Raw genomic sequence first — 102,681 nt, 5'->3', positions numbered from 1 at the left:
TATGGCAGCGTGCAAATCGTAGGCCTGATAAGCGCAGCGCATCAGGCATTGTGATTGCGGCTATTGTGTAAAACCGTTCTGCAGACAAATCTGCGTGCTGGTTCTCAGCGTAAAGGCGACTTTGTCTGGGTACTGGCTGTAATAGTTATGTTCTTCTTCCAGCCCTTTTGCCTGCGCCAGACGTACCGTTTCCAGCGAGCAGGTACGGTAGATCAGGTCTTTATTCATATTGGTCTGCTTCTCGCGCTGTTTATCTGCGGACAGCGCCAGCCAGCTTTCGGACAGTGAGTAATCGTAGACCACCCGATTTCCTTTCGCCTGCACGTTCTCAATGGTAATAAATTCGTCGATTTTCAGTCTTGGCTGCCCGCGCATTTTTTTCTTATCTTCTGCGGCGGCATATTGGGCCAGCGCATGAATATCCATACTGGCTATTTTCTGTTTATAAGCATCTACATAAGCGGTAGGTTGCTGATAATGCTGAGCGTAAGCGTTTCTTAATTCCCCGTCATTCATCGTACAACCTGCCAGAAACAGAGGTAATAGCAGTGCCAGTTTTATTTTAGTCATGATGTTATCCCGTTCATTATTTTGATCCCAGTCGCCCATAACAAAATAGAAAAATTATTACAGATGATATTTAAGGTTGTATAAACGAGAGCGCGATGGCACAAGTTCAATTGTCTTAAAATGGCAGGACAGGCGGGAAACCCTGCCAGAATTGGCAGGGTTTTGAACATACTGATAAAAAAATTAATGGCCGATCATCTTTGCCTTCGGGATCAGCTGGAAATACATATGATCGGGCACTGGCGTATCCCAGACATTGGCATAAACGGCATAACCAATGGTGGCAAACAGAATGCCAAGCACCAGTAGCGTCATGGCAACACCTGATAGCGTCCTCTGTCGCCATAACGGTTTACCGTTGTCTTGCGCCCCCGGTGGTGTTTGCAGTGAGAAGCTCAGCGTTGAGGCCACCGGGCAGGATTCAACGCAGGTCATGCAGCCAGTGCATTCCACGGTACGCACCTGAATCAGTCTGTCGACCGGGATATGCGACGGGCAGTTTTTCGCGCATTTTCCGCAGTCGATGCAACTGTCTGCGTTACGGCGGATTTTAAACGGCGAGAGCAGCGAGAACAGGCCGAGCAGCGCACCATAAGGGCACAGATAGCGGCACCAGGCATTGCGAATAAACAGGCTCAGGACGCTGATAACGACAACAAAGATGAGCGTAGCGGGGCCAATATGGCGAAAGAAATCGAGCATCTTCACGTCGATAATCATGCCATAGGCCGACATTAGAAAATACTGAATCCCCTGCGCAGGCATCGACAGGGCGATATACAAAAAGAAACTCAGCAACAGATACTTCAGACTGAGCAGCGGGATATCCAGCCAGCGCGGCAGCGTGAAGTTGCGACCAAATACTTTTTTCCCCAGATTGCCGAGCAGTTCGGACAGCGTGCCCACCGGGCATAGCCACGAACAGAAGGCTTTTTTTAACAACAAACTAATCAGGATAAACGCAACTAACAGCAGCATGGAGGCGGCATGGATAGGCGGAAGAAAACCAGTCTCCAGCGTATAGCGGATATTCATCAAACCCGCGATTGGTAGCCATCCCTCAATACCACCAGGCCTTGGAATATAGACGCTGGTGCCGGCGGTTTCGAAATAGCGGACCCAGTAATAGAACGTTACGCCAATATAAATATTAATAGCCAGCAGGAGAAACTGGGTGGCTTTTCGCCAGCTGCTGGCATTGCGCCAGTCATTCCACGGCAGCTTGCCTCCGATCGTGCCAGGACGGCGCTGCCAGCGTGTTCTCTTCTTCCCGTTCATGGTTTTATACTATCCCTCATATTTCCCCTTCTGCATTCAGAAGGCGTCATCACCGGGATATGCTAGCGCTATTCAGATTTGGTGTATTTGATTTGCATCTTATTACGTGGCTGTTATTTTCATCATGCCAATATGCCTGAATAAAAATAACAGCTCGGTATTTATCGCCGATCAGATAAATACCCTGAATGGGGTATTTATTTCTCTGTGGCGGAGAAGGTTATTCCTGATATACCTCTATGCGATCGCGGCCATTACTTTTCGCCAGATAAAGCGCGCGATCGGCTTTATCAACCAACTGTTTATAGTCGGGATGATAGTCATATTCGGCGATGCCAATGCTGACGGTAATAGAAAATGATTCTGCCGCCGATGCCGCCATGCACATCTCGGCAATCTTCATACGCAGCGTTTCGAGGATAATACTGGCCTGCGACTTGTCTGACTCGACGAGCAGGATCATAAATTCTTCACCACCATAGCGAAACACGTAATCGCTGCTACGGATATGATCATAAATGACCGCTGCGACGTTTTTGAGCGTCATATCACCAGTATTATGCCCATAGTTGTCGTTAATTTGCTTAAAGTAGTCGATATCCAGCATCGCCAGGGTGAAGGGCTTCCGCGCATGTAACGCTAACGAAATCTCACGCCGCATGATGGTTGGAATAAAGCGGCGGTTAAGTAACTGGGTCAGCGAGTCTTTACCATTTTCCTGTTTCACCAGTGCGTCAAACATTGAGGCGAGCAGGAAATGGATTTTTGCCGATAGCTGGCGGACATCCTGCAACAGGCTCATCCTCTCAGGTTCTGTTGGCTGATGCTGATGCGAAAAGGTGGTCGTCATGCGGTTGTCGATCTCTGCTATCAGCGATTCCATTTCTTTCAACAGATTGCTGTTGCCGAGAATGTGTTTTCCTTTATGTGAGAACCACATACCAAAATCAGAATTCGCCAGAAATACCATCTCACCGAAAGGCATACCGATGGCGATGTTATAGATAAACTGATTTTCCCAGTCGGTAAATGAGCGAATTTGCCGTTCGCGCTCGACGTTAACGTCATCGTAAATGGTCTGCAGGCGATACTGCTCCTGCGTATGCAGAGAGTTTTGGTGGCTTGGGGAATAGGAGACGGTCATGGCCTCCAGCGCAGTATCCATTGCCAGGCTGCTGAAACAGATAGCATTGCTCAACAGGGAAGACGAGTCGTCAGCTTTGGTTTTCAATACCCGATACAGCTCATCCTTGAGCTTACGCGCGCCGCGGTTTACCAGATCGATGGGCAGGCCGATACGGGCATGCACCACGCCAATTTCTCGCTGTTTGGCCAGCAGCTGCGGTAGATCTTCGTGCGCGCTGCCAAGCACGCTGCGTAACCAGTCAAACATACTGCCGCTGAGGCGGGTACTGACCTGTTCTGTATTGAGGAACAATGCGCTCTGGGCATGGGAGAGCATATAGTCATAAAAAACGGTCACTAAATGGCGGATCTCTTCATCGCTTAACGATGTGAGGAGCGTGTGAACGTCAGGCGATGTTTGTCGTATCAGCGCCTGCCATTCTGTAAGGAGTAATGTGTCGTTTACCGGTTCAACCTGTTCCATCTCACTGCCACTCAACCTGCGATTAAAAATTCAGGCGGTATTACGGACAATTACCTCACAATGGTCAAGTTAAACTCTCTTATCGATGGCTAATACCTTCATAAATAAGTCTTAGCGCGAAAACACCTATTATTGCGCCAATCACCCGGCTGGCAACGCGTTGGATGCGACCATACGCCCGTCGCACGGCAGGCAAAGAAAATGCCTGGCTGAGAAAAATACGCCAGATAACGGAAGACAACACAATGCCTGCCCAGGCCATCAGTCTGGCCCACGTAGGCGTGTCTGCGCTTAAGGTGACCGAGAAGATACTAATAAAAAACAGTACGGTTTGCGGATTTGATAAATCCGTTAGTAATCCACGGCGGAAAAACACATACCAGGGAGCGGAAAGCGGTTGCTGTAGAGTGGGCATTTGCGGCGTGGCCTGATGGCGGATGCTGTTCCAGGCAAACCACAGCAGATAGGCGCCGCCGACAATCTTAATCAATGAAAATATCTCTTCACACTGGGTGATTAGCGTTGCCATACCAAAAAGCCCAAGGCCGGAGTAAAACGCATCACCCAAGGCAACACCCAGACCGGTCATCACACCTGCGCGTCGTCCGGATGCCAGGCTAGTTTGTACTACCACGAACAGGTTTGCGCCGGGGTTAAAAAAGGTTAAAACAAAGAGGCTGATGGTAAGAACGACGGCGTGCAGAGGTTCCATAGACAACATTTCCATTAGTAAGCGCTTAAGTGACAGCTAACACTATAATTTTAGTGTGTTCATCATTCTGCGTATTCACTCACACTGCGCAGTGAAACGCGCTGAGATTTGCAAATGACTTCATAGATTATTTTGTGCAAACCTGGCGCGTCAGATAACGCGACGGCACAGGTTTTCTGTTATCAACGATTCGCAAAATCTCTTTATATTTCCGCCTGCTCTGGATCTTTTTGCCAGGCTGAACTACTTATTAATCATCCTTGACTCGCATGTCGAATGTTCAGGGGTCGATGATGGCATATATAACAAAATCTGGAGCTTTTATATGAAAACTGGAATTAAAGTACTTATTGGTGCGTTAGCTTTTGTTGTGACCAACGCGTACGCCGCGGAATTTATGACGAAGGTTGAGTTTGAAAAGGTTGAGTCTCAGTATACAAAAATCGGTGATATTTCAACGAGTAATGAAGTCTCTACTTCGGATGCTAAAGAAGACCTTCTGAAGAAAGCTGAAGAGAAAGGTGCTGACGTGGTGGTATTAACCTCCGGCCAAACGGATAACAAAATCCATGGCACAGCGAATATTTACAAGAAAAAATAACGCGCTACTGTAAAAGACACGATACCCGCCGGTCATTGTACCGGCGGTTTTTCTTTTAGCCTGCGCCAGAACGTGGTTCTGCTAATTCCGAGATACCGCGCGGCGGCAGTTTTGTCACCATCAAATTGTGCCAACACCTGTTGCGGCGTCAGCAATGACGATGCTTGCGGTGAGTCTGCAACAATGGCCAGTTCCGGTAACAGCTGTTGTAAAAAATCCACATTCAGCTCTGGCTGCGGCTCGACGCTTAAAAATAGCGCCAGGCGCTCCATCATATTACGCAGTTCGCGGATATTCCCCGGCCAGCCATAATTCAGCAACGTCGGCTGACTTAACCCCAGCCCCTTGCGAACAGGCTCAGAAAACGGCACGTCCAGTTCCGCCAGCGACTGTTTTAAAAAGCCTTCCGCCAGTGGCAGGATATCGGGCAACCGTTCGCGCAGCGGCGGCAGCTTGAGGCGTAAAATGCTCAACCGATAAAACAGATCGGTACGAAATTCCCCCTGTTTCATCTCCTGCTCCAGATTACAGTGCGTGGCGCTAATCACCCGGACATCGACCGGAATCGGTTGATGTCCGCCCACCCGGGTGACCTCTTTTTCTTCGAGCACACGCAGCAGTCGGGTTTGTAACGGCAGCGGCATCTCGCCTATCTCGTCAAGAAACAGGGTTCCGCCGTGAGCGATTTCAAACAGGCCCGCGCGCCCCCCTCGGCGAGAGCCGGTAAAGGCGCCATCCTCATAGCCGAACAGCTCCGCTTCCAGCAATGACTCGGTGATTGCCCCGCAGTTGACGGCAACAAACGGCGGTGAGGGTTTACCGCGCCGATTCTCCTGACGGGTGAAAAACTCACGGTGAATGGCCTGTGCGGCCAGCTCTTTACCCGTTCCTGTTTCGCCCTGAATGAGGACCGGCGCACGCGAACGGGCGTACAGCATAATGGTGTGCCGTACCTGTTCCATCTGCGCAGAGTGACCGCGCATATCTCCGAGCGCGTAGCGAGTGCGCAACGTATCGCCAGAGGCGTACTGACCGTTTCTGCGTAATGTCAGGCGGGTCATATCCAACGCATCGACAAAGGCCTGGCGCACGGTGGCCGCCGAATAGATAAAGATGCCGGTTATACCTGCTTCTTCTGCCAGATCGGTAATCAACCCCGCACCAACTACCGCTTGTGTACCGCCGGCCTTCAGCTCGTTGATTTGCCCACGAGCATCTTCCTCGGTGATATAGCTACGCTGTTCAAGCTGCAAATTGAAAGTTTTTTGAAACGCGAGAAGCGCCGGGAGGGGTTCCTGATAGGTAATGATGCCAATTGACGAGGTGAGTTTTCCCGCTTTTGCCAGTGCCTGTAGCACGTCGAATCCGCTGGGTTTAATCAGGATCACCGGAATAGACAAACGGCTTTTCAGATATGCGCCGTTGGAGCCTGCCGCAATGATGGCATCGCAACGCTCGGTGGCCAGCTTCTTACGGATATAGGCCACCGCTTTTTCGAAACCAAGCTGAATGGGGGTGATGGTCGCCAGGTGGTCGAACTCCAGACTGATGTCGCGAAACAGTTCAAACAGGCGGGTGACCGAGACTGTCCAGATAACCGGTTTATCGTCGTTCACTCGCGGCGGTAGATGCGTATCTGCCATAACTAACCCCAAAAATTAAGGAACCGAGTAGTAGGGTTTAGTTGTGTTTCATAAATGTTGCAATGAAACATGAAGGAACGTTTCATGAAACGATAGCTGACACGCTTTTGTGCAACAAAAATAGAAATATTGGATTTAATCTGTTGTTTTAAAAGATAAAAAATTAAATTGAAGAGAAAATAAGCTCCCTGGCATACCCCTTGCTTTAGAAATATCAACAAACGATAACAAGTTGATAACAAGAGGACGGGATATGTCTCTACACTCCCCAGGGCTGGCGTTTCGCGCAGCGCTCACTAAAGAAAACCCATTACAAATCGTTGGCACCATCAACGCCAACCACGCTCTGCTGGCTCAACGTGCCGGGTATCAAGCGATTTATCTCTCCGGCGGCGGTGTCGCTGCGGGGTCGCTGGGGCTGCCGGATCTCGGCATTTCTACCCTTGATGATGTGCTGACTGATATTCGTCGCATTACGGATGTTTGCCCGCTGCCATTGCTGGTGGATGCGGATATTGGTTTTGGATCGTCTGCATTCAACGTGGCGCGTACCGTCAAGTCGATTTCCAAAGCGGGTGCTGCTGCGCTGCATATTGAAGATCAGATTGGCGCTAAGCGCTGCGGTCATCGTCCGAACAAGGCGATCGTCTCGAAAGAAGAGATGGTCGACAGGATCCGCGCAGCCGTTGATGCGCGCACCGATCCCAACTTTGTGATTATGGCGCGGACCGATGCGCTGGCGGTGGAAGGGCTAGAGGCTGCCATCGATCGTGCCCAGGCGTATGTCGAAGCGGGCGCTGACATGCTGTTTCCGGAAGCCATTACCGAACTTGCGATGTACCGCCAGTTTGCCGATGCGGTACAGGTACCAATTCTCGCCAACATTACTGAATTTGGCGCCACACCGCTGTTTACCACCGATGAACTGCGCAGCGCGAACGTTGCGATGGCGCTATACCCGCTGTCAGCTTTCCGCGCCATGAACCGCGCGGCGGAGAAGGTTTACAACGTGCTGCGTCAGGAAGGTACGCAAAAGAACGTTATCGACATTATGCAGACGCGCAACGAGCTGTATGAAAGCATCAATTACTACCAGTTCGAAGAGAAACTCGACGCGTTGTACACAAAAAAGTAACCGTCGTAGGCCGGATAAGGCGTAGCCGCCATCCGGCAATAAATTAGTACCCTACATATTACAATAATGACGAGGACAACATGAGCGACACAACGATCCTGCAAAATAGTACCCATGTCATTAAACCCAAAAAATCGGTTGCGCTGTCAGGCGTCGCTGCCGGAAATACTGCCTTATGTACCGTGGGTAAAAGCGGTAACGATCTGCACTATCGTGGCTACGATATTCTTGATCTGGCACAACAGTGCGAATTTGAAGAAGTTGCGCATCTGCTGATTCACGGGAAATTACCCACCCGCGATGAGCTCACCGCCTATAAAAGCAAACTGAAAGCGCTGCGCGGATTGCCCGCTAACGTGCGTACCGTACTGGAAGCGCTGCCTGCCGCCTCGCATCCGATGGACGTGATGCGCACTGGTGTTTCCGCGCTGGGTTGTACGCTGCCGGAAAAAGAAGGACATACCGTCTCCGGCGCACGCGATATTGCCGACAAACTGCTGGCTTCGCTCAGTTCTATCCTCCTGTACTGGTATCACTACAGCCATAACGGCGAGCGCATTCAGCCGGAAACCGACGATGATTCTATTGGCGGTCACTTCTTGCATTTGCTGCATGGTGAGAAGCCATCACAAAGCTGGGAAAAGGCGATGCACATTTCGCTGGTGCTGTACGCCGAGCACGAATTTAACGCTTCCACCTTCACGGGGCGTGTGATTGCGGGAACTGGCTCTGATATGTACTCCGCGATTATCGGTGCGATTGGCGCACTGCGTGGGCCGAAACACGGCGGCGCGAATGAAGTGTCGCTGGAAATTCAGCAGCGCTACGAAACGCCGGATGAAGCCGAAGCGGATATCCGTAAACGCGTTGAAAACAAAGAAGTGGTGATTGGCTTTGGTCACCCGGTTTACACCATCGCCGACCCGCGCCATCAGGTGATCAAGCGTGTGGCGAAACAGCTTTCTCAGGAGGGCGGTTCGCTGAAAATGTACAACATTGCCGACCGTCTGGAAGAGGTGATGTGGGAAACGAAAAAGATGTTCCCTAACCTCGACTGGTTCTCGGCAGTCTCTTACAACATGATGGGCGTCCCCACTGAAATGTTCACACCGCTGTTCGTTATCGCCCGCGTCACCGGCTGGGCGGCGCACATCATCGAACAGCGCCAGGACAACAAAATTATCCGTCCTTCCGCCAACTATACCGGCCCGGAAGATCGCGAATTTGTCCCGATTGAAAAACGTTGCTAATGCAAAACCTCTAAAGATAAAAAAACAGGAAATGTACCCTATGTCTGCACATATTTCGAACGTCCGCCCTGAATTTGACCGTGAAATCGTTGATATCGTTGATTATGTCATGAACTACGAGATCACCTCGAAGGTGGCGTATGACACCGCGCATTATTGCCTGCTTGATACCCTTGGCTGTGGCCTGGAAGCGCTGGAATATCCGGCCTGTAAAAAACTGCTGGGGCCGGTTGTACCGGGTACCGTCGTCCCGAACGGTGTGCGCGTACCTGGTACCCAGTTCCAGCTCGATCCGGTGCAGGCGGCGTTTAACATCGGTGCGATGATCCGCTGGCTGGACTTTAACGACACGTGGCTGGCCGCAGAATGGGGTCATCCTTCCGATAACCTCGGCGGTATTCTGGCGACGGCTGACTGGCTGTCGCGCAATGCGGTGGCGGTGGGTAAAGCGCCGTTAACCATGAAAAAAGTGTTAACCGGAATGATTAAAGCCCATGAAATTCAGGGCTGTATCGCGCTGGAAAACTCCTTCAACCGCGTCGGTCTGGATCACGTCCTGCTGGTAAAAGTCGCTTCCACGGCGGTGGTTGCCGAGATGCTCGGCCTTAACCGGGATGAAATTCTCAACGCCGTCTCGCTGGCGTGGGTCGACGGTCAGTCGCTGCGTACCTATCGTCATGCGCCGAATACCGGCACGCGTAAATCCTGGGCGGCTGGCGATGCCACCTCACGTGCTGTACGTCTGGCGCTGATGGCGAAAACCGGTGAAATGGGATATCCATCTGCACTGACGGCGAAAACCTGGGGCTTCTATGATGTCTCTTTCAAAGGCGAATCTTTCCGCTTCCAGCGCCCGTACGGTTCGTACGTGATGGAAAACGTGTTGTTTAAAATTTCCTTCCCGGCAGAGTTCCACTCGCAGACCGCGGTAGAAGCGGCGATGACGCTGTACGAGCAGTTACAGGCCGCAGGTAAGACCGCTGCCGATATCGAAAAAGTGACCATTCGTACGCACGAAGCCTGTATCCGCATCATCGATAAAAAAGGCCCGTTGAATAACCCGGCGGATCGTGACCACTGCATCCAGTACATGGTGGCTATCCCGCTGCTGTTCGGACGCTTAACGGCGGCAGATTACGAAGACGGCGTGGCGCAGGACAAACGCATTGATGCGCTGCGTGAAAAGATTAACTGCTTCGAAGATCCGGCCTTTACTGCCGATTACCACGACCCTGAAAAACGCGCCATCGCGAATGCCATCACGCTTGAGTTCACCGACGGCTCACGCTTTGAAGAAGTGGTAGTGGAATACCCAATCGGCCACGCGCGCCGTCGTAACGACGGTATGCCGAAGCTGGTCGAGAAGTTCAAAATTAACCTGGCGCGTCAGTTCCCGACCCGTCAGCAGCAGCGCATCCTGGATGTCTCCCTGGACAGAACTCGCCTGGAGCAGATGCCGGTCAATGAGTATATGGACCTTTATGTAATCTAAACCTGCGTGCGGCAAGGCGTAAGTTCAACAGGAGAGCATTATGTCTTATAGCGAGTTTTATCAACGTTCTATTACGCAGCCGGAGTCGTTCTGGGCCGAGCAGGCCCAGCGTATTGACTGGCAGCAGCCGTATACGCAGGTACTGGACCACAGTAATCCGCCGTTTGCCCGCTGGTTTTGCGGTGGTACGACCAATCTGTGCCACAACGCCATTGACCGCTGGCTGGAGAAACAGCCTGACGCGCTGGCGCTGATTGCTGTGTCATCAGAAACCGAAGAAGAACGCACGTTTACCTTTCGTCAGCTGTATGACGAAGTGAACGTCGCGGCGGCGATGTTGTTGTCGCTGGGCGTACAGCGTGGCGATCGGGTACTGGTTTATATGCCGATGATCGCCGAGGCGCACATTACGCTGTTGGCCTGCGCACGTATAGGGGCGATCCATTCGGTGGTGTTCGGTGGTTTCGCCTCGCACAGCGTAGCGGCGCGTATCGACGACGCCCGACCGGTGGTTATCGTGTCGGCGGATGCCGGGGCGCGCGGCGGTAAAGTCCTGCCGTATAAAAAGCTGCTCGATGATGCGATCGATCAGGCGCAGCATCAGCCGCGTCATGTGGTATTAGTCGATCGCGGTCTGGCGAAAATGGCGCAGGTAGAGAGGCGAGACCTCGACTTTGCCACGCTGCGCCAGCAGCATCTCGGCGCGCGGGTACCGGTTGCCTGGCTGGAGTCGAACGAAACGTCCTGCATTCTCTACACCTCCGGGACAACTGGTAAACCGAAAGGCGTCCAGCGCGACGTTGGCGGCTACGCGGTCGCGCTGGCGACCTCGATGGACACCATTTTCGGCGGTAAAGCGGGCGGTGTGTTCTTCTGCGCGTCGGATATCGGCTGGGTAGTTGGGCATTCGTATATCGTGTATGCCCCGCTGCTGGCGGGGATGGCGACAGTGGTTTACGAAGGGTTGCCAACGTATCCAGACTGTGGCGTATGGTGGAAAATTGTTGAGAAGTATCAGGTCAGCCGGATGTTCTCCGCTCCAACCGCCATCCGCGTGCTGAAGAAATTCCCGACCGCGCAAATCCGCAATCACGATCTCTCCTCGCTGGAGGTGCTGTATCTGGCGGGTGAGCCGCTGGATGAACCGACCGCCAGTTGGGTAACGGAAACGCTGGGCGTCCCGGTTATCGACAACTACTGGCAGACTGAATCCGGTTGGCCGATTATGGCGATCGCTCGCGGGCTGGACGACCGCCCGTCGCGGCTGGGTAGCCCAGGCGTGCCGATGTACGGATATAACGTGCAGTTGCTCAATGAGGTGACCGGTGAGCCCTGCGAAGCGAATGAAAAGGGCATGCTGGTGATTGAAGGGCCGCTGCCGCCGGGCTGTATCCAGACTATCTGGGGTGATGACGCGCGGTTTGTGAACACCTACTGGTCGCTGTTTTCTCGTCAGGTGTACGCCACCTTTGACTGGGGTATTCGCGATGCGGACGGCTATTACTTCATCCTTGGTCGTACGGATGATGTCATCAACGTGGCCGGGCATCGGTTGGGAACGCGTGAGATAGAGGAGAGTATTTCCAGCTATCCGAACGTTGCCGAAGTGGCTGTGGTCGGCGTGAAGGACGCACTGAAGGGGCAGGTAGCGGTCGCGTTTGTCATTCCGAAACAGAGCGACAGCCTTGAAGATCGCGACATCGCACATTCGGAAGAGAAGGCGATTATGGCGCTGGTGGACAGTCAGATTGGTAATTTTGGCCGCCCGGCGCACGTCTGGTTTGTGTCGCAGTTGCCGAAAACGCGCTCTGGCAAAATGCTCAGACGGACGATCCAGGCGATCTGTGAAGGCCGCGATCCTGGCGATCTAACGACCATTGACGATCCCGCGTCGTTGCAGCAAATACGTCAGGCGATTGAAGAGTAACATCGTGTGATGCCCGGTGGCGCAATGCTTACCGGGCCTTTTAGTATCGTAGGCCGGATAAACCACGCGAGTGGTGCATCCGGCAAAGAGGCTTTTACAGCGCGACGCTTTCGCGACGACGCCGCAGGGAAAAGGGCCCCGGACCGCTAAGGGTAAATACGGAAATCAGCGTGAAGCTCAGCGCAATAATCCCCAGCACCAGATAAGCTCCCTGGAAACCAATACTCTCATACATTTTCCCGGCCAGAACTGACATGAAAATCATGGCTAACTGTTTGAAGAAACAGAAACACACCAGATAAATCGTGGCCGAGAAACGTACTTCGAACTGGCTGGTGATGTATTTGAAGCAGCAGACGATCAGGAACGGTATCTCAAACATATGCAGCGTTTTGAGAATAACGACCTCCAGTGCAGTGGTGGCGAATGACGAGCCAATAATCCTTACCGACATAATCGTACCGGCCAGCAGCAGGGCGTTCTTTCCGCCAATTCGGTTCACAATCAGCGGTGCAAAGAACATGATCGAGGCGTTGAGTAATTCTCCCATCGTCGTGACGTAGCCAAACACGCGGGTACCCTGTTCGCCGGTGGCAAAGAATGAGGTAAAGAAGTTGGCGAACTGCTGGTCAAACACATCGTAAGTACAGGAAACGCCGACCACATACAGGGAGAGGAACCAAAGTTTCGGCTGTTTAAATAACTCCAGCGCCAGCTTCAGGCTGAATGCCGAGTTATTGGCGCCTACCGCATCCGCGACTTTTGCAGAAGAGGGGGCATCTGTTTTTGAAAATAACAGCAGCAATGCCAGAATGACCGCACAGCCAGAGCCTAACCAGAAGACGAATTGGTTATTGATGGTGAACATAATTCCGGCAATCGAGGCGCACAGCGCCCAGCCCACGCAGCCAAACATGCGCGCGCGACCAAATTCAAAGTTGCTTCTGCGGCTGGCTTTTTCAATATAGGCTTCAATCGCTGGGGCACCGGCATTGTAAATAAAGCCAAGGTAAATCCCGCCGACAATTGAACCCAGTAAAATATTAACCTGCAATAATGGGCCAAATACGTAAATAAAAAACGGGGCAAACATTACCAGCATGCCGGTAATTACCCACAGCAGATGTTTACGCAGGCCGAGCTTATCGGACAGTAGCCCGAAAATTGGCTGGAATAACAAAGAAAACAGTGAGATGCAGGCGAAGATGATGCCGGTATCGCCTTTGCTGATATGGTTTACATCGTGTAACCAGATAGGGAAGAAGGGGAAATACGCACCCATAATAAAAAAGTAAAAGAAGAAGAAAAAGCCGAACATCCAAAAGTTAGTGTTTTTTAAATAATACATAACAGACTTCCTATAAATGCGGGCAGGTATCAACCTGCCCTGCTTATATTATTTTTTTTGGCCCCAGACGAACTGGAAGTGGTAGCGTCCGGCGCTCAGCTGGAATTCCGGCGATACGGAAGGACTCCACGAATCATCGCCGCCGACGCCCATATGGAAGCCATCAATATTGAGCCAGGTGCCCGCCTCAGGTTGCAGCAGATGGCGGTGGCTGGTTTCCATCAGTTGCTGCTGGCTAAAGCGGCTGATGTTGAACAGGAAGTCTCCGCGCCACTGGTGCGCACCGTAGTACAGTTCGCGCGTACCGCAGCGCAGACCGTTTTCGCTCGGGAAAACATACGGGGTGTACATCTCATCAAGCGACAGATCCCAGCGATCGAAACAGGCGGCGCCCAGACGGTCCGGGTAGTTCTCATGCGGGCCGAGACCTAACCAGTTCACTCGCTCCGCAACCTGCGCCAGCTGGCATCTCAGGCCGATGCGGGCCGGATGTGGCGTACTGCTGGCAACGTCGACATCCACCGTTACCTGCAATTCACCATTGCCGTCAATACGGTAGCTTTTTCGGCTGACGAACAGCGTTTCGCCCTGATACTGCCACGCATGTTCGGTGGTGATCAGTACCGCATTGCTCAGCGTATCGGCAGCACAGTGCAGTAACGTTGCTTCAGCCTGATAGTGACCGGCGGCCTTCCAGCGTTCAACCCAGGCATTAGGGTCGATGCGGGTTGACTCGCTCACACCGATGTCGTTGTCCAGCGGCGCGCGGGTGAACTGGTCAGTAAGCGGGCTTACCAACTGGGCTTCATCGCTAATCCAGTATTGTGTTAGCAGGCCGGAATGACGATCGAATTGCCAGCGTGTGTTGTTGGCCACCACGGTAAAATTGCTCTCACTAACATCCAGCTGTGGTGCGCTGCTGACGCGTGATGGACGTACCAGGCTGAGCTTCTCTTCCAGCTTCCACTGTTGCCAGGCGCTGATATGCCCGGCTTCTGACCATGCGGTCGCCTGAGGCTGCTCTACGCGCACCGTCAACCACAGTTCGCCTGCGGTGTCCGGCATCGGAACGTTCGGCAGGGTAATCACCTGGCGACCCTGTGGGGCGATATCCAGAATGATTTCTCCGGCGGCCAGCGGGTTGCCGTCAAGGGCAATCGACCAGTGCAGAACTTCGTTATCGCTGCGGCGGAACAGATATTCGCTGGTCACTTCAATCTGGCGTTCAGCGCCCGGCAGTAACGTGAACTGGAAAAACTGCTGTTCATGCTTGGCCTCATATAACGCCGGATGCGGAGTGCGATCGGCGAACACCAGCCCGTTCATGCAAAACTGACGATCGTTAGGCGTGTCGCCAAAATCGCCACCGTAGGCTGACCATGCTTTGCCGTTCTCATCATATTTGGTCAGCGACTGATCCACCCAGTCCCAGACAAATCCGCCCTGCAGGCGCGGATACTGACGGAACGCTTGCCAGTATTTGGCGAAGCCGCCAAAGCTGTTGCCCATAGCGTGGGCGTATTCACAAAGGATCAGCGGACGCTGTTCGCCGGGCATCGACAGCCACTTTTTAATCGACCATTTGGGTACTGCGGGGAAGGGCTGATCCTGATCGACGCGGGCGTACATCGGGCAAATAATGTCGGTGGCGGCAGTATCAGCTCCACCGCCCTCGTACTGCACCGGACGTGACGGGTCTTCTGATTTTATCCAGCGGTAGAGCGCGTCGTGATTGACGCCATGGCCGGATTCATTGCCCAGTGACCAGATAATAATGCTCGGGTGGTTGCGATCGCGCTGCACCATGCGCGTGACGCGCTGGCTCATGGCAGGCAACCATGCGGGATCGTCGGTGAGGCGATTCATCGGCACCATGCCGTGGGTTTCAATGTTGGCTTCGTCGACCACATACAGGCCGTAACGATCGCACAGGGTGTACCACAGCGGATGGTTCGGGTAATGGGAACAGCGCACGGCGTTGAAGTTATTCTGCTTCATCAGGATGATGTCCTGCACCATCGTCGCCTCATCCATCACCTGGCCGTTGACCGGATGGTGCTCATGGCGGTTGGTACCGCGAATCAACAGCGGCTTGCCGTTTAACAGCAACAGGCCGTTTTCGATACAAATCTGACGAAAACCAACGTCACAGGCTTCCGCTTCAATCAGTACTCCGCCTGCGGTGTGTAACTGCACAACGGCGCGATACAGATTGGGCGTTTCGGCACTCCATAGCGCCGGTTTTTCGACGTTCAGACGCAGAGTCACCCGGTCATGATAAGCGCCGCGTTCATCAATGATCTCGCTGCCGAGCGGTGAGGTCGTTTCGTGGGTGAGCGTTTCACTTTCCCACAATTGCAGGGTGACGCGTAAATCTTCGTTCTCGTTGCCACCCACTCTGACTTCCGCTTCCAGCGTGGCGCGGCTGAAGTCGTCATTAAAACGGGTATTAATGCGCAGGTCGCGGATTTGCGTAGTGGGCTTATGCAGCAGGGAGACATCGCGAAAAATGCCGCTCATGCGCCACATGTCCTGGTCTTCCAGATAGCTGCCGTCGCTCCAGCGCAGCACCATCACAGCCAGACGGTTTTCGCCGCGCAGCAGATAATCGCTAAGATCAAACTCAGACGGCAGACGGCTATCCTGACCGTAGCCGACCCAGCGACCGTTGCACCACAGATGAAACGCGGAGTTCACGCCGTCAAAAATAATGCGCGTCTGACCTTCCTCTAACCACGCGTCTTCAACATTAAATGTGAGCGAGTAACATCCTGTCGGGTTCTGTGCCGGAACGTACGGAGGATTCACCGGGATTGGGTAGGTGACGTTGGTATAAATTGGCGCATCATAACCGGCCATCTGCCAGTTAGAGGGCACGTTGATGATGTCTGCCTGTGGCAGATCGCTTGTCAGCCAGCTTTCTGGGACAGCCTCCGGCGCGGCAAACCAGGCAAATTGCCACTGGCCATTCAGCGAGCGTAACTGACTCGAACGCTGATTGGTACGTGCATCATCCGCTGAGCGCCAGCTACAGAACGGCGGATGTGCTTCCAGCCGGTTGAGCTGCGTGACGCCGGGATTCTCCCAGTCGCGGCGGGCCAGAACAGCGGAGAGTGAATCTGTGTTCAGGTTCATAACGGTATCCTGTTTGAATTTGTTACTCGCTCACAATTTCAATCAAAATACGAACAAGCGCTCCTTGCTGTAAAGGATGGGGCGTTCAATAAGTGAACTGACTCACACAATTGTTATGCGTTCACAATTTGGGTGTGAGCTGAGAAACTTGCCGCGCCAGCTGGATCAGTGAATCAGCCAGCGCCTGGGGAGTGGTGGTTTGTGTATCGGGAGGCAGAACCGTTTTGCGCTTGACCAGGGTGACGGGAAGCAGTTGGTTACCCACGCTGGAGCCGCCACGGGGGAGTTGCAATAGCCTGTCGACGCTGGTTTCACCCAGCAACGGAAAATCCTGCCTGATGGTGGTCAGCGGTGGGATGTAACAGGCGCTGTCTTCGGTGTCATCGTAGCCAATTACCGATATATCCACTGCAACCCGCAGACCGAACTCGCTGATTGCCCGCATCGCGCCCAGCGCCATTTGATCGTTAGCGACCAGCATGGCGGTAGGGAGGTTACCGTTATTCAGCATGTGCATCGTTTGCTGAAAACCAGACATCGCGCTCCAGTCGCCTTCCAGCTCCACAACGGGTTGTAGCTGGTAATGTGCCAGATACTTGTGCCAGCCCGCATGCCGAAGCCTTGCCGAAACGGAAGTGTGCGGCCCGCTCAGCAGGGCGATCCGTTGATGTCCGTGCTGCACCAGATGTTCAACGCCAAGGCGCGCGCCGTCGTCATGAGAGAAAATCACGCTGTTAATTGGCGTCAGGTCAGAGACATCGAGAAACAACACCGGCACCGTACCGCAGGCAGCGGCCACGGCAATGGCATCTTCTTCATCCAGCGGATAGTTGATGATAAGCCCGGTTACGCGTTGAGAAAGCAGATGGTGGACCGCGGCTTTACAGGACTCAACGCCGCTGCGCTCGACCATGGCGATCACCACGCTGGCACCGGACTGGTCGGCGCGGGATTTTATGGCAGCAACGATTTGTGAGGGGGCATGCAGGGCAAGGTTTGCCGTCACAACGCCAATCAGTGGCGTCTGTTTGCCAGCCAACTGCTGTGCAACGCGGTTAGGAATGTAATTGAGTTCCGCCATCGCGGCCTCAACTTTCTGTCGGGTTTTTGCGGAAACGTGGCTGGCCTGGTTCACGACGCGAGAGACGGTCTGGTAAGAGACACCTGCATGGTCTGCCACATCGTATAGCGTTACCGGTTTCACGTTTATCACCCCTGTCATGACGTTATCTGTGCGCTATGATGCCACAGCGGGACGGTTTTGGGGTATTTGCGCATGGGTTCTGCGAGGCGCATTCCAGGGTTTGAGGATAGTGTGCTGAAGGATTTATCGTCGTTATACCTAACAGAAGAAAAAAGCGAGGACATTGTGAGCGAATCTGCGGCAAAAAATATTCTGTCCATCTACCGACGCCATGCGGATGCTTTTGCCAGCCAGCGCTCGCGCACCTTGTTCGAGAAAAGCTGGCTCGATAAATTTATTTCCGTGATGGGCGGGCAGGGCAGCATTGTGGATATTGGCTGCGGCAACGGTCAGCCGATCGCCGGTTATTTTATCCAGCAAGGTTTTCAGCTTACCGGCGTTGATGGTTCCCCGGCGATGCTGGCGCGGGCCCGAAACACTTTTCCCGCACAGCGCTGGCTGGAACAGGATATGCGCGAGTTGGCACTCAATGAGACTTTCGATGGTCTGATCGCCTGGGACAGCTTTTTCCATTTAACTCAGCAGGACCAGCAAAAGATGTTCCCGATTTTTGACCGCCTCAGCCATCCCGACAGCGCGCTGATGTTTACCAGCGGTACGGACAACGGCATCGCGATGGGGCAATTTGAAGGTGAGCCGCTGTTTCACGCCAGCCTCGCGCCGGATGAATACCGCGCACTGCTGTCAGCACACGGTTTTGCGGTGGTCGAGATGGTGATGGAAGATCCGCACTGCACCGGGCACACCATCTGGCTGGCGCAAAAAAGAGGCTAATCGCCGCGAAAGGTTTTACGCCATTCAGCCGGGCTAACGCCAAAGTGGGATTTAAAATGCTGGCGCCAGGTGACGGGCGACTGAAAACCAACCTGTTCGGCGATGCGTTCAACGGGTAACTGGCTGGACTCCAGCAACGTCTGGCTACGGCGCAGGCGCTCGGCAATCAACCATTCGGCCACGCTTGACCCTGTGGCCTTCATAAAATGACGGGTGAGGGTGCGACGGCTCATCATCACCCGTTGCGCCAGCTCGTCAAGATTATGTGATTCATGGAGATGCTGGCGCAAATAGTCGAGCAGGACGTTGATGCGCTGATCTTTGGTATTTTTCGCCACCGGTTGCTCGATAAACTGTGCCTGGCCGCCCTCGCGATGTGGCGGCACAATCATCCGTCGGGCAATCTGATTCGCCACCGTGCTGCCAAAACGTTGGCGGATGACGTACAGGCAGCAATCCAGCGCGGCGGCGGTGCCTGCCGAGGTAATAATACCGTCGTCATCCACGTACAGCGCGTTGATATCCAGATGAGCTGCCGGAAAGCGGGCCTGAAAATCCTGCTCGAACTCCCAGTGCGTAGCCGCCCGTTTGCTATCCAGCAGACCGGCGTAGCCGAGGACAAACGCACCCAGGCATAACCCAACAATCTGCGCGCCGTTTTGTCGCGCACGATTGAGCGCATCAAGCAGGCTTTGTGGTGGCCGATGTGCCGTGGTACCCCACCAGGGGATCACCACAATGTCGGCGGCCTCCACCGCTTCATAGCCGTAGGCTGCGTTAATGGAGAAGCCATCCTGCGAGGAAACGATGCCCGGCTGTTCTGCACACAGTTGCACCTCAAAACGCTTTTTCGTCGCCACTTTGTCACTGAAAATAATGCACGGCACCGAGAAGTGAAACGGGCTGAAATCTTCCACGGCAACAATGGCGACGTTAAGCGGTTGCATACGAGTCCTCTGTGGAGTTTAAAACGTCAGGGTTTCGCCATCTTCCGGCACGTTAACGAATTGCGCAATCTGGTTGTCGCAGGCGTACTCTTTCAAGGCCGCGCGGGTCAGCAGACAGTGGTTAATCGCCCCCATGTGGGTCGCCACAATTTGTGCTTCGGGCAGCGTGAAGTGGGTTTTTAGCACATCTTCCGCGCCCATGATAATTGGGCCAAACCCGATAACGTGAGCAAAGCCTGCGTTCAGAATGACCACGCCTGGCTGGAAAGTCCGCATGTTGGTTTCCACCTCGTCGCGCCAGATGGTGTCCCCGACCAGATACAGCGTTTTTTCCGCCGGATGCTGGAAGATAACTCCGCAGGCATCACCCAGACGCTCAGCCATTTGCGGGATGGCGTAAGCGCGATCCGAACCGTGCTGGCCGCCGGTTTTACGCAGGGTGATATCACCAAGCGCAGTGTTTTGCGTCAGTACGGTCAGTTGCGTGAAACCTTGTTCCCGCAGTACCTGCGCATCGCGATCGTTTTGCACATAAATCGGTTTGTCTTTCGGTACGACACGAGCCGCGGCTTCATCCCAGTGGTCTTCATGCAGATGGGTCACGATCAGCGCATCAACGTTGAGCAGGGTGTCGATATCGACAGGCAGATCAACGGTCGGGTTGCGGATCTCGGCGCGTGCCGTACCGGCAAAGCCCGGATAAGTACCTTTTGCCGCCAGCATAGGGTCGATCAGAAAGGTTTTGCCACCAAAAGTGATGTGCTGCGTAGCGTTACGGATTTGCGTGATGTTCATGGTGTTTGCTCCACGTGTTAGGTCAGTGGTGTCATCGTAGAGTGTTGTCCAGAAGATGAATGTGGGCAAATGGGCGACTAGCGATGGGATTGGGCCAACTGCGGATTACAGATGTCGATAATGTAATTAGAATTAAAGTAATTTAATATTTCCTTGGTGGCTCGTTATTTAATAAGTAGCCATTATATCGAACTGAATAAGAATGCTGTTATTTAAATACGGAAGGTTTATTAAATGCGAAGTGGTGCCGGAAAACATTATTGATATATGTAATGCATAGTGACCAATAAAACAGATCGCGAACCATGAAATAAGAATGCTATCATTCACACCAGACGCGGCAGGCAACTGCTGGCACACGCATTTACCCCGGAGCAACTGATGAACAACGACATTCCGCTAAAATATTATGATATCGCCGACGAGTACGCGACCGAGGCCGCAAAGCCGGTGAGCGACACAGAACGTGACGCGCTGGCGCACTACTTCCAGCAGCTGATCACTCGTTTGATGAACAACGAAGAGATCAGCGAAGAAGCGCAGCAGGAGATGGCTACCGTGGCAGGTGTCGACGCTCAGCGTATCGATGATATTGCGGAGTTCCTCAATCGTTGGGGTAACGAGTAGCCAAAGACATGGCCTGTGTTTTACACTGCGCGCAAATTGAGTAGGTATACTCTACAAGTAATAGGTTTAATCAGGCGGAAACAGCAATGAACGGAACAATCACAACGTGGTTTAAAGATAAAGGCTTTGGATTTATCAAAGATGAAAACGGCGACAACCGCTATTTTCATGTGATTAAGGTTGCTAATCCTGAGCTGATCAAGAAAGACGCGGCGGTGACTTTTGAGCCCACCACCAACAACAAAGGCTTGTCTGCCTACGCGGTAAAAGTCATACCAGACAGCAAGTACATCTATATTGCAGGCGAGCGTCTGAAGCTCACCTCGATCAAGTCATTCCTGGTCTACAGCGAAGAAGTCCCTGTAGAGACCCGTATCGACAAAGAAAATGCTGTGCTGTCTGTCGGCGTGCTGATGAACAGCATCCGACCGAAATCAGACGTCAAGCCTGGTGAAATGCGCACGCTGAAAAAGCTGGCCATCACTACCTTCCAGGGCACGACGCTGATCTTCTCGGAAGATGAAATTGACATCGACGCGACGGTGAAACTGCTTAAAGTCTGAAACCCTTCAGACTGAATAAAAACCGGAACGCTGCTCTTTTCAGGAGCGGGTTTCGGTTTTTTTTTGATATGTGTAATTTACGTGATTCAGGTATGTAGTGATAAAATTAGTAGGTAGCAATCCGTTTCTGAATAGGTATATATTATCCGTATTAAATAAATATGATCGCCAACTATTTGCAGATTAGTAGCGCGGTTAACTAATAGTGATTCACCGGTATAACTAATGGGGTAATATAAGTGATTTTTAAAAAAATATGGAAAGCTATATCTTCTGAATATATACCATCGGCCATTTGCTTTTTTCTCCTTGCAAAAATGGATTATGAAATAATATCTATCTGGCCACAGAATGAATCGGTTGATGACAGAATTAAACTTTCTTTACTATTCATTCATTTGGTGATGATTTTAGTGATGTTTACTCCGCTAATTAATCGGTTTTTGTCACGAGTAGACAATGAGAAACTTGAAAAGTTTATAGCTCTTCCGCAGAAAGATAAAAACATCACATACATCGATTATTATGATTTTCTGAGCGGGCTTGCTTTATCAGCATTTTACTTATCTATCCTTATTTTTACAATGAAGAGTATTTACGAAGAAGCAGGATGGATAATTTCTGGTATTTATATATTTACAATGTTTGTGTCTTCTATTTCTATTGCTGCATTGTCATTGCTTAGATTTATCTGGTTATTTACAAAGTTTAATAATTATATATATTGGTTTATTGTTTTACTTGCGAGCAGTATGTGTATGGCAGTTATTGGTGCCGCGATGAAAATGGCCTCGTAAAAATGCGCTTAATATCTGGAACAGTGATGATTCCGTTTTGTAATCCGTGGGATGCATTGTTGCAAAGCTTAAAGCCTCTTTTGAAGAGGCTTTAAGCCCTCAGCGACCAGGGAAGTAAAAGACTGTCTTTCCTGGTGTTGAGCATTCTGCCAAAAACATAATTAACAGTATTCCAACTACTTTCTTCATTATCACGAGACTGCCGGATTTACCACGTCATCCATCAGTATGTAACGTGCTTCCTGGCGCGTGTATTGATCGATTAATGGTACAAGTCGCTGGAAATGCTCGCTGGCACAATGTTCATCGAGAGCCGCGTGGTTTGGCCATTCTTCGATAAAAATAAAATGCCCCGGATCTTTTTCATCAATATAGAGGTCGTAAGCAATGCAGTGCGGTTCTTTCTTCGTTGCCGCTATTAGCTCACGATACAACGGGAGAACAGTTTCAATATACTCAGGTTTGATGAAATCCTCAGCAATGACCTTTAACATGCAGCCTCCTGGCAGAAAACGAATGCACACTATGTAATGAAGATATTTTTTGGGCAAGAGGTCACAGAGTTTTATCGGCCGGATAGTGAGTTATGCCAGCTATCAATCAGATGATCCGCATAACTGTGATCCATCTCACCTCCCGGCAACCAAAATCTCCTGCGATTCGACGCCGTCCTCTATCTGTTTCGCCACCTTTTGTAAGGCCGGAAGATGCTTTTCCGCGGCCTGTTCGATGGTCATGGCGCTGGCCATATACACCAAATTCAGGCAGCCGATCACCCGCTGTTCGCTGCGGATGGGGACGGCGATAGAAGCGATTTTCTCCTCCTGATCCCAACCGCGAAAGTTCTGCCCAAAACCGTCTTTTCGCGCGCGGGTCAAAATGGCATTGAGCTTCAGCGGCTCGCGCGCAAGCTGGAACTCTTCTCCCGATCGGGAGGCAAGCATTTCAATCAGTTCCTGCCGTTCATTCTCCGGGCAAAATGCCAGCCAGGTCAGGCCGGATGCGGTTTTCAGCAGTGGCAAACGACGCCCTACCATCGCCCGGTGAAACGACAGACGGCTGAAACGGTGGGTGGTTTCACGTACCACCATCGCGTCCACATCCAGCGTGGAAACGTCGGTCGGCCAGATGACCTCGCGCAGCAAATCCCCCAGCAGCGGGGCGGCGAGTGCAGAAATCCACTGCTCGTCACGAAACCCCTCGCTGAGCTGGCGGACTTTAATGGTTAAGCGAAAGCTGTCATCGGACAGGCTGCGCCGGACGTAACCCTCATCCTGCAGGGTTTCCAGCAGCCGTCTGACCGTGGTGCGATGCAGGCCGCTTAACTCAGCAAGCAAGCCAACACTGGCCCCACCATCGAGCCGGTTTAACATATTTAATAACATTAATCCGCGCGTTAATCCGCGTACGGTTTTGTACTCAGTGCTCTCGTCATTTTTCATATTCATTGACAAATCTACAGGTAAAACAACGTTGTGCACTTAGTGCACATCCTGGCATGTTTTGATTGTAGCGCAAAAACTCGCTTCTATACTGACCGCACAACAAAAAATTATTCACATATTTTTAACAAAACAAATTGCGCCTCACCAGGGTCCGCAATTGCGTTTTGTCCGAGTCGTGAGGTTCTGAAATGACAACAAAAAACCCGGATATCCAACCCGCTGTGCAGCATACCGCGCAGGTGGCGATTGCCGGTGCTGGTCCGGTAGGGCTGATGATGGCCAACTATCTTGGGCAGATGGGCATTGAGGTGTTGGTAGTGGAGAAGCTCGACACGCTGATCGACTATCCTCGCGCCATCGGCATTGACGATGAAGCGCTGCGCACTATGCAGTCTGTGGGGCTGGTCGAGAACGTTTTGCCGCACACCACACCGTGGCACGCAATGCGCTTTCTCACCCCGAAAGGCCGCTGTTTTGCTGATATCCAGCCGATGACCGACGAATTTGGCTGGTCGCGCCGCAATGCTTTTATTCAGCCGCAGGTGGACGCGGTGATGTTGGAAGGGTTGTCGCGTTTTCCCAACGTGCGCTGCCTGTTCTCCCGCGAGCTGGAGGCCTTCAGCCAACAAAACGGCGAAGTGACGCTAAATCTGAAAGCGCCAGACGGTCAACGTGAAACGGTGAAGGCTCAGTGGCTGGTGGCCTGCGACGGCGGCGGCAGCAACGTCAGACGTTCTCTGAACGTGCCGTTTGAAGGTAAAACCGCGCCGAATCAGTGGATTGTGGTGGATATCGCCAACGATCCGCTCAGCACGCCGCATGTGTATTTGTGCTGCGATCCGGTGCGCCCGTATGTCTCTGCCGCGCTGCCGCACGCGGTGCGCCGTTTTGAGTTTATGGTTATGCCGGGGGAAACCGAAGCGCAGCTTAGCGAGCCGCAGAATATGCGCCAGTTACTGAGCAAAGTGCTGCCGAACCCGGACAACGTCGAGCTGATCCGCCAGCGCGTGTATACCCATAATGCTCGTCTGGCCGAACGTTTTCGTATTGACCGCGTGCTGCTGGCGGGCGATGCGGCGCACATTATGCCGGTCTGGCAGGGTCAGGGATACAACAGCGGCATGCGCGATGCTTTCAACCTGGCATGGAAACTGGCGCTGGTGATTAACGGTAAAGCCGACGATGCGCTGTTGGATACCTACCAGCAGGAACGCCGCGACCACGCCAAAGCGATGATCGACCTCTCCGTGACCGCTGGCAACGTACTTGCGCCGCCCAAACGCTGGCACGGCGCGGTACGCGATGGGGTTTCCTGGCTGTTGAACTATATTCCGCCGGTCAAACGTTACTTCCTTGAAATGCGGTTTAAGCCGATGCCGCAGTACCACGCCGGGGCGCTGGTGCGTGAAGGCGACGCGAAAACTTCACCGGTCGGCAAGATGTTTATCCAGCCGAAGGTGACGCTGGAATCGGGCGAAGTGACGTTGCTCGACAACGTCATCGGACCGAATTTCGCGGTGATTGGCTGGGGCTGTAACCCACTATGGGGCATGAGCGAGGCGCAGATCCAACAGTGGCAGGCGCTGGGGACGCGTTTTATCCAGGTCGTGCCGGATACGCAGATACATACCGATCAGGATAACCACGACGGCGTTACCCGCATAGGCGATACGCAAAACCGCCTGCGCGCGTGGTTTGCCCAGCACAACGCCGCGCTGGTAGTCATGCGCCCGGACCGCTTCGTGGCCGCCATCGCCATTCCGCAAACCCTGGGCAGCACCCTGAATAAACTGGCGTCGGTGATGACGCTCACTCACGCTACTGCCGACATTCCTGTTGAAAAGGTTGCCTGATATGCACGCTTATCTTCACTGTCTTTCCCACTCGCCGCTGGTGGGCTATGTCGACCCGGCACAGGCTGTGCTCGACGAGGTTAACGGCGTGATCGCCAGCGCTCGGGCACGTATTGCGGCGTTCGAACCTGAACTGGTCGTGCTGTTTGCCCCCGATCACTACAACGGATTTTTCTACGACGTGATGCCGCCGTTCTGTTTAGGCGTTGGAGCTACGGCGATCGGCGATTTTGGTAGCGCGGCGGGGGAATTACCGGTGCCGACAGATCTGGCTGAAGCCTGCGCCCACGCGGTAATGAAAAGCGGTATCGATCTCGCCGTGTCCTACAACATGCAGGTCGATCATGGCTTCGCGCAGCCGCTGGAGTTTTTGCTCGGCGGCCTGGATAAGGTGCCGGTGCTGCCAGTGTTTATTAACGGCGTCGCCACGCCGCTGCCGGGCTTTCAGCGTACCCGCATGCTCGGTGAAGCGATTGGCCGTTTCGCCAGCTCGCTGAATAAGCGCGTGCTGTTTTTAGGCTCCGGCGGGCTATCGCACCAGCCGCCGGTACCGGAGCTGGCGAAGGCCGATGCCCATATGCGTGACCGCCTGCTCGGCAGCGGCAAACAGTTACCTGAAAACGAGCGCGAGCTACGCCAGCAGCGGGTGATCAGCGCCGCCGAGAAGTTTGTGGTCGATCAAAACACGCTACACCCGCTTAACCCTGTCTGGGATAACCGTTTTATGACCCTGCTTGAGCAGGGGCGTTTGCAGGAGTTGGATGCGGTCAGTAACGAAGAGCTGTCCGCGATGGCGGGCAAATCAACGCACGAAGTTAAAACCTGGGTTGCCGCCTTTGCCGCCATTTCTGCCTTTGGCAACTGGCGCAGCGAAGGCCGTTATTACCGCCCGATCCCGGAGTGGATCGCCGGATTCGGCTCCCTGAGCGCCACTACGCAGAACTAAAACAGAACTGAATATGCAGGAGAACATCATGACTTACCAACCGCAAACCGAAGCCGCTACCAGTCGTTTTCTGGAGGTGCAGGAAGCAGGCGAAACCCTACGCGTGCATTTCAATGACTGTGGGCAGGGCGAAGAGACCGTCGTGCTGCTGCACGGATCCGGTCCTGGCGCGACGGGCTGGGCAAACTTCAGCCGCAATATCGATCCGCTGGTACAGGCCGGATACCGGGTGATCCTGTTGGATTGTCCTGGCTGGGGCAAAAGCGATGGGATCGTTAACCGCGGTTCGCGATCCGATCTCAACGCCCGCATCCTGAAAAGCGTGGTCGATCAGTTGGATATTCAAACAGTCCACCTGCTGGGTAACTCGATGGGCGGTCACAGTGCTGTGGCGTTTACCCTGAGCTGGCCGGAGCGCGTGGGCAAACTGGTGCTAATGGGTGGCGGAACGGGCGGCATGAGCCTGTTTACCCCGATGCCGACCGAAGGTATCAAGCGCCTGAATCAGCTGTATCGCGAGCCGACCATCGAGAATCTGAAGCTGATGATGGAGATCTTTGTCTTCGACACCAGCGACCTGACCGAGGCGTTGTTTGAGGCGCGCCTGAATAACATGCTGTCGCGTCGCGATCACCTGGAAAACTTTGTCCAGAGCCTGGAGGCCAACCCGAAACAGTTCCCGGATTTCAGCCCGCGTCTGGGTGAAATCAAAGCTCAGACTCTGATTGTCTGGGGACGCAATGACCGCTTTGTACCGATGGATGCCGGTCTGCGCCTGCTCTCCGGAATTGCCGGTTCTGAGCTGCATATCTACCGCGACTGCGGGCACTGGGCGCAGTGGGAACATGCGGATGCCTTTAACCAACTGGTGCTGAACTTCCTCGCACGCCCTTAAGGAACGGACATGACGAATCGTAATCTTGAGCAGCTAGCCGCCGATTTACGTCAGGCTGAAGAAAAAGGGGAAGCCATCGCCCCACTGCGTGAATTGATTGGTGTGGATAACGCCGAAGCGGCCTACGCCATTCAGCGCATCAACGTGCAGTACGACGTGGCGCGCGGGCGTCGCGTGGTCGGGCGCAAAGTGGGGCTGACGCACCCGAAAGTGCAGCAACAGCTGGGTGTCGATCAACCGGACTTCGGTACGCTGTTTGCTGATATGTGTTATGGCGATAACGAAACCATCCCGTTTTCCCGTGTGCTGCAACCGCGTATTGAAGCCGAAATTGCGCTGGTGCTGAACCGCGATCTGCCCAATACCGACACCACTTTTGACGAGCTTTACAACGCCATAGAGTGGGTACTTCCCGCGCTGGAAGTGGTCGGCAGCCGTATCCGCGACTGGTCGATCAAATTTGTTGATACCGTGGCGGATAACGCCTCCTGTGGCGTGTATGTGGTCGGCGGTCCGGCACAGCGTCCGGCAGGATTAGATCTGAAAAACTGCGCGATGAAAATGACGCGCAACAACGAAGAGGTCTCCAGCGGGCGCGGCAGCGAATGCCTGGGACATCCGATCAACGCCGCCGTCTGGCTGGCGCGCAAAATGGCCAGCCTCGGCGAGCCGCTGCGTGCCGGAGACATTATTCTCACCGGAGCGTTAGGCCCGATGGCGGCGGTGAATGCGGGCGATTGTTTTGAAGCCCATATCGACGGTATTGGTTCAGTCGCCGCCACCTTTTCAGCGGCGGTTACAAAAGGAAGTCAGTCATGAGTAAGCGTAAAGTCGCCATTATCGGCTCCGGCAACATCGGTACCGATTTGATGATAAAAATTCTGCGTCACGGCGTGCATCTGGAAATGGCGGTGATGGTCGGTATCGATCCAGAATCTGATGGCCTGGCGCGTGCCCGACGCATGGGCGTTTCCACCACCCATGAAGGGGTGACAGGGCTTATCGCCATGCCGGAATTCGCTGATATCGACATTGTGTTTGACGCCACCAGCGCAGGCGCGCATGTGAAGAACGACGCTGCGCTACGTGCCGTTAAACCAGGCATCCGCCTGATCGACCTGACGCCCGCGGCAATCGGTCCTTACTGCGTGCCGGTGGTGAATCTGGCAGCCAACGTTGATCAGCAGAACGTCAATATGGTGACATGCGGCGGACAGGCAACCATCCCAATGGTGGCGGCAGTTTCTCGCGTGGCAAAAGTCCATTACGCGGAGATTATCGCCTCGATCGCCAGTAAATCGGCGGGGCCGGGTACTCGTGCCAATATCGACGAGTTTACCGAAACTACCTCGAAGGCGATTGAAGTGGTCGGCGGCGCGGCAAAAGGCAAAGCCATTATTGTCCTTAACCCGGCCGAACCGCCGCTGATGATGCGTGACACGGTGTATGTGCTGAGCGAAGCGGCCTCTGAGGTTGAAGTTGAAGCGTCGATTAATGAGATGGCGGCGGCGGTGCAGGCCTACGTGCCGGGCTATCGCCTGAAACAGCGTGTCCAGTTTGAAGTCATCCCGGAAGATAAACCGGTGAATCTGCCGGGTATCGGCCAGTTCTCTGGGCTGAAAACTGCGGTGTATCTGGAAGTGGAAGGCGCGGCGCACTATTTACCAGCCTACGCGGGCAACCTCGACATTATGACCTCCAGCGCGCTGGCGACCGCTGAGAAGATGGCGCAGTCCCTCGCTCGTCAGGCAGGAGAAGCAGCATGAACGGTAAAAAACTTTATATCTCTGACGTGACCCTGCGCGACGGTATGCACGCTATTCGTCATCAGTATTCACTGGAAAATGTGCGCCAGATAGCCAAAGCGCTGGACGACGCACGGGTTGATTCTATTGAAGTGGCCCACGGCGACGGTTTACAAGGTTCCAGCTTTAACTACGGCTTTGGTGCGCACAGCGACCTGGAGTGGATTGAAGCGGCGGCGGACGTGGTGAAGCATGCCAAAATTGCCACGCTGTTGCTGCCGGGTATCGGCACTATTCATGACCTGAAAAATGCATATCAGGCCGGCGCACGGGTAGTGCGCGTGGCGACCCACTGCACTGAAGCAGACGTGTCGGCCCAGCATATTCAGTATGCGCGTGAGCTTGGCATGGATACCGTCGGCTTTCTGATGATGAGCCATATGACCACACCGGAGAACCTGGCGCAGCAGGCGAAGCTGATGGAAAACTACGGCGCGACCTGTATTTATGTGGTCGATTCCGGCGGCGCAATGAACATGAGCGATATTCGCGCCCGCTTCCGCGCACTGAAAGCGGTGCTGAAGCCGGAAACAGAAACCGGAATGCATGCGCATCACAACCTGAGTCTTGGGGTGGCGAACTCCATTGCCGCGGTAGAAGAGGGGTGTGACCGTATCGACGCCAGCCTGGCCGGGATGGGCGCAGGCGCGGGCAACGCGCCATTGGAGGTATTTATCGCCGCTGCGGATAAGCTTGGTTGGCAGCACGGCACCGATCTCTACGCACTGATGGACGCCGCCGACGATTTAGTGCGTCCATTACAAGACCGTCCGGTGCGGGTGGATCGTGAAACGCTGGCGCTGGGCTATGCCGGGGTGTACTCCAGCTTCCTGCGTCATTGCGAAGTGGCGGCAGCACGCTATGACCTGAGCGCAGTAGATATTCTGGTGGAACTGGGCAAACGTCGGATGGTGGGCGGCCAGGAAGATATGATCGTCGACGTAGCGCTGGACCTGCGCAACCGCAAATAAAAAATGATTACGCGGCTGGCAACGTATCAGCCGCGATTCACCTGCATCGTGACCTCAGAGGGACATCTTATGACGACCCGTACCCCCGCATCTTACCGCCTGACGTTGACCGTTGGGCTTTGCTTTTTAGTTGCCCTGATGGAAGGGCTGGATTTACAGGCCGCCGGTATCGCTGCTGTCGGTATCGCCCACGCGTTTGCGCTGGATAAAATGCAGATGGGCTGGATCTTCAGTGCGGGCATTCTCGGACTGCTGCCCGGCGCGCTGGTGGGCGGCATGCTGGCTGACCGCTATGGGCGCAAGCGCATTCTCATTGCCTCTGTGGCGCTGTTCGGCCTGTTCTCGCTGGCGACGGCGATTTCCTGGGATTTCTCATCACTGGTTTTTGCCCGTCTGATGACCGGTGTCGGGCTGGGCGCGGCGTTGCCGAATCTGATCGCGCTGACCTCCGAGGCGGCGGGCCCGCGTTTTCGCGGTACGGCGGTGAGCCTGATGTACTGCGGTGTGCCGATTGGCGCGGCGCTGGCGGCAGCGCTCGGGTTTAGCGGCCTGGCCTCCGCCTGGCAAACGGTGTTCTGGGTAGGCGGGGTGATCCCGCTGCTGCTGGTGCCGCTGTTGATGCGCTGGCTGCCGGAATCTCAGGTTTATACCCAACAAACGCAGGTGGCCGCCGCACCGTTGCGCGCCCTGTTTGCGCCAGCGACGGCGAGTGCCACGCTGCTGCTGTGGTTGTGCTATTTCTTCACCCTGCTGGTGGTGTATATGCTGATCAACTGGCTGCCGATGCTGCTGGTGGAGCAGGGCTTTCGGCCATCGCAGGCGGCAGGCGTAATGTTTGCTCTGCAAATTGGCGCGGCCAGCGGCACGTTAATTCTCGGGGCGTTAATGGATAAACTGCGCCCGGTGGTGATGTCGCTGCTGATCTACACCGGGATGTTGGCTTCACTGCTGGCGCTGGGTACGGTGTCGTCATTGAGCGGCATGCTAATGGCGGGATTTGTGGCGGGGATGTTCGCCACCGGCGGGCAAAGCGTGTTGTATGCGCTGGCGCCGCTGTTTTACAGCACGCAGATCCGCGCCACAGGTGTGGGCACCGCCGTCGCAGTCGGGCGTCTGGGAGCGATGAGCGGCCCGCTGCTGGCAGGGAAAATGTTAGCGCTCGGTACCGGAACGGTAGGGGTGATGGCGGCTTCTGCGCCGGGCATTTTGCTGGCAGGCCTGGCGGTATTTATTCTGATGAGCCGCAAATCGCAGATGCCGATCCCGGCCAGCGGTGCTTAAGCATTCATCCGGTTGTGTGAGTGGGGAGATTTGGTTCCTACTTCCGGGTGAACGCCGTCAGTCAACTGTGTTGCCAAAGTTTAGATAAAACATGGCAACGGAGGCGTTATGAGCTGGCGGCCCTTTTTGTATCTGATTATTAATCCCCACCCGCTATTAAGCGCCCGACGCGGTCATCTGCGTCTGGTGCAGGGTTGACTTTGCATTCTGTTAACAAACGCGGTATAACAAACCTTCTTTGGATGTTTAGATGTCCATACGTTTAGAAGGTTATATGCAAACAACACAACAAAATGCGCCACTGAAGCGCACAATGAAAACGCGTCACCTGATTATGCTTTCCTTGGGCGGCGTGATTGGCACAGGATTATTCTTCAATACCGGGTACATCATCTCCACCACTGGAGCGGCGGGAACGCTGCTGGCCTATCTGATTGGCGCGCTGGTGGTCTGGCTGGTTATGCAGTGTCTGGGCGAGCTGTCGGTCGCGATGCCGGAGACCGGGGCGTTTCACGTTTATGCCGCGCGCTATCTTGGTCCGGCTACCGGGTATACCGTGGCCTGGCTCTACTGGCTGACCTGGACTGTGGCGCTGGGTTCGAGCTTTACCGCCGCTGGATTCTGTATGCAGTACTGGTTTCCACAGGTGCCGGTATGGGTCTGGTGCGTGGTGTTCTGCGCGATTATTTTTGGTCTGAATGTTATCTCCACGCGCTTTTTTGCCGAAGGGGAGTTCTGGTTCTCGCTGGTCAAAGTGGTCACTATCATCGCCTTTATCATCCTCGGTGGGGCGGCGATTTTCGGCTTTATTCCGATGCAGGATGGCTCGCCCGCGCCGGGGCTGAGTAATATCACGGCAGAAGGCTGGTTCCCGCACGGTGGCTTACCGATTTTGATGACTATGGTGGCAGTGAACTTTGCTTTTTCGGGTACCGAGCTTATCGGCATTGCCGCCGGTGAAACGGAAAACCCGCGCAAAGTTATCCCGGTAGCGATTCGTACTACCATCGCGCGACTGATTATTTTCTTTATCGGCACCGTGTTTGTGCTGGCAGCGCTGATCCCGATGCAGCAGGCGGGCGTGGAGAAAAGCCCGTTTGTGCTGGTGTTTGAGAAAGTAGGGATCCCGTACGCCGCTGATATTTTTAACTTCGTGATCCTGACGGCTATTCTTTCTGCAGCGAACTCCGGGTTATATGCCTCCGGGCGCATGCTGTGGTCGCTGTCGAATGAACGTACGCTACCGGCCTGTTTTGCGCGAGTAACGAAAAACGGCGTTCCGCTGACGGCGCTGTCGGTCAGTATGCTCGGTGGTGTGCTGGCGCTGTTTTCCAGCGTGGTGGCCCCGGACACGGTATTTGTTGCGCTGTCGGCAATCTCCGGGTTTGCGGTGGTGGCGGTGTGGCTGAGTATCTGCGCCTCGCATTTTGTTTTTCGTCGCCGTCATCTGCAACAAGGTAAGGCATTGAGTGAATTACATTATCGCGCGCCGTGGTATCCGCTGGTGCCAGTATTAGGTTTTGTGCTGTGCCTGGTGGCCTGTGTAGGGCTGGCATTCGATCCAGCGCAGAGAATTGCGTTGTGGTGCGGGTTACCGTTTGTTGCGTTGTGCTATGGTGCTTATTTCCTTACTCAACCCCGAAACGCAAAACAGGAGCCAGAACATGTCGCAGAATAATCCGTTACGCGCTCTCCTTGATAAACAGGATATCCTGCTGCTGGATGGCGCGATGGCGACGGAGCTGGAAGCGCGAGGGTGTAACTTAGCCGACAGCCTGTGGTCAGCCAAAGTGCTGGTAGAAAACCCGGAGCTTATCCGCGAAGTGCATCTTGATTACTACCGGGCGGGGGCGCAATGCGCGATCACTGCCAGCTATCAGGCGACGCCGGCGGGCTTCGCCGCGCGAGGTCTGGATGAAGCGCAGTCGAAAGCGCTGATTGGCAAAAGCGTGGAGCTGGCTCGTAAAGCCCGTGAAGCGTATCTGGCAGAGAACCCGCAGGCGGGAACGCTTCTGGTGGCGGGATCCGTCGGGCCTTACGGCGCGTATCTGGCGGATGGCTCTGAATACCGTGGCGATTATCATTGTAGCGTTGAGGCATTTCAGGCGTTTCATCGCCCGCGCGTGGAAGCCTTGCTGGATGCCGGGGCCGATCTGCTGGCCTGCGAAACCCTGCCGAATTTTGCCGAGATTGAGGCGTTGGCTGAGCTGTTGACCGCATATCCGCGTGCGCGGGCGTGGTTCTCATTTACCCTGCGCGACAGCGAGCACCTGAGCGACGGTACGCTGCTGCGTGACGTGGTTGCGTTGCTGGCGGGTTATCCGCAGGTGGTGGCGCTAGGCATTAACTGCATTGCGCTGGAAAACACCACCGCTGCGTTGCAGCATTTACACGGTTTAACGGCGCTGCCGCTGGTGGTGTATCCGAACTCGGGCGAGCATTACGATGCCGTGAGCAAAACCTGGCATCATCACGGTGAACATTGCGCGCAGCTGGCGGATTATCTGCCGCAGTGGCAGGCCGCTGGCGCACGGTTAATTGGCGGGTGCTGTCGCACCACGCCTGCGGATATTGCCGCGCTAAAAGCGCGCAGCTGAGGGTTTTATCGGGTCTACATCGTTCATTGTAGGCCTGATAAGCGCAGCGCATCAGGCATTGCCGGATGGCGGCGCAAGCGCCTTATCCGGCCTACATCGTTCATTGTAGGCTTGATAAGCGCAGCGCATCAGGCATTGCCGGATGGCGGCACAAGCGCCTTATCCGGCCTACAAAGCCACAAAACGTTATGCCGCATCCGCCAGAACAAACATGCCGTACGGATGGATTTCGAGATAATACTGTTCGCCGACGTCCGGTTGCAGGCGCGTAGCGTTGACCTGCAATAAAATCTCCTGCCCGTGCCATTCCACCGTCACTTCATACTGCGGCCCCATATAGGCGACATGGCGGATCACGCAGCGCTGGCTCTCCTCGCCGCGATCGCTGAGCGTGATCGCTTCCGGGCGCACACCGACCATCCCTTCGCCCTGTGTACCAAAGTGCAGCGGGCGCGGCAGATGATAGCCGTAGATATCAACGTATCCGTCGCTGAAGGTTGCCGGGAACAGGTTGGCATCGCCCATAAAGCTCGCCATAAAGCGGGAGGCGGGCTGGCGGTAAAGATCCTGCGGTGAGCCGATCTGCATGATGTGTCCCTTGTTCATCACCAGCACGGTATCGGAAACCGCAAAGGCTTCGCTCTGATCGTGGGTGACGTACAGCGAGGTGATATCAAACTGCTTTTGCAGCTCGCGGATCTTGTCGCGCATGCTGCGACGCAGGTTGGCGTCGAGGTTACTCAACGGCTCATCAAACAGCAGCACTTTCGGCTTGAGGATTAGCGCGCGGGCCAGCGCCACGCGCTGCTGCTGACCGCCGGAGATCTGATCGACAAAGCGGTCTTCGAATCCTTCCAGATCCACCATCGCCAACGCCTCTTTGACGCGGGCTTTCAGCTCTGCGCGCGGTACGCCGAGCATTTTCAGGCCATAACCGACATTCTCTCCCAGCGACATATGCGGGAACAGGGCATAGGACTGAAACACCATACAGATATCGCGCTGCTGAATAGAGCGATGGGTGACGTCTTCGCCATCAATGAAAATTTGCCCTTCGCTCGGTTTTTCCAGCCCGGCAACCAGGCGCAAAATAGTGGTTTTGCCGCAGCCGGACGGGCCGAGCAGCGTCACCATTTGCCCCTGCGGGATGGTGAGGTTGATATTGTCGATTACCGTATTACTGCCAAATCGTTTAGTGACGTTGCGCAGTTCAACGAAATTTTTCTGAGTCATAGTGCGCTCCATTACGCCTGGTTTTTGGCTTTTGAACGGGAGGTGCGTGATTCACCGATCAGCCAGTCAAAGATGAAAATAATCGCCAGCATCACCACGATCAGAATGGAACCGTAGGCAATCGCTACACCGTATTCGCCATCTTCCACGCGGTTGAGGATGTAGGCCGTCGCTACGCGGGTATCCGGCGTGACGAGGAACACGATGGCGCTAACGGTGGTAATGGCGCGCACAAAGCTGTAAATCAGCGCCGAGAGGATCGCCGGGCGCAGCAGCGGCAGTAGGATGTGCGTAATGGTACGCAGGGAACCGGCGCGCAGGCTGAGTGAGGCTTCATCCAGTGATTTATCGATTTGGCCTAAGCCCGCGATACCCGCCCGGATACCGACCGGGACGTTACGCATCACCATTGAGATAATGACAATCGCCGCCGTACCAGTGAGGTACACCGGGGCGCTGTTAAAGGCCAGAATGTACGATACGCCCGCGACGGTGCCCGGAACGGCAAAGCACAGCATGGTGGTGAACTCGATGGTCTTCTTGCCTTTAAACTGCTGGCGCACCACGATCCATGCGATCAGCAGGCCGAAGATCGCGGTAATTGGCGCGGCAATCCCGGCGTAGAGCAGGGTGTCGAGCAGTGAAGGCCACGCGCCGTCGCTCATCCCCTGACCGAACAGTTTGGTAAAGTTCGCCAGCGTCAGGGTGTAGTCCACGCCCCAGTTGACGGTGAAACTGCCGTAGAAAATGCTGCCGTAGAGCAGGGCGTTAAAGGCAATCCACACTGCCAGCAGCGCGACCACACTCCATACCAGCGTTACCGGCAACGGCTGTACGTCGCCCCGGTAGGATTTGCCGGAAACGGTGACGTATGAGCGTTTACCAATCCACATATACTGCACGCAGAACACCAGCAGCGAAAACAGCAGCAGGAAGGCACCCAGCGTACTGGCGGCCTGGTAGTCAAGCTGCGAACCGGTGATGTAGAAGTAGATTTGCGTTGCCAGCACGTCGAAGTTTCCGCCGAGCACCAGCGGGTTACTAAAGTCGGCCAGTGACTGCACGACCACAATCAAAAAAGCGTTAGCCAGTGCGGGTTTCAGCAGCGGGACAAACACGCCGTTAAAGGTCTGCCAGCGGCTGGCACGCAGGGTGTATGACGCTTCTTCCAGCGACGGATGAATGGTTTTGATTGCTCCGTCGAGGATCATAAACGCCATCGGCGTAAAGGCCAGAACCTGCGCCAGCCAGATGCCGGTAAAGCCATACAGCCAGTTGGTGTTGGTTAAACCAAACCATTCGACCATAAACTCGGTGATGTAACCGGAGCGTCCCATCATCAGCGTGACGCCTAAACCGACGACAAACGGCGGAGTGACGATCGGCAAAATCGAGAAGATACGTCCGATTATGGCGCTGCGTCTGGCGATACGGGTGGTGTAGATAGCCAGTACCAGACCAAAGAAGGTACAGCCGACGCCGACGGCAATCGACAGCATAATCGAGTTGAGGATCACCTGAATGATATGTGCCTGCGACAGCACATTCATAAACGCCAGCGGGGCAAATTCCCCGGCGTCGTTGGTGAACATCGGAATGAAAATGGCGATGCTTGGCCAGACGATAAAAATACCGATCAGCGCGACAATCGCGGTAAGCGAGCCGATGACGAAACGGTCACCGCCCAGCCATTCGAGGCGGGTGAGCGCCAGGGTCATGATTGCGCCAAGCGCCACAAACAGCACGATGGTGGCATAGCCTAAGCCGCGACCTTCAAGGGTGGCGCTGGCGACAATAAAGGCCATACAGAAAAATGCCCAACCCGCGTCAAGATAATGGCGGCTGCGCTGTTCGCGCCTGGCTTCATGGAATGGGCGCACCAGCAGCAGGCTTGGCAGCAGATACCACAGCCAACTGATATTGAACTGCGACCAGCCGTAGGCGGCGAGTATTTCTTCCCGCGTTGACTCCAGCAGACCGTAGTCCAGGCCCCAGCTAGGCAGCAGGGCAAACGCCAGCCAGCCGAGCAAAACCCAAAGAAATATCGCATCCCGTTTTTTCACGGGATGGAGTGCAAGTGTGTGTGACATAGCGTTTCCGGTAATGTAGGCCGGGTAAGGCGTTTACGCCGCACCCGGCAAATGAACGCAACGTGGGCTTATTTACCCATCTTAACTTCGCTAACCCACTTATTGATCAACGCCTTACGTACGTCAGTCGAGCCGTACTTATCCATGTCGTAATTGATAAGCTTCAGGTCGTCGAGCTTCAGCGAGTTAGGGGAGGTCTCGGCGGTGGTGTTGGTCAGGATCTGATAGGATTTGCCTTTCTTCCACGCCAGCTCTTGCGCGTCTTTCGACAGCACCCAGTCAACGAACAGTTTGGCGTTGTCGACGTTGCGCGCGCCTTTCAGGATGCTGACGCCGCCGATTTCATACCCGGTGCCTTCGCAGGGGGAAATCAGCTCCAGCGGTGCGCCCTGTTCTTTTTCCAGCGAGTAGTCGTGCAGGAAGCCAATGCCGATAGCCGTTTCGCCGCGAGCGGCGTTACGCGCCGGGGCAATGCCGGATTTGGTGTATTGAGAGACGTTGGCATTGAGCTGTTTCAGGTAATCAAAGGCCTGATCTTCACCCCACAGTTGAGCAAAGGTCGCCAGCGCGGTGTAGGCGGTACCGGAGCTTTGCGGGTCAGCAATCTGGATTTCGCCTTTGTATTCCGGTTTGGTCAGATCCTTCCAGCATTTTGGCACCGGCAGGTTTTTCTCTTTCAGGCGCTGGGTATTAACGCCAAAGCCCAGAATACCGACGTAAACCGCCGAAGAGAGATTACCTTTGACCTTCGCGGGATCGCGGAATTTCTCCATGATCTGTTCGAGGTTTGGTGATTTATACGGCTGCAGCAGACCCATTTCACCGGCCTGGGATTGCGGATCCAGCGTACCGCCGTACCACACATCCGCCTGCGGGTTTTTCTTCTCTGCATCCACTTTCGCCAGCGTACTGCCCGAGCCGTTGCGAATGAATGAGGTTTTCACATCATATTTTTCACCGAAGGCTTTGGTTTCGGTTTCGCACATCTCGTTGGTGGCGCTGCAATACACCACCAGACGGCCCTGCGCCTGGGCTGCGTTGCTGAAGGCCGCCAGCGTCAGAGCGGAAGCAATCAGGGTAGAGGTAAGCGTCAGTTTCATTGTTTTATCCTTTGACTGAGAGAAGGGGTAATGCCCGCAATGAGCAACGGCATCAGCAATAAACCCATAAAGACAGCGGCAACCGAGAGCAAACTGAACATTCCCGACCAGCCGTAATGTTCTATGACCAACGACAGCGGCCAACCCGCCAGCGCGGCCCCCAGATAGGCGAAAAGCCCGAGAAAACCGGTAATTGAACCTGCCGCCGCTTTGTGTCCGCATTCAACGGCTGCGAGGCCAATTAGCATCTGTGGGCCAAACACAAAAAAGCCCACGGTAAAGAAACACACTGCCAGTAACGCGTAGTGGTGCACTGGTGCCAGCCACAGCGCGGCGACGGAAACCATCAGCCCCAGCGTGAACAGCAAAATCATCGGCGCACGCTGACCGCTGAACAGCAGATCCGATCCCCATCCGGCAAACAGCGCCCCCAGCAAACCGCCAACTTCGAATAGCATCACCGTGGCATTAGCGCTGAGCAGATTTACGCCGTGGCTTTCCGTCAGCCAGATGTTGCCCCAGTCGTTGAGCGCAATGCGGATCAAATAGACCAACACATACGATACGCCGAGCAGCCAGATCATCGGGTTTTTCAGCATGGTGGTACGTAACATTTGCCACAGCCCCATCGGCGGGCTTTGCTGTTCCTGACGTAGCTCCAGCGGGTCATGCCGCCATTCCCCAACCGTGGGTAATCCTTCTTCCTGGGGCGTGCCTTTCAATTGCAGGGTGAGCCAGATTCCCAGTGCCATACTGATTATCCCCGGTGCCAGCATGGCCGCCTGCCAGCCCCACCAGTGGGCGGCAAAAGCGCTAATCAGCGGGATAATGGCGCCACCGATGTTGATCGACATATTCCAGCAGCCCCACCAGAAGCCACGTTCGTTGCGCGAGTACCAGTGGGTCAGTAGTCGGGCACAGGGCGGCCAGCCCCAGCCCTGAAAAAATCCGTTCAGCGTCCAGACCACCAGCAGCAGCGTCAGCGATTCACCAAAGGCGAACAGCACGTTTAAAACGCCAGTGGCAAACAGACCAATACCCATAAATGCGCGCTGTCCGTGGCTGTCGTGCCACAGCCCGGCGGTGAATTTCGACAGACCATAGGTCAGATAAAACAGTGACCCGAGCAAGCCGATATCGCCCTTATCCAGACCCAGATCCGTTTGCAGCGCCGGGAGGACATAGTTAACGCTTTTGCGCGTCAGATAAAACGCGGCGTAACCAATTACCATACACATCAGCAGCCGGGGGCGTAGCGCCCGGTATTGTTGGTCTGTTTCGCTGGCTGAGCGTGTATGCATGGCAGTCTCCGTTTGTGCTGACTATAGGAAAGTGAAAGCAAAAGGGGATGAGAGAAAGTCCGCAGTGACTAAGACTTTTTCCTGGTTAGCGACTGGTTTGTTGCAAATTTGTGGGCAGGTTAACAATTACTCGCGTGCCGTTGTTTGATTCGAGCGTCAGTTCACCGCCAAGGGCGCTCACCCGCTCACGCATCCCCTGGATACCGAAACCGGGAATTTTTTCTGGCAGAATACCAACGCCGTTGTCAGCGACGTCCAGAAACAAGCAATGTTCCCGCTGGCGCAGCGTAATCGACACATCGCTGGCATCGGCATGTTTACAGACGTTATTGAGTAACTCCTGCAACAGGCGATACAGCGTGAAGCGCACCGTTTCGTTTTCTGGCGTATTTTCTAGCTGATAATCAAAGCGGCAGCGAATACCCCGTTCAGCAAAAGCAAATTCATTCACCAGATGATGTAGTGCATCTTTAAAAGACAGTTCATCGAGCGCGGGGGGGCGCAGCTGGCGCAGCAGCTGACGGGTGGAGTGGTGAATACGCCGGGCCAGGTCGTTGATTTGATTCGCAGCCTCAAGCGTTTGCTCACGACCCGGTGCGCGTTTGACCAGTTGCGACTGAATTTGAATGGCGGTGATGTTCTGACCAATTTCGTCGTGCAGTTCCCGCGCCAGGCTTTTGCGCGTGTTTTCTTCGGTGCGGATCAGCTGTTCGGTCAGCGCGCGACGCGCCGCCAGTTCGGTTTCCAGACGCTGGCGATAATGGTGCAGGTTTTGCGCCAGATGCTGCTGGCGGCTGATGGCGATCCCCAGCCCTATACCCAGCAGAGCCTGGGTGGCGAGGAAAATCTCCAGCTCCAGTAAGTTACTGAACCCGACGCCGATTTGCCGGGCGATAGTGATCATCATACTGCCGAGCAATCCTGACAACACGCCGCCCTGCCAGCCAAATTTCCACGCCATCACCACGTTTGGTAAAAACACCACGATTAGCAACAGGCGCTCGATCTCCGGCGACAGCACCATCTGAGTACCGATGCCAATAATAAAAAACAGGCTACACCAGATGATAAGCGAGGTGCGCAGCGGGGGATTGGTGGTATCCAGCCCGAGCAGATGATAGCGGTGCTGCTGGCGCAGAAATTCATAGATCAGATAAACAAACGGCGTCAGCAACACGCCGCCGGTAAACGACGCCAGGCCAATCAGCGTTGCCGGGCTCTGGATAAACGGTGAAAGCAGGGCGGTATTGAGCAATGAGGTGAGCGTTACGGCGGCCAGCAGCAGCGTTAAGCGTTGCCAGTAAAGGGGAAAGCGGTGCCAGTATGACTGGCCGATGCTCGCCGGAATCAGGCTAATTAACGGCGCAGCCAGCAGGATATAGCCATTCAGTAATTGCTCGCTGTGCAGCCAGAACAACATCAACACCGGCGGCAGTATCAGCGCGGGCCAGTAACGGCGAGAAAGCAGAATTAACAGCGCGAGATAGACGCCGTGCGGCAGAAATAGCGCCGCCTGCTGGCCGTTGTGGGTCAGATAAAACCCCAGCGTCCACAGCATCAGCCAGCCCGATCCCCAGGCCAGCAGAATAAACAGAGAAATAACCCAATGCCGAAGGCTACGCGACATTAATGCCCCGTCAATAGTTGGTGGTCGAGGGCAAAATGCACCAGATCGATGGTGCTGTGGCATTGCAGTTTGCCCAGCACGTTCGCCCGATGAACGTGCACCGTCTTGTGGCTGAGGTCGAGCTTGAAGGCGATCTCTTTTACGCTGTCACCTTTAACCAACAGATCAAACACTTCACGCTCGCGCGGGGTCAGAACTTCCAGAACCTGCGCGGGCTGCTCGCCGCCGCGTAGTGCACGCAGCGCATCGGCGCACAGGTAATGGCCGCCCATGCCTACTGAGCGTACAGCCTGCACCAGTTCTTCCGGGCCGCAGCGTTTGGTCAGGTAGCCGCTGGCGCCAGCGTCCAGCGCGCTTTGCACAAACGTGGGCGAGTCATAAATGCTGAGAATAATGGCGCGAAAACCGGGCTTCTGCGCCCGCAGTCGTTTTAACAGGCTCAGGCCATTTTCATCCGGCATGGCGATATCCATTACCGCGACGCTGACATCATCATGCAGAAGTGCAGGCCAGGCTTCCGCCGCGCTGCTGTACTGACCGGTAACGTTCAGATCGTCTTCGAGACTGAGTAATTGCGCAAAGCCGGAACGCACCACCACATGGTCATCCACCAGCACAACATGAATCATGATATTGCTCTCTTGCTGACAATGGCCTCTATGATGCCTGCCAGCGCCGCGCTGGCAATCATCGTGGCGCGGATATGTAACGAATGTAACAAAATCGCAATAATTTGCCGGGTGTTGTAGCGAGTGTAGGCCTGATAAGCGCAGCGCATCAGGCATTGATTGCCGGATGGCGGCGCAAGCGCCTTATCCGGCCTACGTTCCGTAATGAGCGAAATAGCTAACTATTGCCGCTTTTTTTCTAAAAACGCTTTGTTCTTAGCCAGAATTTTTAATTCCTTTATCAAAATGTGCCGCAACGAAATACTGCCTCCATAACAAGACAGGGGAGCAGACAATCATGGCTATTTCATCGCGTAACGCACTTCTTGCCGCACTGGCATTCATCGCATTTCAGGCGCAGGCGGTGAACGTCACCGTTGCTTATCAGACCTCCGCCGAACCTGCCAAAGTGGCGCAGGCGGACAACACGTTTGCCAAAGAGAGCGGGGCGACCGTTGACTGGCGCAAATTTGACAGCGGGGCGAGCATCGTTCGTGCGCTGGCATCCGGTGATGTGCAGATCGGTAATCTTGGCTCCAGCCCGCTGGCGGTCGCTGCCAGTCAGCAGGTGCCTATTGAGGTTTTCCTGCTGGCATCAAAGCTCGGCAATTCTGAGGCGCTGGTGGTGAAGAAAAACATCAGTAAACCGGAAGATTTGATTGGCAAACGCATTGCCGTGCCGTTTATTTCCACCACCCATTACAGCCTGCTGGCGGCGTTGAAACATTGGGGGATTAAACCCGGCCAGGTGGAGATTGTGAACCTGCAACCACCAGCGATCATTGCCGCATGGCAGCGCGGAGATATTGATGGTGCGTATGTCTGGGCACCTGCGGTCAACGCGTTGGAAATAGACGGTAAGGTGTTAACCGACTCCTCGCTGGTTGGCGAGTGGGGGGCACCGACGCTGGACGTGTGGGTGGTGCGCAAAGATTTTGCCGAGAAGCATCCTGAGGTGGTGAAAGCCTTTGCCAAAAGCGCTATCGATGCCCAGCAGCCTTATATCGCTAATCCTGATGAATGGCTGAAGCAGCCGGAGAATATCAGCAAACTGTCGCGTTTGAGCGGTGTACCGGAGGCGGATGTTCCGGGGCTGGTGAAAGGTAACACTTACCTGACACCGCAACAGCAAACCGCTGAGCTAACCGGCCCGGTGAACAAAGCGATTATCGACACCGCGCAGTTCCTTAAAGAGCAGGGCAAAGTCCCCGCTGTCGCGACAGATTACAGCCAGTACGTGACCGATCGCTTCGTGCAATAAATAAGGAGGCGATGATGCTGCAAATCTCTCATCTTGCCGCCAGCTACGGTGGAAAACCGGCGCTGGAGGATATCAACCTGACGCTCGATAGCGGTGAACTGCTTGTGGTACTCGGGCCTTCCGGTTGTGGGAAAACCACGTTGTTAAATCTGATTGCCGGGTTTGTGCCGTATCAGCATGGCAGCATCACGCTGGCGGGTAACAGGGTTGACGGTCCGGGGGCAGATCGCGGGGTCGTGTTCCAGAACGAAGGACTGCTGCCCTGGCGCAACGTGCAGGACAACGTGGCTTTTGGGCTGCAGCTGGCGGGCGTGGACAAGCCACAGCGTCAGCGTATTGCTCTGGAGATGTTGCAGAAAGTCGGGCTGGAGGGCGCGGGAAAACGCTTTATCTGGCAACTTTCCGGTGGACAACGTCAGCGCGTCGGCATTGCCCGGGCGCTGGCGGCCAACCCGCAGCTGTTGCTGCTGGATGAACCCTTTGGTGCGCTCGACGCCTTTACCCGCGAGCAGATGCAAACCCTGCTGCTGAAGCTGTGGCATGAGACTGGCAAACAGGTGCTGCTGATTACCCACGATATTGAAGAAGCGGTGTTTATGGCGACAGAACTGGTATTGCTGTCCCCAGGACCAGGCCGGGTACTGGAACGTCTGCCGCTCAATTTCGCCCGTCGCTTTGTGGCCGGAGAGTCGAGCCGCAGCATTAAGTCCGATCCGCAGTTTATCGCCATGCGCGAGTACGTGTTAGGTCGTGTCTTTGAACAACGGGAGGCATTCTCATGAGCGTGGTGATTAATGATAAACCCCGTCGCCAGCGGGTGCTGAACTGGCGCTGGCCGTTCTCGCGGCAGATTACCTTAAGCCTTGGTACGTTGGCCGTCATTCTGGCGGTGTGGTGGACGGTGGCGGCGCTGCAGTTAATCAGTCCGCTGTTTTTACCGCCGCCGGGACAGGTTTTACAAAAGCTGATCGTCATTGCCGGGCCGCAAGGGTTTATGGATGCCACGCTGTGGCAGCATCTGGCGGCCAGTCTGACGCGTATTGTTATCGCGCTGCTGGCGGCAGTGCTGCTGGGCGTTCCGGTTGGGATCGCGATGGGGCTGAGTCCGACGATGCGCGGCATTCTCGATCCGATCATTGAACTGTATCGTCCGGTTCCTCCCCTGGCCTATTTACCGCTGATGGTCATTTGGTTTGGCATCGGTGAAACCTCCAAGATCCTGTTGATCTATCTGGCGATTTTCGCCCCTGTGGCGATGTCGGCGTTGGCGGGGGTGAAAAGTGCGCAGCAGGTGAGAGTGCGCGCCGCGCAGTCGCTGGGGGCAAGCCGTGCGCAGGTGCTGTGGTTTGTTATTTTGCCGGGGGCATTACCGGAGATCCTCACCGGGTTACGCATCGGGCTTGGCGTGGGTTGGTCGACGCTGGTGGCAGCTGAACTGATCGCTGCCACGCGAGGGTTAGGATTTATGGTGCAGTCAGCCGGTGAGTTTCTGGCAACGGATGTGGTGCTGGCAGGGATCGCGGTCATTGCCGTTATAGCATTTATTTTAGAACTGGGTCTGCGCGCGCTTCAGCGTCGCCTGACGCCCTGGCATGGAGAAGTACAATGAGTGAACGTCTGAGCATTACCCCGCTGGGGCCGTACATTGGCGCACAAATCACTGGTGCGGATTTGACGCGTCCGCTGAGCGATAATCAGTTTGAACAGCTTTATCATGCGGTACTGCGCCACCAGGTGGTGTTTCTGCGGCAGCAGGTGATTACGCCACAGCAGCAGCGCGCACTGGCGCTGCGTTTCGGCGATCTGCATATTCACCCTGTCTATCCGCATGCCGAAGGGGTAGAGGAAATTATCGTACTGGATACCCATAACGATAATCCGCCGGATAACGACAACTGGCACACCGATGTCACCTTTATCGACATGCCGCCTGCCGGGGCGATTCTGGCAGCAAAAGAGCTGCCATCGGCCGGGGGAGACACTCTATGGACCAGCGGAATTGCCGCTTATGAGGCATTGTCTGAGCCGTTTCGTCAGCTGTTGAGTGGCCTGCGGGCAGAGCATGATTTCCGTAAATCATTCCAGGAATATAAATACCGCAAGACACCAGAAGAGCATCAGCGCTGGCTGGAGGCCGTCGCTAAACATCCACCGTTGCTACATCCTGTGGTGCGGACCCATCCGGTAAGCGGTAAACAGGCACTGTTTGTGAATGAGGGATTTACTACGCGAATTGTCGATGTGACGGAAAAAGAGAGCGAGGCGTTACTGAGCTTTTTATTCGCACATATCACCAAACCGGAGTTTCAGGTGCGCTGGCGCTGGCAGCCCAACGATGTGGCGATTTGGGATAATCGCGTAACACAACATTATGCCAATGCGGATTATCTGCCGCAGCGGCGTATTATGCACCGGGCGACGATCCTCGGGGATCAGCCTTTTTATCGGGCAGGGTGATTGTTGGTGGGGTTTTACTTATCGGGCCTGGAACTGTTGGCCCGATAAGGCGAAGTCGCCATTCGGCAACAAAGCGGTTAGCGCAGGATTTTTTTCTCAGCCAGATCCAGTGCGAAGTAACTGAAGATCAGATCCGCGCCAGCGCGTTTGATCGAGCCTAAGCTTTCCAGAACCACTTTCTCTTCATCTATTGCACCTGCCATCGCCGCGAATTTGATCATCGCGTATTCACCGCTGACCTGATAAGCGCCAATCGGCAGCTCGGTGCGCCCGCGGATATCACGCAGAATATCGAGATACGCGCCAGCAGGTTTCACCATCAGGCAGTCTGCGCCCTGGACTTCATCCAGCAGCGATTCGCGAATCGCTTCACGGCGATTCATCGGGTTCATTTGATATGTTTTACGATCGCCTTTCAGCGCCGTGCCTGCAGCTTCACGGAACGGGCCGTAGAAAGAAGAGGCAAACTTGGTGGAGTAGGACATGATCGCAGTATCTGTGAAGCCCGCGGCGTCCAGAGCCTGGCGAATCGCCTGTACCTGGCCGTCCATTGCGGCGGAAGGGGCGATGAAATCTGCGCCCGCTGCTGCGGCAACGACTGCCTGCTTGCCGAGGTTAGCAAGGGTTAAGTCGTTATCAACGCCGTGTTCGCATAATACGCCGCAGTGACCGTGCGAGGTGTATTCACAGAAACAGGTATCGGACATGACGATCATTTCCGGTACGGTCTGCTTACAGATACGCGACATGCGCGCCACCAGACCGTCTTCTTTCCAGGCATCGCTGCCGGTCTCATCGGTGTGATGAGAAATCCCGAAGGTCATGACCGAGCGGATGCCTGCATTAGCAATACGTTCGATTTCGCGCGCCAGGTGTTTCTCTGGAATGCGCATCACGCCGGGCATGGCGTCGATAGCTTTGTAATCGTCGAGTTCTTCTTCAACAAAGATCGGCAACACCAGGTCATTTAAGCTGAGTGTTGTCTCTTCAAACATAGCGCGCAGCGCAGGGGATTTGCGCAGGCGACGAGGGCGTTGGATTAGGTCTGTCATGGTATGCCTGATGTTTGTGGAATCGAAGGCCGTAGTATACCCGAACCTGAGGGCGAGGGGTTTACGAAAGTTGGCGTTATGCCGAGGTTATGTTGATGTTACCAATGCTTGGTATTATGTGTTATCTCTATTTTTGCAATTATGACTATTTTAAATAGTGATTAGTTTTATGGTGAATTTAGTTTAATTTAATTTTTAATTAAGTGGCGAGATTTAACGGTATTTATTTGCTGACGTTTGATTTTTAAGCTAATCATAATTTCAATATATTGTTTCGCCAATGGTTTTACATGTAACTGTCTAAAATAAAAATGATTTTTACGTTTATTTGCTGTTTCGAATAATTTGCATATCTATTGTCCGTAATCGGACTTAAACCAAAGAATAATTGAACCTTTCCTTTGTGAAACCGCATAATCTTCCCCGCGAAACATAAAATGTTTTCTTTGCATTGATAATTGATGGATCAACTATATTACGTCCCTGAGGAGGGATGACAAATGCACACTTGGAAAAAGAAACTTGTAGTCTCACAATTAGCATTAGCCTGCACTTTGGCAATCACTTCTCAGGCGAATGCTTCAACTTACGATACCTGGACCTATATTGATAATCCGACTACTGCTCTTAACTGGGATAGTATGGATGCAGCTGGTACTGTAGATGGTAACTATGTAAATTATAGTGGCTTTGTCTATTACAACAACACCGATGGCGATTTCGATCAATCTTTTAACGGTGACACTGTTAACGGTACGATTTCTACTTACTATCTGAATCATGATTATGCTGATGGTACAAATGGTAATCTGAACCAACTGGATATTGCTAATTCAGTTATTCATGGTTCGATTACTTCTATGCTTCCAGGTGGCGATCTTGGTCATAACGGTAGTTATGATGCTGGCTATGGTTACATTCAAGCTGGTGATGCTATTATCGACACGACATGGCATGACGGTGATATTTTCACTCTGAATATTGCTAATTCCACCATTGATGATGATTACGAAGCACTTTACTTCACCGATTACTATAAAGATGGTGATGTCACTAAATCCACTAATGGAACGTTTGACGTAAGCGAAGGTGTTGCTGTTAATCTTGATGTGGAAAGTAACATCAATATTTCCAACAACTCTCGCGTTGCGGGTATTGCCTTGTCTCAAGGAAGTACTTACAACGAAGCTTACACGACAGAATCCCATACTTGGGATAATAACATTAACGTCTCTAATTCTACCGTAACTTCCGGTTCAGATACCATTCTGGAAAGTTCCGGTTACGGTCACTTCGGCACTTCCAGTGAGCCGAGCGACTATACTGGTCCAGGTGATGCTGCATTGTCTTTCACTGATAGTAATGCATCTAACTACGCGATGAAGAATAATGTGTACTTCAGTGATTCTACGCTGATGGGCGATGTTGAGTTTGCCAGTACCTGGAATGCTAACTTTGATCCGACTGGTCATGATTCCAACGCTGACGGCGTGCTTGATACCAACGGTGGTTGGGCAGATGATAGCCTGAACGTCGATGAACTGAATCTGACTCTGGATAATGGTAGTAAGTGGGTTGGTCAGGCTACTATCGATGCTCAAACCATTTATCCAGCAAACATGTTTGATGTTGCTACCAATAGCCTGACTCCTGGTGGGGTAGCTGAAGCCAATGGTTGGGGACGTGTCGTTGACAATAAAGTATTCCAGAGTGGTGTGTTCAATGTAGCGTTAAACAACGGTTCAGAATGGGATACGACAGGGGATTCTCTGATTGATACCCTGACTGTTAATAATGGCTCTCAGGTTAATGTTTCTGATTCTGGTTTGAAATCAGATACCATTAATTTAACCAATGGTTCTTCACTGAATCTTGGTGAAGATGGTTATGTTGATACCGATCATCTGACAATTGACTCCTATAGTACTGTTGATCTGACCGAATCTACTGGCTGGAGTACTTATGCCAACCTGTATGCTAATACCATCACTGTGACTAACGGTGGTGTATTGGATGTGAACGTTGGTCAGTTTGATACTGAAGTTTTCAACACTGATAAACTGGAACTGACCAGTGGCAATTATGCTGATAATAGCAACCACGTGGTTTCCGGTGTATTCAACATTCACAGCAGCGATTATGTTCTGAATGCCGATCTGGTGAACGACCGTACCTGGGATACCACTCAGGCTAACTACGGTTACGGTACTATCGCAATGAACTCCGATGGTCACCTGACTATCAATGGTAACGGCGATATCAACAACGGCGACGAACTGGATAACAGCTCTGTTGACAACGTTGTGGCAGCAACCGGTAACTACAAGGTTCGTGTTGATAACGCGACTGGCACTGGTTCTGTTGCGGATTACAAAGGCAAAGAGCTGATCTACGTTAATGACGTGAATACCACTGCGACCTTCTCTGCAGCTAACAAAGCTGACCTGGGTGCTTACACCTATCAGGCACAGCAGCAGGGTAACACCGTTGTTCTGCAGCAGATGGAACTGACAGACTACGCGAACATGGCGCTGAGCATTCCGTCTGCTAACACCAATATCTGGAACCTGGAACAAGATACCGTTGGTACTCGTCTGACTAACGCGCGTCATGGTCTGGTTGATAACGGTGGTGCATGGGTTAGCTACTTCGGTGGTAGCTTCGATGCAGATAACGGCACCATTAACTACGATCAGGATGTTAACGGCATCATGGTCGGTGTTGATTCCAAAATTGATGGTAACAACGCTAAGTGGATTGTCGGTGCTGCAGCAGGCTTCGCGAAAGGTGATATGAGCGACCGTACCGGTCAGGTGGATCAGGATAGCCAGACTGCCTACATCTACTCTTCTGCTCACTTTACCAACAACATCTTTGTTGACGGTAACTTAAGCTACTCTCACTTCAACAACGATTTGACTGCTAACATGAGCAACGGTCAGTATGTTGATGGCAGCACCTCTTCTGATGCCTGGGGCTTTGGCTTGAAACTGGGTTATGACCTGAAACTGGGTGACGCAGGTTACGTAACGCCATACGGCAGCGTATCCGGTCTGTTCCAGTCTGGTGATGACTATAAGCTGAGCAACGACATGAAAGTTGACGGTCAGTCTTATGACAGCATGCGTTATGAACTCGGTGTCGATGCAGGTTATACCTTCGCTTATAGCGACGACCAGGCGCTGACCCCGTACTTCAAACTGGCCTACGTTTACGACGACTCTAACAACGATTCTGACGTAAACGGCGACTCTATCGACAACGGTGTAGAAGGTTCTGCGGTACGTGTTGGACTGGGTACTCAGTTCAGCTTTACCAAAAACTTCAGCGCATACACCGATGCTAACTACCTCGGTGGTGGCGATGTTGATCAAGACTGGTCTGCAAATGTTGGTGTTAAATATACCTGGTAAGACATCTCTTGTTGTTAAAGAAAAGATAATCTAACTCAGAAAAATGCCCGTCACGGATTTGACGGGCATTTATTGCAAGGGATGCCCAAATGTTGTCTGCAAATAAACCGCTTGTGGAATTTGGTAAGCTTGATAAATGTTTGTCAAAATATGGCAAACACTTTGAGTGTGATAACGATAAAGAAATAATTTATTCCAGTGATATAAACAGTGACGATACCTTTATCATTTTAAATGGTGTAATTTCCCTGAGGCGAGGGGAGAATGTGCTGGTCGGTATTGCGCAGGCACCGTTTATTATGGGGCTTTCAGATGGTGTGATAAAAACAGATATACAATACAGATTAATCACGGAAAGCGATTGTACGGGATACCATCTACCCGCCTCGCAAACAATTAATATAATTGAAGAGTGCCAGCTTTGGCGTGAAGCTTTTTGTTGGTTGGCATGGCAAAACTCCATGCTTGAATTACGCGATCTGCAGTTGATCGGCAACAACTCCTACGATCAGATCCGCGCGACATTGATCTCTATGACGAAATGGGATGAAGCCCTTCGTTCACGCATCGGCGTTATGAACTATATTCATCAACGCACACGAATTTCACGCTCGGTTGTCGCTGAGGTTCTCGCAGCATTGCGTAAAGGCGGTTACATTGAAATGAATAAAGGCAAACTGGTGTGCATTAACCGTTTGCCTTTTGAGTATTGAATCAGGATGCAGGAATGACCTGTGGCTTGTACCCGCTCAATTCTGCAACCAGTTCGTTGATACCGTCGCTCATATTGGTAAAACGGGTTAGCGGAGAGCGCGTCACTACGACAAATGCCCCAACGTTTTGCTGTGGGATCATCGCCATATAGGTAATGAAGCCACCGCCGCCACCGGTTTTTTGAATAATTCCCGGTCTGCCATTCTTCGGCGCCATGTAGACCCAGCCCAAACCAAGCGCATCGGCTCTGCCTGGAACGTCCATTCCCACCACTTTAGTTAACTGCGTACGCTGGTAAATCAGCGTCTGCATCCGGTCGGCCTGCTGGCTACGATGATAAAAGTCAGAAGAAAGATACTGCTGCATCCAGCGCATCATATCGCCAGGCGTTGAATAGACGCCGCCGCTGCCCATCGCTGCCAGCGTATTGTTACAAGGACTGGCACCTTTTTCCGCGACCATCAGGCGTCGGCACTGATCGGGAGATGGCGTAAAGGTGGTGTCTTTCATCCCCAGCGGACGGGTGATTTTTTCTTCAAACAGCTGCGGATAAGGCTTACCTGACGCGGTACCCAGCGCATCGGCCAGCAGATCAAACGCCAGGTTGGAATAAGAAGCCTGCGATCCTGGTGCGGCTTTAAGCGTAGCCGTTGAGAGATAGCTCCAGCGCTGCTCGCGGGTTGGCCAGACAAACACCGGGCGCTTGGCCGCGCCGCCTGGCTGTTCGCGCGGCAGTGCGCTGGTATGTGTCGCCAGATTCACCAGCGTAATTGGTGTTCCTTGATAAGTGGGTACGCGTGCGCCAGGAGGTGCATATTTACTCAATGGATCGTTGAGTTTGACCGTGCCCTGATCGAGTAATTTCACCAGCATTTCGCTGGTCATTAATTTGGTAATTGAGGCAATGCGGATTACGGAATCCAGTTGCGGGTGAACATTATTGCCGGGGCGTGTTTCACCAAAACTGCGAAATACACGCTGATTACCATCAATCACCACGAGCGCCATCCCCGTAGCACCACTGCCGTAAAATATATGGTCGGCATAACGATCAACGATATCAGAGGCGAAGACCGGATCGGTTATAGGCTGTGCCGCCTGGACAGATGTCAATGACGCCGCACACAGCGCGGCAGAAAAAAGCAGACTACGTTTCAACGGTGGTGTCCATGAGTTAGAGAAAGTGAAAAAGGATGTCGTGCGTATGCGTATTTATACTACTCATCGGCGTATTGCAAAGCGCTTATCAACCAATGATAGTGGGAAAAACGTAACGATGAGTAAACACAGGAGTTTCCTGGATTGCGGATGTTCGCTTTTGTGATCTCACGCTGTGATAATCTGCACATACTGGAACGTTGTCGAGTGTGAAAACCACAGAAACAATTCTTCATAACCGAGGTGCGAACTAAGTGCCTCGTTTTTGGTCACAATTGTCGGTTTCAGCTTGTGTTTTTGGGCGTAAGCCGTCTGGCCTCCGCACTCTACGGTGGCAAATGCACAGCAGTCGTCATAACGATAAGAAGTTAGCAGGAGAGCACTATGTTTAAGTCTTTTTTCCCAAAGCCGGGGCCGTTCTTTATTTCGGCATTTATTTGGGCACTGGTCGCCGTTGTATTCTGGCAAGCAGGTGGGGGAGCCTGGGTTGCACATATTACCGGCGCGTCGGGAGACGTACCTATTAGCGCAGCGCGTTTTTGGTCGTTGGATTACCTGATTTTTTATGCGTACTACATTCTTTGTGTCGGGGTGTTCGCGCTGTTCTGGTTTCTCTACAGTCCACACCGCTGGCAGTACTGGTCTATTCTGGGCACATCGCTGATTATTTTTGTGACCTGGTTTCTGGTTGAAGTCGGCGTCGCCGTCAACGCCTGGTATGCGCCATTTTATGACCTGATTCAAACTGCGCTCAGCGCACCACACAAGGTGAAGATTGAGCAGTTCTATCATGAAGTGGGCATTTTTCTCGGTATTGCGCTGATAGCCGTAGTCATTGGCGTGATGAACAACTTCTTCGTCAGCCACTATGTGTTCCGCTGGCGTACCGCGATGAACGAACACTATATGGCGCACTGGCAGCATTTGCGTCACATCGAAGGCGCAGCGCAGCGTGTGCAGGAAGACACCATGCGTTTTGCTTCTACGCTGGAAGATATGGGCGTCAGCTTTATCAACGCAATTATGACGCTGATTGCCTTCCTGCCTGTACTGGTTACGCTCTCTGCCCATGTTCCTGACCTGCCGATTGTTGGACATGTGCCTTATGGCCTGGTGATTGCCGCGATTGTCTGGTCGCTGATGGGAACCGGTTTGCTGGCCGTGGTCGGGATAAAACTTCCTGGGCTGGAGTTTAAAAACCAGCGCGTGGAAGCGGCCTATCGTAAAGAATTGGTCTATGGCGAAGATGATGGCAACCGTGCGACGCCACCGACGGTGCGTGAACTTTTCCATGCGGTACGGCAAAACTACTTCCGTCTCTATTTTCACTATATGTACTTCAATATTGCCCGTATTCTTTACCTGCAGGTTGATAACGTTTTCGGCTTGTTCCTGCTGTTTCCGTCGATTGTTGCCGGTACGATTACGCTCGGCCTGATGACGCAAATCACTAACGTGTTTGGCCAGGTGCGCGGCTCGTTCCAGTATCTGATTAACTCCTGGACAACGTTAGTAGAACTGATGTCTATTTATAAGCGTCTGCGCAGCTTTGAACGAGAGCTTGATGGTCAGGATATTCAGGAAGTTACCCATACGCTGAGTTAATAATAAGGAGATGTTATGTCGACGGTTTCCCGTCTTTACCCCTTGTCTGGTCTGGCAGCACTGGTGCTGGTGGGATGCAGTAGTCAACCCGCGCAGCCGCTAAAAAAAGGGGAGAAAGCCGTCGATGTGGCGAGCGTGGTGCGCCAGAAAATGCCCGCCAGCGTGAAAGACCGGGACGCATGGGCGCAGGATTTGGCAAAGACCTTTGAAAGCCAGAAGCTGGCACCAACGGTTGAAAATATCTGTTCGGTGCTGGCGGTTGCGCAGCAGGAGTCAAACTTCCAGGCCGATCCGGCTGTTCCTGGTTTAAGCAAAATAGCCTGGAAAGAGATTGACCGTCGCGCAGAACGCATGCATATCCCGCTGTTTGTCGTGCATACCGCGCTAAAGATTAACTCGCCAACGGGGAAAAGCTACAGCGAGCGTCTGGATACGGTGAAGACGGAAAAACAGCTTAGCGCCATCTTTGATGATTTCATCAACATGGTGCCGATGGGGCAGACATTGTTCGGATCGCTTAATCCGGTACATACCGGTGGTCCAATGCAGGTCAGTATCGCGTTTGCTGAGCAGCACACCAGCGGGTATCCGTGGAAAATGGCGGGGACGGTACGTCAGGAAGTGTTTAGCCGCCGTGGTGGGTTATGGTTCGGTACGTATCATCTGCTCAACTACCCGGCGAATTACAGTGCGCCAATCTTCCGTTTCGCCGATTTTAATGCCGGGTGGTATGCGAGCCGCAATGCAGCTTTCCAGAATGCGGTCAGTAAAGCCAGCGGAGTGAAGCTGGCGATGGACGGGGATTTGATTCTCTATGGCAGCAGTGAGCCGGGCAAAACGGAGCTGGCGGTACGTAAACTGGCCGGGAAGCTAGGGATGAGCGAGAGTGAGATCCGCCAGCAGCTGCAAAAAGGTGACAGCCTGGCCTTTGAAAAAACCGCATTGTACGAAAAGGTTTATAAGCTGGCGGAGGCGAAGACCGGGAAAACGTTACCCCGTGAAATGCTGCCGGGCATTCAACTGGAAAGCCCGAAGATCACGCGTAATCTGACTACTGCGTGGTTTGCTAAACGGGTGGACGATCGTCGGGCGAAGTGTATGAATCAGTCATCTTTATGATGACGGTGACGCCAGCGCATGACCGCCGCTATGACGCCAAGAATCAGGCTTCCGGCCAGGAAGGGGATCAGTCCAAAGAGGGTACCGACGCCTAAACCGATTTCAACCCGCGGGCGTCCTGTCTCCTGCATTTGCAGCTGCATCAGTTCTTCATAGATGCCGGGCGCGTGAGCCAACAGATTTAAAATCTGTGCACCCGCCCAGAAGCAAAACAGCACAAATACGGCATACGCAATGTTGCCGGGCAGGGAGGAGGGATCCCGATACTTGCCCTTAAACAGGGATTTTGAGAGCGTAAAATCAGCCATAAAGACCTCCGGAAATAACCTGCTTTTTTTGACGTAATGCCTGGAACTGAGAGTGAGTCTGACAGGTGATCGGCAATGTCAATATCAGAATGATGGTAATTTCAGGTAGAGATTATTCCTGGATTTCGGTTTTTTGTTGGCGGTCACAATTATGTAACCTTAAGTTAAATTGAGTTACATTTAAGAAATTCCGCACAGGCCACAGACGCCCTCGGGGAAATGTGCGAGGATGCCTCCCTGTGTTGTATTTTCACCGGAGCTGTTATGAACCTGCCTGTAAAAATCCGCCGAGACTGGCACTACTATGCCTTCGCTATTGGGCTTATCTTTATTCTGAATGGCGTGGTGGGGTTATTAGGTTTTGAAGCGCAGGGATGGCAAACTTATGCGGTGGGGCTGGTGACCTGGGTGATTAGCTTTTGGCTGGCCGGATTAATCATCCGTCGCCGCGTTGAAGATGATGAAGCAAAGGATGCCCAATAGCTCTATCAGGCATCCTGACGGGTTTACATACTGGTTTTCAGCGCGCTATCCGCAGCATGGCGTTCCAGCGCCAGTTCGATCAGGCGAGTGATCAAATCGGTATAGCCTAAACCGCTCGCCTGCCACAGCTTCGGATACATACTGATGTTGGTAAAGCCAGGCAGCGTGTTGATCTCATTGATCACAACGTCGTTTTCAGCAGTTAAGAAGACGTCCACGCGCGCCATGCCGGCACAGCCCAGAGTCTGGTAGGCCTGAATGGCGATTTCGCGGATCTTATCGTTAATCTCTGGCGCAATTGCTGCCGGAACGACAACTTTGGCACCGTTATCGTCAATGTATTTAGTGTCGTAAGCGTAAAAATCGCTGTTCAGCACGATCTCACCACAGGTACTGGCCTGCGGATGATCGTTGCCCAGTACCGCACATTCGATCTCGCGGCCTTTGATCCCTTGCTCCACAACGACTTTATGATCGAATTCAAATGCCAGCGCGACGGCCTGATCGTATTGGGCTTCGCTGGTTACTTTACTGACGCCAACGGACGATCCCTGGTTGGCCGGTTTTACAAACAGCGGCAGACCCAGGCGGGATTCCACTTCACTAAAGCTGATGCTGTTGCGATTCGCGCGAGTGAGCGTAATAAATGGCGCGATATTTAACCCGGCATCACGCAGCAGACGTTTGGTCACGTCTTTATCCATACAGGCAGCAGAACCCAGCACATCAGAACCGACAAACGGCAGGTTCGCCACGCGCAGCATGCCCTGCAGAGAGCCATCTTCACCCAAAGTACCGTGTACGATCGGGAAAATAACATCGACCGTCGGCAGCGGTTGACCGTTTTGTGCATCGATCAACTGGTGCTCTTGTTTACCCGGTACCTGCGCCAGGCTGGTCTCAGAAGGTCGCAACGCAATATGCGCCGGATCGTTTGAATTGAGCAGATAGTTACTGGCATCGCTGACGTGCCATTGCCCTTGTTTATCAATACCTAACAGCACAACGTCAAAGCGAGTCTTGTCGATGGCATCGACAATATTTTTTGCCGATTGCAATGACACTTCATGTTCCGCTGATTTACCACCAAATACGATTCCTACCCGCAACTTTGCCATCTTAAAAACCCATTCCATGAATGCAAAGCACATACATTACCACGACAAAACGCAGGTTTCCTCGGCTTCTGGCAGATTGTTTTGGCGAATGACAGGGGATTAGAAGGGGACATACACGCAGATCGCGCGGGAAGCACAATCCCCTGTTTATATTATGGGTTTGATGTGAGCTATATCACAAATATGATGAGCGGGAAGATAAAATCCTAAACTGTGATTTATCGCACCTGTAGACCCTTATTCGGCTAAGTAATTTGTTAAGCTGCTCGCAGTTTTCAGCTAATTATCGTTATGAGTCCTTATGGAATCCTGGAGAGTTAACCTTATTTCCGTTTGGTTCGGGTGTTTTTTTACCGGACTGGCGATTAGCCAAATCTTGCCTTTTTTACCACTCTATATCTCCCAACTGGGCGTGACCTCGCATGAAGCGCTATCAATGTGGTCCGGATTAACGTTCAGCGTCACCTTTCTGATTTCAGCCATTGTTTCTCCGATGTGGGGCAGTCTGGCCGACCGCAAAGGACGCAAGCTGATGCTGCTGCGGGCCTCACTGGGGATGGCCATTGCGATTTTGCTACAGGCATTTGCCACTAACGTCTGGCAGCTTTTTCTGCTGCGCGGGGTGATGGGGTTAACCTCCGGCTATATTCCTAATGCGATGGCGCTGGTTGCGTCCCAGGTTCCACGCGAGCGCAGCGGCTGGGCGCTGAGTACGCTCTCTACGGCGCAAATCAGCGGCGTCATTGGCGGACCGCTGATGGGAGGCTTTATCGCCGATCATGTTGGCTTACGGGCGGTATTCTGTATTACCGCCGCCTTGCTGGTGGTGAGTTTTCTGGTCACACTGTTCTTGATAAAAGAGGGCGTTCGCCCGACGATTAAAAAAAGCGAACGTCTGAGTGGGAAGGCTGTGTTTGCCTCGCTTTCGCATCCAGCGTTGGTGATCAGCCTGTTTTTTACCACCATGGTGATTCAACTGTGTAACGGCTCAATTGGGCCTATTCTGGCGCTGTTTATTAAATCAATGGTCCCGGACAGTTCGAATATTGCTTTTCTCAGTGGGCTGATAGCCTCAGTACCGGGCATTTCTGCTCTGATTTCCGCGCCCCGACTTGGTAAATTAGGCGACCGTATTGGTACTGAGCGGATTTTAATGGCGACGTTAATCTTCGCGGTGGTGCTGTTTTTTGCCATGTCGTGGGTTACCACGCCGTTGCAGTTGGGAATTCTACGTTTTCTGCTCGGCTTTGCTGATGGTGCGATGTTGCCGGCGGTGCAGACGCTGTTGGTGAAATACTCCAGCGACCAGATAACCGGACGCATCTTTGGCTATAACCAGTCATTTATGTACCTTGGCAACGTCGCAGGGCCATTGATGGGGGCAACGGTTTCGGCAATGGCGGGGTTCCGTTGGGTGTTCATTGCTACAGCAAGCATTGTGCTTATCAATATCTGGCAACTGGCTATCGCGTTGCGACGTCGGCGCGAGGCTCGTTGAGGTCCTGATTAACAACGCTGCTTGTCAGCGTTGTTAATCCATAATTGTGTATTATATATTTGTGTGATTATTAATTTTCTTACCTTTTTATATTGAATCATCCTGCTTCAGGACTCATTTTCCCTTATTTTGTGTTGTGATTGTTTTCGCAAATCGTTTTATTTCTTATAAAAATACAACTTTCATCCTCTAGGCAGTCGTGAGCCTTAATGATAACGTGACCCATATTTTGTTAAGGGAATAGGCAAATGAAAAACCTCGTCACTGAGTTGTTACTTAAGCTCGCGCAAAAAGAAGAAGAATCGCAAGATCTGGCGGCACAGGTCGAAACGTTAGAGCGGGTAATCATCGAAATGCTGCGCAATATGGCGTGGAACGATCGGCAAATATTTATTCGTCAAATTGAGGGGGCGCTGGCTGGCGGAAACCACATGCCCGCGTTTCTGACGAACATACATAATGCTGGCGAGTGCGTACCAAAAGCGTTGTGATCCATCTGTGGTGGGGTAACCACAAATTATCATAAAAGTGTCACATCAAATACTTATAGTCGCTTTGTTTTAATTTTACCGTATTTATACATGGAGAATATAAAGTGAAACAAAGCGCTCTGGCTATTGCCCTGTTACCTTTGCTGTTTACCCCGGTTATTAATGCAGAAACATCTACTGTAGCGGTTATGGATAATCGTGCTGCTCAGGGAGATATCACCACGCCGGGTGGCGCTCGCCGATTGTCTGCCGATCAAACGGCAGCTCTGCGCGAATCCCTGAACGATAAACCGGCCAAAAATATAATTTTACTGATTGGCGATGGGATGGGCGACTCCGAAATAACGGCAGCGCGAAATTATGCTGAAGGCGCGGGCGGCTTTTTTAAAGGTATTGATGCTTTACCGTTGACCGGACAATACACACATTATGCGTTGGATAAGAAAACGGGCAAGCCCGATTATGTGACAGATTCAGCAGCATCTGCGACAGCATGGACAACCGGCGTGAAGACCTATAACGGGGCGCTGGGTGTGGATATTCATGAAAAAGATCACACCACGATTCTGGAAATGGCCAAAGCGGCAGGTCTGGCGACAGGCAACGTTTCCACGGCTGAATTGCAGGATGCCACGCCGGCCGCACTGGTTGCCCATGTCACTTCGCGTAAATGCTATGGTCCGAGCGTGACGGCTGAAAAATGCCCGACGAACGCGCTGGAAAAAGGCGGTAAAGGGTCAATTACCGAACAATTATTGAATGCTCGTGCGGATGTTACGTTAGGCGGCGGGGCAAAGACTTTTACTGAAACCGCTACGGCAGGTGAGTGGCAGGGTAAAACGCTGCGAGAACAAGCCCAGGCCCGTGGTTACCAGATGGTGAGTGATGCCGCGACGCTGGCGGCTGTTAGCGAAGCGAATCAGGATAAACCGCTGTTGGGTCTGTTCTCAGACGGTAATATGCCAGTGCGTTGGGAAGGGCCGAAAGCGTCTTATCACGGCAACCTGGATAAGCCGGTAGTGACCTGTACGCCAAATCCAAAACGTAACGACAGCGTGCCAACGCTGGCGCAGATGACGGATAAAGCGATTGAGCTGTTAAGCAAAAATGAGAAAGGTTTCTTCCTGCAAGTAGAAGGCGCGTCGATCGATAAACAAGATCACGCCGCTAACCCGTGTGGACAAATTGGTGAAACGGTCGATCTGGATGAAGCGGTGCAGCGTGCACTTGCCTTTGCGAAGAAAGATGGCAACACCCTGGTTGTGGTAACCGCTGACCACGCGCATGCCAGCCAGATTGTCGCACCGGATACTAAAGCACCCGGTTTAACGCAGGCGCTGAACACTAAAGATGGCGCGGTGATGGTCATCAGCTATGGCAACTCTGAAGAAGAGTCCCAGGAGCACACCGGCAGCCAACTGCGTATTGCAGCCTATGGCCCTCATGCGGCGAATGTGGTTGGCCTGACCGATCAAACCGATCTGTTTTACACTATGAAAGCGGCGTTAGGACTGAATTAAGCTGACACCCGACGGCAATACTTTTGCCGTCGGGTGGTATTTTTATCGTTAGCAGCCAAACTTACCTGTGTGTCGTCGTTCAGAAAAGGATGGTGCTATGAAAATTACATTATTAATGACGTTACTCTTTGGCCTTATTTTTTTAACTACCGTCGGTGCTGCCGAGAAGACGTTAACCCCGCAACAACAGCGTATGACCACCTGCAATCAGCAGGCCACGGCGCAGACCTTAAAAGGGGATGCGCGTAAGACCTATATGAGTGATTGCCTGAAAAACAGTAAATCTGCGCCTGAGGAAAAGAGCCTGACGCCGCAGCAGCAGAAAATGCGTGAATGCAACGTCAAGGCGACGGAGCAGTCTCTGAAAGGCGATGATCGTAATAAGTTTATGAGCGCTTGCCTGAAAAAATCTGCTTAGCACTTCCGGGTGAGCAGGTAAAATCGCTCACCCGAAATATCATACTTCCGCCACCAGACCCCTTCCTATAATTTGGGAAATTTGTTTCAGAATATTCCCAAATACGATGAATGATGAAAACTTTTATCAAAAGAAGGTCGTCCCGAATGAAGCATTTATATTGCTTCATCAAAATGACCACCAACGTTCCGGTCTGCGATTTGCCCGACGAATCAGGCTGCCGCGAGCGGTGGGACTGGGGGGAATGTTTTTCCCTATCGCGTCGGTATTAGTTTCTCAGCCAATAACCGGAGGCTGGTGGCTTTTGCTGGTGGGATGGGCGTTTGTCTGGCCGCATCTGGCATGGCAATTGGCAAGTAAAGCTATCGATCCACTGCATAGCGAATATACCAACTTAAAAGCCGATGCCATCCTCGCCGGGATGTGGATGGGGATTATGGGGATAAACTTGCTGCCATCCACGGCGCTGTTGATGATTATCTGTATCAACCTGATGGGCGCAGGGGGTATGCGTGTCTTCATCGCAGGCGCCGTGTTGATGGTGGTTTCCTGCCTGGTGACGTTACAGTTAACGGATATTCCCGTGGCTTTTAGCAGTACGCAACTGAGTGTGCTGCTGTCGCTGCCGGTGTTAGTGGTTTACCCGTTGCTATTTGCCTGGGTGAGTTACCAGACGCTCATCAGGCTGGCAGAACATAAACGTCGCTTACAGGTTATGAGTACGCGAGATGGGATGACCGGGGTTTATAACCGACGTCATTGGGAACTGTTGCTGCGGAATGAATTTGATAATTGCCGCCGCCATCAGCGTGATGCCACGCTCCTTATCATCGATATCGACCATTTTAAGAGTATCAATGATACCTGGGGCCATGACGTCGGGGATCAGGCCATTGTTGCACTGACCCGCCAGTTACAGATGACCTTACGCGGTAGCGATGTGATTGGTCGCTTTGGCGGTGATGAGTTTGCGGTAATCATGTGTGGCACGTCAGCGAGCAGCGCGATTGCAGCGATGTCTCGTGTTCACGAACGGCTTACCCAACTGCGTTTATCTTGCGCGCCGCAGGTTGACCTGCGCATTAGCGTGGGCGTTGCGCCGCTGACGTCTGAAACTGAACACTATCGAGAATGGTTAAAATCAGCAGATATGGCTCTCTACAAAGCAAAGAATTCCGGACGTAACCGCACTGAAGCGGCGGCCTGACGTCCGGCGGTGTTAACTCAGGAGCGGCTGAGTTTTTCCGACTGCTCCATGCACTTAATCATCGCTTCAATCACCGATGAACGGAAACCGCGTTCTTCCAGGACGCGTACCGCCTCAATGGTGGTTCCACCTGGCGAGCACACCATATCCTTCAATTCGCCAGGATGTTTACCCGTTTCCAGAACCATCTTCGCCGAACCCATTACCGCTTGTGCTGCAAATTTATAAGCCTGTGCGCGGGGCATCCCCCCCTGAACGGCGGCATCTGCCATCGCTTCGATAAACATAAATACATAGGCCGGTGCTGAACCGCTGACGCCAACGACCGGATGAATCATTGCCTCCGCAATGACTTCAGCTTCGCCAAAGCAGCGGAAGATATTGAGCACGTCGGCCGTATCTTCCGGCGTGACTAAGGCGTTTGGCGTGACGGAGGTCATTCCGGCGTTCACCAGCGATGGCGTGTTTGGCATCGCGCGAATGATTTTACGGTCATGACCCAGCGCGCGGGCAAGCTGATCGAGGGTAACACCGGCGGCAATCGAGACGACAAGGGAATCTTTGTTCAGGCTGGAGGTAATTTCGCTCAGCACCTTAATCATGATGCCTGGTTTTACGGCCCCAAAAACAATATCAGCGATCTGCGCGACTTCTTGTGCAGACTGCGCCGCATTAATGCCGTACTGGTCGTGTAGCGCGGCGACCTTATCGGGGGAAGGGGTGTAGACCCAGATTTGTCCGGGGAGAACCTGACCGCTGGCGATCATGCCGCCAAGAATGGCTTTGCCCATATTACCGCAGCCGATAAAACCAATTTTCTTGTCCATCTTGTCACTCCCTATGGATGATATTCATTGTTTTATACCCGTCATACTTCAAGTTGCATGTGCGTTGGCTGCGTTCGCTCACCCGAATTACTTACCAGAGTAAGCTCATCGGGACTCACTCTCTTGCCGCCTGCCTGCAACCCGAATTATTTAGGGTAAATCTGGGAAAGCTAAGCTTAGCGCGGAATGAATATGTTCAGAAGGAGAAACAGCACTTTGCCTGAAAGTAAAAGCACGCGACAATGTGCGACAGCACACCAGTGGGGAGAAGTTATGACAATATGGGTGGATGCCGATGCGTGTCCGAATGTGATTAAAGACATTTTGTACCGCGCCTCTGAGCGCATGCAAATGCCGCTTGTTTTGGTGGCCAACCAAAGCCTGCGCGTCCCGCCTTCGCGTTTCATCAGCACATTACGTGTGCCTGCGGGCTTTGACGTGGCTGATAACGAGATTGTGCGTCAGTGCAGCGCCGGTGATTTAGTGATAACGGCAGATATTCCGCTGGCGGCTGAAGTGATTGAAAAAGGTGCGGCGGCGCTTAACCCGCGCGGCGAACGCTATACCGAAGCGACGATCCGTGAGCGTCTGATGATGCGTGATTTTATGGATACACTGCGAGCCAGCGGTATCCAGACCGGGGGGCCGGACAGCCTTTCGCCCCGCGACAGACAGCATTTTGCGGCTGAACTGGATAAGTGGTGGCTGGAAGTTCAGCGTAGAAAATAGGGTGTGTAATTTATTATTTACACTTTATTCATTGTGAATTCTTGTTATAGTAGGGGTTAACTCATCTCGCCATTCTTTCTGTAATTTTTTCTTTACAGTTTTGGCGATGTACTAGTTTGATGATATGATTATATTTTTAACCGCATCAGATCCCGCTTGTTGGCGGCTCTCTGGGGAAATTCTGTGATGACGCAACCTCTTTTTCTTGTTGGCCCCCGGGGGTGTGGTAAGACGACAACCGGTATGGCGCTGGCAAAGGCTATTGATTTCCAGTTCGTTGATACCGATCGCTGGTTGCAATCGCACGTGCAAATGACCGTGGCGGAAATCGTCGAAAGAGAAGGATGGGAAGGGTTTCGTGCCCAGGAAACGACCGCTCTGCAGGCTGTCACCGCTCCTGCCACGGTTGTTGCGACCGGCGGCGGTATCATTCTTACCGAATTTAATCGTCATTACATGCGCAGCCACGGCGTGGTTATCTATCTAAGCGCACCGGTATCGGTACTGGTTGATCGTCTGGAGGCCACGCCTGAAGAAGGATTACGACCGACTCTAACCGGCAAACCGTTGACCGAAGAGGTTCAGGAAGTGCTCGCCCAGCGTGATGTTCTGTATCGTGAGGCTGCGCACTATATCGTTGATGCCACCAATCCGCCTTCGCAGGTAGTGGAAGACATTCTTGGGATACTGGCGCAGGCAGCGCCACGGTTGCAGGGCGGTGTCTATACTTAATGTTCATCCAGTGAAAAGGAAGAACTATGCCGACACAACCACCTTACCCACGTCAAGCGACCATTGTTACGGTTGAAAAAGGGACGCCAGGCCAGACGGTAACCTGGTATCAACTTCGTGCCGACCACCCTAAACCGAATTCGTTGATCAGTGAGCATCCTTCAGCTCAGGAAGCGATGGATGCTAAAAAACGCTACGAAGACCCCGATAAAACCTGATATGAAGACCGCTCTGGCACGAGTCTTAAAAGTGCCAGTCCGGGCGTACATCACATTATTTTAAATTTCGCCGTATACAGTAAAAATTGAAAATTAAACAATAACAATCCAGTACTGGAATGATCTGGAATCTTTACACAATACACCGCCGATCTACTGCTACGCTTTTGAGCATTTGTAGCACAGGTCAGCGCCCGGCACTTATCCGGGATTTCACAGCAAAGTAAGAAGACGGTGGAGCAACAAATGAGTACGTCGTTGGCTATCCTCACGATTGGCGTTGTGCCGATGTGTGAGATGTTACCGCTCCTGACGGAATATATTGATGAACAGCACATTACTCACCACAGTCTGCTGGGGCAGATGCAGCGAGAAGATGTGATGGCTGAGTACGGAGCTTCACCCGGTGACGAGCTGTTATTAACGCTGCTTAGCGACCACCAACTTGCTCATGTCTCACGTCAGAAAGTGGAACGCTCGCTGCAAAGCATTGTGGAAGTTCTCGATAATCAGGGATTTGATGTGATCCTGCTGATGAGTACCGCCTCAATTACCCGTCTGACCGCCCGCAATAGTATCTTGTTGGAACCTATACGCATTATTCCCCCGTTAGTGGCTTCGATTGTCGAAGGGCATCAGGTTGGGGTCATTGTACCTGTTGCTGAATTGCTCAAAGCCCAGACACAAAAGTGGCAGGTGTTACAAACTCCGCCAGTGTACGCCGTGGCGAATCCAGTAGAAGGTTCTGAACAACAGCTGATTGATGCCGGGAAATATCTCCTTGAGCAAGGTGCTGATGTTCTTATGCTGGACTGCCTGGGGTTTCATCAACGTCATCGTGATTTACTGCAAAAGTCGCTGGATGTCCCGGTTCTGCTGTCCAATGTGTTGATTGCCCGACTGGCTTCGGAATTGCTGGCGTAATTTTGCGTGACAGGTGGAACGTCAGCCCCCTATATTGGTTCCTAACTTAATCACGAGATAGGGCCAGTTGTATGCTTCAAAGTAATGAATACTTTTCCGGCAAAGTAAAATCGATCGGTTTTACCAGCAGCAGTACTGGCCGCGCCAGTGTAGGCGTGATGGCTGAAGGTGAATATACCTTTGGTACTGCGGCACCTGAAGAGATGACGGTAGTTAGTGGCGCACTGAACGTGCTGCTGCCAGGGGAAACCGAGTGGAAAGTGTATGCCGCAGGAGACGTGTTTAACGTACCGGGCAACAGCGAGTTTCATCTGCAGGTAGCAGAGCCAACATCCTATCTTTGCCGTTACCTGTAAGCGTAAAAATGACGAATGGCGATATTGAGTCGCCATTCGCTAAACACGGCTTAACGTTGTGCTTCGCCGCCTAATCCTTCCACCAGACTTTTAATCAGCGCCGCCAGTTCACCTGTCATCAGGATGAAATCGGCATCAAAACGCTGAGCATAATCTTCGCGGTCGATATCTTCATTCTGATCGCGCAGTTCGTCGCTGAACTTCAGGCGCTTAATGGAGCCGTCGTCACACATAACGAACTGAATGCGCTGCTGCCAGTCGAGGGCCAGCTTAGTGACCAGTTTGCCCGCTTCGATATGCACGGCGATTTCGTCGCAGACCAGATCCTGTTTTTTCGCGCGGATCACACCGCCGTCTTCAAGGATCGCTTTCAGTTCAGCTTCATCCAGCAGTTGGAAGCCCTGCGCCGTGGTGCCGGAGCGAACCCATTCGGTCAGCGTCAGCTCAATAGGGTTTTCCATCGTCAGCGGAACGACCGGCAGCGAACCGAGACTCTTACGCAGCAGCGCCAGCGTATCTTCGGCTTTTTTCGCGCTCGCACAATCAACCATGATCAGATCGTTGACGGTATCGATCCACATCATTGTCTGGCTGAAGCGGCTAAAGGCGCGCGGCAGCAATGAGTGTAGAACTTCATCTTTCAGCGAGTCTTTTTCGGTCTTCTTAAGTTTGCGACCTTGCTCAGCTTCCAGTTTGAATATTTTGGCTTCCAGCGCCTGTTTGATAACCGGCGACGGCAGAATTTTTTCTTCTTTGCGGGCGCAGATAATAATTTGGCCATTGGCGGTATGCGTTAATGCATCGCTGTGCGATCCCATCGGCGGAACCCAGCCCATTTTTGCCATATCCTGGCTACCGCAAGGGGTGAACGTCATTGATGCCAGCTGTTTTTCCATCTCTTCGGCACGCAAAGAAACATCGCGGCTAAGACGGTAAACCATTAAATTTTTGAACCACAGCATGATAATTTCCACGGCCTTGTCGTTAAATCCAGCGGGCATGATAGCGAATTGTCGCTATGCTTGCATTGTTAATCGGGAAGAGGAGCAAACAGTGCGTATAGGTATCGATTTGGGCGGTACGAAAACGGAAGTTATTGCGCTTGGCGAGGTGGGCGAACAGCTTTTTCGCCATCGCCTGCCCACGCCGCGTGATGATTATCGGCAAACGATAGAAACCATCGCCACGCTGGTGGAGATGGCGGAAAACGCCACCGGGCAGACGGGAACCGTGGGAATGGGCATTCCAGGTTCAATCTCGCCTTACACCGGGGTGGTAAAGAATGCCAACTCGACCTGGCTTAACGGACAACCTTTTGACAAAGACCTGAGTTCGCGTCTGAATCGTGAAGTGCGGTTGGCAAATGATGCCAACTGTCTGGCGGTTTCAGAAGCGGTGGATGGTGCGGCGGCCGGGGCGCAAACCGTGTTTGCGGTGATTATCGGCACCGGATGTGGCGCAGGCGTGGCACTGAATGGTCGGGCGCACACGGGTGGTAACGGTACCGCGGGCGAGTGGGGGCATAATCCGCTGCCATGGATGGACGAAGATGAGCTGCTGTTCCGACAGGAAGTCCCCTGTTATTGCGGTAAACAAGGCTGCATTGAAACCTTCATTTCCGGGACCGGCTTTGCCACCGACTACCAGCGTCTGAGCGGTAAGCAGCTCAAAGGCAATGAAATTATCAGTCTTGTTACTGCGCAGGATGCTCTTGCGGAGCAGGCGTTGAGCCGCTATGAGCGTCGTCTGGCGAAATCACTGGCACATGTGGTGAATATTCTCGATCCGGACGTCATTGTGCTGGGGGGCGGAATGAGTAATGTCGACCGACTGTATCAAAACGTTCCGACGTTGATTAAGCAGTTTGTCTTTGGCGGCGAATGCGAAACGCCTCTACGCAAGGCGCTACACGGGGATTCCAGCGGTGTACGCGGTGCGGCCTGGCTGTGGCCGCAGGAGTAAGGTTCGCGTAGCCGGGTAGCGCAGATGCTATCCGGCAGCGTGTGTCATCTGGGGTACTGCGCGCTTCAGGCGACCGTACAGCAACAGTGACGACATCGCAGAAAACGACAGCAGTGCCGCCGGCAGCGTCACGTAGTTGTAGGCAAAGCCCAGCGTCAGCATCATGCCACCGCTGTAGGCGCCAATCGCGCTGCCGAGGTTAAAGGCAATTTGCCCGCCAGCCGCACCCAGCAGCTCCCCTCCTTTAGCATTTTGCAGCAATAAAATTTGCAGCGGTGCCGACAGGGCAAACAGGCCCGCGCAGCAAATAAAGGCGAAGGTCAGCGACGCGGCTTTGATCCCGCCAAAGGCAAAGAGTAACAGCAGAGCCAGCACAATCACGAAGTCGGTTATCACCGCAATGCGCAGCGGCGTATAGCGACCAGACAGCCGACCGCTCAGCAGATTTCCCAACACCATTCCTAATCCTACCAGCATCATGATGAAGGTCATCAGCGCTTCGGAAAAGCCGGAGATGAACATCATGTATGGTTTGACATAGCTGAACCAGGCGAAAACCCCGGCGTTACCAAACATGGTGGCGGAGAAAATGAGCCACGGGGCGGGGCTTTTCAAAAAGTGAAATTGTTCGCGCAGGTTTCCTTTTGCTTCATCGCTGATGTTGGGCACCCAAAAAGCGACCGAGACCATCACGGCGATATTAAAGACGGCAATCAGCAGGAACGTATAGCGCCAGCTAAATTCCTGACTCAGCCAGGTGCCGATGGGAATGCCAACCAGATTGGCAACGGTCATACCCGAAATCATGCCCGCGACAGCGGCAGTGACTTTTCCCGGGCGGGCGAGCTTCGACAGGATAATTGCGCCAACGCCAAAAAATGCGCCGTGCGGGAAGCCTGAAACCAGCCTACCCACCGCCAGCATAAAATACGAGGAGGAGAGGGTGAAAATGGCGTTGCCAATCACACACAGCGTGACCAGAAACAGCAGAATATGCTTGAGCGAAAAGCGGCTGGAAAAGAGTGCAATAATGGGCGCGCCAAGCACCACGCCAAAAGCGTAAAACGAAATCATATGGCCAGCGGCAGGAATGGAAATTCCCACGTCCCGCGCCAATTCGGTGAGTACACCCATGATGCCAAATTCGGCCATGCCCAGCCCAAACGTCCCCAAGGCTAAAGAGAAAATGACTTTTTTCATACCACCTGTCATACACAGCAACAACAGCTAAGTAGGGCTAATGCTATCATATTTGTGAAGTCTGAACGAACGATTGCAATTATTCTTGAAAGCAATTATTTGCATGTTAGATGCCGATAACATACGGACTCGGAATTGTAGTCTTTTCAATATATAAAATACACTAAAATAATGTTTTATTGATGGGCGGTTTCTGGTTGGGAATGGGTTGTTGTATTCATAACGAATATGAATCGATAGTGATTTATTTTTTATATATAAAATGCATAGCTATAAATTATTTAAATATTGTTTTTCTTTGTGTGATTAATTTATTTTAACTTGCTGTTTTATAATGGTATTGTTTTTTGTCTTTGTGCTATTGATGAAATAAAAATCATATTATATTATATATGCCGACCACAATATCCATTGGGTTAGAACGCATAAGATTCTATCTTTCGGACCTCTTCTGAGGACTGTTTTGGATTTTTATATGCAAAAGTCTTTGGCGGGAATTTCAGAGGCAGCATTCGAAAGATAATAAAATTTATTATAGGGAAATTTCACATGAAAAAGAAAGTACTCCTTTCTGCCTCTTTGTTGCTTGTTGCAGCTATCAATGTTGCGCATGCGGCAGATTTAACTGATGACCAGGGCACCGTCACTTTTACCGGTACTATTATTAACCCGCCTTGCCAGGTTGAGACAAACAGCGAAGATGTTCAGGTACCCTTTACCCCGCTGGGGACGAACGCCTTTGCTGGTATTGGCGAAGAAGCGTCTCAGGTTCAGCCGTTTGCAATTAAACTGACTAAGTGCCCGGAAAATACTGTGGTAAACCTGACCTTTGCAGGTGATACCGCAACGGAAAATACGCAGCTGAAAGCGCTTACTGGCGGCGTTGATACCGGTGTTGGCATTGTGGTTTATGGCGCTGATGCCAGCAATGATAAAGTCGTTTTTAACGACGAAGCGAACTCTGCTTTTGCTCAAACGACCGGGGCAAGCGAAGAAAATGACCTGACGTTTAACTTCACATCAAAAGTTGTGGCAACCGTTGATCCGGCGAGTATCAAAGGCGGCGAGTTTGCCGCAACCACAACCTATACCATTTACTATCCATAAGGGATGTAGAGTGGGTGTGACGTAAGTTCAGACAGGATATGCCATAGGATAATCAGGGTATGTCCTGTAATTCTTTTCGAGATTTAGCCATAAGGGATGAATGATGAATCTCAACATTTCTGGTTTGCTGTTTTCAGCAATATTCATTCTTTTTCAAAACACTGCTTTGGCAGGGGTGCAAATTAGCAATACACGTATTATTTATCCTGGAGATGTGGATGAAGTTCAGGCAACGGTAAAAAACACGGGTAATGGTAATCAGCTTGTTCAGGCATGGGTTGATAACTTCGATAAGAATGATAAAAGTAAGCCTCCTCTTATTATTACTCCTCCGTTATTTAAACTTATTGGCGGACAGACGAATATCCTGCATTTTATCTCAGTCGATAAAAATGGCATCCTGGCAAAAGATCGTGAACAAATTTTTTGGGCTAATATCAAGTCTATCGAAGCGACGCCTAAAGTGTTAGTTCAACAAAGTAAGCTACAATTGGCTACCCGCAGTCGTATTAAGCTGATATGGCGACCAAAAGGATTAAATAAAAGCGACGCGCAAGAAGCATACAAAAGTCTGATATTTTCTGTTTCAGGTGGACGTTTGGCTGTGGATAACCCGACGGCATATTATATTTCTTTGCATAACATGACCGTTGACGGCAAAGAGGTAAAGCCGCCGAAAGATACGCTTTCCGCTGTGTCTATGATGATTTCACCCTATTCAAAAATGATCTATTCCCTACCGGGTGGGAACGCTAAGTCTGTTCGGTGGAGCGCAATCGACGACTACGGTAATGCCACTTCCGAACAGGAAAAGTCACTTTAAATTTGGCGGATAAGGATATCCACAATATGCGGCCTATCAATAATTATCATGAAATACTCTCATTGAAATTATCAGCTATTGCCACCGCGTTGATGTTGTGTAGTCCGTTTTGTATCGCTGAATCACAAGTTGCTGATGATGAGTTTAATATTGATGCGCTACGTTTTGATTCCCCAATAGACAGCGCAGAGACGATCCGTACTTTTTTAGACGATAATGCACTTGCACCAGGCGTCTACCTCAGTTCTGTTTATTTTAATAATCATTTTGTTGAAAAAAAGAATGTGACGTATGTGCTTAATGAAGCCCATACCGCACTCATTCCCGTGTTAAAAAAATCAGAACTGGCCGCCTATGGCGTCAATGTCAGCAAAATGCCATTGATGAAAACGATGTCTGATGACGCCACGGTTGATGATATCGGACGTTACATTGAAGAGGCTTCCTGGACTTTCTCCACTCAGCAACAACGGCTGGATATTCGTGTTCCGCAAGTTGCTGTTAATCAGGAAGTGCAGGGGTATATCGACCCTGATAATTGGGATGATGGGATACCTGCTGCCCTGTTGGGTTATTACTATAGCGGCTCTAAAACACACTACAGCTCTCAGGGCTCGTCGACACAAAATTACCTGAGCTTAAACAGTGGACTGAATGTAGGGCCGTGGCGCATACGAAACAATGGAAATTACCAAAGCGGAGATGGTTGGGAAAACATTTCGACGTATATTCAGCGGGATATAAAGCGCCTGCGTAGCCAACTGACGCTCGGCGATAGCTCTACTGCGGGAGATATTTTTGACAGCCTTCCGATTCGTGGTATTCGTCTGCAAACAGATACCGCTATGCTGCCCTATAGCCAACAAGGGTTTGCGCCGGTGATCCGGGGGATTGCGAAAAGCGATGCTAAGGTGACCATTAAGCAAAATGGCTACACCCTCTATCAAACCTATGTTAGCGCAGGGGCGTTTGAAATTACGGATGTACCGCAGGTATCTTCCGGCAGTGATTTCGATATAACAATCACGGAGGCTGATGGGAGTGAGCGTAGATTCGTTCAGACGTCGTCTTCTTTACCTATCATGCAGCGACAGGGGGCATTGCAATATAGCGTTGCCGCCGGGCATTACCAAAATAATGATACATCAGAGGATCCTAATCTGGTCGAAGCGCAACTTATCTATGGGTTGCCTTATGGTTTTACCGTGTATAGCGGCGTGTTGGGCAGTGATTTTTATCGTTCCGCGGCATTAGGTTTTGGTATCGATCTTCATGATTTTGGCGCGTTTTCGTTTGATGCCACAACGGCCAGAAGCGAAGTGGCTGATAACGTCTGGCAGGGGATGTCTTATCGTGCCCAGTATGCGAAGAATATCGATACGACCAACACCAATCTTACGCTTGCGAGTTATCGTTACTCTACCCGTAATTTTTATACGTTTACGGAAACGTTAAATAACCGAACTAACGATATTGATGACGACAGTTTTTATGCTTATCGCAATACCAATAACCGTCGTAGCCGCTTTCAGGTAAATATCAGCCAGAGCCTGAATGAGCTAGGTTCTTTCTATATCTCCGGTTATCAGCAAGATTACTGGGGACTGGCGGGATATGAGCGCACGGTTTCTGTCGGTTATAACCAGAACTGGGAACGGATCCGATTTATGCTCAACTATTCGTTGACGCAAACGCCAACCTCACATCGTGATGAGCAGGTTTCATTTACTGTCAGTATTCCCTTAGATAAATGGTTACCCAGTGCCTGGGCGAATTATACTTATACAGATAACCGTCATCGTAGTCAGCAACATCTGATTGGGATCAGTGGTACTGCATTGCAGGATGATAACCTCAATTATAATCTCCAGCAGTCCTGGGGGAATAATGGAATGGGGGAGAACGGAAGTATGAATGCCACCTGGCAAGGCTCTTTTGGCTCTGTTTCTGGTGGGTACAATTATGACAACAACAGCCGGCAAGTGAATTATAAGTTACAAGGTGGGATTATCGGCCATGCTGGCGGGATTACCTTAGCACAGTCGCTACCTGAAACGGTGACCTTAGTCGATGCCGACGATGAACCTGATATTAAAGTAGAAAACAGTACCGGTGTATATACTGATTCCTATGGCTACGCCGTCATTCCATATGCCTCACCCTATCGAACGAATAACATTATATTGAATACGGCAAGTAACCCTCAGGTTGATATTGCGGAACCCGTCAAACAGGTGATTCCTTCGCGTGGTGCGGTCACACTGGCAACATTTTCTGCACGCACCGGTATACGTGTTTTGTTATCGCTACAACATAATGGAAATAACGTTCCTTTCGGCGCGCTTGCGGCATTGACAGGAGAAAACGAAAAAAATTATGCCAGTATCGTGGGTGATAACGGACAGGTTTATTTAACCGGTGTATCGGCAGGCGATCGCGTTATGGTGAAGTGGGGTGAGAAAGCAACACAGCAGTGTACCGCGCAGATTGCTATTCCTGCCGATGAACTTACCAACAAAGCCGTTGCTATATTAGCGGCAGAGTGTAAATAAAGGTGAAAGTGATAATGATATCCTTCATTAGGTATGTGATTGTATTTTTTGTACTAAACTGGTCAGTGGTAAGTTATGCTTCATGTTATTATAAAAATGATACGACAGCTGCAACCTATACGGTCACCGTTCCGACTATTAACGCTCAGCGCGATGTCCCTGCAGGAACTGTCCTATGGGATAGCGGTTATCTTAGTGCTCCAAATCAATCGGATATATTTTGTAATGGGGTGCACCCAATCTATCGTGGATATGATGACTCATCATTGACGCTGGTAAATGGTGTTGAAGAATATGTTTATCAGACGAATAACCCAGGTATTGGGATTAAAATTTGGTGGTTGTCTGTTGATAGTGGCAAAAGCTACTCACCAAGTGATGCCCGTATTTTTTATTCTCCGGCAAAGGCCGAAGGTAATAAAACATGTAAGGGGTGTGAATACACAAATGTATCGGCAATGTTTGAGGTGCGATTAATCTCAACCGGGCAACCTATTACAGATACTCCCTTGCAATTATCACGATTTAGTGCTTCCAGAATATATGAATCCGCCGCTCAACTTCATATTAACTTTACCGATGCAGATGTGGTGGTTAACAGTGCCAGTTGTGTGCTTAATAGTAAGAATATTTCTGTTAATTTGGGGCGTTACTTTAAAACTGTCAGTCTGAATAACCCGGGTGATACTGGTGATGCGGTTGATTTTAAAATTGATTTGACGTGCGATCAGGATACCAATGTCAATGTATTATTTTCTGGTACAACGGCAGCAGGCGATAGCACTATTCTGACATTAAATGATCTTGATTCTCCGACGTCTGCGCAAGGTATCGGTGTGCAAATTTTATATAACGATCGGTTAGTGAATTTTGGCGAGCTCCTGTCCACGATAAAAAATGGTGTAGAAGGGAGCGTCGCTCTGCCGTTTAAAGCACACGTCATACGTTTAAATGAAAACTTGCGGGCCGGCGAAATCAACGCCACGGCGACCTTTGATATGATTTACCGCTAGCGGTTGTTTTTTAAGCGTAAGAATAATATGCAGGAAATGATATTGCCGATCTTGTCGGCAATATCAATACGTCGAAAAATCAGCGTCATTCCACTCTGAAAGTGTTGTCGAGTTTGCTGTAGCCCAGCCCGTTGATTTTTTTCACTTTGATTTGCACCGGAATGCGTTCTTTCATTGCTTCGACGTGGCTGATCACGCCAATGGTTTTACCGCTAGCGTTGAGTGCATCCAGTGCGTCCAGCGCGGTATCCAGCGTTTCGCTGTCCAGCGTACCGAAGCCTTCGTCGAGGAACAGGGAGTCAATTCGCGTTTTGTGGCTGACCAGATCGGACAATGCCAGCGCCAGCGCCAGACTCACCAGGAAGCTCTCGCCGCCGGAGAGCGTACGCGTGTCACGCACCGCATCGGCTTGCCAGGTATCGACCACTTCCAGCTCCAGCGCTTCGCTGGCCTTGCGCTGCAACAAATAGCGACCGTGCAGACGGGTTAACTGGTTGTTGGCAAGCCAGACCAGGTTATCCAGCGTCAGCCCCTGGGCAAATTTGCGGAACTTATCTCCCTCTTTCGAGCCGATCAGCGCATTCAGATAGCCCCAGTCTTCGACCTGCTGCGCGACTTTTTCAATCTCCTGCATCAGCGCCTGCTGCTGCTGGCGGTTTTCAGTATCCTGCCTGAGCTGCTGGCGAATTTCTCCCTGACGAGTGGTGTTATCCCGCAGCAGTTGGGTGAGCTGCGCCAGCGTGTCGCGAAGATGTTGTGCCGTGAGCGTGAGATCCACCCCGGTTGGTTGCTGCTGTTGATGAGTCACCAGCGCCTGCTGGGCCTGATTAAGCAGCGTTTGTGCCTGTTGTTGCTGGTTTTCCAGCGATTGTTTCAACAGCTCAAGACGGTTGAAGGTCTCTTCATCCAGCAAGGCGGCGATAAAGGCGTCACGATTGTCAAAGATGCTGGCCTGCAATGCGGCATCAAACTGCGCCTGAATGTCTGCGGCGCGCTGAACGTCCTGTGCTTCCTGCTGCTGCAAGGTTTGCCACTGTCCCTGTAAAGAGAGGCAATCGTCGTGCACCTGCCGCCAGTTTTCCAGCGACAGATCCTCAATGATTTCAGAAAGAGCCTCTGATTCTGGCAGCGTTTCCAGCAGCGGCGCAAGCTGGGCAATCCGGGCCTGTATCTCGGTCAGTTCATTCTGGCGCTGTTGCCACATTTGCGCTTCGTTCGCCCGTTCGCTTAACCATGGGGAGACTTCGTCCTCGGGCGGAAGGGCCAGACCATGACGGTCCAGCTCTGAGGTTAACGTCGCCTGGCGCTGGTCAATATGCTGTTGGAGTTGAGTAATCTGTTCGGTATGCGCGGCGATTTGCGCCTGCAGGGTATGACGCAAGCTTAACTGGTGAAGCTGTTGTTCGTACTCTTCCTGAGCGGCCAGCCACGGGGCAATGTCATCCTGCGGTTGTAGCGATACGTTGAGGCTGGCGGTAACGGTCAGCCACTCTTGAGTAAGTGCTTGCTCCTCCTGAGAAAGCCTCTGTGCTTCATGTTCATCGCGCTGAAGTTGCTGCGTTATCGCCTCAAGCTGCCCGCGCAGGGTTGAACCCTCATCGGCCAGCGTTTTGACCTCTTTTTCCAGCGCTTCACGTCGTGCCTGATTTACGCTCAGCTCAAGCGTCTGGTAACGCGCGATAGCCGGATGTGTAGTAGAGCCACAAAGCGGACAAGGTTTGCCGGATTCCAGTAATACCCGATGGCTTTCCAGATCTTTGATGCGGGCTTCCTGCTCGCAAATGAGTCTCACATCGGCAAGTTGCTGATTTTTATCTTTATAGCGCTGACGTTTCTCGGCTAGTACCGTGTTGCGCTGGGTCAGCTCTTGCTGGCGCTGCAGCAGTGAAGCGCGTAGCTGTGCCAGCTGCTTTTGCTTCGGGGCGATTTGCCCGTGCAGATTACTGAGGCGCTGGCGTAATGGACGAAGCTGCACATGTTGAACCAGCGCTTCTGTCACTTCCTGCGGGGAAAGGGTCAGCGCAGGAAGCGCCAGTGCATCGAGCTTACGTGTGTCGTTCTCCCGCAGCTGTTGCCACTGGCGTAGCTGGGCGCTGGCGTCGGACTGTTGCGCCAGCAGCGCTTTCCATCCTGCCAGTTCGCTACTCCATAAGCGGAAGCGGTCATGTTCGTTCAGCCAGTCGGTTAACGTCTGTTGTTCGGCGAGTATCACGGTCGATTGCGTGTGCGCTTGCTGACGGATACACCCGCGCAGCGCTAAGCTGCTTTGTAAGCGAGTATTCACTTCCTGAATCTTCTGGCGCGTACGCTCGATAGTAGCCGTTTGTTCCTGGATTCGCTCCCAGTGAGGGCGCAATGCTCTGGCCGGCTGCGCCAGGCTCAGCGCTGCCAGCTGCGGCTGCGCGTCTTCTTGCGCCTGAAGTGCTGCCTGTAATGCCTGCTGATGGCGGTTTATGTCCGTCTGAAGCTCATTTTGCCGAATAAGCCAGTTGAGGTGCTGTTGCTGGGTTTGTTGGCTGGTAAGGTATTGTTTTTCTTCGTCAGTAAGTACCTGCAAACTTTCCGTCAGGGACTGCACCTGCTCTGGTGCTAACAGCGCCACGCCGCTGGCCTGGGCCTGCAGTTTTTCCAGCTCCGTACGCGCTGACTTGTGCTTTTCAAACACCATGGCGGAGATTTGGCCGTAGATCTCAGTACCAGTTAACTCTTCCAGCAGCTCGGCGCGCTCTTTCGGTTTGGCATTAAGAAAGGCGGCAAACTGCCCCTGAGACAGCAGCATCGAACGGGTAAAACGCCCGTAATCCAGCCCGGTAAGCTCGGCTGTCATCTCCAGCTTGTCTTTGACTTTATCGGCGAGGATTTTACCGTCAGCGCAGCGGGCCAGCTCTACGCGCGGGACCTGCAGGTTGCCCTCGGGCTGATTGCGCGCCCGGTTCTGGCTCCAGAATGCGCGGTAGGCTTCGCCGCGCACCTCAAACTCAACTTCGGCCAGACACTCCGCGGTATCGCGGGTCATCAGGTCATTTTGCGACTGTGATACGGTATTCAGGCGCGGTGTTTCGTGGTACAGGGCGAGGCAAATCGCGTCCAGCAGGGTGGTTTTCCCCGCGCCCGTTGGCCCGGTAATGGCGAACAACCCGTTGCTGGCAAAAGGTTCTGCTGTGAAATCGACTTTCCATTCTCCCTTCAGGGAGTTGAGGTTCTTCAGGCGCAGGCTGAGAATTTTCATGCTTCACTCTCCCCGGCAAGCGTGTGTAAGGTTGCGCTAAACAGCTGATTCAACCGCTCACGCTGAGGCTCCTCGAGCTCTTCCAGCGCCAGGCGGCGGTCAAAAACTTCCGTTACGCTTAGCTCGCTTAACGTTTCGCGTCGTTCATTGGCCATAATACGTTCACGTTGTTCCCGACTGCGGCGCACCAATAACACCTCGACCGGTAAATCTTCGGTTAAGGCCTGGATCTTACGTTGCATGTCATGCAGATAGTCGTCGGTGGTGATTTCAATATCCAGCCATATCGGCGGCTCTTGTGGCACGTTACGCCACTGTTCAAGCTGGGTGGTAATGGCGGCTAAATCGCCTTTCAGTACCGCAAGCGGCTGGGTGACCGGTACGGTGAGATTTTCAACGGCGCTGAGTTTCCCCGCTTCAAAGCTCACCAGATGTACACATTTGTTTTTGCCGCACTCGTCAAAACTGAGGGCAATCGGTGAACCGCAGTAGCGAATATGGTCCATCCCGCCGATAACCTGCGCCCGGTGAATATGTCCCAGTGCGATGTAGTCCGCGGGTGGAAAGTTTTGCGCCGGAAAGGCGTCCAGCGTACCGATATAAATGTCACGTACGGCGTCACTTTTACTGGCGCCAACGGTGGTCAAATGCCCGGTCGCAATGATGGGCAGGTTTCGATCGCCACGCAGCGTGCAGGCGTCCTGATACTGCTGCTGGTAATAGTCGGTGATCGCCCCCAGCAGATGCTGCTGTTTTTCTTGTCCGGTTAGCCCGGCCTGGCTGGTAATGATGTCACGTGGTCGTAAGAAAGGAACCGGACACAGGATCGCTCCCGGCGTGCCATCACGTTGCGGCAGCACCTGCGGCGCATGGCCGGCGCTGGCAACGACCGTGGTGTTGAGAAACGCCAGAATATCGCGGGATTCATTGAGCGTGGCGACGGAATCGTGGTTGCCTGCCAGCACGACCAGATGACAGCCAGTTTGCTGCAGATTGACGACAAAACGGTTATACAGCTCACGGGCGTAGCTTGGCGGTGAGCCGGTATCGAAAATATCACCCGCCACAATAATGGCATCCACCTGCTGGGATTGCGCCGTCTCCAGCAGCCAGTCGAGAAAGGCCTGATGTTCAGCGGCGCGGCTCTTGCTGTAGAAATTTTGGCCCAGATGCCAGTCAGACGTGTGAAGGATGCGCATAAGAGTTCCATGACGATAAAACAGTGGCGGGGATTATAACCTTTCAGGGACGGTAATATCTTGTCTCCGGGCTGTCATAATTCGTCTGGCTGCGTTAAACCTGGACTATCTTTTCATAAATCTGTCATAAAACTGACGCATAATGGCACCGTATTGATGGCAAACGATTTAATTATAAACAGGGCAAATCATGGCGAGACGTATTCTGGTCGTAGAAGATGAAGCTCCAATTCGTGAAATGGTCTGCTTCGTGCTCGAGCAAAACGGTTTTCAACCCGTAGAAGCCGAAGACTATGACAGTGCTGTGAACCAACTCAATGAACCCTGGCCGGATCTTGTCCTGCTTGACTGGATGCTTCCCGGCGGCTCGGGTCTACAGTTTATTAAGCATCTCAAGCGCGAAGCCATGACGCGGGACATCCCCGTGATGATGCTGACGGCGAGGGGAGAAGAGGAAGATCGCGTCCGGGGTCTGGAAACCGGTGCGGATGACTATATTACCAAGCCGTTTTCTCCCAAGGAGCTGGTGGCGCGTATTAAAGCTGTGCTGCGTCGAATTTCCCCCATGGCGGTGGAAGAGGTTATTGAGATGCAGGGGCTGAGTCTTGATCCCACTTCGCATCGCGTAATGACCGGCGAAGAACCGCTGGATATGGGGCCGACCGAATTCAAACTGTTGCACTTCTTTATGACTCACCCCGAACGCGTATACAGTCGTGAACAACTCCTCAATCATGTCTGGGGAACCAATGTCTACGTAGAAGACCGGACAGTGGATGTGCATATCCGCCGCTTACGTAAAGCGCTGGAGCACAGCGGACACGATCGTATGGTGCAGACAGTTCGTGGGACGGGATATCGTTTTTCGACCCGCTTCTGACTGACAAGAATCAGGGCCTGATGGATTAGGCCGTTTATGGAGTAAGACGTTTGCTAGAACGATTGTCATGGAAAAGGTTGGTACTGGAGCTGATCCTGTGCTGCATACCGGCATTTATCCTTAGCGCTTTTTTCGGTTACCTGCCCTGGTTTTTACTGGCGTCGGTAACGGGCCTGCTTATCTGGCATTTCTGGAATTTATTACGTTTATCCTGGTGGTTATGGGTCGACAGAAGTATGACGCCGCCGCCGGGGCGAGGCAGTTGGGAGCCGTTGTTATATGGGCTGCATCAAATGCAGCTTCGCAACAAAAAGCGCCGTCGAGAACTGGGTAACCTGATTAAACGTTTTCGCAGCGGGGCGGAATCCCTACCCGACGCGGTGGTGTTGACCACCGAAGAAGGCGGTATCTTCTGGTGTAACGGACTGGCTCAGCAGGTTCTGGGACTGCGTTGGCCGGACGATAGCGGGCAAAATATTCTTAACCTGCTGCGCTACCCGGAATTCACACAATATCTGAAAACGCGCGATTTTAGCCGGCCAATCAATCTGGTGCTCAATACCGGACGGCATCTGGAAATTCGCGTGATGCCCTATACCGATAAGCAATTGTTGATGGTGGCGCGCGACGTTACCCAGATGCACCAACTGGAAGGTTCACGGCGTAACTTTTTCGCCAACGCCAGCCATGAGTTGCGCACACCGCTGACGGTGCTGCAAGGCTACCTGGAAATGATGCAGGAGCATCCGCTGGAAGGGACAACGCGCGAAAAAGCACTGCATACCATGCGTGAACAAACGTACCGTATGGAAGGCCTGGTGAAACAGCTGCTGACGCTGTCAAAAATTGAAGCTGCGCCGACGTTGCAGCTGAATGAGAAAGTCGATGTACCCATGATGCTGCGCGTGATCGAGCACGAAGCGCAAACCCTGAGCCAGCATAAACATACGTTTACCTTTGATGTCGATAACAGCCTGAATGTGCGAGGCAACGAGGAGCAGTTGCGTAGCGCTATCTCGAATCTCGTGTACAACGCGGTTAACCACACACCAGCAGGAACGCACATTACCGTACGCTGGCATCATGTGGCGTCGGGGGCGGAGTTTTGCGTGGAAGACAACGGTCCGGGCATTGCCCCCGAGCATATTCCACGTTTGACCGAACGTTTTTATCGTGTGGATAAGGCGAGATCGCGACAAACGGGTGGTAGCGGGCTGGGGCTGGCTATCGTGAAACATGCGCTGCATCACCACGACAGCCGTTTGAACATCGAAAGCGAACCAGGCAAAGGGGCGCGATTTAGTTTCATGATCCCGGAACGTTTCATTGCCAAAAGTAACGGCTAAGACGTATTCGTAAGATAATCTTTCCAAAAGCCAGCGCAAGCTGGTTTTTTTTATGTGGTCAATAGATGCCTCCTGAATTTTACGACGTTTGATTGTTTTTTGTTCGAATTATTACCCATACCTTTTTCCATGAAATGGTGTTTTGTGCTAACCCTATTTTTCATATCGCTATATTGTTCTGGTTTTTGGATCCCACCTTGCTTTAAAACGTTATAAGCGTTTAAATTGCGCTCCAGGTGCTGTCATACCGACTGCATTTACGCGGTAAATCGAAAAACTATTCTTCGCCGCGCCAGGTCGGGAGTGTTTCCCGCTGGAATTGAGCAAAAATGCCGCTGTATTGTCCCCCAGGGAAAGGCAAAAATTTACTATTTTCAACACCACATCCACAGGCAGTAAGACTTTATGACCCATCAGTTAAAATCGCGCGATATTATCGCTTTGGGATTTATGACATTTGCACTGTTCGTTGGTGCAGGTAACATCATCTTCCCCCCAATGGTTGGTTTGCAGGCAGGTGAACACGTCTGGACTGCGGCTTTTGGCTTTTTGATTACGGCCGTTGGCCTGCCGGTGCTTACCGTTGTCGCGCTGGCGAAAGTCGGCGGTGGTGTGGACCGACTGAGCACGCCTATCGGTAAAGTTGCCGGTCTGCTGCTGGCGACCGTTTGCTATCTGGCCGTTGGGCCGTTATTTGCTACCCCGCGTACCGCGACGGTCTCTTTCGAAGTCGGGATTGCACCGCTGACTGGTGACTCTGCGTTGCCGCTGTTTATCTATAGCGTTATCTATTTCGCGATTGTCATTCTGGTTTCGCTTTATCCGGGCAAACTGCTGGATACGGTGGGCAATTTCCTGGCACCGCTGAAAATTCTGGCACTGGTGGTCCTGTCTGTCGCTGCAATCATCTGGCCAGCTGGCCCGATCAGTAATGCGATGGAAGCCTATCAAACTGCGGCGTTTTCTAATGGCTTCGTGAACGGGTATCTGACCATGGATACGCTGGGCGCGATGGTGTTTGGTATTGTTATCGTTAACGCCGCTCGCTCGCGTGGTGTTACTGAAGCGCGTCTGCTGACCCGTTACACCGTTTGGGCGGGTTTAATGGCGGGTGTGGGCTTAACGCTGCTGTATCTCGCGCTGTTCCGTCTGGGTTCAGATAGCGCGATTCTGGTCGATCAGTCTGCTAACGGCGCGGCGATTCTGCATGCGTATGTTCAGCACACCTTTGGCGGTGCAGGAAGCTTCCTGCTGGCGGCGCTGATTTTCATCGCCTGTCTGGTCACCGCGGTTGGCCTGACCTGTGCGTGCGCAGAGTTCTTTGCCCAGTACGTTCCACTGTCTTATCGTACGCTGGTATTTATCCTCGGCGGCTTCTCGATGGTGGTTTCCAACCTGGGTCTGAGCCATCTGATTCAGATCTCTATTCCGGTGCTGACGGCTATCTATCCGCCATGTATCGCACTGGTTGTATTAAGCTTTACCCGCTCATGGTGGCATAATTCTTCCCGCGTCATTGCACCTGCGATGTTTATCAGCCTGATTTTTGGTATCCTTGATGGCATTAAAGCTTCTGCAATTGGCGACGTGTTACCGGCCTGGACCCAGCGTTTACCGCTGGCGGAGCAGGGGCTGGCGTGGTTGATGCCAACAGTCGTGATGGTGGTCCTGGCAGTTATCTGGGATCGCGCCGCGGGTCGACAAGTGACCTCCAGCGCACACTAATATCACTGACAATAAGTTTTAACCACGGGGCTATTAACATGGCCCCGTGGTTTTTTTATTGTGTTAACAGGTTAGGAATCGATGGAAAGTAATAACAAGCTAAAGCGTGGGCTGAGCACCCGGCACATCCGCTTTATGGCATTAGGTTCAGCAATTGGTACCGGGCTGTTTTACGGCTCGGCCGACGCTATCAAAATGGCGGGGCCAAGCGTATTGCTGGCCTATATTATCGGCGGTGTCGCGGCGTACATTATTATGCGTGCGCTGGGCGAAATGTCTGTTCATAACCCGGCAGCCAGCTCCTTCTCGCGCTACGCGCAGGAAAACCTCGGACCGCTGGCAGGCTACATTACTGGCTGGACCTACTGTTTTGAAATCCTGATTGTCGCCATTGCCGATGTGACAGCCTTCGGCATATACATGGGCGTCTGGTTCCCGGCGGTACCGCACTGGATTTGGGTACTCAGCGTGGTGCTGATTATCTGCGCCATCAACCTGATGAGCGTGAAGGTGTTTGGTGAGCTGGAGTTCTGGTTCTCGTTCTTCAAAGTCGCCACCATTATCATCATGATTGTCGCCGGTTTCGGTATCATCATTTGGGGGATTGGCAACGGCGGGCAACCAACCGGTATCCATAACTTATGGAGCAACGGTGGCTTCTTCAGCAACGGCTGGCTCGGCATGGTGATGTCGCTGCAAATGGTGATGTTTGCCTATGGCGGGATTGAGATTATCGGGATTACCGCAGGCGAAGCCAAAGACCCGGAAAAATCTATTCCGCGCGCCATCAACTCCGTACCAATGCGTATCCTGGTGTTTTATGTGGGGACGCTGTTCGTCATTATGTCTATCTACCCGTGGAACCAGGTGGGTACCGATGGTAGCCCGTTCGTTATGACGTTCCAGCATATGGGCATTACTTTTGCTGCCGGGATCCTCAACTTTGTGGTTCTGACTGCGTCGCTGTCGGCTATTAACTCTGACGTCTTCGGTGTGGGGCGTATGCTACACGGCATGGCGGAGCAGGGCAGTGCCCCGAAAATGTTCGCCAAGACGTCGCGTCGTGGCGTGCCGTGGGTGACGGTAATGGTGATGACTATCGCGCTGCTGTTTGCGGTGTATCTTAACTACATCATGCCGGAAAACGTCTTCCTGGTGATCGCCTCTTTGGCGACCTTCGCCACGGTATGGGTGTGGATTATGATCCTGTTGTCGCAGATTGCTTTCCGTCGTCGTCTGCCGCCGGAAGAGGTCAAAGCGCTGAAATTTAAAGTTCCGGGTGGGGTAACGACGACCGTTGTTGGCCTGATTTTCCTGGTCTTTATCATCGCGCTCATCGGCTATCATCCGGATACCCGCATTTCGCTGTACGTCGGCTTTGCGTGGATTGTCCTGCTGCTGGTCGGATGGGGATTCAAGCGCCGTCGCGAGCGCCAACTGGCTGAAGCACAGTAATATTTTTGCCGGGTAGCTTTGCGTTACCCGGCAATTTTCTCCTCCCCCGAACTCCTCCCCCAATAAACGTTAAGATGATGAGTGATCCTGCACTTCGCTATGGCAAGGTGACGTCATTATCATCAAAGGGGATACGTGATGTTGAACGCCTGGCACCTTCCGGTTGCCCCATTTGTTAAGCAAAACAAAGATCAACTGACGATTACATTATGGCTGGCGGGGGAAAATCCACCCCAGCGGGTGACGCTACGCGCAGAAAACGATAACGAAGAGATTTCGCTGGCTATGCACAAGCAGCGCAGCCAGCCGCAGCCGGGTGTGACCGCGTGGCGAGCGGCGATCGATCTCTCCAGCGGGCAGCCTCGTCGACGCTATAGCTTTAAATTACTTTGGCTCGATCGTCAGCTGTGGTTCACCCCGCAGGGATTCAGCCGTTTTCCGCCTGCGCGTCTGGAGCAGTTTGCGGTTGATGTGCCGGATAATGGTCCGCAGTGGGTTGCCGATCAGATTTTCTATCAAATTTTCCCGGACCGTTTTGCCCGCAGCCAGTCGCGTGAAGCGGGCCAGGATAACGTCTATTACCACCACGCCGCCGGACACGACATCGTGCGGCGCGAATGGGACGAACCGCTTACGGCTCAGGCCGGTGGCTCCACGTTTTATGGCGGGGATTTGGACGGCATCAGCGAAAAGCTACCGTACCTGAAAACGTTAGGGGTCACGGCGCTGTACCTGAATCCTGTATTTACCGCCCCGAGCGTGCATAAATACGATACCGAAGATTACCGTCATGTTGATCCGCAATTTGGCGGCGACAGGGCGCTACTGCGTCTGCGGCACAACACCCAACAGCAGGGCATGCGTCTGATTCTCGACGGCGTCTTTAACCATAGCGGCGATTCGCACGCCTGGTTTGACCGACATAATCGGGGAACAGACGGGGCGTGCCATAACCCAGAATCCCCCTGGCGCGATTGGTATCATTTTTCAGCCGACGGCGTTGCGCTCGACTGGCTGGGATATTCCAGCTTACCTAAGCTGGACTTTTCCTCGGAAAGCCTGGTGAATGAAATTTATCGTGGTGAAGACAGTATCGTCCGCCACTGGCTGAAAGCGCCGTGGAGTATGGACGGCTGGCGTCTTGATGTGGTGCACATGCTGGGAGAGGCCGGAGGCGCACGTAACAACCTACAACATGTGGCCGGAATTACGCAGGCGGCAAAAGAAACCCAGCCAGAGGCGTATGTGGTGGGTGAGCATTTTGGCGATGCGCGCCAGTGGTTGCAGGCTGATGCAGAAGATGCCGCCATGAACTATCGCGGCTTTACTTTCCCCCTCTGGGGATTTCTCGCCAATACCGATATCTCATACGACCCGCAATCCATTGATGCCCAGACCTGTATGGCGTGGATGGATAACTACCGCGCGGGGTTGTCGCATCAGCAACAGCTGCGGATGTTTAATCAGCTCGACAGCCACGATACCGCCCGCTTTAAATCTCTGCTCGGTAAAGACGTCGCACGGTTACCGCTAGCGGTGGTGTGGCTGTTTACCTGGCCTGGCGTGCCCTGTATTTACTACGGTGACGAAGTGGGGCTGGACGGGAACAACGATCCGTTTTGTCGCAAACCGTTCCCGTGGCAGCCTGAAAAACAGGACGCTAACCTGCTGGCGTTGTATCAGCGGCTGGCAAAATTACGCCACCAGAATCAGGCGCTGAGCCACGGTGGTTGCCAGGTGATTTACGCCGAGGATAACGTGGTAGTGTTTGTTCGCGTGCTAAACCGACAGCGCGTCCTGGTAGCGATTAACCGTGGCCACGCTTGTGAAGTGGTCCTGCCAGCCTCGCCATTACTGAGCGTAAGTCAATGGCAGCACAAAGAGGGCAACGGCATGCTTGCCGACGATATCCTGACGTTGTCGGCGATTTCCGCCTCGGTATGGATAGGTCATTGATATAAGCGCGCAATCTCCGGGCTTGCCAGCAGCGTTTCCCGCCACCAGCGCTGTGCCAGCCCATCGCGGTTATTGCGCCATGCCATATAAGCCACGTCTTTTTGGCGAAATGAGATAACCGTTTTTTCCACCAGCTCGCCCGTGGTAAGCCACGGGCTGGCAATATGGCGGGGGAGAAATCCGCAGCCCATACCGGCTCGTAGTAGCATCACCTTACTGTGGAAGTCATCGACGCGGATTTGCGCCTGTTCCTCCATCAGATTGGTTTGTAACGGATGGCAGAAGCGGGCGCTGTCGCTGATAACAATCGCCCGATGCAGGCATAACTGTTCGTTGGTCAGGCCGTCTGCTGCTGCGGCCAGCGGATGCTCAGGCGCAACGACAAACACATTGTCCAACGTGCCGAGCATTTTATAGGACCAGGCTGCAGACGTTGGCGGTTCATTAATTGCCCCCAGAATAATATCGGCTCCATTATGGGTCAGCTCCTCCCAGGAGCCCGCCAGCGTATGGTGGGTAAAACTGAGGCGAGTTTGCTTATTGAGCGCATGAAATTCATCGATAATGGGCAACAGCGCGGAGAAAGGGAAGGAGTCGTCCAGCGCAATTGCCAGCTCTTTTTCCCAGCCTGAACTCAGCTGTACCGCCTGCTTTTCGAGATCTTTTGCCGCATTCAGCAGCAAACGCCCTTTTTCCAGCATCATCTGTCCGGTATCGGTAAATTTTGCCCGGTGCCCGGAACGGTCAAGCAGCTCGATATTCAAATCGCTTTCCAGCTTCTGAATCATATAGCTGAGTGCGGCAGGGGTTTTAAACAGCGACTCGGCCGCTGCGGCAAATGAACCCTGTTTGTCGAGAGCGTCGAGAATAAGCAAAACATCCAGATTAATGCGCATAAGCAGAAAATATCCTGAAAATTAAACCCTTCTGTTGTACCGAATGAAGAAAAACAATGCCAGTGAATAAATTAGATGAGTCATGCGCATTTTTTTGATGTTGTTTAGGATATATCGCAACACAAAATTAATAGTTTCACAGGATGGTAAGTTTTCTTTAATAACTCGTTAGAAATTTCCCGCTATACTCAACAAGCTTTCTGATTCAGGATCCTGCTGCTGACGGCAGATACAGACCGTTGCCTTTTAACTTATTGATTAAGAAGGTGTGCTATGTCTATTCGGGAACTGATTGACCCTCAAAACTCTACGCTTATTTTTATTGATCATCAGCCGCAAATGTCATTCGGTGTGGCGAATATTGATCGCCAGACTTTAAAAAATAATACCGTGGCATTAGCGAAAGCCGGGAAAATATTCAATGTTCCGGTGATTTATACTTCTGTAGAAACCAAAAGTTTTAGCGGATATATCTGGCCGGAATTGTTAGCGGTTCATCCTGATGTCAAACCCATTGAACGCACCTCAATGAACTCCTGGGAAGATGCGGCGTTTGTGAAAGCAGTGGAAGCGACCGGGCGTAAAAAACTGATTATCTCCGCGCTGTGGACCGAAGTATGTCTGACTTTTCCGGCGCTGATGGCACTGGAGGCAGGCTATGAAGTTTATGTGGTAACTGATACCTCCGGCGGCACGTCCGTAGATGCTCATGAGCGTTCTATCGACCGCATGGTACAGGCAGGTGCCGTACCCGTAACCTGGCAACAGGTTCTTCTCGAGTACCAGCGCGACTGGTCCCGCAAAGAAACCTACGACGCCGTAATGGATCTGGTACGCGAGCACAGCGGCGCCTACGGTATGGGCGTGGATTATGCCTATACCATGGTGCATGGCGCGCCGGAACGTAAAGCTTAAATACATGTCATCCTTCATGTTGCATCTTTGTTGGCTTCGCTTGCGTACCCCGGTCACTTACTTATGTAAGCTCCCGGGGATCCACAGCCTTGCCGCCTCGATGCACCATGAATGATTTTGTGTATTGCTTTCCTGGCCTAAGTGGCCTGTTTCCTGTCAACAAGGAACCCTTCATGGCGCAGAACAAACATGTGACGTTGGTAATTACTCACACTCTGCTACCTGAGCAGGCGCAGCGGTATGAGCAGTGGCTGGGGAAAATCATGCCTGTAGCGGCTGAATTTCCCGGTCATCTCGGGGCGAACGTGATTCGCCCGGCAGATGGCAACAACCTGTGGAACATCATTATCCGCTTCGACACGCTTGAGCATCTGTATAGCTGGACCCAGTCCGATACGCGCCGCGTGTTGGTCGAAGAGATTGCTCCACTGCTGGCTGAAGGTGACAAAACCGAAATTCGCACCGAAGCAGCATTCTGGTTTACGCCGCCCGCGCCCCATGTACGCCAGCCCAAACGCTGGAAACAGTTTCTGATAACCCTGCTGGTGATATTTCCCAGCACCAATCTGGTGCCGTGGTTGACCGGCATTGTGCTGCCTGCAATGAAGGGCTCGTTACTCCTGCATCTCATCAATGATGCCTTTGTGGTTGCGCTGGTGGTCTGGTTCTGGATGCCCATCGTAACCCGTCTGTTTGCCGGATGGCTGAAAAAAGCCTGACCGGTATCTCAGGAGATTGTTATGTCTCAAACTGCCACACTGATTCTGACTCACGGAAAAATTCATACTCTCGACAGGCAAAGTCCGCAGGTCGAGGCGGTGGCGATCGCCAACGGAAAGATCCTGGCGACCGGTAGCCACGAACGGGTAATGAGCTTTGCCGCCGAAGGGACGCAGGTTGTCGATCTGCAAGGACATACGGTGATTCCGGGCCTGAACGATTCGCACCTGCACCTTATTCGTGGTGGACTGAATTACAACCTGGAATTGCGTTGGGAGGGCGTGCCGTCACTGGCGGACGCGCTACGTATGCTCAAAGACCAGGCTGACAGAACGCCGTCGCCACAATGGGTACGCGTGGTGGGCGGCTGGAGTGAATTCCAGTTTGCCGAACGTCGCATGCCAACCCTCGAAGAACTGAATGAAGCCGCTCCGGATACTCCGGTTTTTGTTCTGCATCTCTACGACCGGGCTTTACTCAACCGCGCCGCGCTGAAAGCGGTTGGCTATACCAAAGCGACGCCGGATCCGGCGGGCGGTGAGATTGTGCGTGATAGCAACGGCAACCCGACCGGAATGCTGATCGCTAAACCGAACGCCATGATCCTTTATTCGACGCTGGCAAAAGGACCAAAACTGCCGCTGGAAATGCAGGTTAACTCGACCCGTCAGTTTATGCGTGAACTGAACCGTCTGGGACTGACCAGCGCCATCGATGCGGGCGGCGGCTTCCAGAACTACCCGGAAGATTACGAGATCATTGAGCAGTTACACGCTAACAAACAGATGACGGTACGTATTGCCTACAATCTGTTTACCCAGCGTCCGAAGCAGGAACTGGAAGACTTTGAACGCTGGACCGATATGCTCAAGCCAGGGCAGGGAACCGACTTCTATCGTGCCAACGGGGCGGGGGAAATGCTGGTCTTTTCTGCAGCGGATTTTGAAGACTTCCTTCAGCCACGTCCGGATCTGCCGGAGGGGATGGAAGATGAGCTGGAGCGCGTGGTTCGTCACCTGGTGGAGCATCGCTGGCCGTTCCGCCTGCACGCCACCTACGATGAATCTATCAGCCGAATGTTGGACGTATTTGAGAAAGTTAATCGTGATATCCCGTTCAATGGCCTGCACTGGTTCTTCGATCACGCCGAAACAATTACTGAACGGAACATTGAGCGTGTAAAAGTACTGGGCGGCGGGATTGCGGTCCAGCACCGTATGGCGTTCCAGGGAGAGTATTTTGTCGATCGCTACGGCAAAGACGCGGTTAAACATACGCCGCCGGTGGCGAAAATGCTGGCGGCTGACGTTCCGGTCGGGCTGGGGACTGACGCCACCCGCGTGGCCAGCTACAACCCGTGGACCGCGCTCTACTGGCTGGTTTCGGGCCGTACCGTTGGCGGGATGGCAATGTACGATGATAACAACCGTCTGCCGCGTGATGTTGCCCTGGAACTGTGGACGGCCGGGAGCGCCTGGTTTTCCAGCGAGCAGGGTAAGAAAGGGCGCATCGAGAAAGATCAACTGGCCGACCTGGTGGTGCTGTCTAAAGATTACTTCAGCGTGCCGGAAGAAGAGATCAAAAGTATCGAGTCGGTGATGACCGTTGTTGATGGCAAAGTGGTTTACGCCGCCGGGCATTTCACCCCGCTGGCACCACCTGCTATTCCGATTGTGCCGGACTGGTCGCCAGTGGTGAAGGTGCCGGGGCACTATCGCTCAGCGCCACCTGCTGCGGCGAAAATTGGCGCAATGGTGCAGATGCACCAGTGCTGCGGCAGCTGCGGCGTACACGGTCACCAGCATGATATTGCGCGGAAATCGGGGATTCCGGTGTCAGATGACCGGGCTTTCTGGGGCGCGCTTGGCTGCTCCTGCTTCGCGTTTTAATCGCTTATCGGATCTGCTAACAATAAAAAAGGCCCGCATTTGCGGGCCTTTTGTCGATTCATGCCAATTACAGGCTGGAAACGTTCTCGGTCAGGTATTTTGCCACGCCGTCCGGAGACGCGTTCATACCTTCTTTACCTTTTTCCCACTGTGCCGGGCAAACGTCGCCGTGCTCTTCGTGGAACTGCAGCGCGTCAACCATGCGCAGCATTTCGTCGATGTTACGACCCAGCGGCAGATCGTTAACCACCTGGTGGCGAACAACGCCGTTAGCGTCGATCAGGAAAGAACCGCGCAGCGCAACGCCCGCTTCCGGGTGCTCGATGCCGTAGGCTTTCTGGATTTCGCGTTTGATGTCAGCAACCATTGCGTATTTCACTGCACCGATGCCGCCTTTGTCGACAGGGGTGTTACGCCATGCGTTGTGGACAAATTCAGAGTCGAAGGAAACGCCAACAACTTCAACGCCGCGCTTCTGGAATTCTTCGTAACGTTTGTCGAATGCGATCAGTTCAGACGGGCAAACGAAGGTGAAGTCCATCGGCCAGAAGAACAGAACGGTGGTTTTACCGTTGGTATGCTGTTTGAAGTTGAAGTTTTCAACGATCTCACCGCTACCCAGTACCGCAGCTGCTGTGAAATCCGGAGCCTGACGAGTTACCAGTACCATATAATTCTCCTGCAAAGTTAAGGGGTTTTTGGAACGCAACGCGGGCCAGTATAGAGAGTGTTCGGGGATAAGACAAAGAGGCGCTGGCAATCAATGAGACAGGTTTTGTCTATCAATCTTTTGCCGGACGGCGGCTACTGCTTATCCGGCGGGGAATGCGGGCTGCGATCAAAGGGTTTTACACCGCGCCTGTTCCATCATTTGCGGATAAAACTGCCAGAATCGTTCTTCTAACGCATCGTAATGCGTATCGAGGTCATACCATGAGTCGCGTAGGGCATCGAGCCGTGGACGGCGGCTGGCCATGCCGTTCAGGACGTTCTGGATAAAATCCATGTCCCGGTAGCGCTCAAGCCATTTCTCTGACCATATATAGTTGTTCAGATTGATAAAGCGCGGCGGCGATTCCGGCAAAATAGTGGTTACCTGGGTACGGGCATAGCGCACAAAGTCTGTCAGCGAGAAGTCAGGGGAGATTTCCGACCAATGGCGCGACAGAAAATGATCCCACATAACGTCCAGCGTAATCGGCGCGACGCGGCGCGTTTCGCTACGAAACCACTCTTTGGCTTCACGCACCTGCGGTAAGTTATCGGTCATCACGTCGATACGACGATGCATGAAGATGCCTGCTACCACATCAGGCGAGTAGTGCGTTTCCGGATTACCCCGGACAAAATCGGCCAGCAGATTGCCGGAAAGCGAGCTATCGGCAAGGTGAGCGAGATGCAAATGTGCAAGAAAATTCATAGTTAAACGTTTATCCAGAGGGGTAAAGGTTGCAGGGAGAACGCCCCGGCACTAGACTACCCGCCTCTTATTTTAGTCTGAGTCAGTGTCATGCGCGTTACCGATTTCACCTTTGAACTACCCGAATCCCTGATTGCCCACTATCCGCAAGCTGAGCGCAGTAGCTGCCGCTTGCTGTCTTTGGACGGGCCGACGGGCGCGCTGACGCACGGTACTTTCACCGATTTGCTCGATAAGCTCAACCCTGGAGACTTGCTGGTCTTTAACAACACCCGCGTCATTCCTGCGCGTCTGTTTGGTCGTAAAGCCAGCGGCGGCAAGATTGAAGTGCTGGTCGAGCGTATGCTGGATGACAAACGTATTCTGGCGCATATTCGTGCCTCGAAAGCGCCGAAACCGGGTGCCGAGCTGCTGTTGGGCGACGACGAAAGTATTAAAGCGACGATGGTCGCCCGCCATGACGCGCTGTTTGAAGTTGAGTTTAACGACGAACGCAGCGTGCTGGATATCCTCAACGCCATCGGCCATATGCCGTTGCCTCCGTATATCGACCGTCCGGATGAAGACGCCGACCGCGAGCTGTACCAGACCGTGTACAGCGAAAAACCGGGTGCCGTCGCTGCGCCGACCGCGGGTCTGCATTTTGACGATCCGCTGCTGGCTAAACTGCGCGATAAAGGCATTGAAATGGCGTTCGTCACCCTGCACGTTGGAGCGGGTACTTTCCAGCCGGTGCGCGTAGACACCATCGAAGACCACATTATGCATTCCGAATATGCGGAAGTGCCGCAGGATGTGGTGGACGCGGTGCTGGCGGCGAAAGCGCGCGGTAATCGCGTGATTGCGGTAGGTACCACCTCCGTGCGTTCGCTGGAAAGTGCGGCGCAGGCGGCCAAAAACGATCTCATCGAGCCGTTCTTCGGCGATACACAAATCTTTATTTATCCAGGCTATAAATATCAGGTGATTGATGCTCTGGTCACCAACTTCCACCTGCCGGAATCAACGCTGATTATGCTGGTTTCCGCATTTGCTGGTTATAAAAACACCATGCACGCCTATCATGAAGCGGTAAAAGCGGAATATCGCTTTTTTAGTTACGGGGATGCCATGTTTATCACGTACAATCCGCAGGCTATTTCTGAGCGACCGTGAGAAGGCTATCTCACTCGCCATCCTCACGTACTGCGTGTACGCTCCGGTGGCTGTGCGCTGGTCGCCCCCAAACTGGCTGCGCGGATTGCGCCTTCGCCAGTGGGTTAATATATTTTTACTCCGTGGAGTGATTCCGTGGGGAAAGTTTAATCATCAGACTGTCTCTCTGATGCAGGAGAAAAAATGAAATTTGAACTGGATACCACAGACGGTCGCGCTCGCCGCGGCCGCCTGGTTTTTGATCGTGGCGTAGTAGAAACGCCTGCTTTTATGCCGGTCGGTACTTACGGCACAGTAAAAGGCATGACGCCGGAAGAAGTTGAAGCGACCGGCGCACAGATTATCCTCGGCAACACTTTCCACCTGTGGCTGCGCCCGGGTCAGGAAATCATGAAACTGCACGGCGATCTGCACGATTTCATGCAGTGGAAAGGGCCGATCCTCACCGACTCCGGCGGCTTCCAGGTGTTCAGCCTGGGCGATATCCGTAAGATAACCGAGCAGGGCGTGCATTTCCGTAACCCGATCAACGGCGATCCGATTTTCCTCGATCCCGAGAAGTCGATGGAGATTCAATACGATCTCGGTTCCGATATCGTGATGATCTTCGATGAATGTACACCGTATCCGGCCGACTGGGACTATGCTAAACGCTCAATGGAGATGTCTTTGCGTTGGGCGAAGCGCAGCCGTGACCGTTTTGATAGTCTCGGCAACAAAAATGCGCTTTTTGGCATCATTCAGGGCAGCGTTTACGAAGATTTACGTGATATCTCCGTCAAAGGTCTGGTAGATATCGGCTTTGATGGCTACGCTGTCGGCGGTTTGGCTGTCGGTGAGCCGAAGGAAGATATGCACCGCATTCTGGAACATGTTTGCCCGCAGATTCCGGCAGATAAACCGCGTTACCTGATGGGCGTCGGCAAACCAGAAGATCTGGTTGAAGGCGTGCGTCGCGGTATCGATATGTTTGACTGCGTGATGCCAACGCGAAATGCCCGTAATGGTCATTTGTTTGTGACTGACGGCGTGGTAAAAATTCGTAACGCGAAACATAAAAGCGACACCAGTCCGCTCGATGCTGAGTGTGATTGTTACACCTGTCGCAATTATTCGCGCGCTTACTTGCATCATCTCGACCGTTGCAACGAAATATTGGGCGCGCGACTCAACACGATTCATAACCTTCGCTACTACCAGCGTTTGATGGCGGGTTTACGCAAGGCTATTGAAGAGGGTAAATTAGAGAGCTTCGTGACCGATTTTTACCAACGTCAGGGTAGACCAGTTCCACCTGTGAACGTTGATTAATTTTAATAATGAGGGAATTTGAATGAGCTTTTTTATTTCTGATGCGGTAGCGGCAACAGGTGCTCCGGCGCAGGGCAGCCCGATGTCTCTGATTCTGATGCTGGTGGTGTTTGGTCTGATTTTCTATTTCATGATCCTGCGCCCACAGCAAAAGCGTACCAAAGAACACAAGAACCTGATGAACTCCATTGCGAAAGGCGATGAAGTACTGACTAACGGTGGTCTGGTGGGTCGCGTGACTAAAGTAGCAGAATCTGGCTACATCGCTATCGCGCTGAACGACACCACTGAAGTGGTTATCAAACGTGATTTCGTAGCTGCCGTTCTGCCGAAAGGCACCATGAAGGCGCTGTAATTTATTGTTTTCCCAAAGGGAACTGCCGTGTTAAACCGTTATCCTTTGTGGAAGTATGTCATGCTGATCGTCGTTATTGTCGTCGGTCTGCTCTATGCGCTTCCCAACCTGTATGGTGAGGATCCGGCTGTTCAAATCACTGGCGTGCGCGGTGCCGCCGCCAGTGAGCAAACGCTGATCCAGGTCCAGAAAACGTTACAAGAAGATAAAATCACACCTAAGTCTGTGGCTCTGGAAGAGGGTGCTATTCTCGCGCGCTTCGACTCCACTGATACCCAACTGCGCGCACGTGAAGTATTAATGGGCGTACTGGGCGATCAGTACGTCGTGGCGCTTAACCTTGCTCCGGCAACCCCGCGCTGGCTGGCTGCCATTCACGCAGAACCGATGAAACTCGGTCTTGACCTGCGTGGCGGCGTTCACTTCCTGATGGAAGTGGATATGGACACCGCGCTGAGTAAGTTGCAGGAACAAAATATCGATAGCCTGCGCAGCGATCTGCGTGAAAAAGGCATTCCTTATACTACCGTTCGCAAAGAAGATAACTACGGTCTGAGCATCACTTTCCGTGATAGCAGCGCCCGTGATGAAGCTATCTCTTACCTGAGCAAACGTCACCAGGATCTGGTTATTTCCAGCCAGGGCAGCAATGCTCTGCGTGCGGTAATGACCGATGCGCGCCTGAGCGAAGCCCGTGAATACGCGGTACAGCAGAACATCAACATTCTGCGTAATCGTGTTAACCAACTGGGTGTTGCTGAGCCGGTGGTACAACGTCAGGGTGCTGACCGCATTGTGGTCGAACTGCCGGGTATTCAGGATACCGCGCGTGCGAAAGAAATTCTGGGCGCAACCGCGACGCTGGAATTCCGTCTGGTAAATACCAACGTTGACCAGTCTGCTGCGGCATCCGGGCGTGTACCGGGTGACTCGGAAGTGAAACAATCTCGTGAAGGTCAGCCGGTTGTGCTGTACAAGCGCGTGATCCTGACCGGTGACCATATCACCGATTCCACTTCCAGCCAGGACGAATACAATCAGCCGCAGGTTAACATCTCGCTGGATAGCGCAGGTGGTAACATCATGTCCAACTTCACCAAGGACAACATCGGTAAGCCGATGGCGACCCTGTTCGTGGAGTACAAAGACAGCGGTAAGAAAGATGCCAACGGTCGTGCAGTACTGGTGAAGCAGGAAGAGGTGATTAACATCGCCAATATCCAGTCTCGCCTGGGTAACAGCTTCCGTATCACCGGTATCAACAACCCGAACGAAGCACGCCAGCTTTCCCTGCTGTTACGTGCCGGTGCGTTGATTGCGCCGATTCAGATTGTTGAAGAACGTACCATCGGCCCAACCCTGGGTATGCAGAACATTAAACAGGGTCTGGAAGCATGTCTGGCCGGTCTGGTGGTGTCTATCCTGTTCATGATCTTCTTCTATAAGAAGTTCGGTCTGATTGCGACCAGTGCGCTGATTGCTAACCTGGTGCTGATTGTCGGTATTATGTCGTTGCTGCCGGGTGCTACGCTGAGTATGCCGGGGATTGCGGGGATCGTCTTAACCCTTGCCGTCGCGGTCGATGCGAACGTACTGATCAACGAACGTATCAAAGAAGAGTTGAGTAACGGGCGTTCGGTGCAGCAGGCCATCAATGAAGGTTATGCGGGCGCATTTAGCTCCATCTTTGATGCGAACATTACGACGCTGATCAAGGTCATCATCCTGTACGCAGTTGGCACCGGGGCAATTAAAGGGTTCGCGATTACTACCGGTATTGGTGTGGCGACGTCGATGTTTACCGCGATTGTCGGTACACGTGCCATCGTAAACCTGTTGTATGGCGGCAAGCGCGTCAAAAAGCTGTCAATCTGAGGAGTGCGAAGTGGCACAGGAATATACTGTTGAACAATTGAACCACGGCCGTAAAGTCTGGGACTTTATGCGCTGGGACTACTGGGCTTTCGGCATTTCAGGTTTCCTGCTGATTGCGGCCATCGTGGTGATGGGCGTACGCGGGTTTAACTGGGGTCTCGATTTCACCGGTGGTACGGTTATTGAAATCACGCTGGAAAAACCGGCCGATATGGACGTGATGCGCGATGCGCTGGAGAAAGCGGGCTTCGTTGATCCGCTTCTGCAGAACTTCGGCAGCAGCCACGACATTATGGTACGTATGCCGCCAACTGAAGGTGCAGACGGCGGTCAGGTGCTGGGTAGCAAAGTGTTGAGTGTGATTAACGAATCCACCAACCAAAACGCCGCGGTGAAGCGAATTGAATTCGTGGGTCCGAGCGTGGGTGCAGACCTGGCGCAAACCGGTGCGATGGCGCTGATGGCGGCGTTGATCTCCATCCTGGTGTACGTCGGTTTCCGCTTTGAGTGGCGACTGGCGGCAGGGGTAGTTATCGCGCTGGCGCACGACGTGATTATCACACTTGGGATCCTGTCGTTGTTCCATATCGAGATTGACCTGACTATCGTCGCATCACTGATGTCGGTAATCGGTTACTCGCTGAACGACAGTATCGTTGTATCTGACCGTATTCGTGAAAACTTCCGCAAAATTCGTCGCGGTACGCCTTACGAAATCTTTAACGTGTCACTGACTCAAACGCTGCACCGTACGTTGATTACGTCCGGTACAACGTTGATGGTTATTCTGATGCTGTTCCTGTTCGGTGGTCCGGTACTGGAAGGATTCTCGCTGACGATGCTGATCGGTGTTTCTATCGGTACTGCGTCTTCTATCTACGTGGCATCGGCGCTGGCGCTGAAGCTGGGTATGAAGCGTGAGCACATGCTGCAGCAGAAGGTCGAGAAAGAAGGGGCGGATCAACCGTCGATTCTGCCTTAACCCATCCAGGAGTGAAGATACTGGAATCCCGATCGCAAGGTCGGGATTTTTTTTGCCTGTGAATTAGCGACAGGTAATTATCTTTTCCTGTCGCCACACTACTGACAGTATGCTGTCAGTAGCCCTGTCATATAGTCCTCCTGAGATTACCCACACAGGCAGGAGGAAGTATGAGCAATGTAATTAATTGGTTTGAAATCCCCGTGGTACAAATGGATCGCGCCATCGCTTTTTATGAGCCAGTAATGCAGGTTTCTTTGCGCCGGGAGAACATGGACTGCGCTGAGCTCGCCGTATTTCCGCATCAGGATCCCGCTCCCGGCGGGGCGCTGGCTAAATTTGACGGTATTACGCCTTCAGCGCAGGGCGCTATTATTTATCTGCATACGGACGATTTGGCTGCAACGCTTGAACGCGTCGCCACTGCTGGCGGTCAGTGTGTGTTTGGCCCACTCGAACTGGGGCAGGACATTGGTACGATTGCGCTATTTACTGACAGCGAAGGCAATCGTGTTGGTTTACATCAACCCGCGTAATATTTTCAGCACTGAGGATTAAAATGAGCAGACGCGCCGACCGCTTGTTTCAGATTGTGCAAATCCTGCGTGGCAGGCGAGTGACAACGGCGGCGCTGCTGGCAGAGCGTCTTGAGGTTTCTGAACGGACGATTTATCGCGATATCCGCGATCTCTCTTTATCCGGTGTGCCTATTGAAGGCGAAGTGGGCAGCGGATACCGCTTAATGGCCGGGTTTGATCTACCGCCGTTGATGTTAACGCATCACGAATCAGAAGCATTGATGGTAGCGATTCGATTGCTGAAAACATGGGGTGGGGATTCACTCTCACAGGCGTTGGAATCCGCGCAGGAAAAAGTGTTGGCGATATTGCCGCCAGAGAGTCGGCGCAGAGCCGAGCAAACGCGGATTTTCGCGCCAGATTTTGGTAATCAGCCGCATTCACGTAGTGCCTTCGATCTCATACATCGCGCGGTTTCAGCACAGCAGGTGCTGGCGCTGCATTATCGTGATGAGTCCGGGAATCTCTCCTGGCGCGACGTTCAGCCGCTGGGATTATTTTTCTGGGGCGAGCACTGGCTGCTGGTTGGCTGGTGCGAGAAGCGTGACGATTATCGTTGCTTTCGCGTTGATCGATGTCTGAAGATTACGCCACTCGACAGGCATTTTCGCGAATCGGCAGATCGCTCGCTAAGTGACTTTTTGCGTAAAGTACGCTGTGAAGACCAGCCATAAAAAAGCCAGCGGTTAAGCTGGCTTGTCTGCGAAACATTGTCTGGATTAGAAGTTGTAACCTACGACCAGGTAACCACCCCAACCGGTAGATTTCGCGCTGAAGTCGCCTTCGCCCCAGTTCAGGGTATCTCCACCTTTCCACTGGCCGCCGTTATGGAAGTAACGCGCTACGACGGAGTAGTGCCAGTGATCGTAGTTCAGCGCCAGGACGTGGCTGGATGCGATAGAGTTGCTGGTGCGGTTCGGATCATCACCCAAATCTGAGCCCCAGTCGAAGTTGGTGAAGCCGATGTAGGTCAACTGGCCGCCCCAAACCTGGGTGATCGGCACAAAGTATTTCACTTTGAAACGGTAGCCATCCCACTCGTTTTCGTTGGATGCGCCATAGTTCTGCCACTGGTATTTAGCATACACGTTCAGGGACAGACCCATCGGCAGACCGGTATCGATATCGGTACCCAGACCCATATACCAGGTGCTCTGGCGGCTGGCTTTGTTATCACCCATATCGTAGATGTAGTTGTTGGCGAAATACCATTCTTTGAACGGACCAAAGCTCAGGTCAGCACCGGTCAGTTTGTCGATGGAGAAACGCGGTTCGATTTCCATAAACAGCGGGGAACCGTCAGACCAAATACCTTTATCGTTGCCGTTACCCCAGTCGAAGGTTTTCGGAATATCGATGTAGCCATAGAAGTCAAACCAGTCTTTTTTGGCAAACGCTTCGTATTCCAGATACACGTCGTTGTTCAGTTTCGGGGAGAAACGGGTGTGATAGCTACCCACCACGTTGACACTCTGGTGCCACCAGTCGGACAGATATTGCGGTTTGTCATTTTCTGCTGCGTTGGCAGTAAAAGACGAGGAGAGCGCCAGCACTGCACCGGCTGCAAGTAATGTTTTTTTCATATGTATGCCACTGTTTGAAATCCCTTTCGGGAGTGAAAAATGCGCAATTTGCGTTTCTAAATATTTCGTAATTCTTCGGAGCCTATTATAAAAATCATTGTTCACAAAAATATGTCTTGTTTCACAGTTCTATCATTTACGTAATCGATTGCGTTCACGTTTGCGTACTTTAGGCGGCGAATTGTACTGGCTCCCATGAATGTTGCCAAGTTTTACCAGAAATATCGGTTATGTCAGGGGAGTAACAAAAAGAAGCAGAGTGATGTTGCGGAACGCACAAAACGTTCCGCAAAAAAGTTTATTGGCTAACAGGCTGGACGTCGTGGATGCGCACAAATCCTAACTGATCTGGAGTGAGGCCATTTATCTGTAACGGAATGTCTACGTCGCTGGGAGCAAGAATACTCGCCGGAGCGTTGACCAATTGGTTATGAACGTTCACTTCCTGATAGTTGTCCGTGGTGCCCTGAATTTGCCCGTATTCGACGGTGGCGCTAAAGGCGGGTAAAGGCGTGTTGGATTCACCCTGAATTCGTAGCGTCAGGCGCGTACCATCGGCGTTCGGCGCAATGTTCACCAGCGACATGCGTAAGGTGCCAATCTGGCTGTCCAGTCGTGCCGGGGTTTTGGAGCCCGGCAGCAGATAGGCGCCGCTGGTTGATTTTGCATTCAACATATTTTGTTGCGTAATTTTTACCGTTTCCTGATTAAGCTGCGTCATCTCTTTATTCAACGTGCTAACGCTTTGATGCATCTGGCGTACTTCGCTTTGCTGTGCGCAGGCACTAAGACTAAAGAGACTTCCCACCAGGAGAATTCTTAGGTAACGTCTTGTCATTGTGATTACTTCCTTCATTGTCGCGATAGCATAATGGTAGTGTGCACTGAGCACGAAGGCATCGATCCTTTGTCTCAAAAGCGCAGCGCCTTTGTTGTCACGGCAGTTCAGGGTAAAATAGATTCTGTTAACCACTGAGGTACAGGACGCCGTATGCATTGCCCATTCTGTTTCGCCGTAGACACTAAGGTAATTGACTCTCGTCTTGTAGGCGAGGGCTCCTCGGTACGCCGCCGTCGGCAGTGTCTGGTCTGTAACGAACGTTTCACCACTTTTGAAGTGGCTGAACTTGTTATGCCGCGCGTTGTGAAAAGCAACGATGTGCGTGAACCCTTTAATGAAGAAAAGCTGCGCAGCGGCATGCTCAGAGCGCTTGAGAAACGGCCTGTCAGCGCAGATGACGTCGAAATGGCGTTAAACCATATCAAATCACAGCTGCGTGCGACGGGTGAGCGTGAGGTGCCGAGCAAGATGATTGGCAACCTGGTGATGGAGCAGTTGAAAAAGCTCGATAAAGTCGCCTACATCCGCTTTGCCTCTGTCTACCGGAGTTTCGAAGACATCAAAGAATTTGGCGAAGAGATTGCTCGCCTACAGGACTAAGCCATGCAGGATGAATTGTACATGGCGCGCGCGCTAAAGCTTGCTGCGCGCGGACGTTTTACCACTCACCCCAACCCCAACGTGGGCTGCGTGATTGTGAAAGATGGGGAGATCGTCGGTGAAGGATATCATCACCGAGCGGGCGAACCGCATGCCGAAGTTCATGCTCTGCGGATGGCCGGAGAAAAAGCGCAGGGGGCAACTGCCTACGTGACGCTTGAACCCTGTAGTCATCATGGTCGCACGCCGCCGTGTTGCGATGCGCTGATTGCGGCGGGGGTGTCGCGTGTGGTTGCGGCGATGCAGGATCCCAATCCGCAGGTCGCAGGACGTGGGCTCTACCGTTTGCAGCAGGCGGGTATCGACGTCAGCCACGGGCTGATGATGAGCGAAGTTGAGCAACTGAATAAAGGCTTCCTCAAGCGCATGCGTACGGGATTCCCGTATCTTCAGCTTAAGCTTGGCGCGTCGCTTGATGGCCGTACAGCGATGGCCAGCGGTGAAAGCCAGTGGATCACCTCGCCACAGGCGCGCCGCGATGTGCAACGCTTGCGCGCGCAAAGCCATGCCATTTTAACCAGCAGTGCGACGGTGCTGGCAGACGACCCTCAGCTTACCGTGCGTTGGTCGGAGCTTGGGGAGTCAACTCAGGCGAGTTACCCGCAGGAAGAGCTGCGTCAGCCAATCCGCATTGTTCTTGATAGCCAGAATCAGGTCACACCGGCGCACCGAATTGTGCAACAGCCTGGAGAAACCTGGATTGTCCGGACTGAAGACGACCCTCGTAGCTGGCCGGAGACGGTGCGCAGCCTGAAGGTGCCGGAACATAACGGACATCTGGATCTGGTGGTGCTAATGATGCAACTGGGCAAACAGCAAATTAACAGTATTTGGGTTGAAGCTGGCCCAACGCTCGCCGGGGCATTATTACAGGCCGGTTTGGTCGATGAGCTAATCGTGTATGTTGCGCCTAAACTGTTAGGCAGCGATGCGAGAGGATTATGTGTGCTTCCAGGCCTTGAGAAACTGGCTGACGCACCCCATTTCAAATTCAATGAGATACGCCAGGTGGGCCCGGACGTTTGCCTGCATTTAACGACTGCGTGAGGCTTTCTGATTTAGAGGAAGCAGCGCACAGAATATTATGATAAAATCCGCCCCCCTTACGGGGCCATAAATCGAACCCGAAGGAAGAATATGAACATTATTGAAGCTAACGTTGCTACCCCGGACGCTCGCGTCGCCATCACCATTGCGCGTTTCAACAACTTTATCAATGACAGCCTG

General features: G+C 52.7%; 92 protein-coding genes (1 of these 92 running past the window's edge). 60 read left to right on the top strand and 32 right to left on the bottom strand.

What is annotated here, in order from left to right; translation table 11 throughout:
• Positions 1-60: 60 nt before the first annotated feature.
• From SK38_RS12455 to SK38_RS12440, 4 genes are all read right to left on the bottom strand, one after another.
• Positions 61-570: a hypothetical protein gene (locus SK38_RS12455; protein WP_225623040.1), complete on the bottom strand. Its 510-nt coding sequence runs from the start codon at positions 568-570 to the stop codon at positions 61-63.
• A gap of 183 nt (positions 571-753) precedes the next feature.
• Positions 754-1,848 carry a 4Fe-4S binding protein gene (locus SK38_RS12450; protein WP_048236012.1) on the bottom strand — a complete coding sequence of 365 codons (1,095 nt, stop codon included), beginning with the start codon at positions 1,846-1,848 and terminating at the stop codon, positions 754-756.
• A gap of 220 nt (positions 1,849-2,068) precedes the next feature.
• Positions 2,069-3,457 carry a diguanylate cyclase gene (locus SK38_RS12445; protein WP_048236011.1) on the bottom strand — a complete coding sequence of 463 codons (1,389 nt, stop codon included), beginning with the start codon at positions 3,455-3,457 and terminating at the stop codon, positions 2,069-2,071.
• 79 nt (positions 3,458-3,536) lie between these two features.
• On the bottom strand, positions 3,537-4,169 hold the full coding sequence (locus SK38_RS12440; protein ID WP_008783857.1) for a LysE family transporter: 633 nt from the start codon (positions 4,167-4,169) through the stop codon (positions 3,537-3,539).
• A 325-nt stretch (positions 4,170-4,494) separates the two neighbouring features.
• On the opposite strand from SK38_RS12440, the gene yahO reads away from it, so the two are divergent.
• A complete protein-coding gene (yahO, locus tag SK38_RS12435) occupies positions 4,495-4,770 on the top strand; it encodes a DUF1471 family periplasmic protein YahO (protein ID WP_032942474.1) in 276 nt (91 codons plus the stop codon).
• Positions 4,771-4,802: 32 nt separating this feature from the next.
• Here the strand turns inward: yahO and prpR are convergent, their stop codons facing one another.
• Positions 4,803-6,413, bottom strand: a complete 1,611-nt coding sequence (gene prpR, locus SK38_RS12430) for a propionate catabolism operon regulatory protein PrpR (RefSeq protein ID WP_048236010.1) — start codon at positions 6,411-6,413, stop codon at positions 4,803-4,805.
• Positions 6,414-6,666: 253 nt separating this feature from the next.
• Here prpR and prpB point away from each other — a divergent pair, with 253 nt between their 5' ends.
• The 4 genes from prpB (at position 6,667) to prpE (ending at position 12,217) form a co-directional block, all read left to right on the top strand.
• The gene (prpB, locus tag SK38_RS12425; protein ID WP_003830903.1) at positions 6,667-7,548 is read left to right on the top strand and encodes a methylisocitrate lyase; all 882 of its coding nucleotides are present in this window, start codon (positions 6,667-6,669) and stop codon (positions 7,546-7,548) included.
• Positions 7,549-7,628: 80 nt separating this feature from the next.
• A complete protein-coding gene (gene prpC / locus SK38_RS12420) occupies positions 7,629-8,798 on the top strand; it encodes a bifunctional 2-methylcitrate synthase/citrate synthase (RefSeq protein ID WP_032942476.1) in 1,170 nt (389 codons plus the stop codon).
• Between the two features lie 40 nt (positions 8,799-8,838).
• Positions 8,839-10,290 carry a bifunctional 2-methylcitrate dehydratase/aconitate hydratase gene (locus SK38_RS12415; protein WP_048236009.1) on the top strand — a complete coding sequence of 484 codons (1,452 nt, stop codon included), beginning with the start codon at positions 8,839-8,841 and terminating at the stop codon, positions 10,288-10,290.
• A gap of 40 nt (positions 10,291-10,330) precedes the next feature.
• On the top strand, positions 10,331-12,217 hold the full coding sequence (prpE, locus tag SK38_RS12410; RefSeq protein WP_048236008.1) for a propionate--CoA ligase: 1,887 nt from the start codon (positions 10,331-10,333) through the stop codon (positions 12,215-12,217).
• A gap of 94 nt (positions 12,218-12,311) precedes the next feature.
• Here the strand turns inward: prpE and SK38_RS12405 are convergent, their stop codons facing one another.
• From SK38_RS12405 to SK38_RS12395, 3 genes are all read right to left on the bottom strand, one after another.
• Positions 12,312-13,565: an MFS transporter gene (locus tag SK38_RS12405; protein WP_048236007.1), complete on the bottom strand. Its 1,254-nt coding sequence runs from the start codon at positions 13,563-13,565 to the stop codon at positions 12,312-12,314.
• A 48-nt stretch (positions 13,566-13,613) separates the two neighbouring features.
• Positions 13,614-16,700, bottom strand: a complete 3,087-nt coding sequence (locus SK38_RS12400) for a beta-galactosidase (protein WP_048236006.1) — start codon at positions 16,698-16,700, stop codon at positions 13,614-13,616.
• Positions 16,701-16,821: 121 nt separating this feature from the next.
• Entirely contained in the window at positions 16,822-17,904 is a 1,083-nt protein-coding gene (locus SK38_RS12395; protein WP_048236005.1) for a LacI family DNA-binding transcriptional regulator, read from the bottom strand.
• Between the two features lie 111 nt (positions 17,905-18,015).
• Here SK38_RS12395 and SK38_RS12390 point away from each other — a divergent pair, with 111 nt between their 5' ends.
• A complete protein-coding gene (locus tag SK38_RS12390; protein WP_048236004.1) occupies positions 18,016-18,678 on the top strand; it encodes a class I SAM-dependent DNA methyltransferase in 663 nt (220 codons plus the stop codon).
• On the opposite strand, the gene SK38_RS12385 is transcribed toward SK38_RS12390, so the two are convergent.
• Together SK38_RS12385 and SK38_RS12380 are read right to left on the bottom strand one after the other, a co-directional pair.
• Positions 18,675-19,625, bottom strand: a complete 951-nt coding sequence (locus SK38_RS12385; RefSeq protein WP_048236003.1) for a GlxA family transcriptional regulator — start codon at positions 19,623-19,625, stop codon at positions 18,675-18,677. The two genes, SK38_RS12390 and SK38_RS12385, sit on opposite strands and share 4 nt — an antisense overlap.
• Before the next feature lie 18 nt (positions 19,626-19,643).
• Positions 19,644-20,420 (bottom strand): MBL fold metallo-hydrolase, encoded by a 777-nt coding sequence (locus SK38_RS12380; protein ID WP_048236002.1) that lies wholly within the window; start codon positions 20,418-20,420, stop codon positions 19,644-19,646.
• A 381-nt stretch (positions 20,421-20,801) separates the two neighbouring features.
• On the opposite strand from SK38_RS12380, the gene SK38_RS12375 reads away from it, so the two are divergent.
• The 3 genes from SK38_RS12375 (at position 20,802) to SK38_RS12365 (ending at position 22,407) form a co-directional block, all read left to right on the top strand.
• A complete protein-coding gene (locus SK38_RS12375) occupies positions 20,802-21,047 on the top strand; it encodes a YmjA family protein (protein WP_003021350.1) in 246 nt (81 codons plus the stop codon).
• A gap of 86 nt (positions 21,048-21,133) precedes the next feature.
• Entirely contained in the window at positions 21,134-21,610 is a 477-nt protein-coding gene (locus SK38_RS12370; protein ID WP_003830914.1) for a cold-shock protein, read from the top strand.
• A 239-nt stretch (positions 21,611-21,849) separates the two neighbouring features.
• Positions 21,850-22,407, top strand: a complete 558-nt coding sequence (locus SK38_RS12365; RefSeq protein WP_223849069.1) for a hypothetical protein — start codon at positions 21,850-21,852, stop codon at positions 22,405-22,407.
• 191 nt (positions 22,408-22,598) lie between these two features.
• On the opposite strand, the gene SK38_RS12360 is transcribed toward SK38_RS12365, so the two are convergent.
• Both SK38_RS12360 and SK38_RS12355 read right to left on the bottom strand, forming a co-directional pair.
• Positions 22,599-22,901, bottom strand: coding sequence for a putative quinol monooxygenase (locus tag SK38_RS12360; protein ID WP_008783873.1), 303 nt, complete (start codon positions 22,899-22,901; stop codon positions 22,599-22,601).
• Between the two features lie 135 nt (positions 22,902-23,036).
• Positions 23,037-23,849, bottom strand: coding sequence for a DNA-binding transcriptional regulator (locus SK38_RS12355; protein ID WP_048226474.1), 813 nt, complete (start codon positions 23,847-23,849; stop codon positions 23,037-23,039).
• 191 nt (positions 23,850-24,040) lie between these two features.
• Between SK38_RS12355 and SK38_RS12350 the strand changes: the two genes are divergently transcribed.
• The 9 genes from SK38_RS12350 to mmuM all read left to right on the top strand — a co-directional run bounded on the left by SK38_RS12350 (position 24,041) and on the right by mmuM (position 34,200).
• A complete protein-coding gene (locus SK38_RS12350) occupies positions 24,041-25,705 on the top strand; it encodes a bifunctional 3-(3-hydroxy-phenyl)propionate/3-hydroxycinnamic acid hydroxylase (RefSeq protein ID WP_048236001.1) in 1,665 nt (554 codons plus the stop codon).
• 1 nt (position 25,706) lies between these two features.
• On the top strand, positions 25,707-26,651 hold the full coding sequence (gene mhpB, locus SK38_RS12345) for a 2,3-dihydroxyphenylpropionate/2,3-dihydroxicinnamic acid 1,2-dioxygenase (RefSeq protein ID WP_048236000.1): 945 nt from the start codon (positions 25,707-25,709) through the stop codon (positions 26,649-26,651).
• 28 nt (positions 26,652-26,679) lie between these two features.
• Positions 26,680-27,546, top strand: coding sequence for a 2-hydroxy-6-oxonona-2,4-dienedioate hydrolase (gene mhpC, locus SK38_RS12340; RefSeq protein ID WP_016149676.1), 867 nt, complete (start codon positions 26,680-26,682; stop codon positions 27,544-27,546).
• Between the two features lie 9 nt (positions 27,547-27,555).
• Entirely contained in the window at positions 27,556-28,365 is an 810-nt protein-coding gene (mhpD, locus tag SK38_RS12335) for a 2-keto-4-pentenoate hydratase (protein WP_048235999.1), read from the top strand.
• Complete coding sequence (gene mhpF / locus SK38_RS12330; protein ID WP_048235998.1) at positions 28,362-29,312, top strand: acetaldehyde dehydrogenase; 951 nt, start codon at positions 28,362-28,364, stop codon at positions 29,310-29,312. Before mhpD ends, mhpF begins: the two co-directional genes overlap by 4 nt.
• The gene (gene mhpE / locus SK38_RS12325; RefSeq protein ID WP_032942491.1) at positions 29,309-30,322 is read left to right on the top strand and encodes a 4-hydroxy-2-oxovalerate aldolase; all 1,014 of its coding nucleotides are present in this window, start codon (positions 29,309-29,311) and stop codon (positions 30,320-30,322) included. The genes mhpF and mhpE overlap by 4 nt, the downstream gene beginning before the upstream one ends.
• 69 nt (positions 30,323-30,391) lie before the next feature.
• The gene (gene mhpT / locus SK38_RS12320) at positions 30,392-31,603 is read left to right on the top strand and encodes a 3-(3-hydroxy-phenyl)propionate transporter MhpT (RefSeq protein WP_020996588.1); all 1,212 of its coding nucleotides are present in this window, start codon (positions 30,392-30,394) and stop codon (positions 31,601-31,603) included.
• 274 nt (positions 31,604-31,877) lie between these two features.
• Positions 31,878-33,281, top strand: a complete 1,404-nt coding sequence (gene mmuP, locus SK38_RS12315) for an S-methylmethionine permease (RefSeq protein ID WP_001373486.1) — start codon at positions 31,878-31,880, stop codon at positions 33,279-33,281.
• Positions 33,268-34,200, top strand: a complete 933-nt coding sequence (mmuM, locus tag SK38_RS12310; protein ID WP_008783883.1) for a homocysteine S-methyltransferase — start codon at positions 33,268-33,270, stop codon at positions 34,198-34,200. The genes mmuP and mmuM overlap by 14 nt, the downstream gene beginning before the upstream one ends.
• A gap of 186 nt (positions 34,201-34,386) precedes the next feature.
• Here the strand turns inward: mmuM and fbpC are convergent, their stop codons facing one another.
• From fbpC to SK38_RS12280, 6 genes are all read right to left on the bottom strand, one after another.
• On the bottom strand, positions 34,387-35,433 hold the full coding sequence (fbpC, locus tag SK38_RS12305) for a ferric ABC transporter ATP-binding protein (RefSeq protein ID WP_000192349.1): 1,047 nt from the start codon (positions 35,431-35,433) through the stop codon (positions 34,387-34,389).
• An 11-nt stretch (positions 35,434-35,444) separates the two neighbouring features.
• A complete protein-coding gene (locus SK38_RS12300) occupies positions 35,445-37,523 on the bottom strand; it encodes an ABC transporter permease (protein ID WP_048235997.1) in 2,079 nt (692 codons plus the stop codon).
• 68 nt (positions 37,524-37,591) lie between these two features.
• Positions 37,592-38,623 (bottom strand): ABC transporter substrate-binding protein, encoded by a 1,032-nt coding sequence (locus tag SK38_RS12295; protein ID WP_003830932.1) that lies wholly within the window; start codon positions 38,621-38,623, stop codon positions 37,592-37,594.
• Complete coding sequence (uhpC, locus tag SK38_RS12290) at positions 38,620-39,924, bottom strand: MFS transporter family glucose-6-phosphate receptor UhpC (protein ID WP_003830933.1); 1,305 nt, start codon at positions 39,922-39,924, stop codon at positions 38,620-38,622. Before uhpC ends, SK38_RS12295 begins: the two co-directional genes overlap by 4 nt.
• Before the next feature lie 85 nt (positions 39,925-40,009).
• The gene (locus tag SK38_RS12285) at positions 40,010-41,551 is read right to left on the bottom strand and encodes an MASE1 domain-containing sensor histidine kinase (RefSeq protein WP_032942497.1); all 1,542 of its coding nucleotides are present in this window, start codon (positions 41,549-41,551) and stop codon (positions 40,010-40,012) included.
• Complete coding sequence (locus SK38_RS12280; protein WP_008783889.1) at positions 41,551-42,180, bottom strand: response regulator transcription factor; 630 nt, start codon at positions 42,178-42,180, stop codon at positions 41,551-41,553. The genes SK38_RS12285 and SK38_RS12280 overlap by 1 nt, the downstream gene beginning before the upstream one ends.
• 337 nt (positions 42,181-42,517) lie before the next feature.
• Here SK38_RS12280 and tauA point away from each other — a divergent pair, with 337 nt between their 5' ends.
• From tauA to tauD, 4 genes are read left to right on the top strand one after another with little or no spacing between them, the layout of a single operon-like run.
• The gene (gene tauA / locus SK38_RS12275; RefSeq protein ID WP_048235996.1) at positions 42,518-43,480 is read left to right on the top strand and encodes a taurine ABC transporter substrate-binding protein; all 963 of its coding nucleotides are present in this window, start codon (positions 42,518-42,520) and stop codon (positions 43,478-43,480) included.
• 14 nt (positions 43,481-43,494) lie between these two features.
• A complete protein-coding gene (gene tauB / locus SK38_RS12270; RefSeq protein ID WP_048235995.1) occupies positions 43,495-44,262 on the top strand; it encodes a taurine ABC transporter ATP-binding subunit in 768 nt (255 codons plus the stop codon).
• Complete coding sequence (tauC, locus tag SK38_RS12265) at positions 44,259-45,089, top strand: taurine ABC transporter permease TauC (RefSeq protein WP_008783892.1); 831 nt, start codon at positions 44,259-44,261, stop codon at positions 45,087-45,089. Before tauB ends, tauC begins: the two co-directional genes overlap by 4 nt.
• Positions 45,086-45,937 carry a taurine dioxygenase gene (tauD, locus tag SK38_RS12260; RefSeq protein WP_048235994.1) on the top strand — a complete coding sequence of 284 codons (852 nt, stop codon included), beginning with the start codon at positions 45,086-45,088 and terminating at the stop codon, positions 45,935-45,937. The genes tauC and tauD overlap by 4 nt, the downstream gene beginning before the upstream one ends.
• 77 nt (positions 45,938-46,014) lie before the next feature.
• Here tauD and hemB read toward each other — a convergent pair whose 3' ends face one another.
• Positions 46,015-46,989 carry a porphobilinogen synthase gene (gene hemB, locus SK38_RS12255; RefSeq protein WP_048235993.1) on the bottom strand — a complete coding sequence of 325 codons (975 nt, stop codon included), beginning with the start codon at positions 46,987-46,989 and terminating at the stop codon, positions 46,015-46,017.
• 500 nt (positions 46,990-47,489) lie between these two features.
• Here hemB and SK38_RS12250 point away from each other — a divergent pair, with 500 nt between their 5' ends.
• Positions 47,490-50,402 (top strand): autotransporter outer membrane beta-barrel domain-containing protein, encoded by a 2,913-nt coding sequence (locus tag SK38_RS12250; protein ID WP_048235992.1) that lies wholly within the window; start codon positions 47,490-47,492, stop codon positions 50,400-50,402.
• 89 nt (positions 50,403-50,491) lie between these two features.
• The gene (iprA, locus tag SK38_RS12245) at positions 50,492-51,115 is read left to right on the top strand and encodes a hydrogen peroxide resistance inhibitor IprA (protein ID WP_003830944.1); all 624 of its coding nucleotides are present in this window, start codon (positions 50,492-50,494) and stop codon (positions 51,113-51,115) included.
• Position 51,116: 1 nt separating this feature from the next.
• On the opposite strand, the gene ampH is transcribed toward iprA, so the two are convergent.
• A complete protein-coding gene (gene ampH, locus SK38_RS12240) occupies positions 51,117-52,274 on the bottom strand; it encodes a D-alanyl-D-alanine-carboxypeptidase/endopeptidase AmpH (protein WP_003830945.1) in 1,158 nt (385 codons plus the stop codon).
• Positions 52,275-52,658: 384 nt separating this feature from the next.
• Between ampH and sbmA the strand changes: the two genes are divergently transcribed.
• Both sbmA and SK38_RS12230 read left to right on the top strand, forming a co-directional pair.
• Positions 52,659-53,879 carry a peptide antibiotic transporter SbmA gene (sbmA, locus tag SK38_RS12235; protein WP_003021430.1) on the top strand — a complete coding sequence of 407 codons (1,221 nt, stop codon included), beginning with the start codon at positions 52,659-52,661 and terminating at the stop codon, positions 53,877-53,879.
• Between the two features lie 15 nt (positions 53,880-53,894).
• Positions 53,895-54,998 carry a DUF1615 domain-containing protein gene (locus SK38_RS12230; RefSeq protein WP_008783898.1) on the top strand — a complete coding sequence of 368 codons (1,104 nt, stop codon included), beginning with the start codon at positions 53,895-53,897 and terminating at the stop codon, positions 54,996-54,998.
• Here the strand turns inward: SK38_RS12230 and SK38_RS12225 are convergent.
• Positions 54,983-55,306 (bottom strand): DUF2755 family protein, encoded by a 324-nt coding sequence (locus SK38_RS12225; protein ID WP_048235991.1) that lies wholly within the window; start codon positions 55,304-55,306, stop codon positions 54,983-54,985. The genes SK38_RS12230 and SK38_RS12225 overlap by 16 nt on opposite strands.
• Positions 55,307-55,570: 264 nt before the next feature.
• Here SK38_RS12225 and SK38_RS12220 point away from each other — a divergent pair, with 264 nt between their 5' ends.
• Positions 55,571-55,789 (top strand): DUF2754 domain-containing protein, encoded by a 219-nt coding sequence (locus SK38_RS12220; protein ID WP_003830949.1) that lies wholly within the window; start codon positions 55,571-55,573, stop codon positions 55,787-55,789.
• Between the two features lie 23 nt (positions 55,790-55,812).
• Here the strand turns inward: SK38_RS12220 and ddlA are convergent, their stop codons facing one another.
• Complete coding sequence (gene ddlA, locus SK38_RS12215; protein WP_032944316.1) at positions 55,813-56,907, bottom strand: D-alanine--D-alanine ligase; 1,095 nt, start codon at positions 56,905-56,907, stop codon at positions 55,813-55,815.
• A 301-nt stretch (positions 56,908-57,208) separates the two neighbouring features.
• Here ddlA and SK38_RS12210 point away from each other — a divergent pair, with 301 nt between their 5' ends.
• The 5 genes from SK38_RS12210 to adrA all read left to right on the top strand — a co-directional run bounded on the left by SK38_RS12210 (position 57,209) and on the right by adrA (position 62,041).
• Entirely contained in the window at positions 57,209-58,405 is a 1,197-nt protein-coding gene (locus tag SK38_RS12210) for a multidrug efflux MFS transporter (RefSeq protein ID WP_048226321.1), read from the top strand.
• 248 nt (positions 58,406-58,653) lie between these two features.
• Complete coding sequence (locus tag SK38_RS12205) at positions 58,654-58,896, top strand: sigma-S stabilization anti-adapter protein IraP (protein ID WP_048235990.1); 243 nt, start codon at positions 58,654-58,656, stop codon at positions 58,894-58,896.
• A 104-nt stretch (positions 58,897-59,000) separates the two neighbouring features.
• Positions 59,001-60,416 carry an alkaline phosphatase gene (phoA, locus tag SK38_RS12200; RefSeq protein WP_048235989.1) on the top strand — a complete coding sequence of 472 codons (1,416 nt, stop codon included), beginning with the start codon at positions 59,001-59,003 and terminating at the stop codon, positions 60,414-60,416.
• 97 nt (positions 60,417-60,513) lie between these two features.
• Positions 60,514-60,834: a phosphate starvation-inducible protein PsiF gene (psiF, locus tag SK38_RS12195; protein WP_003830956.1), complete on the top strand. Its 321-nt coding sequence runs from the start codon at positions 60,514-60,516 to the stop codon at positions 60,832-60,834.
• Between the two features lie 91 nt (positions 60,835-60,925).
• Positions 60,926-62,041: a diguanylate cyclase AdrA gene (gene adrA / locus SK38_RS12190; RefSeq protein ID WP_095533161.1), complete on the top strand. Its 1,116-nt coding sequence runs from the start codon at positions 60,926-60,928 to the stop codon at positions 62,039-62,041.
• A 17-nt stretch (positions 62,042-62,058) separates the two neighbouring features.
• Here the strand turns inward: adrA and proC are convergent, their stop codons facing one another.
• A complete protein-coding gene (proC, locus tag SK38_RS12185; RefSeq protein ID WP_003021462.1) occupies positions 62,059-62,868 on the bottom strand; it encodes a pyrroline-5-carboxylate reductase in 810 nt (269 codons plus the stop codon).
• Positions 62,869-63,141: 273 nt separating this feature from the next.
• On the opposite strand from proC, the gene SK38_RS12180 reads away from it, so the two are divergent.
• The 5 genes from SK38_RS12180 (at position 63,142) to ppnP (ending at position 65,827) form a co-directional block, all read left to right on the top strand.
• Positions 63,142-63,597 carry a YaiI/YqxD family protein gene (locus SK38_RS12180; RefSeq protein WP_008783909.1) on the top strand — a complete coding sequence of 152 codons (456 nt, stop codon included), beginning with the start codon at positions 63,142-63,144 and terminating at the stop codon, positions 63,595-63,597.
• Between the two features lie 186 nt (positions 63,598-63,783).
• Positions 63,784-64,329, top strand: coding sequence for a shikimate kinase AroL (gene aroL / locus SK38_RS12175; protein ID WP_008783910.1), 546 nt, complete (start codon positions 63,784-63,786; stop codon positions 64,327-64,329).
• Between the two features lie 26 nt (positions 64,330-64,355).
• Positions 64,356-64,547: a protein YaiA gene (yaiA, locus tag SK38_RS12170; RefSeq protein WP_003021472.1), complete on the top strand. Its 192-nt coding sequence runs from the start codon at positions 64,356-64,358 to the stop codon at positions 64,545-64,547.
• 246 nt (positions 64,548-64,793) lie between these two features.
• Positions 64,794-65,471 (top strand): AroM family protein, encoded by a 678-nt coding sequence (locus tag SK38_RS12165; RefSeq protein WP_003830963.1) that lies wholly within the window; start codon positions 64,794-64,796, stop codon positions 65,469-65,471.
• 71 nt (positions 65,472-65,542) lie between these two features.
• Positions 65,543-65,827 (top strand): pyrimidine/purine nucleoside phosphorylase, encoded by a 285-nt coding sequence (gene ppnP, locus SK38_RS12160; protein ID WP_003021477.1) that lies wholly within the window; start codon positions 65,543-65,545, stop codon positions 65,825-65,827.
• A 50-nt stretch (positions 65,828-65,877) separates the two neighbouring features.
• On the opposite strand, the gene rdgC is transcribed toward ppnP, so the two are convergent.
• Positions 65,878-66,789 (bottom strand): recombination-associated protein RdgC, encoded by a 912-nt coding sequence (rdgC, locus tag SK38_RS12155; RefSeq protein ID WP_003021479.1) that lies wholly within the window; start codon positions 66,787-66,789, stop codon positions 65,878-65,880.
• 91 nt (positions 66,790-66,880) lie between these two features.
• Here rdgC and mak point away from each other — a divergent pair, with 91 nt between their 5' ends.
• A complete protein-coding gene (gene mak, locus SK38_RS12150; protein ID WP_048235988.1) occupies positions 66,881-67,789 on the top strand; it encodes a fructokinase in 909 nt (302 codons plus the stop codon).
• Positions 67,790-67,816: 27 nt separating this feature from the next.
• Here mak and araJ read toward each other — a convergent pair whose 3' ends face one another.
• Positions 67,817-68,989 (bottom strand): MFS transporter AraJ, encoded by a 1,173-nt coding sequence (gene araJ / locus SK38_RS12145; RefSeq protein ID WP_048235987.1) that lies wholly within the window; start codon positions 68,987-68,989, stop codon positions 67,817-67,819.
• Positions 68,990-69,538: 549 nt separating this feature from the next.
• On the opposite strand from araJ, the gene SK38_RS12140 reads away from it, so the two are divergent.
• The 4 genes from SK38_RS12140 to SK38_RS12125 all read left to right on the top strand — a co-directional run bounded on the left by SK38_RS12140 (position 69,539) and on the right by SK38_RS12125 (position 74,484).
• Positions 69,539-70,096, top strand: coding sequence for a fimbrial protein (locus SK38_RS12140; protein ID WP_048235986.1), 558 nt, complete (start codon positions 69,539-69,541; stop codon positions 70,094-70,096).
• 100 nt (positions 70,097-70,196) lie between these two features.
• Positions 70,197-70,919 carry a fimbrial biogenesis chaperone gene (locus SK38_RS12135; protein ID WP_231587315.1) on the top strand — a complete coding sequence of 241 codons (723 nt, stop codon included), beginning with the start codon at positions 70,197-70,199 and terminating at the stop codon, positions 70,917-70,919.
• Positions 70,920-70,945: 26 nt separating this feature from the next.
• Complete coding sequence (locus SK38_RS12130) at positions 70,946-73,471, top strand: fimbria/pilus outer membrane usher protein (protein ID WP_053069340.1); 2,526 nt, start codon at positions 70,946-70,948, stop codon at positions 73,469-73,471.
• Positions 73,472-73,485: 14 nt separating this feature from the next.
• The gene (locus SK38_RS12125; RefSeq protein WP_048235984.1) at positions 73,486-74,484 is read left to right on the top strand and encodes a fimbrial protein; all 999 of its coding nucleotides are present in this window, start codon (positions 73,486-73,488) and stop codon (positions 74,482-74,484) included.
• An 85-nt stretch (positions 74,485-74,569) separates the two neighbouring features.
• Here SK38_RS12125 and sbcC read toward each other — a convergent pair whose 3' ends face one another.
• Positions 74,570-77,713, bottom strand: coding sequence for an exonuclease subunit SbcC (gene sbcC / locus SK38_RS12120; protein ID WP_048235983.1), 3,144 nt, complete (start codon positions 77,711-77,713; stop codon positions 74,570-74,572).
• On the bottom strand, positions 77,710-78,912 hold the full coding sequence (gene sbcD / locus SK38_RS12115; RefSeq protein ID WP_048235982.1) for an exonuclease subunit SbcD: 1,203 nt from the start codon (positions 78,910-78,912) through the stop codon (positions 77,710-77,712). Before sbcD ends, sbcC begins: the two co-directional genes overlap by 4 nt.
• 190 nt (positions 78,913-79,102) lie before the next feature.
• Between sbcD and phoB the strand changes: the two genes are divergently transcribed.
• The 5 genes from phoB (at position 79,103) to malZ (ending at position 86,274) form a co-directional block, all read left to right on the top strand.
• Complete coding sequence (gene phoB, locus SK38_RS12110; RefSeq protein WP_003830970.1) at positions 79,103-79,792, top strand: phosphate response regulator transcription factor PhoB; 690 nt, start codon at positions 79,103-79,105, stop codon at positions 79,790-79,792.
• A gap of 50 nt (positions 79,793-79,842) precedes the next feature.
• Positions 79,843-81,138, top strand: a complete 1,296-nt coding sequence (gene phoR / locus SK38_RS12105) for a phosphate regulon sensor histidine kinase PhoR (RefSeq protein WP_048235981.1) — start codon at positions 79,843-79,845, stop codon at positions 81,136-81,138.
• Between the two features lie 405 nt (positions 81,139-81,543).
• Positions 81,544-82,863, top strand: coding sequence for a branched-chain amino acid transporter carrier protein BrnQ (gene brnQ / locus SK38_RS12100; RefSeq protein WP_048226310.1), 1,320 nt, complete (start codon positions 81,544-81,546; stop codon positions 82,861-82,863).
• Between the two features lie 81 nt (positions 82,864-82,944).
• Positions 82,945-84,318 (top strand): proline-specific permease ProY, encoded by a 1,374-nt coding sequence (gene proY, locus SK38_RS12095; RefSeq protein WP_003021504.1) that lies wholly within the window; start codon positions 82,945-82,947, stop codon positions 84,316-84,318.
• 138 nt (positions 84,319-84,456) lie between these two features.
• Positions 84,457-86,274, top strand: a complete 1,818-nt coding sequence (gene malZ, locus SK38_RS12090; protein ID WP_048235980.1) for a maltodextrin glucosidase — start codon at positions 84,457-84,459, stop codon at positions 86,272-86,274.
• Here the strand turns inward: malZ and SK38_RS12085 are convergent.
• Positions 86,268-87,170, bottom strand: a complete 903-nt coding sequence (locus SK38_RS12085) for a LysR family transcriptional regulator (protein ID WP_048235979.1) — start codon at positions 87,168-87,170, stop codon at positions 86,268-86,270. The two genes, malZ and SK38_RS12085, sit on opposite strands and share 7 nt — an antisense overlap.
• 273 nt (positions 87,171-87,443) lie before the next feature.
• Here SK38_RS12085 and SK38_RS12080 point away from each other — a divergent pair, with 273 nt between their 5' ends.
• From SK38_RS12080 to SK38_RS12070, 3 genes are all read left to right on the top strand, one after another.
• Positions 87,444-88,085, top strand: coding sequence for a hydrolase (locus SK38_RS12080; RefSeq protein ID WP_003021513.1), 642 nt, complete (start codon positions 87,444-87,446; stop codon positions 88,083-88,085).
• Positions 88,086-88,258: 173 nt separating this feature from the next.
• Positions 88,259-88,804, top strand: coding sequence for an antibiotic biosynthesis monooxygenase (locus SK38_RS12075; protein ID WP_003830975.1), 546 nt, complete (start codon positions 88,259-88,261; stop codon positions 88,802-88,804).
• A 21-nt stretch (positions 88,805-88,825) separates the two neighbouring features.
• Positions 88,826-90,694, top strand: a complete 1,869-nt coding sequence (locus tag SK38_RS12070) for an amidohydrolase (RefSeq protein ID WP_048235978.1) — start codon at positions 88,826-88,828, stop codon at positions 90,692-90,694.
• A 67-nt stretch (positions 90,695-90,761) separates the two neighbouring features.
• Here the strand turns inward: SK38_RS12070 and SK38_RS12065 are convergent, their stop codons facing one another.
• Both SK38_RS12065 and acpH read right to left on the bottom strand, forming a co-directional pair.
• Positions 90,762-91,364: a peroxiredoxin gene (locus SK38_RS12065; RefSeq protein ID WP_003021524.1), complete on the bottom strand. Its 603-nt coding sequence runs from the start codon at positions 91,362-91,364 to the stop codon at positions 90,762-90,764.
• Between the two features lie 168 nt (positions 91,365-91,532).
• Positions 91,533-92,114 (bottom strand): ACP phosphodiesterase, encoded by a 582-nt coding sequence (gene acpH / locus SK38_RS12060; RefSeq protein ID WP_048235977.1) that lies wholly within the window; start codon positions 92,112-92,114, stop codon positions 91,533-91,535.
• A gap of 90 nt (positions 92,115-92,204) precedes the next feature.
• Between acpH and queA the strand changes: the two genes are divergently transcribed.
• From queA to SK38_RS12025, 7 genes are all read left to right on the top strand, one after another.
• Positions 92,205-93,269, top strand: a complete 1,065-nt coding sequence (queA, locus tag SK38_RS12055) for a tRNA preQ1(34) S-adenosylmethionine ribosyltransferase-isomerase QueA (RefSeq protein WP_032942525.1) — start codon at positions 92,205-92,207, stop codon at positions 93,267-93,269.
• Positions 93,270-93,452: 183 nt separating this feature from the next.
• Positions 93,453-94,580, top strand: a complete 1,128-nt coding sequence (tgt, locus tag SK38_RS12050; protein WP_003021535.1) for a tRNA guanosine(34) transglycosylase Tgt — start codon at positions 93,453-93,455, stop codon at positions 94,578-94,580.
• Positions 94,581-94,602: 22 nt separating this feature from the next.
• Complete coding sequence (yajC, locus tag SK38_RS12045; protein WP_003021544.1) at positions 94,603-94,935, top strand: preprotein translocase subunit YajC; 333 nt, start codon at positions 94,603-94,605, stop codon at positions 94,933-94,935.
• 27 nt (positions 94,936-94,962) lie between these two features.
• Entirely contained in the window at positions 94,963-96,810 is a 1,848-nt protein-coding gene (secD, locus tag SK38_RS12040; RefSeq protein WP_003021547.1) for a protein translocase subunit SecD, read from the top strand.
• Between the two features lie 10 nt (positions 96,811-96,820).
• Positions 96,821-97,792: a protein translocase subunit SecF gene (gene secF, locus SK38_RS12035; RefSeq protein ID WP_003021550.1), complete on the top strand. Its 972-nt coding sequence runs from the start codon at positions 96,821-96,823 to the stop codon at positions 97,790-97,792.
• A 170-nt stretch (positions 97,793-97,962) separates the two neighbouring features.
• Positions 97,963-98,328 (top strand): VOC family protein, encoded by a 366-nt coding sequence (locus tag SK38_RS12030; protein ID WP_032942527.1) that lies wholly within the window; start codon positions 97,963-97,965, stop codon positions 98,326-98,328.
• A 23-nt stretch (positions 98,329-98,351) separates the two neighbouring features.
• Positions 98,352-99,044: a helix-turn-helix transcriptional regulator gene (locus SK38_RS12025; protein WP_032942528.1), complete on the top strand. Its 693-nt coding sequence runs from the start codon at positions 98,352-98,354 to the stop codon at positions 99,042-99,044.
• Between the two features lie 45 nt (positions 99,045-99,089).
• Here SK38_RS12025 and SK38_RS12020 read toward each other — a convergent pair whose 3' ends face one another.
• Positions 99,090-99,953, bottom strand: coding sequence for a nucleoside-specific channel-forming protein Tsx (locus tag SK38_RS12020; RefSeq protein ID WP_003021561.1), 864 nt, complete (start codon positions 99,951-99,953; stop codon positions 99,090-99,092).
• A 298-nt stretch (positions 99,954-100,251) separates the two neighbouring features.
• A complete protein-coding gene (locus tag SK38_RS12015) occupies positions 100,252-100,791 on the bottom strand; it encodes a SadB/YajI family lipoprotein (protein WP_020996578.1) in 540 nt (179 codons plus the stop codon).
• A 153-nt stretch (positions 100,792-100,944) separates the two neighbouring features.
• On the opposite strand from SK38_RS12015, the gene nrdR reads away from it, so the two are divergent.
• The 3 genes from nrdR to ribH form a co-directional block, all read left to right on the top strand.
• Positions 100,945-101,394, top strand: coding sequence for a transcriptional regulator NrdR (gene nrdR / locus SK38_RS12010; RefSeq protein WP_003021571.1), 450 nt, complete (start codon positions 100,945-100,947; stop codon positions 101,392-101,394).
• A gap of 3 nt (positions 101,395-101,397) precedes the next feature.
• Positions 101,398-102,501, top strand: coding sequence for a bifunctional diaminohydroxyphosphoribosylaminopyrimidine deaminase/5-amino-6-(5-phosphoribosylamino)uracil reductase RibD (ribD, locus tag SK38_RS12005; RefSeq protein WP_008783929.1), 1,104 nt, complete (start codon positions 101,398-101,400; stop codon positions 102,499-102,501).
• 90 nt (positions 102,502-102,591) lie between these two features.
• Positions 102,592-102,681, top strand: partial view of a 6,7-dimethyl-8-ribityllumazine synthase gene (gene ribH / locus SK38_RS12000; protein WP_003021575.1) — the 5' end (the start) only. 381 nt of this gene lie beyond the right edge of the window; 90 of the gene's 471 nt are visible here — the first part of the coding sequence; its start codon is at positions 102,592-102,594; its stop codon lies beyond the right edge, outside the window.

Origin of the sequence: Citrobacter sp. MGH110, assembly GCF_001037515.1 — a bacterium.
GTDB lineage: Bacteria > Pseudomonadota > Gammaproteobacteria > Enterobacterales > Enterobacteriaceae > Citrobacter > Citrobacter portucalensis.
The sequence above is the reverse complement of the archived record's forward strand: the minus strand, read 5'-3'. Positions and strand labels throughout refer to the sequence as shown.

What these genes read in the sequence shown, in the direction of transcription:
- mhpT (WP_020996588.1), top strand. Translation starts at nt 30,392, where the DNA reads ATGACGACCCGTACCCCCGCATCTTACCGCCTGACGTTGACCGTTGGG.
- SK38_RS12285 (WP_032942497.1), bottom strand. Translation starts at nt 41,551, where the DNA reads ATGTCGCGTAGCCTTCGGCATTGGGTTATTTCTCTGTTTATTCTGCTG.
- araJ (WP_048235987.1), bottom strand. Translation starts at nt 68,989, where the DNA reads ATGAAAAAAGTCATTTTCTCTTTAGCCTTGGGGACGTTTGGGCTGGGC.
- yaiA (WP_003021472.1), top strand. Translation starts at nt 64,356, where the DNA reads ATGCCGACACAACCACCTTACCCACGTCAAGCGACCATTGTTACGGTT.
- SK38_RS12020 (WP_003021561.1), bottom strand. Translation starts at nt 99,953, where the DNA reads ATGAAAAAAACATTACTTGCAGCCGGTGCAGTGCTGGCGCTCTCCTCG.
- SK38_RS12280 (WP_008783889.1), bottom strand. Translation starts at nt 42,180, where the DNA reads ATGATTCATGTTGTGCTGGTGGATGACCATGTGGTGGTGCGTTCCGGC.
- SK38_RS12250 (WP_048235992.1), top strand. Translation starts at nt 47,490, where the DNA reads ATGCACACTTGGAAAAAGAAACTTGTAGTCTCACAATTAGCATTAGCC.
- nrdR (WP_003021571.1), top strand. Translation starts at nt 100,945, where the DNA reads ATGCATTGCCCATTCTGTTTCGCCGTAGACACTAAGGTAATTGACTCT.
- sbmA (WP_003021430.1), top strand. Translation starts at nt 52,659, where the DNA reads ATGTTTAAGTCTTTTTTCCCAAAGCCGGGGCCGTTCTTTATTTCGGCA.
- psiF (WP_003830956.1), top strand. Translation starts at nt 60,514, where the DNA reads ATGAAAATTACATTATTAATGACGTTACTCTTTGGCCTTATTTTTTTA.
- SK38_RS12080 (WP_003021513.1), top strand. Translation starts at nt 87,444, where the DNA reads ATGTCTATTCGGGAACTGATTGACCCTCAAAACTCTACGCTTATTTTT.
- SK38_RS12355 (WP_048226474.1), bottom strand. Translation starts at nt 23,849, where the DNA reads ATGAAAAATGACGAGAGCACTGAGTACAAAACCGTACGCGGATTAACG.
- hemB (WP_048235993.1), bottom strand. Translation starts at nt 46,989, where the DNA reads ATGACAGACCTAATCCAACGCCCTCGTCGCCTGCGCAAATCCCCTGCG.
- proY (WP_003021504.1), top strand. Translation starts at nt 82,945, where the DNA reads ATGGAAAGTAATAACAAGCTAAAGCGTGGGCTGAGCACCCGGCACATC.
- SK38_RS12165 (WP_003830963.1), top strand. Translation starts at nt 64,794, where the DNA reads ATGAGTACGTCGTTGGCTATCCTCACGATTGGCGTTGTGCCGATGTGT.
- SK38_RS12225 (WP_048235991.1), bottom strand. Translation starts at nt 55,306, where the DNA reads ATGGCTGATTTTACGCTCTCAAAATCCCTGTTTAAGGGCAAGTATCGG.
- yajC (WP_003021544.1), top strand. Translation starts at nt 94,603, where the DNA reads ATGAGCTTTTTTATTTCTGATGCGGTAGCGGCAACAGGTGCTCCGGCG.
- prpB (WP_003830903.1), top strand. Translation starts at nt 6,667, where the DNA reads ATGTCTCTACACTCCCCAGGGCTGGCGTTTCGCGCAGCGCTCACTAAA.
- mhpD (WP_048235999.1), top strand. Translation starts at nt 27,556, where the DNA reads ATGACGAATCGTAATCTTGAGCAGCTAGCCGCCGATTTACGTCAGGCT.
- acpH (WP_048235977.1), bottom strand. Translation starts at nt 92,114, where the DNA reads ATGAATTTTCTTGCACATTTGCATCTCGCTCACCTTGCCGATAGCTCG.
- mmuP (WP_001373486.1), top strand. Translation starts at nt 31,878, where the DNA reads ATGCAAACAACACAACAAAATGCGCCACTGAAGCGCACAATGAAAACG.
- SK38_RS12350 (WP_048236001.1), top strand. Translation starts at nt 24,041, where the DNA reads ATGACAACAAAAAACCCGGATATCCAACCCGCTGTGCAGCATACCGCG.
- SK38_RS12085 (WP_048235979.1), bottom strand. Translation starts at nt 87,170, where the DNA reads ATGCGCATTAATCTGGATGTTTTGCTTATTCTCGACGCTCTCGACAAA.
- uhpC (WP_003830933.1), bottom strand. Translation starts at nt 39,924, where the DNA reads ATGCATACACGCTCAGCCAGCGAAACAGACCAACAATACCGGGCGCTA.
- yahO (WP_032942474.1), top strand. Translation starts at nt 4,495, where the DNA reads ATGAAAACTGGAATTAAAGTACTTATTGGTGCGTTAGCTTTTGTTGTG.
- SK38_RS12220 (WP_003830949.1), top strand. Translation starts at nt 55,571, where the DNA reads ATGAACCTGCCTGTAAAAATCCGCCGAGACTGGCACTACTATGCCTTC.
- mhpB (WP_048236000.1), top strand. Translation starts at nt 25,707, where the DNA reads ATGCACGCTTATCTTCACTGTCTTTCCCACTCGCCGCTGGTGGGCTAT.
- SK38_RS12030 (WP_032942527.1), top strand. Translation starts at nt 97,963, where the DNA reads ATGAGCAATGTAATTAATTGGTTTGAAATCCCCGTGGTACAAATGGAT.
- SK38_RS12300 (WP_048235997.1), bottom strand. Translation starts at nt 37,523, where the DNA reads ATGTCACACACACTTGCACTCCATCCCGTGAAAAAACGGGATGCGATA.
- tauB (WP_048235995.1), top strand. Translation starts at nt 43,495, where the DNA reads ATGCTGCAAATCTCTCATCTTGCCGCCAGCTACGGTGGAAAACCGGCG.
- SK38_RS12415 (WP_048236009.1), top strand. Translation starts at nt 8,839, where the DNA reads ATGTCTGCACATATTTCGAACGTCCGCCCTGAATTTGACCGTGAAATC.
- SK38_RS12445 (WP_048236011.1), bottom strand. Translation starts at nt 3,457, where the DNA reads ATGGAACAGGTTGAACCGGTAAACGACACATTACTCCTTACAGAATGG.
- SK38_RS12065 (WP_003021524.1), bottom strand. Translation starts at nt 91,364, where the DNA reads ATGGTACTGGTAACTCGTCAGGCTCCGGATTTCACAGCAGCTGCGGTA.
- tauD (WP_048235994.1), top strand. Translation starts at nt 45,086, where the DNA reads ATGAGTGAACGTCTGAGCATTACCCCGCTGGGGCCGTACATTGGCGCA.
- SK38_RS12375 (WP_003021350.1), top strand. Translation starts at nt 20,802, where the DNA reads ATGAACAACGACATTCCGCTAAAATATTATGATATCGCCGACGAGTAC.
- ribD (WP_008783929.1), top strand. Translation starts at nt 101,398, where the DNA reads ATGCAGGATGAATTGTACATGGCGCGCGCGCTAAAGCTTGCTGCGCGC.
- SK38_RS12140 (WP_048235986.1), top strand. Translation starts at nt 69,539, where the DNA reads ATGAAAAAGAAAGTACTCCTTTCTGCCTCTTTGTTGCTTGTTGCAGCT.
- SK38_RS12015 (WP_020996578.1), bottom strand. Translation starts at nt 100,791, where the DNA reads ATGACAAGACGTTACCTAAGAATTCTCCTGGTGGGAAGTCTCTTTAGT.
- sbcC (WP_048235983.1), bottom strand. Translation starts at nt 77,713, where the DNA reads ATGAAAATTCTCAGCCTGCGCCTGAAGAACCTCAACTCCCTGAAGGGA.
- phoB (WP_003830970.1), top strand. Translation starts at nt 79,103, where the DNA reads ATGGCGAGACGTATTCTGGTCGTAGAAGATGAAGCTCCAATTCGTGAA.
- SK38_RS12385 (WP_048236003.1), bottom strand. Translation starts at nt 19,625, where the DNA reads ATGCAACCGCTTAACGTCGCCATTGTTGCCGTGGAAGATTTCAGCCCG.
- ddlA (WP_032944316.1), bottom strand. Translation starts at nt 56,907, where the DNA reads ATGGCAAAGTTGCGGGTAGGAATCGTATTTGGTGGTAAATCAGCGGAA.
- queA (WP_032942525.1), top strand. Translation starts at nt 92,205, where the DNA reads ATGCGCGTTACCGATTTCACCTTTGAACTACCCGAATCCCTGATTGCC.
- SK38_RS12210 (WP_048226321.1), top strand. Translation starts at nt 57,209, where the DNA reads ATGGAATCCTGGAGAGTTAACCTTATTTCCGTTTGGTTCGGGTGTTTT.
- prpR (WP_048236010.1), bottom strand. Translation starts at nt 6,413, where the DNA reads ATGGCAGATACGCATCTACCGCCGCGAGTGAACGACGATAAACCGGTT.
- SK38_RS12405 (WP_048236007.1), bottom strand. Translation starts at nt 13,565, where the DNA reads ATGTATTATTTAAAAAACACTAACTTTTGGATGTTCGGCTTTTTCTTC.
- tauA (WP_048235996.1), top strand. Translation starts at nt 42,518, where the DNA reads ATGGCTATTTCATCGCGTAACGCACTTCTTGCCGCACTGGCATTCATC.
- SK38_RS12025 (WP_032942528.1), top strand. Translation starts at nt 98,352, where the DNA reads ATGAGCAGACGCGCCGACCGCTTGTTTCAGATTGTGCAAATCCTGCGT.
- fbpC (WP_000192349.1), bottom strand. Translation starts at nt 35,433, where the DNA reads ATGACTCAGAAAAATTTCGTTGAACTGCGCAACGTCACTAAACGATTT.
- prpC (WP_032942476.1), top strand. Translation starts at nt 7,629, where the DNA reads ATGAGCGACACAACGATCCTGCAAAATAGTACCCATGTCATTAAACCC.
- SK38_RS12230 (WP_008783898.1), top strand. Translation starts at nt 53,895, where the DNA reads ATGTCGACGGTTTCCCGTCTTTACCCCTTGTCTGGTCTGGCAGCACTG.
- SK38_RS12380 (WP_048236002.1), bottom strand. Translation starts at nt 20,420, where the DNA reads ATGAACATCACGCAAATCCGTAACGCTACGCAGCACATCACTTTTGGT.
- mhpC (WP_016149676.1), top strand. Translation starts at nt 26,680, where the DNA reads ATGACTTACCAACCGCAAACCGAAGCCGCTACCAGTCGTTTTCTGGAG.
- SK38_RS12180 (WP_008783909.1), top strand. Translation starts at nt 63,142, where the DNA reads ATGACAATATGGGTGGATGCCGATGCGTGTCCGAATGTGATTAAAGAC.
- SK38_RS12070 (WP_048235978.1), top strand. Translation starts at nt 88,826, where the DNA reads ATGTCTCAAACTGCCACACTGATTCTGACTCACGGAAAAATTCATACT.
- prpE (WP_048236008.1), top strand. Translation starts at nt 10,331, where the DNA reads ATGTCTTATAGCGAGTTTTATCAACGTTCTATTACGCAGCCGGAGTCG.
- SK38_RS12130 (WP_053069340.1), top strand. Translation starts at nt 70,946, where the DNA reads ATGCGGCCTATCAATAATTATCATGAAATACTCTCATTGAAATTATCA.
- brnQ (WP_048226310.1), top strand. Translation starts at nt 81,544, where the DNA reads ATGACCCATCAGTTAAAATCGCGCGATATTATCGCTTTGGGATTTATG.
- mmuM (WP_008783883.1), top strand. Translation starts at nt 33,268, where the DNA reads ATGTCGCAGAATAATCCGTTACGCGCTCTCCTTGATAAACAGGATATC.
- SK38_RS12205 (WP_048235990.1), top strand. Translation starts at nt 58,654, where the DNA reads ATGAAAAACCTCGTCACTGAGTTGTTACTTAAGCTCGCGCAAAAAGAA.
- tauC (WP_008783892.1), top strand. Translation starts at nt 44,259, where the DNA reads ATGAGCGTGGTGATTAATGATAAACCCCGTCGCCAGCGGGTGCTGAAC.
- SK38_RS12295 (WP_003830932.1), bottom strand. Translation starts at nt 38,623, where the DNA reads ATGAAACTGACGCTTACCTCTACCCTGATTGCTTCCGCTCTGACGCTG.
- SK38_RS12360 (WP_008783873.1), bottom strand. Translation starts at nt 22,901, where the DNA reads ATGTTAAAGGTCATTGCTGAGGATTTCATCAAACCTGAGTATATTGAA.
- SK38_RS12135 (WP_231587315.1), top strand. Translation starts at nt 70,197, where the DNA reads ATGATGAATCTCAACATTTCTGGTTTGCTGTTTTCAGCAATATTCATT.
- mhpE (WP_032942491.1), top strand. Translation starts at nt 29,309, where the DNA reads ATGAACGGTAAAAAACTTTATATCTCTGACGTGACCCTGCGCGACGGT.
- tgt (WP_003021535.1), top strand. Translation starts at nt 93,453, where the DNA reads ATGAAATTTGAACTGGATACCACAGACGGTCGCGCTCGCCGCGGCCGC.
- sbcD (WP_048235982.1), bottom strand. Translation starts at nt 78,912, where the DNA reads ATGCGCATCCTTCACACGTCTGACTGGCATCTGGGCCAAAATTTCTAC.
- SK38_RS12075 (WP_003830975.1), top strand. Translation starts at nt 88,259, where the DNA reads ATGGCGCAGAACAAACATGTGACGTTGGTAATTACTCACACTCTGCTA.
- mhpF (WP_048235998.1), top strand. Translation starts at nt 28,362, where the DNA reads ATGAGTAAGCGTAAAGTCGCCATTATCGGCTCCGGCAACATCGGTACC.
- malZ (WP_048235980.1), top strand. Translation starts at nt 84,457, where the DNA reads ATGTTGAACGCCTGGCACCTTCCGGTTGCCCCATTTGTTAAGCAAAAC.
- iprA (WP_003830944.1), top strand. Translation starts at nt 50,492, where the DNA reads ATGTTGTCTGCAAATAAACCGCTTGTGGAATTTGGTAAGCTTGATAAA.
- SK38_RS12400 (WP_048236006.1), bottom strand. Translation starts at nt 16,700, where the DNA reads ATGAACCTGAACACAGATTCACTCTCCGCTGTTCTGGCCCGCCGCGAC.
- SK38_RS12440 (WP_008783857.1), bottom strand. Translation starts at nt 4,169, where the DNA reads ATGGAACCTCTGCACGCCGTCGTTCTTACCATCAGCCTCTTTGTTTTA.
- aroL (WP_008783910.1), top strand. Translation starts at nt 63,784, where the DNA reads ATGACGCAACCTCTTTTTCTTGTTGGCCCCCGGGGGTGTGGTAAGACG.
- SK38_RS12125 (WP_048235984.1), top strand. Translation starts at nt 73,486, where the DNA reads ATGATATCCTTCATTAGGTATGTGATTGTATTTTTTGTACTAAACTGG.
- SK38_RS12455 (WP_225623040.1), bottom strand. Translation starts at nt 570, where the DNA reads ATGACTAAAATAAAACTGGCACTGCTATTACCTCTGTTTCTGGCAGGT.
- SK38_RS12370 (WP_003830914.1), top strand. Translation starts at nt 21,134, where the DNA reads ATGAACGGAACAATCACAACGTGGTTTAAAGATAAAGGCTTTGGATTT.
- rdgC (WP_003021479.1), bottom strand. Translation starts at nt 66,789, where the DNA reads ATGCTGTGGTTCAAAAATTTAATGGTTTACCGTCTTAGCCGCGATGTT.
- ppnP (WP_003021477.1), top strand. Translation starts at nt 65,543, where the DNA reads ATGCTTCAAAGTAATGAATACTTTTCCGGCAAAGTAAAATCGATCGGT.
- proC (WP_003021462.1), bottom strand. Translation starts at nt 62,868, where the DNA reads ATGGACAAGAAAATTGGTTTTATCGGCTGCGGTAATATGGGCAAAGCC.
- SK38_RS12450 (WP_048236012.1), bottom strand. Translation starts at nt 1,848, where the DNA reads ATGAACGGGAAGAAGAGAACACGCTGGCAGCGCCGTCCTGGCACGATC.